General features: G+C 54.2%; 91 protein-coding genes and 1 other RNA gene (1 of these 92 running past the window's edge). 67 read left to right on the top strand and 25 right to left on the bottom strand.

Annotation, left to right across the window (positions count from 1 at the left end):
• The 3 genes in view from hutG to hutI are tightly spaced (each overlapping or abutting the next) and all read right to left on the bottom strand, a layout consistent with a single transcriptional unit that may run on beyond the window.
• Positions 1-20 carry the beginning of an N-formylglutamate deformylase gene (gene hutG / locus TRICHSKD4_RS16045; RefSeq protein ID WP_009467937.1) on the bottom strand. Its footprint begins 781 nt before the window's first position, so only the first 20 of its 801 coding nucleotides appear in the window; the start codon lies at positions 18-20; its stop codon lies off the left edge, out of view.
• Positions 7-1,563, bottom strand: coding sequence for a histidine ammonia-lyase (hutH, locus tag TRICHSKD4_RS16040; protein WP_009467936.1), 1,557 nt, complete (start codon positions 1,561-1,563; stop codon positions 7-9). The genes hutG and hutH overlap by 14 nt, the downstream gene beginning before the upstream one ends.
• Positions 1,560-2,765: an imidazolonepropionase gene (gene hutI / locus TRICHSKD4_RS16035; RefSeq protein WP_009467935.1), complete on the bottom strand. Its 1,206-nt coding sequence runs from the start codon at positions 2,763-2,765 to the stop codon at positions 1,560-1,562. The genes hutH and hutI overlap by 4 nt, the downstream gene beginning before the upstream one ends.
• Positions 2,766-2,847: 82 nt before the next feature.
• Here hutI and TRICHSKD4_RS16030 point away from each other — a divergent pair, with 82 nt between their 5' ends.
• From TRICHSKD4_RS16030 to TRICHSKD4_RS16020, 3 genes are all read left to right on the top strand, one after another.
• Positions 2,848-4,227: a formimidoylglutamate deiminase gene (locus TRICHSKD4_RS16030; RefSeq protein WP_009467934.1), complete on the top strand. Its 1,380-nt coding sequence runs from the start codon at positions 2,848-2,850 to the stop codon at positions 4,225-4,227.
• 17 nt (positions 4,228-4,244) lie between these two features.
• Positions 4,245-4,946 carry a UTRA domain-containing protein gene (locus TRICHSKD4_RS16025; RefSeq protein WP_009467933.1) on the top strand — a complete coding sequence of 234 codons (702 nt, stop codon included), beginning with the start codon at positions 4,245-4,247 and terminating at the stop codon, positions 4,944-4,946.
• Between the two features lie 331 nt (positions 4,947-5,277).
• On the top strand, positions 5,278-7,332 hold the full coding sequence (locus tag TRICHSKD4_RS16020; RefSeq protein ID WP_009467932.1) for a bifunctional diguanylate cyclase/phosphodiesterase: 2,055 nt from the start codon (positions 5,278-5,280) through the stop codon (positions 7,330-7,332).
• A gap of 18 nt (positions 7,333-7,350) precedes the next feature.
• On the opposite strand, the gene TRICHSKD4_RS16015 is transcribed toward TRICHSKD4_RS16020, so the two are convergent.
• The gene (locus tag TRICHSKD4_RS16015; protein ID WP_009467931.1) at positions 7,351-7,563 is read right to left on the bottom strand and encodes a hypothetical protein; all 213 of its coding nucleotides are present in this window, start codon (positions 7,561-7,563) and stop codon (positions 7,351-7,353) included.
• A 196-nt stretch (positions 7,564-7,759) separates the two neighbouring features.
• Here TRICHSKD4_RS16015 and TRICHSKD4_RS16010 point away from each other — a divergent pair, with 196 nt between their 5' ends.
• The 4 genes from TRICHSKD4_RS16010 (at position 7,760) to TRICHSKD4_RS15995 (ending at position 12,538) form a co-directional block, all read left to right on the top strand.
• The gene (locus TRICHSKD4_RS16010; RefSeq protein WP_009467930.1) at positions 7,760-9,079 is read left to right on the top strand and encodes an FAD-binding oxidoreductase; all 1,320 of its coding nucleotides are present in this window, start codon (positions 7,760-7,762) and stop codon (positions 9,077-9,079) included.
• A 2-nt stretch (positions 9,080-9,081) separates the two neighbouring features.
• Positions 9,082-10,395 carry an FAD-binding oxidoreductase gene (locus tag TRICHSKD4_RS16005; RefSeq protein ID WP_009467929.1) on the top strand — a complete coding sequence of 438 codons (1,314 nt, stop codon included), beginning with the start codon at positions 9,082-9,084 and terminating at the stop codon, positions 10,393-10,395.
• A gap of 28 nt (positions 10,396-10,423) precedes the next feature.
• Positions 10,424-11,029, top strand: a complete 606-nt coding sequence (locus tag TRICHSKD4_RS16000; protein ID WP_009467928.1) for an N-acetyltransferase — start codon at positions 10,424-10,426, stop codon at positions 11,027-11,029.
• A 90-nt stretch (positions 11,030-11,119) separates the two neighbouring features.
• Entirely contained in the window at positions 11,120-12,538 is a 1,419-nt protein-coding gene (locus TRICHSKD4_RS15995) for an amidase (RefSeq protein WP_040617018.1), read from the top strand.
• A 416-nt stretch (positions 12,539-12,954) separates the two neighbouring features.
• Here the strand turns inward: TRICHSKD4_RS15995 and TRICHSKD4_RS15990 are convergent, their stop codons facing one another.
• On the bottom strand, positions 12,955-15,108 hold the full coding sequence (locus TRICHSKD4_RS15990; RefSeq protein ID WP_009467925.1) for a hypothetical protein: 2,154 nt from the start codon (positions 15,106-15,108) through the stop codon (positions 12,955-12,957).
• Between the two features lie 521 nt (positions 15,109-15,629).
• Here TRICHSKD4_RS15990 and ettA point away from each other — a divergent pair.
• A complete protein-coding gene (gene ettA, locus TRICHSKD4_RS15985; RefSeq protein ID WP_009467921.1) occupies positions 15,630-17,282 on the top strand; it encodes an energy-dependent translational throttle protein EttA in 1,653 nt (550 codons plus the stop codon).
• A 119-nt stretch (positions 17,283-17,401) separates the two neighbouring features.
• Here the strand turns inward: ettA and TRICHSKD4_RS15980 are convergent, their stop codons facing one another.
• Together TRICHSKD4_RS15980 and TRICHSKD4_RS15975 are read right to left on the bottom strand one after the other, a co-directional pair.
• Entirely contained in the window at positions 17,402-18,757 is a 1,356-nt protein-coding gene (locus tag TRICHSKD4_RS15980) for a hypothetical protein (protein WP_009467920.1), read from the bottom strand.
• 199 nt (positions 18,758-18,956) lie between these two features.
• The gene (locus tag TRICHSKD4_RS15975) at positions 18,957-20,747 is read right to left on the bottom strand and encodes a methyl-accepting chemotaxis protein (RefSeq protein ID WP_139052168.1); all 1,791 of its coding nucleotides are present in this window, start codon (positions 20,745-20,747) and stop codon (positions 18,957-18,959) included.
• A 133-nt stretch (positions 20,748-20,880) separates the two neighbouring features.
• Between TRICHSKD4_RS15975 and TRICHSKD4_RS15970 the strand changes: the two genes are divergently transcribed.
• A complete protein-coding gene (locus TRICHSKD4_RS15970; protein WP_009466009.1) occupies positions 20,881-22,233 on the top strand; it encodes an IS1380 family transposase in 1,353 nt (450 codons plus the stop codon).
• Positions 22,234-22,424: 191 nt separating this feature from the next.
• Here TRICHSKD4_RS15970 and TRICHSKD4_RS32370 read toward each other — a convergent pair whose 3' ends face one another.
• Positions 22,425-22,634, bottom strand: a complete 210-nt coding sequence (locus TRICHSKD4_RS32370) for a CHASE3 domain-containing protein (RefSeq protein WP_085979629.1) — start codon at positions 22,632-22,634, stop codon at positions 22,425-22,427.
• A gap of 368 nt (positions 22,635-23,002) precedes the next feature.
• Here TRICHSKD4_RS32370 and TRICHSKD4_RS15960 point away from each other — a divergent pair, with 368 nt between their 5' ends.
• Positions 23,003-23,620: an MOSC domain-containing protein gene (locus TRICHSKD4_RS15960; protein ID WP_009467917.1), complete on the top strand. Its 618-nt coding sequence runs from the start codon at positions 23,003-23,005 to the stop codon at positions 23,618-23,620.
• A gap of 242 nt (positions 23,621-23,862) precedes the next feature.
• On the top strand, positions 23,863-24,507 hold the full coding sequence (locus TRICHSKD4_RS15955) for a hypothetical protein (protein ID WP_009467916.1): 645 nt from the start codon (positions 23,863-23,865) through the stop codon (positions 24,505-24,507).
• Between the two features lie 10 nt (positions 24,508-24,517).
• On the opposite strand, the gene TRICHSKD4_RS15950 is transcribed toward TRICHSKD4_RS15955, so the two are convergent.
• Positions 24,518-24,841 carry a DUF2293 domain-containing protein gene (locus tag TRICHSKD4_RS15950; RefSeq protein ID WP_009467915.1) on the bottom strand — a complete coding sequence of 108 codons (324 nt, stop codon included), beginning with the start codon at positions 24,839-24,841 and terminating at the stop codon, positions 24,518-24,520.
• A gap of 355 nt (positions 24,842-25,196) precedes the next feature.
• On the opposite strand from TRICHSKD4_RS15950, the gene TRICHSKD4_RS15945 reads away from it, so the two are divergent.
• The 8 genes from TRICHSKD4_RS15945 (at position 25,197) to metH (ending at position 37,786) form a co-directional block, all read left to right on the top strand.
• On the top strand, positions 25,197-25,835 hold the full coding sequence (locus TRICHSKD4_RS15945; protein WP_009467913.1) for a metalloregulator ArsR/SmtB family transcription factor: 639 nt from the start codon (positions 25,197-25,199) through the stop codon (positions 25,833-25,835).
• Positions 25,836-25,921: 86 nt separating this feature from the next.
• Positions 25,922-26,533 carry a 2-hydroxychromene-2-carboxylate isomerase gene (locus tag TRICHSKD4_RS15940; protein WP_040617017.1) on the top strand — a complete coding sequence of 204 codons (612 nt, stop codon included), beginning with the start codon at positions 25,922-25,924 and terminating at the stop codon, positions 26,531-26,533.
• Between the two features lie 349 nt (positions 26,534-26,882).
• A complete protein-coding gene (locus tag TRICHSKD4_RS15935; protein ID WP_009467911.1) occupies positions 26,883-27,968 on the top strand; it encodes a DUF2336 domain-containing protein in 1,086 nt (361 codons plus the stop codon).
• Between the two features lie 315 nt (positions 27,969-28,283).
• Positions 28,284-30,539: a mechanosensitive ion channel family protein gene (locus TRICHSKD4_RS15930; RefSeq protein ID WP_208993107.1), complete on the top strand. Its 2,256-nt coding sequence runs from the start codon at positions 28,284-28,286 to the stop codon at positions 30,537-30,539.
• 91 nt (positions 30,540-30,630) lie between these two features.
• A complete protein-coding gene (locus TRICHSKD4_RS15925; protein ID WP_009467909.1) occupies positions 30,631-31,680 on the top strand; it encodes a hypothetical protein in 1,050 nt (349 codons plus the stop codon).
• Positions 31,681-31,940: 260 nt separating this feature from the next.
• On the top strand, positions 31,941-32,951 hold the full coding sequence (locus TRICHSKD4_RS15920) for a metalloregulator ArsR/SmtB family transcription factor (protein WP_009467908.1): 1,011 nt from the start codon (positions 31,941-31,943) through the stop codon (positions 32,949-32,951).
• Positions 32,952-32,953: 2 nt separating this feature from the next.
• Positions 32,954-33,868 (top strand): methylenetetrahydrofolate reductase [NAD(P)H], encoded by a 915-nt coding sequence (gene metF, locus TRICHSKD4_RS15915; RefSeq protein ID WP_009467907.1) that lies wholly within the window; start codon positions 32,954-32,956, stop codon positions 33,866-33,868.
• 189 nt (positions 33,869-34,057) lie between these two features.
• Positions 34,058-37,786 (top strand): methionine synthase, encoded by a 3,729-nt coding sequence (metH, locus tag TRICHSKD4_RS15910; RefSeq protein WP_009467906.1) that lies wholly within the window; start codon positions 34,058-34,060, stop codon positions 37,784-37,786.
• Positions 37,787-37,969: 183 nt separating this feature from the next.
• Here the strand turns inward: metH and TRICHSKD4_RS15905 are convergent, their stop codons facing one another.
• From TRICHSKD4_RS15905 to TRICHSKD4_RS15895, 3 genes are all read right to left on the bottom strand, one after another.
• Positions 37,970-39,496, bottom strand: a complete 1,527-nt coding sequence (locus TRICHSKD4_RS15905; protein ID WP_009465942.1) for an IS66 family transposase — start codon at positions 39,494-39,496, stop codon at positions 37,970-37,972.
• A gap of 69 nt (positions 39,497-39,565) precedes the next feature.
• Entirely contained in the window at positions 39,566-39,913 is a 348-nt protein-coding gene (gene tnpB, locus TRICHSKD4_RS15900; RefSeq protein ID WP_009465501.1) for an IS66 family insertion sequence element accessory protein TnpB, read from the bottom strand.
• Positions 39,910-40,179 (bottom strand): hypothetical protein, encoded by a 270-nt coding sequence (locus tag TRICHSKD4_RS15895; RefSeq protein WP_009465502.1) that lies wholly within the window; start codon positions 40,177-40,179, stop codon positions 39,910-39,912. Before TRICHSKD4_RS15895 ends, tnpB begins: the two co-directional genes overlap by 4 nt.
• Between TRICHSKD4_RS15895 and TRICHSKD4_RS32365 the strand changes: the two genes are divergently transcribed.
• The 3 genes from TRICHSKD4_RS32365 (at position 40,157) to TRICHSKD4_RS15885 (ending at position 42,710) form a co-directional block, all read left to right on the top strand.
• Complete coding sequence (locus TRICHSKD4_RS32365; protein ID WP_009467905.1) at positions 40,157-40,384, top strand: hypothetical protein; 228 nt, start codon at positions 40,157-40,159, stop codon at positions 40,382-40,384. The genes TRICHSKD4_RS15895 and TRICHSKD4_RS32365 overlap by 23 nt on opposite strands.
• A gap of 61 nt (positions 40,385-40,445) precedes the next feature.
• The gene (locus TRICHSKD4_RS15890; RefSeq protein ID WP_009467904.1) at positions 40,446-41,054 is read left to right on the top strand and encodes an FMN-dependent NADH-azoreductase; all 609 of its coding nucleotides are present in this window, start codon (positions 40,446-40,448) and stop codon (positions 41,052-41,054) included.
• 588 nt (positions 41,055-41,642) lie between these two features.
• The gene (locus TRICHSKD4_RS15885) at positions 41,643-42,710 is read left to right on the top strand and encodes a DUF2336 domain-containing protein (protein ID WP_009467903.1); all 1,068 of its coding nucleotides are present in this window, start codon (positions 41,643-41,645) and stop codon (positions 42,708-42,710) included.
• 2 nt (positions 42,711-42,712) lie between these two features.
• Here the strand turns inward: TRICHSKD4_RS15885 and TRICHSKD4_RS15880 are convergent, their stop codons facing one another.
• Both TRICHSKD4_RS15880 and TRICHSKD4_RS15875 read right to left on the bottom strand, forming a co-directional pair.
• Positions 42,713-43,339, bottom strand: a complete 627-nt coding sequence (locus TRICHSKD4_RS15880) for a LysE family translocator (RefSeq protein WP_009467902.1) — start codon at positions 43,337-43,339, stop codon at positions 42,713-42,715.
• A gap of 194 nt (positions 43,340-43,533) precedes the next feature.
• Positions 43,534-43,995: a BA14K family protein gene (locus TRICHSKD4_RS15875; RefSeq protein ID WP_009467901.1), complete on the bottom strand. Its 462-nt coding sequence runs from the start codon at positions 43,993-43,995 to the stop codon at positions 43,534-43,536.
• Between the two features lie 267 nt (positions 43,996-44,262).
• Between TRICHSKD4_RS15875 and TRICHSKD4_RS15870 the strand changes: the two genes are divergently transcribed.
• Together TRICHSKD4_RS15870 and TRICHSKD4_RS15865 are read left to right on the top strand one after the other, a co-directional pair.
• Positions 44,263-45,057: a HugZ family protein gene (locus TRICHSKD4_RS15870; RefSeq protein ID WP_040617016.1), complete on the top strand. Its 795-nt coding sequence runs from the start codon at positions 44,263-44,265 to the stop codon at positions 45,055-45,057.
• 153 nt (positions 45,058-45,210) lie between these two features.
• A complete protein-coding gene (locus tag TRICHSKD4_RS15865; RefSeq protein WP_009467898.1) occupies positions 45,211-46,695 on the top strand; it encodes a PAS domain-containing methyl-accepting chemotaxis protein in 1,485 nt (494 codons plus the stop codon).
• A gap of 63 nt (positions 46,696-46,758) precedes the next feature.
• On the opposite strand, the gene TRICHSKD4_RS15860 is transcribed toward TRICHSKD4_RS15865, so the two are convergent.
• Positions 46,759-50,346, bottom strand: coding sequence for a hydantoinase B/oxoprolinase family protein (locus tag TRICHSKD4_RS15860; protein WP_009467897.1), 3,588 nt, complete (start codon positions 50,344-50,346; stop codon positions 46,759-46,761).
• Between the two features lie 186 nt (positions 50,347-50,532).
• Between TRICHSKD4_RS15860 and TRICHSKD4_RS15855 the strand changes: the two genes are divergently transcribed.
• Genes TRICHSKD4_RS15855 through arsH form a run of 5 tightly spaced genes read left to right on the top strand, consistent with a single transcriptional unit; the run spans position 50,533 to position 52,960 of the window.
• The gene (locus TRICHSKD4_RS15855; protein WP_009467896.1) at positions 50,533-51,072 is read left to right on the top strand and encodes a winged helix DNA-binding protein; all 540 of its coding nucleotides are present in this window, start codon (positions 50,533-50,535) and stop codon (positions 51,070-51,072) included.
• A gap of 36 nt (positions 51,073-51,108) precedes the next feature.
• Positions 51,109-51,450 (top strand): gamma-glutamylcyclotransferase, encoded by a 342-nt coding sequence (locus TRICHSKD4_RS15850; protein WP_009467895.1) that lies wholly within the window; start codon positions 51,109-51,111, stop codon positions 51,448-51,450.
• Between the two features lie 58 nt (positions 51,451-51,508).
• Entirely contained in the window at positions 51,509-51,859 is a 351-nt protein-coding gene (locus TRICHSKD4_RS15845; protein ID WP_009467894.1) for a helix-turn-helix transcriptional regulator, read from the top strand.
• The gene (gene arsC / locus TRICHSKD4_RS15840) at positions 51,856-52,275 is read left to right on the top strand and encodes an arsenate reductase (glutaredoxin) (protein WP_009467893.1); all 420 of its coding nucleotides are present in this window, start codon (positions 51,856-51,858) and stop codon (positions 52,273-52,275) included. The genes TRICHSKD4_RS15845 and arsC overlap by 4 nt, the downstream gene beginning before the upstream one ends.
• Entirely contained in the window at positions 52,268-52,960 is a 693-nt protein-coding gene (gene arsH / locus TRICHSKD4_RS15835; protein WP_009467892.1) for an arsenical resistance protein ArsH, read from the top strand. Before arsC ends, arsH begins: the two co-directional genes overlap by 8 nt.
• A 6-nt stretch (positions 52,961-52,966) precedes the next feature.
• Here arsH and TRICHSKD4_RS15830 read toward each other — a convergent pair whose 3' ends face one another.
• Positions 52,967-55,165, bottom strand: a complete 2,199-nt coding sequence (locus TRICHSKD4_RS15830) for a bifunctional diguanylate cyclase/phosphodiesterase (protein ID WP_085979627.1) — start codon at positions 55,163-55,165, stop codon at positions 52,967-52,969.
• A 270-nt stretch (positions 55,166-55,435) separates the two neighbouring features.
• Between TRICHSKD4_RS15830 and TRICHSKD4_RS15820 the strand changes: the two genes are divergently transcribed.
• The 6 genes from TRICHSKD4_RS15820 to TRICHSKD4_RS15795 all read left to right on the top strand — a co-directional run bounded on the left by TRICHSKD4_RS15820 (position 55,436) and on the right by TRICHSKD4_RS15795 (position 62,284).
• Positions 55,436-56,128, top strand: a complete 693-nt coding sequence (locus TRICHSKD4_RS15820; protein ID WP_009467889.1) for a molecular chaperone DjiA — start codon at positions 55,436-55,438, stop codon at positions 56,126-56,128.
• Positions 56,125-56,889 (top strand): N-acetylmuramoyl-L-alanine amidase, encoded by a 765-nt coding sequence (locus TRICHSKD4_RS15815; protein ID WP_009467888.1) that lies wholly within the window; start codon positions 56,125-56,127, stop codon positions 56,887-56,889. The genes TRICHSKD4_RS15820 and TRICHSKD4_RS15815 overlap by 4 nt, the downstream gene beginning before the upstream one ends.
• Before the next feature lie 320 nt (positions 56,890-57,209).
• Entirely contained in the window at positions 57,210-57,830 is a 621-nt protein-coding gene (locus TRICHSKD4_RS29440) for a lytic transglycosylase domain-containing protein (RefSeq protein ID WP_009467887.1), read from the top strand.
• 417 nt (positions 57,831-58,247) lie between these two features.
• Positions 58,248-59,759, top strand: coding sequence for a flagellin (locus TRICHSKD4_RS15805; protein ID WP_009467885.1), 1,512 nt, complete (start codon positions 58,248-58,250; stop codon positions 59,757-59,759).
• 177 nt (positions 59,760-59,936) lie between these two features.
• Entirely contained in the window at positions 59,937-61,478 is a 1,542-nt protein-coding gene (locus tag TRICHSKD4_RS15800) for a class I adenylate-forming enzyme family protein (RefSeq protein ID WP_009467884.1), read from the top strand.
• The gene (locus tag TRICHSKD4_RS15795) at positions 61,475-62,284 is read left to right on the top strand and encodes a 3-hydroxybutyrate dehydrogenase (protein ID WP_208993106.1); all 810 of its coding nucleotides are present in this window, start codon (positions 61,475-61,477) and stop codon (positions 62,282-62,284) included. Before TRICHSKD4_RS15800 ends, TRICHSKD4_RS15795 begins: the two co-directional genes overlap by 4 nt.
• A gap of 11 nt (positions 62,285-62,295) precedes the next feature.
• Here TRICHSKD4_RS15795 and TRICHSKD4_RS15790 read toward each other — a convergent pair whose 3' ends face one another.
• Entirely contained in the window at positions 62,296-62,985 is a 690-nt protein-coding gene (locus TRICHSKD4_RS15790) for a pyridoxamine 5'-phosphate oxidase family protein (protein ID WP_050763448.1), read from the bottom strand.
• 83 nt (positions 62,986-63,068) lie between these two features.
• Here TRICHSKD4_RS15790 and TRICHSKD4_RS15785 point away from each other — a divergent pair, with 83 nt between their 5' ends.
• Both TRICHSKD4_RS15785 and rnpB read left to right on the top strand, forming a co-directional pair.
• Positions 63,069-64,529: a PLP-dependent aminotransferase family protein gene (locus TRICHSKD4_RS15785; protein ID WP_009467881.1), complete on the top strand. Its 1,461-nt coding sequence runs from the start codon at positions 63,069-63,071 to the stop codon at positions 64,527-64,529.
• 33 nt (positions 64,530-64,562) lie between these two features.
• An RNA gene (gene rnpB / locus TRICHSKD4_RS28280) (RNase P RNA component class A) lies at positions 64,563-64,969 on the top strand.
• Positions 64,970-65,020: 51 nt separating this feature from the next.
• Here rnpB and TRICHSKD4_RS15780 read toward each other — a convergent pair.
• Positions 65,021-66,508 carry an NAD(P)/FAD-dependent oxidoreductase gene (locus tag TRICHSKD4_RS15780; protein ID WP_009467880.1) on the bottom strand — a complete coding sequence of 496 codons (1,488 nt, stop codon included), beginning with the start codon at positions 66,506-66,508 and terminating at the stop codon, positions 65,021-65,023.
• A gap of 36 nt (positions 66,509-66,544) precedes the next feature.
• Positions 66,545-66,991, bottom strand: coding sequence for a cupin domain-containing protein (locus tag TRICHSKD4_RS15775; protein ID WP_009467879.1), 447 nt, complete (start codon positions 66,989-66,991; stop codon positions 66,545-66,547).
• A gap of 155 nt (positions 66,992-67,146) precedes the next feature.
• Here TRICHSKD4_RS15775 and TRICHSKD4_RS15770 point away from each other — a divergent pair, with 155 nt between their 5' ends.
• From TRICHSKD4_RS15770 to TRICHSKD4_RS30310, 24 genes are all read left to right on the top strand, one after another.
• Complete coding sequence (locus tag TRICHSKD4_RS15770; RefSeq protein ID WP_009467878.1) at positions 67,147-68,154, top strand: AraC family transcriptional regulator; 1,008 nt, start codon at positions 67,147-67,149, stop codon at positions 68,152-68,154.
• A 421-nt stretch (positions 68,155-68,575) separates the two neighbouring features.
• A complete protein-coding gene (locus TRICHSKD4_RS15765) occupies positions 68,576-69,046 on the top strand; it encodes a division/cell wall cluster transcriptional repressor MraZ (RefSeq protein ID WP_009467877.1) in 471 nt (156 codons plus the stop codon).
• Positions 69,046-70,083 carry a 16S rRNA (cytosine(1402)-N(4))-methyltransferase RsmH gene (gene rsmH / locus TRICHSKD4_RS15760; RefSeq protein WP_040617026.1) on the top strand — a complete coding sequence of 346 codons (1,038 nt, stop codon included), beginning with the start codon at positions 69,046-69,048 and terminating at the stop codon, positions 70,081-70,083. Before TRICHSKD4_RS15765 ends, rsmH begins: the two co-directional genes overlap by 1 nt.
• Position 70,084: 1 nt before the next feature.
• Positions 70,085-70,441, top strand: coding sequence for a hypothetical protein (locus TRICHSKD4_RS15755; RefSeq protein WP_009467875.1), 357 nt, complete (start codon positions 70,085-70,087; stop codon positions 70,439-70,441).
• Positions 70,442-70,448: 7 nt separating this feature from the next.
• Positions 70,449-72,164, top strand: coding sequence for a penicillin-binding protein 2 (locus TRICHSKD4_RS15750; protein WP_009467874.1), 1,716 nt, complete (start codon positions 70,449-70,451; stop codon positions 72,162-72,164).
• A gap of 82 nt (positions 72,165-72,246) precedes the next feature.
• The gene (locus TRICHSKD4_RS15745) at positions 72,247-73,716 is read left to right on the top strand and encodes a UDP-N-acetylmuramoyl-L-alanyl-D-glutamate--2,6-diaminopimelate ligase (RefSeq protein ID WP_009467873.1); all 1,470 of its coding nucleotides are present in this window, start codon (positions 72,247-72,249) and stop codon (positions 73,714-73,716) included.
• Positions 73,713-75,143 carry a UDP-N-acetylmuramoylalanyl-D-glutamyl-2,6-diaminopimelate--D-alanyl-D-alanine ligase gene (locus TRICHSKD4_RS15740; RefSeq protein WP_009467872.1) on the top strand — a complete coding sequence of 477 codons (1,431 nt, stop codon included), beginning with the start codon at positions 73,713-73,715 and terminating at the stop codon, positions 75,141-75,143. Before TRICHSKD4_RS15745 ends, TRICHSKD4_RS15740 begins: the two co-directional genes overlap by 4 nt.
• 9 nt (positions 75,144-75,152) lie before the next feature.
• Entirely contained in the window at positions 75,153-76,238 is a 1,086-nt protein-coding gene (gene mraY / locus TRICHSKD4_RS15735; RefSeq protein WP_009467871.1) for a phospho-N-acetylmuramoyl-pentapeptide-transferase, read from the top strand.
• A 4-nt stretch (positions 76,239-76,242) separates the two neighbouring features.
• Positions 76,243-77,643, top strand: coding sequence for a UDP-N-acetylmuramoyl-L-alanine--D-glutamate ligase (gene murD, locus TRICHSKD4_RS15730; protein WP_009467870.1), 1,401 nt, complete (start codon positions 76,243-76,245; stop codon positions 77,641-77,643).
• Positions 77,643-78,800 carry an FtsW/RodA/SpoVE family cell cycle protein gene (locus TRICHSKD4_RS15725; RefSeq protein ID WP_009467869.1) on the top strand — a complete coding sequence of 386 codons (1,158 nt, stop codon included), beginning with the start codon at positions 77,643-77,645 and terminating at the stop codon, positions 78,798-78,800. Before murD ends, TRICHSKD4_RS15725 begins: the two co-directional genes overlap by 1 nt.
• Positions 78,801-78,815: 15 nt before the next feature.
• A complete protein-coding gene (murG, locus tag TRICHSKD4_RS15720) occupies positions 78,816-79,934 on the top strand; it encodes an undecaprenyldiphospho-muramoylpentapeptide beta-N-acetylglucosaminyltransferase (protein ID WP_009467868.1) in 1,119 nt (372 codons plus the stop codon).
• Positions 79,931-81,346 (top strand): UDP-N-acetylmuramate--L-alanine ligase, encoded by a 1,416-nt coding sequence (murC, locus tag TRICHSKD4_RS15715; protein WP_009467867.1) that lies wholly within the window; start codon positions 79,931-79,933, stop codon positions 81,344-81,346. The genes murG and murC overlap by 4 nt, the downstream gene beginning before the upstream one ends.
• Complete coding sequence (gene murB, locus TRICHSKD4_RS15710) at positions 81,343-82,314, top strand: UDP-N-acetylmuramate dehydrogenase (protein WP_009467866.1); 972 nt, start codon at positions 81,343-81,345, stop codon at positions 82,312-82,314. Before murC ends, murB begins: the two co-directional genes overlap by 4 nt.
• A 3-nt stretch (positions 82,315-82,317) precedes the next feature.
• Entirely contained in the window at positions 82,318-83,247 is a 930-nt protein-coding gene (locus TRICHSKD4_RS15705; RefSeq protein WP_009467865.1) for a D-alanine--D-alanine ligase, read from the top strand.
• A gap of 23 nt (positions 83,248-83,270) precedes the next feature.
• Positions 83,271-84,149: a cell division protein FtsQ/DivIB gene (locus tag TRICHSKD4_RS15700; protein WP_083782811.1), complete on the top strand. Its 879-nt coding sequence runs from the start codon at positions 83,271-83,273 to the stop codon at positions 84,147-84,149.
• On the top strand, positions 84,146-85,468 hold the full coding sequence (gene ftsA / locus TRICHSKD4_RS15695) for a cell division protein FtsA (protein ID WP_009467863.1): 1,323 nt from the start codon (positions 84,146-84,148) through the stop codon (positions 85,466-85,468). The genes TRICHSKD4_RS15700 and ftsA overlap by 4 nt, the downstream gene beginning before the upstream one ends.
• Positions 85,469-85,568: 100 nt before the next feature.
• Complete coding sequence (gene ftsZ, locus TRICHSKD4_RS15690; RefSeq protein ID WP_040617025.1) at positions 85,569-87,335, top strand: cell division protein FtsZ; 1,767 nt, start codon at positions 85,569-85,571, stop codon at positions 87,333-87,335.
• Positions 87,336-87,585: 250 nt separating this feature from the next.
• Positions 87,586-88,524, top strand: a complete 939-nt coding sequence (gene lpxC, locus TRICHSKD4_RS15685) for a UDP-3-O-acyl-N-acetylglucosamine deacetylase (RefSeq protein ID WP_009467861.1) — start codon at positions 87,586-87,588, stop codon at positions 88,522-88,524.
• A gap of 178 nt (positions 88,525-88,702) precedes the next feature.
• Positions 88,703-89,569 (top strand): outer membrane protein assembly factor BamD, encoded by an 867-nt coding sequence (locus TRICHSKD4_RS15680; protein ID WP_009467860.1) that lies wholly within the window; start codon positions 88,703-88,705, stop codon positions 89,567-89,569.
• A gap of 40 nt (positions 89,570-89,609) precedes the next feature.
• Positions 89,610-91,280 carry a DNA repair protein RecN gene (gene recN, locus TRICHSKD4_RS15675; RefSeq protein ID WP_009467859.1) on the top strand — a complete coding sequence of 557 codons (1,671 nt, stop codon included), beginning with the start codon at positions 89,610-89,612 and terminating at the stop codon, positions 91,278-91,280.
• A gap of 87 nt (positions 91,281-91,367) precedes the next feature.
• Entirely contained in the window at positions 91,368-93,533 is a 2,166-nt protein-coding gene (ligA, locus tag TRICHSKD4_RS15670) for an NAD-dependent DNA ligase LigA (protein ID WP_009467858.1), read from the top strand.
• Between the two features lie 201 nt (positions 93,534-93,734).
• On the top strand, positions 93,735-95,795 hold the full coding sequence (locus TRICHSKD4_RS15665) for a methyl-accepting chemotaxis protein (RefSeq protein ID WP_009467857.1): 2,061 nt from the start codon (positions 93,735-93,737) through the stop codon (positions 95,793-95,795).
• Positions 95,796-95,991: 196 nt separating this feature from the next.
• A complete protein-coding gene (locus TRICHSKD4_RS15660) occupies positions 95,992-98,397 on the top strand; it encodes an ATP-dependent helicase (RefSeq protein WP_009467856.1) in 2,406 nt (801 codons plus the stop codon).
• Between the two features lie 126 nt (positions 98,398-98,523).
• Positions 98,524-99,192: a hypothetical protein gene (locus TRICHSKD4_RS30310; RefSeq protein WP_139052166.1), complete on the top strand. Its 669-nt coding sequence runs from the start codon at positions 98,524-98,526 to the stop codon at positions 99,190-99,192.
• On the opposite strand, the gene TRICHSKD4_RS15655 is transcribed toward TRICHSKD4_RS30310, so the two are convergent.
• A protein-coding gene (locus TRICHSKD4_RS15655; RefSeq protein WP_371256818.1) for an IS3 family transposase occupies positions 99,137-100,488 on the bottom strand; the annotation gives its coding sequence in 2 pieces (ribosomal slippage) (positions 99,137-100,150 and positions 100,153-100,488; 1,350 coding nt in all). The two genes, TRICHSKD4_RS30310 and TRICHSKD4_RS15655, sit on opposite strands and share 56 nt — an antisense overlap.
• 600 nt (positions 100,489-101,088) lie before the next feature.
• Here TRICHSKD4_RS15655 and TRICHSKD4_RS15645 point away from each other — a divergent pair.
• The 3 genes from TRICHSKD4_RS15645 (at position 101,089) to TRICHSKD4_RS15635 (ending at position 104,218) form a co-directional block, all read left to right on the top strand.
• On the top strand, positions 101,089-101,802 hold the full coding sequence (locus TRICHSKD4_RS15645; protein WP_040617015.1) for a response regulator: 714 nt from the start codon (positions 101,089-101,091) through the stop codon (positions 101,800-101,802).
• On the top strand, positions 101,783-103,186 hold the full coding sequence (locus TRICHSKD4_RS28270; RefSeq protein ID WP_139052165.1) for an ATP-binding protein: 1,404 nt from the start codon (positions 101,783-101,785) through the stop codon (positions 103,184-103,186). Before TRICHSKD4_RS15645 ends, TRICHSKD4_RS28270 begins: the two co-directional genes overlap by 20 nt.
• A gap of 141 nt (positions 103,187-103,327) precedes the next feature.
• Positions 103,328-104,218: a 50S ribosomal protein L11 methyltransferase gene (locus TRICHSKD4_RS15635; protein ID WP_009467852.1), complete on the top strand. Its 891-nt coding sequence runs from the start codon at positions 103,328-103,330 to the stop codon at positions 104,216-104,218.
• A gap of 78 nt (positions 104,219-104,296) precedes the next feature.
• On the opposite strand, the gene TRICHSKD4_RS15630 is transcribed toward TRICHSKD4_RS15635, so the two are convergent.
• Entirely contained in the window at positions 104,297-104,500 is a 204-nt protein-coding gene (locus TRICHSKD4_RS15630) for a hypothetical protein (protein ID WP_009467851.1), read from the bottom strand.
• Between the two features lie 327 nt (positions 104,501-104,827).
• Here TRICHSKD4_RS15630 and TRICHSKD4_RS15625 point away from each other — a divergent pair, with 327 nt between their 5' ends.
• Positions 104,828-106,642, top strand: coding sequence for an aminopeptidase P family protein (locus TRICHSKD4_RS15625; RefSeq protein WP_040617014.1), 1,815 nt, complete (start codon positions 104,828-104,830; stop codon positions 106,640-106,642).
• Between the two features lie 75 nt (positions 106,643-106,717).
• Here TRICHSKD4_RS15625 and TRICHSKD4_RS15620 read toward each other — a convergent pair whose 3' ends face one another.
• Positions 106,718-108,361, bottom strand: a complete 1,644-nt coding sequence (locus tag TRICHSKD4_RS15620) for a chloride channel protein (protein ID WP_009467848.1) — start codon at positions 108,359-108,361, stop codon at positions 106,718-106,720.
• 113 nt (positions 108,362-108,474) lie between these two features.
• Positions 108,475-108,984, bottom strand: coding sequence for a thioesterase family protein (locus TRICHSKD4_RS15615; RefSeq protein WP_040617013.1), 510 nt, complete (start codon positions 108,982-108,984; stop codon positions 108,475-108,477).
• A 100-nt stretch (positions 108,985-109,084) separates the two neighbouring features.
• On the opposite strand from TRICHSKD4_RS15615, the gene TRICHSKD4_RS15610 reads away from it, so the two are divergent.
• Both TRICHSKD4_RS15610 and TRICHSKD4_RS15605 read left to right on the top strand, forming a co-directional pair.
• The gene (locus TRICHSKD4_RS15610; protein WP_009467846.1) at positions 109,085-110,494 is read left to right on the top strand and encodes an FAD-binding oxidoreductase; all 1,410 of its coding nucleotides are present in this window, start codon (positions 109,085-109,087) and stop codon (positions 110,492-110,494) included.
• A 91-nt stretch (positions 110,495-110,585) separates the two neighbouring features.
• Positions 110,586-114,713, top strand: a complete 4,128-nt coding sequence (locus TRICHSKD4_RS15605; RefSeq protein ID WP_371256817.1) for an AsmA family protein — start codon at positions 110,586-110,588, stop codon at positions 114,711-114,713.
• Here TRICHSKD4_RS15605 and TRICHSKD4_RS15600 read toward each other — a convergent pair whose 3' ends face one another.
• Together TRICHSKD4_RS15600 and TRICHSKD4_RS15595 are read right to left on the bottom strand one after the other, a co-directional pair.
• Positions 114,714-114,944, bottom strand: coding sequence for a ribbon-helix-helix domain-containing protein (locus tag TRICHSKD4_RS15600; protein ID WP_009467844.1), 231 nt, complete (start codon positions 114,942-114,944; stop codon positions 114,714-114,716). It abuts the gene before it with no gap.
• Between the two features lie 15 nt (positions 114,945-114,959).
• A complete protein-coding gene (locus tag TRICHSKD4_RS15595) occupies positions 114,960-115,169 on the bottom strand; it encodes a DUF4169 family protein (RefSeq protein ID WP_009467843.1) in 210 nt (69 codons plus the stop codon).
• Positions 115,170-115,343: the final 174 nt, after the last annotated feature.

The following is a 115,343-nucleotide window of genomic DNA, read 5'->3' as shown; positions in this document are numbered from 1 at the left end:
GTCACCTCAACAGGCTTCATGGCTGTCCCCCAGCTTGATCATCAGATCGGCAGAGACTTTCGCAACAATTGTACGGGAGCGGACCAGTTCGGCCGCCACTTCGAGATCCGGTGCCATGTAGCGGTCTTCTGTCAGCGGAGCGACGGCCTCGTGAAGGGTCGCAATCACCGACTGAAGGGCTGCGCTGGTTTTGAGCGGTGCGCGATGCCCCACGCCTTCTGCAGCGCAGAGGAGTTCGACGCCCAGAATGTGGGAAAGGTTCTTGTTCATGCGCTCCAAACGTCGTGCGCCGTGGGCTGCCATAGACACATGGTCTTCCTGATTGGCACTGGTCGGAGTGGAATCTGTTGAACATGGATTAGCTAGATGCTTGTTCTCGCTCATCAGGGCCGCTGTGGTCACTTCGGCGATCATCATGCCGGAATTGAGGCCAGGGTCCTGCGCCAGAAACGGCGGCAGATCGAAGGATAAAGTTGGGTCGACCATCAGCGCAATCCGGCGCTGGGCGATAGCTCCGATTTCGGCAATGGCTAGGGCGACCTGGTCTGCGGCAAACGCAACCGGTTCGGCGTGGAAGTTGCCGCCAGATACGATGCGGCCTTCATCCACCAGAACGAGCGGGTTGTCGGTGGCGGCGTTGGCCTCGATTTCGAGCGTCGTTGCGGCCATGCGCAGGAGATCAACGCAGGCACCGGCCACCTGCGGTTGGCAGCGAATGCAGTAAGGGTCCTGAACGCGGGTGTCGCCTTCACGGTGGCTTTCGCGAATCTCCGAACCTTCCATGATGTCCCGCATGGACTTGGCGACTTCAATCTGGCCACGGTGGCCGCGCAGAGCGTGGATTTCGGGCAGAAGTGGGGCCGTCGAGCCCATGATCGCGTCCGTCGAGAGGCTGGCTGTCACCATGGTTGCCTCGGCAAGACGCCAGGCGTCGAAGAGGCCAGTGAGGGCGCAAGCAGTCGAGAACTGCGTGCCGTTGATGAGGCCAAGGCCTTCCTTGGGACCGAGAACAACCGGGGTCAGTCCTGCCTTGGCCAAGGCTTCGCCGCTGGGCATGCGCGCGCCTTCATATTCGGCTTCGCCTTCGCCGATCAGCACGGCTGTCATGTGGGCAAGGGGCGCGAGATCGCCAGATGCGCCGACGGAGCCTTGCGAGGGAATGACCGGCGTCACGTTCTTTTCAAGGCAGGCCTCGATCAGTTCTAGAACCTCGAACCGAACACCGGATGCACCACGTCCGAGGGAAAGCAGTTTCAAGACCATCATGAGGCGTGTGGTTGCCCGGTCCATGGCCTCGCCGACGCCGCAGCAATGGGAGAGAATGAGATTGCGCTGCAAGGTCGCGGTTTTCTCTGAGGCGATCTTCACACTGGCAAGCTTGCCGAAGCCGGTGTTGACGCCATAGACAGCCGCTTCACCGCGGGCAGCTTCTGCCACGCGTTCTGCGGCAAGATCAATCGCCGCCTTGGCCGACCGTTCGATCTGGACAGGTGATTGCTTGCGATAGATGCGTTCAAGATCCCCGAGAGTGACTGTTCCGGGGACAAGGGTGAGGGTGTTCATCTGGAGCCTCCAAAAATACGTTTTTCGAGGGCGTTGAAGCCGATGCGATAAGAAAGTTCAGCCGGGTGAGAAACGTTCCAGATGGCAAGGTCTGCGCGTTTCCCGGCCTCGATAGTGCCAACGTCGATCAGTCCCAGCGCGCGTGCTGCTTCCCGCGTCACACCGGCGAGCGCTTCTTCCGGCGTCATGCGGAACAGCGTGCAGCCCATGTTCATGGTCAGCAGTAGGGAAAGGAGCGGAGAGGAGCCGGGGTTGCAGTCAGTGGCAAGGGCAATCGGCACCTTGTGCTGACGCAACAGGTTCAGCGGCGGATATTGCGTCTCGCGGAGCGTGTAGAAGGCACCGGGCAGGAGAACGGCGACTGTGTTATTGTCCGCCATCGCCTTGACGCCGGTCTCATCCAGATACTCAAGATGGTCTGCCGAAAGCGCCTTGCGGGACGCCGCGAGCGCTGCTCCGCCAAGGTTCGATAGTTGTTCGGCATGAAGTTTGATCGGCAAGCCCAAGTCGGATGCTTTGTCGAACACACGGGTCATCTGATCGGGCGAGAAGGCAATGCCCTCGCAAAAGCCGTCGACTGCATCCACAAGGCCTTCCTTGTGGGCAGCTTCGAGTGTCGGCAGGCAGACTTCATCGAGATAGGCGTCTGCTCGGTCCTTGTATTCCGGGGGAACCGCATGGGCGCCAAGGAACGTGGTTAGGACGTGGATCGGCCGGGCTTCTGCGATCTTTCGTGCCACGCGCAGCATGCGAAGCTCGGTGTCGTGGTCAAGGCCGTAGCCGGACTTAATTTCGAGGGTCGTGACGCCTTCGGAGATCAGCGCATCCACCCGGATCAGTGCTGATGCAAGCAACTCGTCTTCCGAAGCGCTCCGGGTTGCCAAAACCGTTGAGATGATGCCGCCGCCTGCACGGGCGACTTCTTCATACGATGCGCCTTCCAGCCGCATTTCAAATTCGCGCGCGCGATTACCGCCAAAAACTACATGAGTGTGACAGTCGATCAGGCTGGGGGTCACCAGGCGCCCGCCAAGGTCTTCCGCTGCCAGAGAGGCATAGTTCTGTGGCAGCTCCGCGGTCCGTCCAACCCACTCGATTTTTTCACCGTCGAGCACAAGCGCGCCGTCTTCGATCATTCCATAGGGCGCGCCGGTTTCAGCGAATGTGACAATGGAGGCGTTGGTCAGCAGACGTTGGGACAACGGTGAACTCCAAACTTGATTAGATTGCGATAAAAGATTATATGCATGCACATATTAATGTGTCAACGAGGGAAGATCGCCCATGTCTGCTTCAACGCAAACCACGCTTTTCGCGAAACAGGCCCTCTTGCCCGATGGGTGGGCCCGAAATGTTGTGGTCGAGTTTTCTGCGGATGGCCGGATTACCCGCGTTGAATCGAATGCTGAACCGGCGGGGCGCGCAATTGCGGTTTTGCTGCCATCCCCAAGCAACCTGCACAGCCACGCGTTTCAACGAGCCATGGCAGGCATGAGCGAACGCCGAGGGCCTGAACCACGCGATACGTTCTGGACCTGGCGGCAAATCATGTTCTGCTTTCTGGATGTCTTCAGGCCGGAAGATGTCGAGGCGATCGCAGCTTTTGTGCAGATGGAAATGCTGGAAGCCGGATATTCTGCTGTAGCCGAGTTTCACTACTTGCATCATCAGCCGGGCGGTGTGCCTTATGCGTCTCTTGGGGAATTGTCCGCGCGAATTGTAGCGGCTGCACAAACAACAGGCATCGGGCTGACGCTTCTGCCTGTCTTCTATCAATATGGTGGCCTTGATGGTCGCCCGTTAACGCAAGGGCAGGTTCGTTTTGGCAGTGATTTCGACCGCTTCGCCAAACTTCATCAGGAAGCAGGCAAGGCTCTTCAAGCATTGCCCGAAGATGCGGTGCTTGGTGTCGCGCCTCATTCGCTGCGCGCGGTTTCAGCTGAAGATTTAAGTCAGGTTGTGGATTATGTCGGAAACGGCCCAATCCACATGCATTTGGCAGAACAGGTTGCGGAAGTCGACGAGGTTCTTGCGAGTTTGAATCAACGTCCGGTGGAGTGGCTGCTGGACAATCAGGATGTGAACGAGCGCTGGTGCCTGATCCACTGTACGCAGATGACACCGCGAGAGACTGTGGGACTTGCGCAAACGGGAGCCGTTGTCGGGCTCTGCCCGATCACCGAGTCCAGCCTTGGTGACGGCATCTTTGATGGGGTGCGGTATCTGGACAACGGAGGCCGGTTCGGTATCGGGTCGGATTCCAACATTCGCATATCCCTGTCGGAAGAACTCAGAACGCTGGAATATTCCCAGCGCCTACGTGACAAGTGCAGGGCTTCCGTCGCAACGGAAATCAAGTCAACGGGTCGGGTGTTATTCGACGCTGTTGTCGCTGGTGGCGCACAAGCTACCGGGCGAAAATCGGGCGCAATTTCAGAAGGCCAGTTCGCTGATCTGGTTGCCCTTGATGGCAATGCCATTGATCTGGAGGGCCGTGTCGGTGATGACGTTCTCGATGCCTTCGTCTTTACCGGTGATGATTGCATGGTGGTGGATGTCTGGTCTGCAGGCCGACATGTGGTAACAGGGGGGCGGCATGTACGTGGAGCGGAAATCCGCAACCGCTACCGGGTGACAATGAAGGCTCTACGCGAGCGGTTGTAAAGAGAGGCAAGGCACCAGTGTCTTTGGTGGAAACCAATTCCTGGACCGGTATTCGCGAGGAATTGCTGCGGCGGATCCACGAGCGCGAATGGCAGCCGGGCGAGCAGATTCCGCACGAGGCAGATCTTGCCGAAGAGTTTGGCTGTGCAAGAACAACGGTCAATCGGGCCCTACGCGATCTGGCGGAAAGCGGGCTGGTCATCCGTAAGCGCCGTGCAGGCACCCGTGTCGCGCTTAATCCACCGCAAAAGGCGACGCTGACGATCCCCGTCATCCGTGAAGAGGTTGAGGCGCTGGGGCGTTCTTATCGGCACAGTCTTGTGTTTCGCGAGTTACGTCCGCTTCCGCCAATGTTGCACGGGGCCTTTCAGGTTGCGCTTTCAGATAATGTGCTGTTCTTAAAGACAGTTCATTTCGCTGATGATCGCCCCTTTGCTTATGAAGAGCGTCACATCAATCTGGATGCGGCTCCAGAGGCTCGGGACATGGCGTTTGATACGATCAGCGCCAATGAGTGGCTCGTCCACAACGCGCCTTACAGCCATGGGGATCTCTCTTTGTTTGCGGTGAATGCAACGGACGAGCTTGCAGCCGTTTTGGATACGGTCGCTGGTGGCGCCTTGTTTGCTCTGGAGCGGATCACCTGGACTGGAGATCTGCCGATCACGCATGTCAGACTGGTTTATGCTCCGGGCTATCGACTGCGATCAGACATCTGATGATGTTTGCATCCCTTATAAGCGCCTCGGTGCTAACCCTATTTATATTTCCAATTCCTAAGTGATCCTGTTTGTTAAAAATATTAAGACTCAATCAAATCTTGATATGTCCTTTGCGATGTTTCTGTGAATTTAAGTAAATGAATCGTTTTGCATTCCTCGAGTATTCTTCCCTTTGGTAAGTTAAGTGTTCATTTGTATGTAGTACCTATCAATGGTTGTGTTTGTGGCTGGTTGCATAAAGGTCTTTTCTTATGCCGCTATGCCGTGAACAAAAGGTCCAACCTTTTGAGTCAACGGTGAAGTCAGCCGTTCTGATCGGGAAGAATGAATGCTAAGCGTTCTGTCATGCATCGCGTATGAACACGACCCGTTTTACTTGGCATTGGCTGTGCTGGTTTTGACGAACGGCGGCTATTTCACCTTGCGACTCTATGCCCGTGTGCGACGTTCCGTAGGGACCGTAAAACTCTTGTGGGTTGTGATGGCAGGCCTCATCGGTGGCGGGACAATTTGGACAACCCATTTTCTCTCGATGCTGGCCTACGAGAGCGATCTTATTCATGGATACAGCCTTGGCTTGACGGTATTGTCGCTGGTTGTAGTCATCGCCGGTGTTTGCCTCGGCTTTTTGATTTCTGACATCACAGACAAGCCATTGTCTATCGAGGCGGGTGGTGCAATTGTGGGTCTTTCTGCGTCCACGATGCATTACATCGGACTGGCAGCCATGGAGGTCTCTGGTCGTGTCATTGTTGAGCCAAATTATGTGATCGCTTCCGTTTTGCTTGGTGGGTTTTTCTCAGCGTTGATGCTCAACCGCATCTCAAAACAATGCTCCCGTTTTTGCGGGCATGTTGCGGTGGTCCTTTTTGTGCTTTGTGTCACATCCGTTCATTTCGTGTCGATGACCGGGACGGCGATCGTTCCGTCGGGGAGTGGCGCTGAAACCATTGCATTCGACTCAAAAGGAGTGCTAGCAATTGCTGTCCTCCTCGTGATGGCCTTGTTGTTCTTGTCCGTTTTCATGGCCTACATGATTGATGCCAAGACAGAGGAAGCGACCGACGGCCGGATACACCGGATTTTTGAACATGATGCGCTGACTGGATTGCTGAACCGGTCGGGCATGAATTCAGCTGTGGCGACTGTATTGCAGAGGGCGACCTCCAGTCCTTCCGCAGCTGCAGTGATTTCGTTCTCTTTGGATCGGTTTCTCGATATTCGGGACGCTCATGGCCAAAAGGCGACTGACAGCATGCTAAGGCATGTGGCAAAGCTGGTGTCTGGCTGCCTTGGCGAAAATGAAAGCCTTGGCCGTGTGGGAGACTGTGAGTTTCTTGTTCTGGCGAGCGATGTTTACAACAATCGGGAAGTGAACGCGCTTTGCGCACGCATCGAAGCAGTGTTGGGAACATCGTTTAGGTGGGGCGGTGGCGTTCTGCCCGTACGAGCTGCCTTCGGATACGCGTTTTTTCCCTCCAATGCGCGGGAAGCCGGAGAGCTGATCGACAAGGCAGAGCAGGCAATGAAGCATGCCTGCCGCAGCGGTCCGGGAACGGTTGCTCCATTCAAGGAAAGTCTGGGTAAAACAGCCAAGGAAAGAGGGGCGCTGAGTATCGATCTCAGTCACGCGGAAGAGCGCGGTGAATTGGAGCTGTATTACCAGATTCAGAACAACGTCAATACGCGCGAAGTGACCGGTGCCGAAGTTCTGCTGCGATGGAAGCATGACAAACTCGGAATGGTGCCACCTTACAAGTTTATCCCGATTGCAGAGGAAACGGGGCTTATCAATGCCTTTGGTCCGTGGATCCTGCATACGGCATGTAAAGAGGCAGCGAGTTGGGATATGCCGCTCAAGATTGCTGTGAACGTTTCCTCGGTTCAGCTCTCAAAGGACGGGTTTGCCGATATCGTGGCAAGGGTTTTTCGCAGTAGTGGCCTTGATCCTGCACGGTTGGAACTGGAAATCACGGAGAGCGGTCTGCTGGATGATCGGAACCACGCCATGCAGGTAATCCAGGATCTCAAGAGCCTTGGCGTCGGAATTGCGATGGATGACTTTGGGACCGGCTATTCGTCTCTGGCCACCCTTCAAATGTTCCCGTTCGACAAAATCAAGATCGACCGCGAGTTCGTGAAAGACCTTGGCAAAAACAAGCATTCGGCAGCTATTATTCGCTCAACGATTATTCTCGCAGAGAGCCTCGATATCCCGGTTCTGGCAGAAGGAGTTGAGACTGAAGAGCAACTTCAGTTTCTGGCGAGCGAAGGATGTGGTGAAGCTCAGGGGTATCTATTCGGGAGGCCGATGCCCGTTGAGGAACTTCGCAAGATCACCAATGCTCGTCCAATGCGCCCGGCACTGTCCCTTGTTGGCTGATCATGCGGCAAAAAGGCATTAGCCTTCAGATTTGTCTGCCGAAGCTTCGTCCGTCCGCTTGTATTTCAACAAATAGGACCAGGTAGCTTGAGCCGTGATGGCCAAGACCAGTGCGCCCCACACCATTTTTTGGTGATAGAACTCAACACCTGCCCAAACAACACAAAGAGTGATCAGCGCAATACGCCGCCAAAGTGGGTCGAAGAAGGGATGAGGTTCTGGAGCAAACACGCAATTCTCCTGAGTGCAGACAAATTCTAAAATACCACAACACTTCAAATTTCTAGGCCTTTTTCCAAACGCGGTCCACTCTACCTTCTGCTACCTGTCAAAATTACGCTTGCCTTTAAAAGCGTGTCGTCGGACTGTTGAATTTGTTCAAATGTGATCACAAAATATCCGCTGCCTGACAGAGTGACAGACCTGCATGACTTTCAGCCCCGACCTTCTTACCGCCAACGATGTCCCTGGCCAGCACGCAGCCTCCTTTTATTCGGCAACGGCCGATACCAAAACGAACTATCCGCAGCTGGCGGGTGACGTTTCTTGCGATGTTTGCGTGGTCGGTGGGGGGTACACCGGGCTTTCGACGGCACTTCACTTGGCTGAACGGGGCTATGATGTGGTTCTTCTGGAAGCCAACCGCGTCGGTTGGGGGGCGTCCGGCCGGAACGGCGGACAAGTGAGCCCCGGACAACGGGTCGGTCAGACAACCCTTGAAAAGCGACACGGCGCGGCTCATGCAAAAGAGCTGTGGGATCTTTCGCTACAATCCATGGAGTTGCTGCACTCGTTGATCAAAACCCATCATATCAAGTGTGACTTCACACCCGGTCTGATCGAGGCGGTGCATCGCAAGGACTGGGTCGATGAACTAAAAGAAGACTTGGATCATTACCGCGACACCTATGGCTATGATCAGATCGAGTTTCTGAATGGGACAAAAATCCGCGATTATGTTGACAGTCCTGCTTATTTCGCAGGTGCTTTGAACCACGGCGGCGGACATCTGCATCCGCTGAATTTCGCGTTGGGCCTTGCGAGTGCAGCTGAGGCTGCCGGCGCCAAGCTTTTTGAAACCTCGCGTGTGACCCGGATTGACCCTGGAGACACAGTGAGGGTGCATTTGGAAACAGGTGCCGTGAGAGCAAAGCATGTTGTGCTCGGCTGCAATGGATATCTGGGAGAGCTGGACCCCACGACTGCGCGTCACATCATGCCGATTAACAACTACATCATTGCCACCGAACCTTTTTCGGAAAGCGAAGCCGAGAAGTTGATCGCCAAAGGGCGGGCAGTGGCCGATACGAAGTTTGTGATCAACTATTTTCGGATGTCTGCGGATCGTCGCCTGCTGTTTGGCGGCGGAGAAACCTACAAGTACGACTTTCCCACGGACATCAAATCCTTCGTGCGCAAGCCCATGTTGGAGATCTTCCCTCAATTGAAGGATGTAAAGATCGAATATGGGTGGGGCGGAACTCTTGCCATCACCACAAAGCGCATGCCCTATTTTGCAAGGCTTACCCCCAATATCCTGTCCGCATCCGGCTATTCCGGTCATGGTGTGGCCATGGCAACACTGGCCGGGCAAATCTGCGCGGAAGCCGTTGATGGAACTGCAAGTCGGTTTGATGTGTTTGAACAGATCAATCTACCGGCTTTTCCCGGCGGTGTTCGGTTCCGGTATCCTTTGTTGGTGTTGGCGATGACCTGGTTTGCCATGCGGGATCGGCTTGGAATTTGAGGATGGAAAACACTCAGCACAAAATTGGCAGCTACTGGGAGGCAAGCGTCGATCATCTGCCGCAGGACCCGATGCTTCAGGATGACGTATCTGCGGAGTTCGCTATTGTCGGGGCAGGGTATACGGGATTAAGCGCGGCCTTGCGTCTGGCAAAGCAGGGGCATTCTGTCGCCATATTGGAAGCAAAGCATGTCGGCTGGGGCGCGTCGGGCAGAAATGGTGGGTTTTGCTGTTTTGGAGGCACGAAGAAATCGGAAACCGACCTTGTCCGGCATTACGGTCTCGAAGAAGCAAAAGCCTTCGTTCGCTATCAATGTGAAGCGATTGAGACCGTTCGGGCGCGCCTGGACGATTGGGGTGTTCATGCAGATCGACATTCAAAAGGAGAAGTGATCCTTGCGCATCGAAAGCGGGATGTTGATGGCTTTGCCGCAGAAGCATCCTATCTAAAGGAGACTTTTGGGCTTTCTGCTCGGGTATTGTCCAAATCAGATTTGCAGGACGAGGGACTGTCAGGGCCAGAGTTTCATGGTGGATTTCACGTCGCTTATGGATTTGCATTGAACCCGATGAAGTATGTGTTGGCGCTTGCGCAAAAGGCGCGAGAGGCCGGGGTTCGGATATTTGGAACGTCTCCCGTGAAGAAGCTCAGCCGTCAGGGTGCGAAATGGCGTTTGCAGACAGGCCGAGGAACAGTGACCGCCAACAAGGTGATTTTAGCGGGCAATGGGTACCGTGATGAGAGCCTTCCCAAATGGCTCTACGGGCGAACTCTACCGGTCATGTCGTCCGTTCATGTCACACGGCCTTTGACCGACACGGAGCTTGCTGACCAAGGCTGGACCTCGGACTTGATGGCGGCAGACACGCGAATACTCTTGCATTATTTCAGGTTGATGCCGGATCGTCGGTTCCTGTTTGGAACGCGCGGAGGTTTGGTGGAAACGCCGGGCTCCCTTGAAGCCATGAAAAATACAGGGCGTAGGGATTTCGACCGGATGTTTCCCGCGTGGCGGCATGTCGAAAGCGAACACTCCTGGTACGGTCACGTCTGCCTTTCCTGGAACCTGACACCCTTTGTTGGCGAGATCCCCGAATCTGAGGGTGTCTATACAGCGATGGCTTGGCACGGCAGTGGTATCGCCATGGCATCCTTGTCTGGCGAGAAGGTTGCGGATCTGGCCTGTGGACACCTCACTTCCTCGGAGGTCCCTGCAGTCATGCGCGCTCCCTTCCGAAGGTTTCCCTTTCCGCCACTTCGGTTGGCCTATCTTCAGCTCGCCTACTGGTGGTATGGCTTGCGTGATCGGATGTAAGTCCGGAGTTCGAAGTTCAGAGAATTTGATGATGAAGTTGCGTCCAGTTGAGGCCAGGGACGAAAACGGTCTGGCTAACGTGTGTTTGAAGACCGGTGACGCTGGCAAAGACGCAACCGCCCTTTATCAGGACACGACCTTGTTGGCGCAGATTTATGCGCTCCCCTATGTCAGTGTTTCAGGCGGGTTTGGGTATGTTGCCGAGGATGAAGAAGGCATTTGCGGCTATGTTGTCGGTGCGACGGATACAGTTGCGTTTGAAACAGCGCTGGAGGTTGAGTGGTGGCCGGAATTGCGTCGCCGCTATCCCCTGTCGAACACTAAATTTGCTGACGGGTCCTTGGATGAAAAACGTGTGCAGTTCATCCATCACCCGGTTAAAACCACGCCAGACCTTCTTTTAGATTATCCCGCTCATATTCACATGAACGTGATGCCCCGCACCCAAGGCAAGGGTTTCGGATCAAGGTTGTTGTCGCTGTTTCTTGATAACCTCAAAGACCATGGCGCAAGCGGTGTTCACGCGGGTGTTGCCCCATCCAATTCTGATGGTCCTGCCTTCTGGACCGCCAAGGGCCTCGGAATTGTCCGCGATGATCGACCTGCTACAGTGTGGTGCGGTTGCCGACTTTGACCGGTCCTTTCGCTCAAATTGCCATTGCGGGAGTGCCTGTTGCTGTGGTCATCTTTTGATGCTTGCCTGTTAACCAACACGGACCCTCCCATGACTGCGACCGACCTTACTCTTCTCGATGCTGTGGACCTCTTGAGGTTGATGGTGCGGAAAGAAATATCCTGTGCGGAGGTGATGGAGGCGGTGTTGGCGCGGGTTGATGCGGTTAATCCGGCGATCAACGCTATTGTCTCTATGCCAGACCGGGATACGCTGATGGCGGCCGCAAAGGCGGCAGACAATACCCCTCGAACGGGCCCGCTCCGCGGTCTTCCCTTTGTGGTGAAGGATCTGGTGGAAGTGAAGGGCCTGCGCTCCACCCATGGGTCTCCGATCTTTGCCGATCATGTGCCAGCACAAGATGACCTTTTGGCTGAACGTTTGCGCGCCGCAGGGGCGATCTTCATTGGCAAGACAAATACGCCGGAATTCGGCATGGGCTCGCAGAGCTACAATCCGGTTCATGGGGTCACGCGCAATCCTTATGACATAACCAAAACGGCGGGCGGGTCATCGGGCGGAGCAGCCGCTGCATTAGCAGCGCGTCTGGTGCCGCTTGCTGACGGGTCCGACATGATGGGCTCACTGCGCAATCCGGCAGCGTTCTGCAATGTCTATGGTTTTCGCCCAACCTTTGGGCTGGTGCCGGGTGATCCGCGAAAAGAGAGCTTTTTCAATCAGCTGGCGACGGATGGCCCAATGGCCCGATCCGTGGAGGATCTAGCATTTTTGATGGATGTGATCGCCGGTCCTGATCCGCGTTTGCCGCATTCCCACGCTGAGGTACCCAAATTCACCGGCCTCCTAGATGGTGACGTGAAGGGCCTCAAGATCGGCTGGATTGGCGATTGGAACGGACATTATGCCATGGAGGCTGGTGTGCTGGATCAGTGCGAAGGGGCCTTTGCCGCGTTCGCCGATCTTGGGGTTGAGGTCGAGCCGTTTGTTCCCTCCTTCGCCCCGGAGAAGATTTGGAACTCGTGGCTCACCTTGCGCTCTTTTGCCATTGCAGGCGGTCTCAAGGCGCTTTATGACAAACCGTCAACGCGGGCGAAACTCAAGCCAGAAGCCATTTGGGAGATCGAGTGCGGTCTTGCGCTGTCGAGCATGGAGGTATTTGAAGCCAGCACAGTCCGCTCCAGCTGGTACAGGCAGCTTGCTCGCGCTTTTGAGCGGTTTGACGTTCTGGCGCTTCCGTCCGCTCAGGTGTTTCCGTTTGATGCAGACACCCATTGGCCGTCCGAGATTGCGGGGAGGCCCATGGCCACCTATCACCAGTGGATGGAAGTCGTCATTCCTGCCTCTTTGGTCGGTGTGCCTGCGCTCAACGTGCCCGTCGGTTTCACTGCATCGGGTCTTCCTATGGGCTTGCAACTGATCGGCCCCAAAGGCGCGGACCTCAAACTCCTCCGACTCGGCCACGCCTATCATCAGGCTACAAACTGGGTGGAGAACGTGCCGTGGGTTTAGGGAAAACGGGTTGTGGTTTTGGGCGTCATTGGCGACAGGGTTCCGTGGTCCAAATCACAAGCTGTCTTGAAATGTATGAGCAAGCTGACAGTGATCGGAATGGGGATCCCGGATCGCGCTTTGCTTGTCCGGGATGACGGCCTGAGTGTTTTGCCGGGATCGTGCCCCAGCCTCGATCGTCTTCCCCGATTTGATCGCGGATATATAACGTGACGTTCCCCCGAGCACCTTCACCAGTTGAAAAAAAACGGAATGGATCCCATGGTCATAGCCATGGGATGACAATTGGGGCAGGGCAAAGCCCCCGCATCCCCATCACATCGTCGTCCCGGACAAGCGCAGCGCGATCCGGGATCCTTACCGTGATCTATCTGCGGATAGTTGAGCTCTCTGCAGAAAAACGGGCTTTGATAATTTCAAACCTCGTCATTGTTCCGAATAATGCCGGTAATCGCTGCGGCAGCGATGGCGGTGATGACCCATCCGAGAATGATGAAGACTTTTTGCAGATAAAACATCCAGAAGCCTGTTTGCCCACGGGAGGTTGAGGGAGCCCAGGCATCTGTCTGGCCGAGATCAATGATCGGGACGACCACGTCCATGGCATAGAAAATGGAGTCAAAGGTCTCATAATCACGTCCGTGACCAACGGCTTGTTGATCTGGCGTTTTGGACCGGACTTCTGCCGGATTGGCATAGGTGGGCGCGCCGTCTTCGTTCACTGCATCGGCATAGGACTTCCAGTTTTCCGATGTCAGAATTACATCGGAATTGGGCGCGAAATCACCGGCTTGCCAAGTCAGGTGGGCCAATCCAGCTACGATCATGATCATGGCGAAAAGCCAACCTAAGCTTCGCCAGGGTTTGTAGCCATATCCTGCAACAAATCTCAGCACACGATCCCAGATTGTGTTCCACGAAATGCACAGGGCATTCCAAGAACGGTCAATAAGCAACTGATTTTGGAAATCCTGCTGTGCCCACCGGTTTTCAAAAGCATCACAGTCGGAGCGTGTTGGGTTAGATCCGAAGCGCCTAAAGAAAACGTCATTAAATTTCGCACGAATTTCAGGGGCTTCAGCAGCGGCGGCAGCGGCTGTTTGCGCTGCTGCTCTTCGAGTTTCCGCGTCTCTACCTTTCTGCTGGATGAGGTTATTTAGAGACCGCATAAATCGGATGGAGTTTCGCCAGACACTGCGCCGTGCCCGCCGCTGCTGAATTTCCTTTTCAACCAGTATGTCCCTTGCCTCAGCCCTGTGCCCGCTGGTCCGCAACACCTTGGCATATTGCTGATAGGGTTGGGGGTGAAACGCTCCGTTTGGTCTGGCACCCTTTTTGAGCCAGTCTTTTCGAAACGCCAAATCCGTCGAGCCATGCAGCGTGTCATACGTGAAGCCCGAGAGCTCTAGCTGTTCAACCTTGTCCCAACTTTCCTTGTCGTCTACCAAATCGCCCACATGAGCGGAGGCGAGATCAATTAAACCTGAAACAGAGTCTACCTCTCGCCAGAAAAAGCCTGCTTTCACTACCAGCCGCTGGGCGTTGAGTGCATCGCCCGTGTTGCCCGCCAGTATGGCGTTTTCGCATGCAAGCCGGCCGTCAATCTCAGCGCCCGCAAAAGAGACTTCGCCTTCCGATATGGCGTCGGTCAGGAAAACATCACTTGCGATCTTCGCACCCTGTGCATTCGGAGCCTTGTGGTTGCCACCCTTCAGTTTGGCTTCATGGCAAGAAAGCTGGCCGCCAATCTCGGCGCCCGCTAAAGAGATTTCGCCCTTTGATATGGTGTTGGTCAGGAAAACACCCTGTGCGATTTTCGCGCTTTGGGCATTCAGGGCCTTGTGGTCGCCGCCCTTCAGCTTGGCTTTATTGCATGATAGCTGTCCGCCAATCTCCGCGCCCGCAAGTGAGACTTCGCCCTCTGATGTGGCCTCGTGCAGGAAAACGTCACCAGTGATCTTCGCGCCTTGGGCGTTCAGGGCCTTGCCGTCGTCGCCCTTCAGCTTGGTTTTATTGCAAGAAAACTGGCCGCCAATCTCGGCGCCCGCAAAAGAGACTGTGCCCTCTGATGTGGTGTCGCTCAGGAATACGTCCTCTGCGATTTTCGCGCCTGAAAAAGAGACTCTGCTCTCCGACACGGCCTCACGCAGGAAAACACCGCCAGCGATCTTCGCGCCTTGGGCGAACAATCCCGGAAACCGGCTTCTGGTCAGGTTGATTGCATCGCCGACCATCTGAAAGGCGTTGATTACTTCATGAAACGAACAAGCAACGAGATGATTGTTGCCCCTTGTCTTGGCGAATTCGATATCCAGCTCTCCTTCGACCCATGCCCCGACGAGTTCCACACCGTGATCATGCGGCCGATAGGTCTCGCATCCGCCGCACATAAGATAACGCAGCAAACCTGCACGAACTGCGTTTTCTTCCGTACGTTTATTTGGAAGTTGACCATCGCCAACGACGACTAACCTGCCATTTTTGCAGCCCTCTAGCAGTTTTTGCTCAGCGTTAGTGAGCTCGCCGTTTTCAATCAGTTCCTCGATTTGGGCGTAAGACGTAATCAACATGTCTCAATCTCGTAAAAGAAATTTTGGCCAGCGTAGGTTGATGGCGCTCATCAAACAATCTCATGTGGTCGGTTTTCCCGTATCTTGCAGGTTTCAGATGTGAGTTGATCGGACAGGATGATTTCACTGGTTCATTTGGTTTCCTGAGCAAGCTGAAAGAAAACGGAATGGATCCCATGGTCATAGCCATGGGATGACAATTGAGGCTGGGTACATCCCCACGCATCCCCTTCACATCGTCATCCCGGACAAGCGCAGCGTGATCCGGGATCCATACCGTGATCTATCGGGGGATGGTTGAACACGCTAAAAAAATGGTTTGGCGTATTTTGGCGGGAATATTGATTACTCAAAAAATTGGAGGCTTTGCGGCGGATGGAGTTGGCGTTTGGGCTCATTCCGCTAGTCTTCACCAATTGGCTCGCATCTCCCCCATTGCCCCGACGCCAAGTTTCGCATAAAACACGCGGCAGATTTTGAGCAGAATCCCAACATCCAAAAACGTGGAGAAGCGGAGCCCCATGGCGCGCCAGTTCATCTATCACATGCACGGACTGTCGAAGTCCTACACCGGGGGCAAAAAAGTCCTCGATAACGTTCATCTGTCTTTTTACCCGGATGCCAAGATCGGTATTTTGGGGCCCAATGGTGCGGGTAAGTCCACACTGTTGAAAATCATGGCCGGGCTCGACAAGGATTATCAGGGCGAAGCTTGGGCAGCAGAAGGTGCCAAGGTCGGATATCTGCCGCAGGAGCCGCAGCTCGACGAGAGCAAGACTGTCATGGAAAACGTCATGGAAGGCGTTGCCCATAAACAGGCCAAGCTCGACCGGTATAACGAGCTGATGATGAACTACTCGGACGAGACGGCCGGGGAAGGTGCCCAGCTGCAGGACGAAATCGACGCGCAGGACCTGTGGAACCTGGAAAGCCAGGTGGAAATGGCGATGGAAGCCCTGCGCTGCCCGCCTGCGGATGCCGGTGTTGCAAATCTTTCTGGCGGTGAGCGCCGCCGGGTGGCGCTGTGTCAGTTGCTTTTGAGCGAGCCGGATCTGCTGCTGCTCGATGAGCCGACCAACCACCTTGATGCGGAAACCGTTCACTGGCTGGAGCGGCATTTGCGTGAATTCAAGGGCTCTGTCCTGATCATCACCCACGATCGCTACTTCCTCGACAACGTGACTGGCTGGATTCTCGAACTCGATCGTGGCCGCGGTATTCCTTATGAGGGCAACTACTCCGTCTATCTGGAGAAGAAGTCCAAGCGGATGGAGCAGGAAGGCCGTGAGGACATGGCTCGCAACCGTGCCATTGCGCGGGAACGTGAGTGGATGGGCATGAGCCCGAAAGGCCGTCAGACCAAGTCGAAAGCCCGTATCAAGGCCTTTGATGATCTGCTGTCTGCACAGGAAGAGCGCCTACCGTCCATCGAACAGATCTTGATCCCGGTTGGCGAACGTCTTGGTGCTAACGTCATTGAGGTGAAAGGTGTCTCCAAGGGCTTTGAAGATCGCCTTTTGATCGATGATCTGTCCTTCAAGCTGCCGCGCGGTGGTATTGTCGGCGTGATTGGTCCGAACGGCGCTGGTAAATCAACGCTCTTCAAGATGCTGACAGGCCAGGAAAAGCCGGATAGCGGCGAGGTCGTCACCGGCGACAGTGTGCGTCTTGGTTATGTGGACCAGTCCCGTGATGCGCTGAACCCTGAAAACAATGTTTGGGAAGAGATTTCCGGTGGTGCTGAAGTCATCTATCTGGACGACAAGGAAATCAACTCCCGCGCCTATTGCTCGTCCTTCAACTTCAAGGGCCCGGCTCAGCAGGCGAAAGTTGGCGACCTCTCCGGTGGTCAGCGCAACCGTGTGCACCTTGCCAAGGTCTTGAAGCAGGGCGCTAACGTTCTGCTGCTCGATGAGCCGACCAACGATCTCGACACTGAGACGTTGGCAGCATTGGAAGACGCTCTGGAAAACTACGCCGGCTGCGCCGTGGTCATCTCGCACGATCGTATGTTCCTCGACCGCCTTGCCACACACATGCTCGCCTTTGAAGGTGATAGCCATGTGGAGTGGTTTGAAGGTAACTTCGAAGACTACGAAAAGGACAAGGTCCGCCGCCTTGGTGCCCACGCAGCCGACCCGCGCCGGATCAAGTACAAGCCGCTGACTCGGTAAGATGGTCTGATTTGAGAGTTACGAAAGGCGGGGCCAGCGGCTCCGCCTTTTTTGTGAACCTGCGTCATTCCGGATCAGCACTCCGCCTACGCGTCGTTTGTCCGGAATGACGGCATTTTTCACCCCCAAGGCCCGACGGTGATTGTAACTGTGCCGTTTGAGATAGACCCGACGGTTTTGGAGGGCACGTTGGGGCCGGAATAGGGGCCGATTGGGGTTTCGTCCATCGAGAACCCGTAAGCCGCGCCGCCGTAGAAGATCGGTGGTTTGCCGGTAATACGGCTGTCATTGCCATCCTTGTCGCTGCAATGCAGGAACTTGGCGTAAAAATGCGATGGCTTTCCGGATGGATACCAGTTTTTCCAGTTGTTCCAGGCACGGGTGGTGTAACCGCTCAAGGAGGCGTCTGTGGCACAGACTTCCAACACGCCATCGAGAGCCACACCTCGGCACAGAGCTTCCCAAATGCAGTCCTGCAGTAGTCCGGCATCTCCATTACTTCCATCGGGTGTCAGGTCGCCAAAAGCTTGTTGGAACACATAGGCGGCCCCCGTCAGGCCGGGTGAGGTGCCTTGTGCGGAAACCGGCTTGAAGAATGAATAGGAATTGCTTCCATTCGACAGGTGATAGGCGACAGATTGCACACCGGTTTTCGGGTTGACCATAGCCCGCGCCATACCTTGATAGATGTTTTGAGCGGTGTCTGATCCAAGATTGATGGACAGGAAATTTCCCTCGCAAAAGAAATCATCCAGCGTTTTGTCCCAGAAGGTAGCCAGCGGATCGCTCGTGGTTCCGGTGTAGTTGTTTGACCTCGCTGCCAGCATGTCGTTGGGGTCGCAGAGCGCGAAAAACTGATCGCCGACTAGTGGAGGTATCCAGCTTTGGCCGGGAAGCGGTTCTTTATATAGCAGCCCTTCAAATGCAGCTGCAGGAGGGTAAGTCTTTGTTTCATTGACGATGAATGACGACCAAGCGCTGGCAATCTCGGCGCGGGTGATGTTTGGCTGAACACCGAAATTCTGCGCTGTGCTGCTCCCATCAGGCGTTGCGGAGAAGGAGAGGTTCAGGCCGAACCCGCTGACGGCGCTCAAGTTGAACTCAGCATCCATGCTGAACTCGAAAATATCAAACGGGCCGGGCGGGGTTACGGTGCTCGTCGGCTCTCCTGCATAAGGATATTGAGCGTATTCAACCGGAGAATGATCCGTGATGTTCAAATCACCTGGCGTTGTGTCGCTGGCCACGAAAACAAGCCGATCTGATCCATTCGTTGCCGAAACTAGCGTTATTTCGGCAAGGTTCTCCACCTTGTAAAATGGTAGAGTGGCGGAAGGCGGGCCAAAGCTTCCATTCGCCTGAAGGGTTTGGAATGTACTGGCATCGCCGCCGTTAATCCATCCGGGAACCCATACTGCCGAGGTGCTCTCAGCCGGAAAATTTGTCTTGTCGTCCAGTTTGATCGTAATGGCCATGGGGTTTCCTTGTAATTCATAACGGTGGCGCAGGAAGAGGTTAAGGCCATTTAAGCGCTAGATCCCAGATGTGCTGCGTCCGCTTCAAGGTCTCTTTGAAAAGATAGACGTTTGAAGCGGCGAGTTGTGAAGTTGGGGGAATAAACGAAAAAGGCGAGGCCTGAAGCCTCGCCTTTTGAGAGCTAATTTTTCTACTGGCTTATGCTACTCGCAGCTCGCGGAGCACTGCATCCATCTGTTCGTCTAGAACTTCTGAATTTTGGGAAAGCTCACTTGCGGCAGTCAACACCTGTGCGGCCGCACTGTCTGTTTCACCAATTGCTGACTGAACTTGTTCGATGTTGCCGGAGACATCTCGAGTGCCAGATGCGGTTTGTTGAACGCTGCGAGAGATCTCCTGTGTCGATGCCAGCTGTTGGTCAACGGCTGCGGCGATCGATACGGCGTTCTCACCAAGTGTCGACATTACCGAACGGATTTGTTCGATAGCGTTGACCGAACCACTCGTGGCGGTTTGCATGTTGGTGATCTGGTTTGAGATCTCCTCAGTGGCTTTTGCTGTCTGGCTTGCGAGGTCCTTGACCTCCGAGGCAACAACAGCAAATCCTTTGCCCGCCTCACCAGCACGGGCAGCCTCGATCGTCGCATTCAGCGCCAGCAGGTTTGTTTGCTCTGCAATTGCCTGAATGAGGTTGACCACATCACCGACTTTTTGCGCCATGTTGGCAAGGTTTTGCATAGAGTCAGCAGCTTGTTCAGTAGTTTGCTGAGCGTCTGCGGTGATTTCTCGTGAGTTCGACGCTTGTTGCGCAACTTCCGAGATCGATGCAGATAGCTCTTCCGTCGCTGCTGCAATGGCTTCCACATTTTGGGCTGCTTCGCCGGTTGCGCTCGCCGCGACCGTAGACTGAGAATTTGCCTCTGCGGCCTGATTTGCCAATCCGCCAGCGACTGTTCTCATCTCGGTAGATGACGACGCAATCTGTTGGATCACGGTTTTTACTTCGCGCTCCAACTGGTCAGCCATGTTGTAACGGTTCTGGCGCTGTTGTTCCTTGGCCTTTGCTTCCGCTTCCTTAGCTTCTTTTGACAGGCGCTCTTTTTCGATCGCATTGTCTTTGAAGACCTGTGTTGCACGAGCGATGCCGCCAATTTCGTCCTTGCGCTCCTGACCCTCGACTTCGATATTGTTGTTGCCGCCTGCCAACGTCTCCATCGCACTCGTAATGCGAATAATTGGATTGGCTATGCCGTTGCCAACAAGCACGGCCATTCCGAGGCCGATACCAATGGCGCTTGCGACACCAATACCAATAAAGAGGTAAGCTTCTGAGACTGTTTCAGAGTTCTCTGCCTGACGGCTGATCATCAGTGCCTCTTCCTCGGCATTAAAATCAGCCATGATTTGACGGAACTGATCAAAATACTGTTTGCCTCGCGCTTTACCGACAAGGTCTGCCATGTCGTCCATCGTTTTTGCATCGCCAATGTCGCGGCGGAGCGCGATCATCGGTTCTGTTACATCTGACTTCCAGTTGGCGATGGTGGCAGAAACGTCCTCTAGGAGCGAGACTTGAGCAGGGTTGTCGCTGACGGTTTTGCTCAAGCTGGCGACCTGATCGCTGAAACGAATGCCACCTTGCTCATAGGGAGCTAAGAACGCGTCCTGTCCCGCCAACAGGTAGCCGCGCATGCCGGTTTCCATATCGACAGCGGACGCAATGATGTCGTTGGCCTGAGCAATGACCTTATACGTATGAACGGTCCAGCGTTGGGTCTCATCCAGAACCTTCAGGGCTTTTTCCATGTTCAAGCTGGCGGTTGCGGCAGCCGCCTTGCGCTCTTCGATCAAACCTTCTTCAATCGCGTAGAATTCGGCCATGATCGTTCTGAAGCCGTCGAAATAGGTTTTGCCCTTTTGAGCTGACACATAAGTGTCTACTTCGGCATGGGAACGTGCCCCGCGTTGCACTCGAGCCCGGAGCTTCATGCCGGGCTCAATTACATTCGCAACCCAATCATTGATGAGCCCGGATTTCCCAAGTAGTCAGCTGATTTAGCTTCTTCTATCCTATTTTTCTCTTTATATTACAGCGTGTTACTTGATGACGGAGGGCTGAAAAATGGCACACCCAACGGGTGCGGGTTCTGAGAGCGATTTTCGGCTGGATTTTGACCCTCGGGTGCGGTTGGAATTCCACGGTTCAAAGATCAGTTCTGATGGCGGTCTTCTGCTTTACCGGGAGCTTGATGACGCCCTTGGCCTTTTCGGCAAAGCGGTTCGGTTCCTTCGGGATACCCGCAAAGGTAAGAATGGCGTTCACACCTTGATGGGCCTGCTGCGCCAATCGATATTTGGTCGCCTTGCGGGCTATGAAGATGTGAATGATGCCGTGCGTCTGTCGCGTGACCCGGTAATGCGCCAGATTATCGGGGGCCGTGCCGTTGACACTCAGGCGGCATCCTCCTCCCAGATGGGCCGCTTTGAGACTGAGGTGCTCGCGACTGCCGCCAACAGGGAAGCCTTGGCCGATATGCCCGGTCAATGGATTGATGCGGTGCATGGTCGCCAAGGACTGAACTACATCACCTTGGACATGGATAGCTCTGTCAGCCCCACCCATGGCGCTCAGGAGGGAACCGCATGGAACGGGCATTTCGGCTGCAACTGCTATCACCCATTGTTCATCTTCAATCAGTTTGGCCACTTGGAACGCTGTGCCCTGCGCAATGGCAGCGTCCACAGCGCGGATGACTGGAAGGCTCTTCTGATACCCGTCATTGCGCGCTATGCAGAGCGCGACATCATGCGCTTCTTTCGCGCTGATGCCGCCTTTGCCATTCCGGAACTTTACGAGACTTTAGAGGCTGAAGGGTACCGCTACGCCATCCGCCTCAAAAAGAACGCTGTGCTGGAAGAGAAGATCAGCCATCAGCTGACCCGCCCCGTGGGACGTCCCTCAAAGACAAAGATCAAGCGCTTCTATGAGGTTTTTGAGTATCAGGCTGCTTCATGGAGCAAGCCCCGTCAGGTGGTTGCCAAGATCGAATGGTATCCCGGTGATCTATTCCCTCGCGTGGGTTTTGTCGTCACCAACTTGCCGATGGAGCCGGAATGGATCATCCGCTTCTACAATCAGCGCGGCACAGCCGAACAGCACATCAAAGAAGGCAAGAACGCCATCACTTGGACCCGCCTGTCCTGCAAGCGGTTCTGTGACAATGAGGTCCGGCTTCAGCTTCACGCATTGGCGTATAACCTTGGTGTCTTCCTGCAAGGGCTAGACCTCCCGGAAGAGGTCGCCGACTGGTCGCTGACAAGTATCCAGAGCCGCCTCATCAAAATCGGGGCAAAGGTCGTACGCCATGCGCGCAAAATCACGTTCCAACTGGCAGAGGTGGCTGTATCAGGCTACGTCTTCGGACGAATCCTCGCCGCAATCCGCGCCCTCAAGCCCCCGCCGAGGCCTGCATGACGCTCCAAACAACGAAACCAACACAAATGCGGCTCCACAGCTGTGTCTTGTCGCAGCCCAAACGGGATAAAGTCCACGAAAAGCTCAAAAACCGCGCTTACGTAACCGTCAAAATCGATAATCGCCCCGACAACGCTGCCGTCAGAGTTGCAAACGTCCGTGAAAACGGTCAACCTCGTCGCAACACACAGTTACTTGGGAAATATCCGAAAACCCTCCTTGCCTGCGAGCAAATATCCACGCATGCCGGTTTCCATGTCGACTGCAGAGCCAATTATCCCATTGGATTTAGCAAGCACATTTTGAGTGTGATTGACCCATTTGTTTGTCTGGACAATCTTTTCTATGTCGAAGAGGGCGTAGGCACCGAGAGCGGTAGTTAAAACAAGTGGTAGACCCATCCCAAACAGGATCTTCGGTTTGGTTTTCACTTGGTTTAGCCAAGACAAAGCGTTGTTCGCTTTGCTGTTCCGACGACCGGGCATGGAGGGTCCTTCCAGTGGGGGTAATTACTCTTCGGCAGTTTCCTTTCGAGTCTGCAATTTTAGGTTGTTATAAGGGGTTTAAATTCGAGTAAATTTTCAATTTACGTTGAGTATTACGCGATTACTTCAATAGAAGCGTTTATTTTGTAAGTATAAATACTACAAAGTGATCGGTGGATTCGTCGCGGGTTCAATCAAAAAATTTCTGAGATCGATCAAACTCATTCATTTGTTTCGCGCTTTTGGCTCGAATAAGGTTGGCGCGAAAAATGAGAGGGAATTCAATGCCGACCGATTTATTTGGCGAAGAAGAGATTGAGCTGCGTCACCACACGCGTGCGCAGAAAGTTACCGGCAAGACAAAGGGTGTGTTTGCGACAACTTCTGTCGAGGAGTTTCAAACGTCTCCAATCGACGAATTGGAGCTGACCTTCGAAGGCATCCCGGGGGATCGGCACGGTGGGTTTACGCGTCTGTCTGGTGGGCGGGAGCCTTGGTATCCGCGTGGTACAGAGATGTGTAATGAGCGCCAGATCTCCATTCTGTCGACGGAAGAGCTTCGGGCGATTGCGCGGCGTATGGACATTCCTGACCTGAAAGCGGAATGGATTGGTGGAAACATTCTTGTTTCCGGCATACCGAGCCTGTCTCTGGTTCCCCCGCGCACCAGACTGGTGTTTGAAGGCGGTGTTGTCATCCGTGTAGATGGGGACAATGCGCCCTGCCGTATTGCCGGAAATGCAATTGGTCAGAATTTCCCGGGTCGGGAAGGTCTCGACTTGTTGTTCCCTAAGGCGGCGCAGAAGCTGCGAGGGCTTGTTGGTTATGTTGAAAAGCCAGGTGTTTTGAAAGCAGGTGAAAGCGTTACGGCGCACATCCCCGAGCAGTGGATTTACGTTTGAGTGCCCCGCTGTACGCGCGAATTCTTCTTAGTTGCGGAGGGATGGGGTGGATTTCCGCTCCTTCCTCAGGTGTGGGTTTAGTTTATTCAGTTGTTTGATTTAATTTTGTTTGCAAAATATTGAGTTAAAGTGCATTTCTACCTCTGGTGTATTTCCTCCCTTCAGTTATGTGCCTATTCTTTAGCACGTAATTATACTTAGTACTTATGTTGGTTCTTCCTGCATTTTCGTGAGGGATTGAGATGCGTCGTCTCGGCTTGGTTCATACGGGTGTTCATGGCCAGACCCTTGACGATGACCATATCTTATTCAGCCATGTCGATGGCCACGGGGATGTCACTTCGCCCCTGAAGATTTTGATAGAAGCTATTCCAACGGCCATGTTCGTTGTTGAACAAACATCAAGATCGCCAGTCGACTGGACAGTCATTGCGCTCAACCATCTTCACGCTTCTCTTACGGGACTTAAGGATGAAGTGGGACAGCCGATGAGCAGCTGGTGTCCTCGTGAAACCCGTGTTCTTTTGTTTGAAAACTATGGCCTAGCCACTGACACTTGGGAGCAGGTCAGTTACGTTGAAGAACTGGACCTGCCCAGTGGGATGGGGTGGTGGTCCACGTCGCTTATGCCAATTCGCACTCGTTCAGGCGTGGTGCGGATAGTGGGGTCGGCGAAGGATATATCTCATAGCCGAATTACCGAGCAGGCTCTGGCCACGTTTCTCCCGATGTGCTCGGTTTGCAAGTCGGTGCGGGTTGAAGAAACCAATGATCCGTCACATGCCGAGGGTTGGGTGTCGATTGAAGACTATCTCAAGGACCACCAGATTTCCCACGGGTTCTGCCCTGCCTGTTTTGAGCGGCTTTATGGGCATTTAAAGCTGTAAGTTCCGTTCTTTAGAACGAAATTGTGGTTTCTTCATCAGCGTCTAATCGTTGTCCGCTGCCCCAACTTTCCAAAACATCATTCATTGCATCTATGACAAAAAAACGGGCGGCATCACGGTCGTATCCTTCGTCAAGAAGGCTGTCGTAATCGGTGTGCTCGTGGCGGATGTAACTTGTTGTTGCCTGCCATACCGCGATTGAGGGCGGCAGGTGACGCAAATGACCGCTTAGAGCTTTTTCAAGCACGGCCTCGGCATCTGAAAAAGGAACGCGAGGTATGAGGGTTCGCAGGGCCTTGCGGGCTTCTTTTTGTCTTTTCGTTCCACCTGCCATTAATCCACCTAGTGCGATCTCCAATCTGGCACAGAGTAGGTGATCCATGTGGCGCGAGCAAACTCGTTTCTCCGCAGTGTTTGCTCTTTGTCGATTACATTTTGGTCCGGGATCACATCAGCCAGTAAATCAGTTGGGACTCTTTTCAACGATCTGCGAAATGTGAACCTTGCGACCACTCTTTGAGCCCAACTCACTATCCGTGTTGCGAAATCACCCTGAAGCAATGTTCCTTCATCCCTTCAATCTCCTATTTAGAAATAAAAAACTTTCTTTATTATGAGGTCGGGAATGCGCTTTGCAATAAAAAAAGAAAAATATTTTTTTAAAAGATTGCCCGTGCTATAGGTTGACCATGGTTGATCGAACACGAACCCGACTTCTAAATGCGCTCAAGTCCTCCGGGCCACAAACGGCTGTGGCGCTGGGAAAGCATCTTGAGGTGACGTCTGTGGCCATTCGTCAGCACCTTGATGGGCTGCTTGAGGAGGAATTGGTCAAGTTTGAAGATATCAAGGGCTCGGTAGGGCGCCCAAAGCGAGTCTGGTCATTGACCGCCGTGGGGCACCAGCAGTTCCCGGACAGTCATTCCAACCTGATTGTAGGCCTCTTGGATGGTGTGACAGATATTTTTGGCGAAGACGGGATCGACGCCCTCATTGCACATCGTGAGAAACAGTCAGAGCAGTTATACGCAAATTCCCTTTCCGGTGTTGAGACCTTGAAGGCGAAGGTTGAGGCGCTTGCCGATCTGCGCAGCAGCGAAGGCTATATGGCTGAGGTGGAGGACGTCGGTGATAGGTATCTGCTGATTGAGAACCACTGTTCAATTTGTGCAGCTGCGGCGGCTTGTCAGGGGTTTTGTCGGTCCGAACTGAAACTGTTTCAAAATGTGTTTGGGCAGGACGTGAATGTCGTGCGCGAAGAGCATCTCTTGTCTGGTGATCGTCGATGCGTTTATCGAATTACTCCAAAAGCCAGCAGAGCCGCTTGATGTGACGTCGTTTACTCTATTCGGGTTCCAGTCGGAAGGTCGCTTGAAGCGATTGAAAAGTGAGACTTTAGGAATACGTGGAGGGGATGTTGCCCAAGCTGACGTTCTGGTTTGAGTTTGCCTCGACTTATTCTGCTTTATCAGCAGCGCGCATTAAGGCGTTGGCAACTGAGAGCGGAGTGGACATCGTTTGGCGTCCGTTCCTACTGGGACCGATTTTCAAATCTCAGGGTTGGGACACTTCACCTTTCAATATCTATGCGGCGAAGGGACGGTATATGTGGCGAGATCTGGAACGCAGATCCCTCGCTCTCGGACTCTCGCCATTTCGTCGGCCAACAGAGTTCCCACAAAATGGACTTCTTGCAGCTCGTTTGGCATTGCTTGGCCTCAGGGACGGTTGGGGAGAGCTGTTCATTTTGGCTGTGTACCGGCGACAATTCGGTGACGGGTTGCCGATAGCCCAACCTGAAGACCTGGCATCAATCCTTGCTGATCTGGGGCTTGAACCAAGTCTATGCTTTGAAAGCATCAAAACAAATCAGCAGATCAAGGATGAATTGCGCCAAAACACTGAGGACGCCCAATCTCTCGGAATTTTTGGAGCACCCAGCTTTACGACCGATGATAATGAGCTGTTCTGGGGTGACGACCGACTTGAGGCGGCACTAGACTGGGCTGTGGCGCACCCTGCCTAGTGAGTTTCAAAGGCTCTCGACATAATTGCGCATTCAGCTCTCTGTCTCACACGATGACAGTATATTGGTAGATTTGCAGTTCCAGGTGCCGTTGGGGAGCTTTGCTTTGCCCTAATTTTCCAAGATTTTTCTGTAAAAACTGGATGGTTAAGTCCTCCCTTCGTTGCCTTAATGTGAGAGAAAAAACGTTCGTAAAAACAATCAGCTGAGCGGGGTGAAGGGTTCGTTCGGGAGTGTATTTTCAAATTTTATTTACAATTTACTCGAATTCAATCCAGCCGGTTCGTCTCTTTTTTATTTTTCAAGCCAATTTTCGAAGCAGAGCAATTCGAACAATTGGCTGCAAGTCATGTCTACGGGCGCTAAAACTGAACTTGTTAACTTCGCACAATTGACTGGAGAAGGCGGAAAAGGGCGGCGAGCGGAGCTGACCCGCCATGTCGCAAGTTTATTCGCACTGACTTCGGATCGCTGTTCAGACGAACAAGTTGATATTTACGATTCCGTTCTCTCAAGACTGGTTGAAATGGTCGAGGACGAAGTTCGCGTCTTTGTCGCCCAACAAATGGCCGGATTGCGTCGAGGCCCAGAGGAAACAGTTCGCAAGCTCGCCGCTGACACGATTGAAGTTGCCGAGCCAATTTTGATCCGCTCGACCGTTTTGCGCGAAACGGACCTTATCAAGGTTGCTTCCACAAAGACGAATGATCATTTGTTCGCAATTGCGCAGCGGGACATATTGTCGAGCGACGTCACGGATGTCTTGGTTCAGCGTGGCGACTTGAGTGTGAAGAGGAAGGTTGCCGGTAATTCGGGAGCCAAGTTGTCTGATACCGGCATGCGGAATTTGATCTCCGAGGCCTCCGCAGATGCTAGCCTGCAGCAGTATTTGAGCGATAGACCGGACCTCGCGGACAAGCATATTCAAGCGTTGGTTCAAGTCGCCGGGGAAGAGGTGCGCCGCAAGCTGACGATGCAAGGGGAGATCATTGAAGCCTCCCGCCTGCACGAGGCTCGGCAAATGGCCGAGCAACGAATGTCCAACCAGTATTGGTTGAACCGGTACGACTTTGAAACGGCTCGTGCTCGGGTGCTCAGTCTTTCCAAGAAGACAATTATTACTGAATCGATCCTGCTGCGTTTCGCATCTGAAGACCGGTTCGCGGAAGTGGTCGCATGTTTTGCTTGGATGGCCAGGTGTGGAATAGAAGAAGCCAGCCTTTGGTTGGTGCGGCCTGATCCACAACCTTTTCTAGTGGTGGCCAAGGCTGTTGGGCTTTCAACTTCGGCAGTGAGCGCGCTTTTGACTGTTGGGCCATGGAAGCATCGGCTTAGCAAGAAGCTTCGGGCCCTCGCCATGCGCAAATACGAAACGCTTACACCTTCAGAAGCCCGGAAGATGGTTGCGCATTGGAACAACAAGGTTGCAAGCTAGGGTCCAGCCCATGGTTGCAATTTCCCAGATTTCGATTGGTTTAAAGCCCGGCATTTTGTGTCGGGCTTTTTACATCCCGTAAGGATTGCGCTGTTTCCGCAGATGTAGGGGCTTTAACGAGGACGGAATTCGTGCTTTTAAGGCGTCAGCCACTTTGACGGTGTCAAATGTTTCGAGCGGGGGCAGATCGTGCGACAATCTTTTCCATTCTCTGATAAAATCAAGCTTTTGAGCAAGAAAGCAATTTTACCCTTGCTGTTAATGTTTTTGTTGCTGAGCTCAGGGCTTTTGGGCTCGGTTCAGGCGCAAGGTATCTTGTCCGTCATAAATGCAACGACAAGCGAAACGTCATCTGACACCTCTACCACACCGGTATCTCCTGCGGCGAACTCTGCTCCGGAGGAGGAGGCCGTTATTGAAGAAGCTGGATTGACAATCAACAAGATCGCTCATGGTGCACTTCGTGCCAGAGATGAATTCAAACGCATCCTATCAGAAGGCCCGACACTCCATCAAAAGATGATGGAAACGCTCGCATCTCATGGTGAGGATGGCACAACTGATTGGGTTCTCACTTCGGTTCTGGTTGTTATTGCGGGTATCATCGCCGGGTCGCTTGCGCTTCGCCTGTTTTATCAGTGGGGGCGGTCATATTTCGGCTACCTCTATAAAGACGAGGTTTTCGAACGCGCCGACAAGATTTCCTATCTCTTCATTCGCGCTGTCATCATGACCGTCGGATTGACCGTGTTCGTGATTGTGGCGGGTTTGACGATCCTGATCCTCAATCGTGGGCCAGAAGCCGCTAATCAAACGGCTATTGTTGCCGTCAGCACCTATGTCTGGTTCCGCTTTATTCGAATTGTCTTGTTTAGCGTTATTGCGCCTGACACGCCGCAGTATCGAATTCCGCCGATCGCCGAAAAGGACGCAAGCAAGCTCTATTGGTTCCTTGTCGCTGGTGCGGCCATTTCATTCTTGGCTCTTGCCGTTTGCGATTGGATGCATCGTCTTGGACTGCCTGAGGATGCGCATAAGCTTGCTCTCATTTTTGCTTCGGCCCTCTCCATGTTGGCACTCAGTTTCAACACCTTCTATTTCAGAAAAGTGATTGGAGCGCTGTTCGTCCACGGAGCTGAAGCGCCGGTTCCGCTTTGGCGCCGAGTGCTTGCCGGCGGATGGCACATCCCAATCATGCTCTACTTCATCTTCGCTTGGTTGGCGTCGTCCATTCGAATTCTACTGAATGTTGGTGAGACGACAGGATTGGTCGCAGCGCCGATCCAGCTGGCTTTGGTTGCGTCCGCTGCATATGGGCTGATGATCCTAGTGATTGACCGGCTCTTGTTACCGCGTCAGGATTCGCCGAAGAAGCTAGCCAAAGCAGTTGATGCGCTTCGCAAAGAAGCAGAGGCGCAGGGCGAAGACTTTGACGAAGACAGCGCGACCGCTGAGGCCCAAGCAAGTGTTGCTGAAAAGGAGGCCGACCGTGCGCCCTTTAGAGAGCTTTTGGATAAGGGGGCTCGGATCCTTGTTGCATTTATTGCTCTTGAGTTACTGGGCTTCATGTGGAGCGGTCATGCGCTGACCGATGGCAATACGATCGTCGGTGACTTTGTCGAACTCGTGCTTATCATCTTCCTCGGATATATGGCCTATGAAGCGGTCAAGATCCTCATTGATCAGAAAATCGCCAAAGAAAGTCCGTCAGAACAGGATGAAGAGGCTGAGATTGGCGGGGCGGGTGAAAGCCGCATTGCAACGCTGCTGCCCATCTTCCGAAACTTCCTACTGATTACGATCTTTGTAATCGTTGTGATGCTGGTTCTGTCTGAAATTGGCGTCAATATTGCGCCACTCTTTGCCGGTGCCGGTGTTGTCGGTTTGGCTGTTGGTTTTGGTGCTCAGACGTTGATCCGCGATATCTTCTCCGGTGCGTTTTACCTGATTGATGATGCTTTCCGTAAAGGGGAATATATCGATATCGGCAGCGCCAAGGGTGTTGTGGAGAAGATATCCATCCGTTCCATGCAGCTTCGTCATCACCGTGGTGCTCTAACGACGGTTCCGTTTGGCGAAATCCAGCACGTCGAGAACTTCTCGCGTGACTGGGCAATGATGAAGCTTGCCTTCCGTGTGACTTATGACACGGATGTCGACAAGATGCGCAAGATCATCAAGAAGTTTGGTCAAGAACTGTTGGCCGACGAGTATTATGGACCGATGTTCCTGCAGCCTTTGAAGTCACAAGGTATTATGGCGATGGAAGACTCCGCCATGATTGCCCGCGTGAAGTTCATGACCAAGCCTGGCAAGCAATTCGAGCTTCGCAAGGTTGTCTATGCTGGTTTGCAGGACTTGTTTGAGAAGAACGGCATTAAATTCGCTCATAAGCAGGTCACTGTTCGAGTTGCAAATACCGATGAGGACGCAGACGGAGACGCCCCGGCGAAACCCGTGTCACAGGACGCGCTAAAAGCTGCGGCTCTTGCAGGTGCCGGTGCGGCTGGTGCACTTGCTGAGGAGGAAGAGGCGGGTGCCGGTGGCGAAAACGCGGCGGATCAGCTCTAACTCCATTGGATGAGACTTGACCGCACGAACGGGCGGCCAAGTCTCTGCTTCCAGTGTTTCGCTGAGATAAATTTGGAGTTTGAGCACTAGAATGTGGATTGGATTTGACGCAGATGCGATCAATGAGCGCGGCATGAGTGTCGCGCTTTTTGATTATGCAACGGGTGTCCAGGAGCACCTTGGCCATGAGGCCGTTGTTTTCTATTCACCTGCGCGAAGCAATGCGGCTGTGGTTGAGAAATTTTCAAGCGGGCTTCGAATGGTTCCGTTTGAAGACCGTGGTGAACTTCAAAAGCTATCAGAACCTTATGATCTCGATTTTTGTTACACGATAGGCAATGGAAAACGGCATCCACTTCCCATCGCGGCAAAGAGAATTGGTGTCCACGCTGTATTTCGGCATTTTGAGCCGCACGGAAGCGTTTACGCCTATGTTTCTGATTGGTTGGCTGATTGGATGACAGGAAGTCTCGCATCCGCGGTGCCGCATATTGTAACCCTTCCTACGCCCGAAGGGGACATGCGTGAGGAGCTGGCCATTCCGAAAGACGCCTTTGTTGCCGGACGGTATGGCGGGTTTGATCAATTCAATGTGCCTATGGCGCAAACGGCAGTTGCTCGTGCGTTGGAGGCCAGATCAGATCTCTACTGCGTTTTCGTCAATACAGAGCGATTCATTGATCATCCGCGCGCACTCTTTCTTCCTTCGGTCATCACGCTTGCTGAAAAGGCGCGTTTCATTGCAACCTGCGATGTCGGATTAAATGCCAAAAAAATCGGTGAGAGTTTTGGATTGGCAATCGCGGAGTTTCTGTTGCTTGGCAAGCCGGTGTTCAGTTGGGCCGGGGGAATGGATCAAAACCATGTTCACGTGAGCCCCAAGAAGGAATGGTGCTACAAGACAGGCAATGATCTCTTTCGGTTGTTGACGACTTATCATCCAGACAGTGCGGACCAGGAGCTGGCCCGATCTTCTGTTTTGAAATATGCTCCAAACGAGGTCATGCGTAGGTTCGATGACGTCTTCCTATCGGAGCGTTATTCGGCAGATAGCCTCCATCTAAGTCGAGGTTTTAAGGTGAAGCGGAAACTCCAACAGAAGTTTCTGCGTGCGAAATTCCGGATCTGGAAAACGGTTTAACCGGTTTGATTAAACGCAGCCCAGCGATTTAACGTTTGAGCCGGGACTTGTTGTTACACTTCAGATAACGGGATTTCCTTGGGCTTTTTATAGGCTTTCGCCGGTTTTTTCGACATGAGCGCAATTGAGCGAATTCCGTAAAATACTTTTAACCACGCCCCGTGTTGGAGATCGCGTGAACCAATCCGCGCTTGCGACGAGCTTAAATTTCGTATAAAGATATCTTTATATCGATATTCGAGATGCTGTTGTGAGAGCTGATGCCGAACGATCAAACCCTTTCCGTTGATGACACACTTGCCGTTCTTCGCGCGGTGGGTGAGGCGACGCGTTTGCGGTTGATTGCGCTGCTCGCTGAAAGCGAGATGACGGTGAAGGATGCAACGGCTATCCTTGGCCAAAGCCAGCCGAGAATTTCCCGCCATCTGAAACTACTCACCGAAGCTGGTGTCATTCTCCGTTTTCCGGAAGGCTCATGGGTCTATTATCGCTTAGCTGACAGCCCACGCGGTGCTCTGGCACGGGATGTTGTCGCGCGGATGTGGTCAGAAGATGCTGTTCTTTCTGCGGATAGCGAACGCTTTGCCAGATTGAGAAAGGCAAAGGCAGAAGAAGCTGCCAACTACTTTGCCCAAAAGGCGCTGACCTGGGACAAAGAGCGGACCCTTCATGCATCCGACACCGACGTTGAGGCGGCCATGCTGAAGGTTGTCGGTGAAAAGCCCTTCCAATCGTTTCTCGATCTTGGAACCGGTACCGGACGTTTGCTTGAACTCTTTTCTGATCAATACGTCTCGGGACTTGGCATTGATGCCTCCCATGACATGCTTGCGGTTGCACGGGCAAACCTTGCTAAAGCCGGTTTGTCCAAAGCGCAGGTTCGTCATGGTGATATCTATGCTTTGAATGTTCCGCCGCGATCGTTTGATCTGGTGACGCTTCATCAGGTGCTGCATTTTCTGGATGATCCGCAACGCGCATTATCAGAAGCGGCGCGCGCTCTCCGCCCGGGTGGCCGATTGCTGGTCATCGACTTTGCTCCCCACACGCTGGAGTTCCTGCGCGATGCCCATGCGCATCGCCGCCTCGGCATTGCTCGCGATCATATGGAGCGTTGGCTCGAAACCCTTGATCTGGATCTTGAGGCCGTGTCTGACCTCGAGCCTCAGACCGATTCTGGAACACAACTCACTGTCACACTCTGGTTGGCCCGCGATCGCCGTATCGTCACTGACCTGCCAGTCACCCCATCTCGTCAAGAGGTCGCGTAATCATGACGTCCACTCTTCCCATTCGTCGTTCCCGCCAACAGTTGCAAGGCCCGCTGAATGCGAGTTTTGAGTTCTTCCCGCCGAAAAATGAAAAAATGGCTGAAAGTCTCTGGAATACGGTTGAGCGTCTGGCTCCTCTGAACCCGGAATTTGTATCGGTAACCTACGGTGCAGGTGGGTCCACCCGAGAGCGCACTCACAAGACTGTTGAGCGTATTTTGAAAGAAGCACGGCTTGATACGGCTGCGCATCTAACCTGTGTGGCTGCCTCTCGCGAGGAAATTGATGCCATTGTCAAAGATTACTGGCAACTTGGTGTGCGCCGGATCGTTGCGTTGCGCGGCGACCCTGTAGAAGGCATCGGGGCTACCTACAAGCCGCACCCTGAGGGCTATGCCTATGCCTCCGATTTGGTTGAAGGCATCAAGAAGATCGCTGATTTCGATGTTTCTGTCTCCGGATATCCAGAGCGCCACCCGGAAAGCTCTGGTTGGGACATGGAAATTGAAAACTTGAAGCGCAAAGTGGATGCGGGCGCTGACCGTATTGTGACGCAATACTTCTTCGACAATGATCTGTTCGACGCGTATCGCGAGCGCCTTGCAATAGCGGGGATCACAATTCCGGTTATTCCGGGCATCCTGCCGATCCATAATTTTGAGCAGACAATGGTGTTTTCGGCCAAATGCGGCGCGTCCATTCCGGATTGGGTCGCTCGGCGGTTTACTGGTCTGCAAAATGACCCTGAAACGCGCAAGCTCGTTGGGGCAGGCATTGCCTGTGAGCAAGTGATGGATCTCGTGGATCGCGGTGTTGAGGATTTTCACTTTTACACCATGAACCGGGCTGACCTCACTTATGCGATCTGTCGGATGCTCGGTATGGGCATTGAGAGCGAGAACAAGGTCGCAGCCTAACGCCAGTTTTGCCCGCCGCTTTGCCAAAACGGGAACTGTTGCGGAAAAGGCGGGTACAATTTGCGATTGCTGTTTGCGTTGGCCGGCCCGCCGGTCAAGAAGTGCACACATCGGTGAACCGATGCCGGTTGCTGCTTGCTCAACTTTAGCAAGCTGTGGCTTGAGGACGTTATTGGAAGGACAAACCCCGTGCTGAAATCAGAAGCCTTTGAGCGAATTCAAGAAGCGGCTCAGTCCCGTATTCTCGTGCTTGACGGGGCGATGGGGACAGAACTTCAGCTTTTGAAGCTGAAGGAAGATGATTTTCGGGGTGACCGGTTTAAGGATTGGCCGTCTGACCTTGCCGGAAACAATGACATTTTGAGCCTCAGCCAGCCTGATGCCATTCGCAAGATTCATGTCGACTATCTGGAAGCTGGAGCGGATATTGTTGAGACGAATACGTTCTCCTCAACAACGATTGCCCAAGCCGATTATGGCATGGAAGAGCTGGCCTTTGAGCTGAACGTGGAAAGCGCGAAGCTGGCCCGTCAGGCCTGTGATATCGTTGAGGCGAAAGACACAAGCCGTCCGCGTTTCGTCGCCGGGGCGCTTGGGCCGACCAACCGGACTGCTTCCATTTCACCGGACGTGAACAATCCAGGATACCGCGCTGTCTCATTCGATGATCTCCGCATCGCTTACGCAGAAGCCGTGCGCGGCCTTTTGGAAGGCGGAGCGGATATCCTGCTTGTCGAAACCATCTTCGACACACTCAACGCAAAGGCAGCGCTTTTTGCCATCGATGAGGTGTTTGAAGAACGCGATAAAGCTGTTCCGGTCATGATTTCCGGGACGATCACCGACTTGTCTGGTCGTACGCTTTCCGGCCAAACTCCGGAAGCCTTCTGGAACTCTGTCCGCCATTCCAATCCGCTGACCATCGGCCTGAACTGCGCGTTGGGCGCGAAGGAAATGCGTGCGCATTTGGCCGAAATTTCACGTGTTGCCGATACGCTTGTCTGCGCCTACCCAAATGCAGGCCTGCCGAATGAGTTTGGCGAATATGATGAGAGCCCGGAATATATGGCGAGCCTCATTGAAGAGTTCGCGGAAGCAGGTTTGGTCAATGTTGTCGGTGGATGCTGTGGTTCAACACCTGCCCACATTCGAGCCATTGCAGAAGCAGTGAAGGACAAGGCACCGCGCAAGATCGCAGAGCCGCCGGTGCATATGCGCTTGTCCGGTCTGGAGCCATTCACGCTGACGCCGGAAGTGAATTTCGTCAATGTGGGCGAGCGCACAAACGTGACCGGGTCTGCCCGGTTCCGGAAACTCATCAAGACCGGAGATTACACCACGGCTCTGGATGTGGCGCGGGATCAGGTGGAAAACGGTGCTCAGATCATCGACGTCAACATGGATGAGGGCCTGCTCGATTCCGAAGAGGCGATGGTCACGTTCCTCAATTTGATGGCGGCAGAGCCGGATATCTCCAAAGTGCCGGTGATGGTCGACAGTTCCAAGTGGAGCGTGATTGAAGCTGGTCTCAAATGCCTTCAGGGCAAGGGAGTGGTGAACTCCATTTCGCTGAAAGAAGGCGAAGAGAACTTTATTGAGCAGGCCAACTTGATCCGCCGCTATGGCGCGGCTGTTGTCATCATGGCGTTTGACGAGCAGGGTCAGGCCGATACGTTTGAGCGCAAGATCGAAATCTGCAAGCGCTCCTATGATGTGCTGGTGGAGAAAGTTGGCTTCCCGCCGGAAGATATCATTTTCGATCCGAACATCTTTGCCGTTGCGACCGGTATTGAAGAGCACAACAACTACGGCGTCGACTTCATTGAGGCGACGGGCTGGATTCGCGAGAACCTGCCGCATGCGCATGTCTCGGGCGGTGTTTCGAACCTCTCCTTCTCATTCCGGGGCAACGAAGGTGTGCGTGAAGCGATGCACTCGGTGTTCCTCTACCATGCCATCAAGAAGGGCATGGATATGGGCATCGTCAATGCCGGGCAGCTTGCGGTTTATGACAAGCTCGACAAGGAATTGCGCGATCTTTGTGAGGATGTGGTTCTCAACCGCACGCCGGATGCGACCGACAACATGCTGGAAGCAGCTGAGCGATGGAAAGGTGAGGGCGGCAAAAAGCGGGAAGTGGACCTCTCCTGGCGCGAACTGCCGGTTGCCAAGCGGCTGGAACATGCGCTGGTGAACGGGATCGACGAATATGTCGTCGAGGATACGGAGGAAGCCCGCACCCAGTTCGACCGTCCGCTGCATGTGATCGAAGGTCCGTTGATGGACGGCATGAACGTCGTGGGTGACCTATTTGGGTCCGGCCAGATGTTTCTGCCGCAAGTGGTGAAGTCTGCCCGCGTGATGAAGAAGGCCGTCGCCTATCTGATGCCTTTCATGGAGAAGGAAAAGGAAGAGCAGGGCTTGGAAGGAGCTTCTTCCAACGGCAAGATCCTGATGGCGACCGTAAAGGGCGATGTGCATGACATCGGCAAGAACATTGTCGGCGTGGTGCTCCAGTGTAATAACTTCGAGGTAATCGACCTTGGGGTGATGGTTCCGGCGGCCAAGATCCTCGAAGTCGCGAAAGAGGAGAAGGTTGATATCATCGGCCTGTCCGGCTTGATCACACCGTCTCTTGACGAAATGTGCCATGTGGCCGGGGAGCTGGAGCGCGAGGGACTGGATGTACCGTTGCTGATCGGCGGTGCGACAACGTCCGAAGTTCACACAGCCGTTAAGATTCACCCGAACTACGCGCGCGGTCAGGCGATTTATGTGACTGATGCTGGCCGTGCGGTCGGGGTTGCTTCACGCCTCATGAGCGACGGACAACGCACACCTTATTTCGAGGAAGTGCGCGGCAAATATGCGACCATCGCCGAAAAGCATGCAGCATCCCGTGGAACTTCCCAGCGGGTGTCAATTGAAGCTGCACGCGAGAACGCCTTCAAGCCGGATTTCAAGACTCACAGGCCGGTCAAGCCGAAGCAGCTTGGCAGTAAGGTCTATGACGATTTCCCGCTAGAAGATCTCGTTCCCTTGATCGACTGGACGCCGTTCTTTGCGACTTGGGAAATCAAGGGTCGTTATCCGGACGTCCTGACGGACAATCGTTATGGCCCGGCGGCCAAGGGTCTTTATGACGATGCGCGCCGGATGCTGGATGAGATTGTTGAGAAAAAGCTGCTGACTGCGCGTGGCATGGCGGCACTTTGGCCAGCGGCAGGGCGCGGCGATGATATTGTCCTCTTCAAGGACGACAGCCGCAGCGAAGAATTGGCGACTTTCTATACATTGCGCCAGCAGATGGCTCGTACAGCTGGTGGCCGTGCAAATGTCGCGCTGTCCGATTTTGTTGCTCCCGAGGCGAGCGGTCTTGCGGACTATGTCGGTGGTTTTGCCGTGACCGCAGGGCATGGCGAAGATGAGCTTGCGGGGCGCTACGCCAAGGCGGGGGATGACTATAACAAGATCCTCAGTCAGGCTCTTGCCGACCGTTTGGCAGAAGCCTTCGCTGAAAAGCTGCACCAGATCGTACGTACCGAGCTTTGGGGCTATGCCGCCAATGAGACTCTCAGCAATGAGGAGATCATTGCCGAGAAGTATCAAGGCATTCGCCCGGCTCCCGGCTATCCGGCCCAGCCCGATCATACGGAAAAGGAAACCTTGTTCCGATTGCTGGATGCAGAGCGCTTGACGGGTATTCAGCTAACCGAAAGCTACGCCATGGCTCCGGGTTCATCCGTGTCCGGTCTTTATTTCGGTCATCCTGACAGCCACTATTTTGGTGTCGGGAAAATCGAAAAGGACCAGGTGGAAGATTACGCCATGCGCAAGGGCTGGGATCTTGCCTACGCTGAACGCTGGCTTGCTCCGATCCTAAACTATGATCCGGCTCGGTTGATTGCAGCAGAGTGATTTGGCAGTTGTGGTGAGTGGATTTCGAAAGGTCGGGGCATGTTCTCCGGCCTTTTTCATATGCTCGGGAGGCCTGTAAGGGGTGAACGTATTGTTCACAAATAAACGCCTAGTTTTGAATTATACGACTAATTACCGTGACCGTCCGGCGAAGGCGCTCTGGCGCGACACCGATGCGGCCTGTTACGCTGCCTGAGCAGCGTAACGCCAGGGCAGAAGTTCGTCGAGGCGTGTGATTTTGTGGTCGGCGACTTGACCGAGGACCCAGGTCAGCCAGGCCTGAGGGTCAACACCGTTGAGCTTGGCCGTTTCGATCAGGGTATAAGCGATAGCCATGGCTTTGCCGCCGCCTTGGGAGCCTGAGAACATCCAATTTTTGCGTCCGATGGCGACGGGTTTAACGGCGCGCTCGGCGGTGTTGTTATCCAATTCCAGATGGCCGAGCTCAAGGTATGGGCGTGCTTTCGGCATTCGGCCCAAGGCATAGCGGATGGCCTGCGCGAGTGGTGACTTTCCCGAGATTTTGGGCAATTGCGTCTGCAACCATTCTTCCAAGGCGTCAAAGATCGGTTTTGCCCTAGCCTGCCGGATGGTAGCGCGGTCTTCGGGGGGCATGCCCCTGATCTCTTTCTCGATAGCGTAAAGCTCAGCAATCCGGCGGATGACTTCTTCGGCAATGGCGCTGCCCTGCGAGGAGAAGACATCCACGAACTTGCGTCGTACATGCGCCATGCAGGCCATCTCATCGGCTTTGTCGTCACCGAACACACCGTTGAACCCGGAATATCCATCCGCATGGACCCAGCCCTTGTATCCCGACAAATGAGCAACGGGATGCTCTCCTTTGCGATCCACCGTGAACTGATACCATGCACAGGGTGGCGATTGGCCAGACCAGGCACGCTCATCCCGCACATAGGTCCAGACCCGCGCCGTTTTGGTCTTCTTGTTGCCGGGGGCCAGCATTTTGATGGGCGTATCGTCGGCAAAAAGCGCAGGTCCTTGCCGCACCATCCGTCCGATGGCATCGGCAAGAGGTTCCAGCAGGGCCGTCGAGCGACCAACCCAGTCGGCCATGGTCGAGCGGTCCAGATCGACGCCTTCACGGGCAAAGATCTGGCTCAGGCGATAGAGGGGTAAATGATCGGCATATTTGCTTACCAGAACATGGGCCAACAATCCCGGTCCGGGCCGCCCACGCTCAATGGGGCGCGATGGCAGCGGCGCTTGCACAATCGCCTCGCACCATGAACAGGCTTTGCGGGGCCGGATGATCCGCTTCACCTTGAAGCGTCCCGGCACGTATTCCAACTCTTCGGTGACATCCTCACCCAGGGTGCGCAAGTTGCCACCACAACGACCACATTCATCACCGGGAGAGAGCTCCTCGTCTTCCCGATCCAGATGATCCGGCAAGGGCTTGCGGCTGTGTTTGCGCTTCGGCTTTGGATCAACTCCCTCCTGCGACGGGGCGGGCTGTTTTGCCTGGTCTTCAGCGGCCTCAACAATCTCGGCGTCCTCGAGCAGATCGAGATTGAGCTGATCCAGACCCTCAGACTTGGAGCCGAACCGATGCCGATTGGCCCCGTGCAACTGGTGTTGAAGCTGCTCGACCTTGAGGCTCAGAGCCTTGACCTCGTCGGCCAGAAGGCGGTTCACCGCCCTCAATTCGGCGGGGTCCTCCGGGGTGATATCAAGGTCCTTCAGCATCTTCGATCTTATATCAGATCAAGGGCGTAAGTTGAATCCCGAGAGGCGCGCAAACGCCAATATATTGGCCTATCCGACGCTCAGGGGCCGCCATGTTTTTTGCGGCATCCGCCAGTCTATGCCTTCAAGCAACATCGACAATTGCGCGGGCGTCACGCTGACCTTACCGTCCTTCGCAGCAGGCCAAACAAACCGGCCCTTCTCAAGGCGCTTGCTGAACAGGCATGCGCCCTGTCGATCCCACCAGATGATCTTCAGCAGATCACCGCGCCGTCCCCGGAACACAAACAGATGTCCAGAATAGGGTTCAAGCTCCAGAACCTTCTCCGCCTGAGCCGCCAAAGTGTTGAACCCGCGCCGCATGTCCGTCACCCCGGCAGCCAGCCAAACCCGCGCGTTGGACGGCACGGGGATCACGGCATTAGACCTTCAACCAAAGCCAGCACCGTCGGCAGCGCCGTCGTCCCTTCCACCAATACCCGCCGCCCGTCCGACAGCGTGATATCAACCCGCTGAGCCGACAACGGCATATCCGAGGCAAGCGCCGCGATCTGGTGGCCTGGTGCGGCCTGCGGGCCCTCTATCTCCACTGGTAGAAACGCCGCTCCATCAAGGACGCAATCGCTGTCTTCTGGCGCAAACCGCTCATCACGCAGCCAGTTGTGGATCAGGTTCGCATTCATCGCAGAGCGGCGCGCAACCTGCGCAACCGAAACCCCCGGCACTCTGGCCTGCAAACAGATCGACCGCTTCTCGTCATCCGACCAAAACCGCTTCTTGCTGCCCTTCTTCGTACCCAAAATGTGCCTCACAATGTCCATTAACGAAAATGGACATTATCACCCCACTGCGCTCCCCGTCAGAGCGGGAATACCGAACGCTCACTAATTACCTCCTATTTCAGTGAGCGCAAAGGCGTTTGTCGCCTTCATTGACTAGGAGAAGCATCATGTCGAACACCTCGCAGACGATTTTGAAAATAGACGCATCAGCCCGAAAGACGGGGTCTGTTACTCGAGAGCTAACGGACACCCTTATCTCGCGTTTGATAGCTGACGTTTCAGACTCTCATGTTGTAACGCGAGATGTTGCCTCTGGCTTGCCAGTGATCGATGAGACATGGATTGGGGCCAATTTCACCGATGCAGCCGAGCGCAGCGACGAGCAGAAAAATGCTCTGAAGCTGTCTGATGAGCTGATTGAAGAACTGCGGTCAGCAGATGTCCTGGTGATTGGTGTGCGGGTTTATAATTTCGGCATTCCAGCGAGCTTGAAGGCCTGGATTGACCTTGTTGCTCGGGCTCGGGTGACGTTCAAATACACCGAAAATGGACCGGTCGGTCTGTTGGAGGGCAAGAAAGCGTATGTTGTTCTCGCCTCAGGTGGGACCAAGATCGGTTCTGATACCGACTTTGCCTCCGGATACCTCAAGCATGTGCTCGGTTTTATTGGCATTCACGATGTCACGATCGTATTCGCAGACCAATTGATGATGGATGGGAACCGTCAAGTCGAAGCTTTGAACGAAATCAGCAAGATCACTCCTCTGGCAGCCTGAGGATTTGCGTGCTCAGTTTTTAAGGGAAACCTGTATTTACCAATAAAAACACCGGCAGAATAGGCTCTGCCGGTGGAATCGATGCCGATATTCTGCTGTGAAACGGCGAAACTCAATTACCTTTGTATTGGTTGCATTTCGAGGCGATTAAAACACGCCAACAATAATTCCTGCGACGAAGACGAAAGCAACGATAGTAGCGATCATGTTCAGGTTACGTGCATAGGTCATTTGTGCCTCCCGCGTACCTTTATGACAGCGACGACCCTAAATCACGGCAGCGTGAAAGCGAAGCGAAAAACATTGTGCGCTGCAACCAAAAGGTGGCCAGGCCCAAGGGTTTGAAATTGTGTATTTCGGCAAAATGTAGCTGAAATGAAGATCTTATTAGGCGAAACTTTCATGAGACGCTGTCATTCTGATTCTGGGTAGGACTGGACAAAAAAGTTAATCTGGTATTGGTCTGTTCGCGCAAATTTTACAGTGTTGAATGTGATGCTGGGTTTTTCGATTGTGTAAGGCCAAACTTAAGGTCCTTGTGAATAATGGGACATAGCACATGACAGGTCAGGACGGAGCATCTGCCGAATGCTGAGTTTTCAAAAACTCACGGAATTTGCCAAAGACAAGAGTGCTGCGGGACGTAAAACTCTGGTCAGCGCACTCACTGACATGTTCTTGTCCGCCGATAACGACCATGCCGATCAGGTTAGCCTGATGTTCGGCGACATTGTTATGGCTGTTCTCGGGCAACTCGAGCAAGAGGCGCGGGCAACGCTTGCTGTCCGGATCAGTGCAAATGAGATGGCTCCGCATCCGTTGATGAATGAACTTGCGAGAGACACGATTGAAGTTGCGCGCCCAGTTCTGGAAAACTCTCCCGTCCTGACGGCTGATGATCTGGTTGATGTCGCTCAGTCCGCCTCGATGGATCACTTGGATGCCATAGCCGGTCGTCCTTCAGTGGAAGAAAGCATCACAGAGGTTTTGGTGGAGCGCGGAAATGATGCTGTTCTTACCAAAGTTGCTGAAAACAGCGGTGCGCGGTTTGCAAGCGAGTGCTTCCACCGACTCGTTGAAAAGGCCAAAGCGTCCGTGGAAATTCAGTCCGCCTTGATACACCGACAAGACTTGCCGGAGGATGCTGCAAAGATCCTGATTCCGATGCTATCTGAAGAGCTGTGCAAGCGTGTCGGCGAACTTGGGTCGAATGGGGTTCTGCTAGGCCTCATTGCTGAACGGGCAGCGGAAGAAGTGGTTGCTCGCTCGCAAGGGATTGAGAGCAGTCACGAGCAATCGCAAAAAGTCATTGCCGACGTTCAAAATGGAGCCATGGAGATTGATGAAGCGGTCTCCAGCTTCGTTAAATCCAGCAGTTCCGCTGAAGTTGGAATATTGCTCGCTAAAATGAGCGAGCTCCCGGTCTCGGCTGTATCGAAGCTGATCTATAGCGCAAGCGACAAGGCGCTGATCATTCTGTGCAAGGCGAATGGCGTGACTGAACGTGCGTTTCGCGAAATTCTCGATCTACGCGCCAAACAGCTCGGGCTAGGTGCCAATGATCTGGAAGCTGCGATGTCGAGGTTTGGTGCGCTAAGTGTAGAAGGCGCTGAGCGCTCATTGAAGGCCATTCAAGGGTCGGTGGGCCCAGCCTGAAATCAGGCCGCGGCGCGACGAAGCCCGGCAGTCATCGCTGCGGCAAACATCAGAAAACCTCCCCCCAACCTGTTCACGACTTTCATTGTCGAAGGTGATTTCAGGCGCGAGCCGATTTCGGCTGCAATTAACGCGTAGATGGCAGCGTTCAGTACGCCGAGAACAACGAAGGTTGTGCCCAGTAAAACCAGTTGCGGGGCAATAGCTGCATCCGTTGCGATAAAATGCGGCAGGAACGCCATGAAAAAGACGATGCCCTTTGGGTTGAGGGCGGTCACGATGAACGCGTGCGTGAAGATCTTCCGCGAGTTGACTTCTTGAACATCCTGCTCTTCCAGCGCTTCCGGCTTGGAGAGCCACATCTTCAGGCCAAGGTAAAACAAATAGGCCGCCCCTATCCACTTCAAGGCAGAGAAGAGCGTAGCAGACGTTGCGAGAATGGCTCCAAGCCCCAGAAGGGAAGCCGTTGCGGCAGTGGCATCTCCCACACCTACACCTAACACGCAAGCGGCTGCAGTTTTACGGCCATGGCGCAGTGCGTAGCTGATAACCAACATGATTGTTGGTCCGGGAACAGCCAGCAAAATCAGGGTTGCAACAACATATGCAGAAAAGAGTTCCAGGGTCATCTGAAGTCCAAATACGAAGCGTGTTTACGCGGCGACAGTGGACCGGACAGGAAATCGAAGCAAGGTCTTTAAAAGGGGAGTTTCGACGTGAGGCGTTGAAGGGCCGTTGGCGGGGGACGGCCCTTCTCCGGCTGTGCTGGCCTTATGGCTATTGGTCAGGTCCACTCACCTTTTCGCCATGACCAAAGCGCGCCTCACTGACAGAATTTCCGGACACCCCGGTAGGTCATGTACGTTCCTGATTGCGGCTCAAATGAGCGAAATTTTTGCGAACAATAGCGATACCAAGCCGGGGTCCACGGTTCGAAGCGGACATTATGATAGACAGGGCCGGGCGCAGGTGCAGGACGGTAGTGGTTGACCGGTGGGCGATAGTGTTGAACCGGCGGGCGGATGTATTCGCGGCGGTTTTGAGAGCCCAACAGAATTGCCCCTGCTGCTAGACCGATCACACCAGCTGCCACTGCAACGCCAACATTGTTGTTGTACCGGCGATGCTTCCTGTGTTTGTGAACATGGCGGTGGTGGTGTTGATGATAGTGAACTCCCCCATTGTTCCAACCGCGGCGATGATCTGCCTGTGCGGATGAGAGCGCTGGAAGCATGAGAGCGCCGGCCAAAGTGGCGGCTAGAACGCGTTTGGTCAGAATTCCCATTTGTGTCTCCATCGATATAGGCGCTGGTCTCGTCAGAGGTCGATGCGCCGTTTCGTGATCTGATGAGCGGACTATGGAGGAGCACGGCTGAACTGGTTCTGAGATGCCTGTTCATCTGACATTCAGCTCTTGTTTACCTTACGTTGCAGGGTGAAATGCAGCGCCTATGGTGTGTGAAGACTTACGCGTTTGCGGATGTTGAGTTGAAGAAAATCTCAGCATGCCCAATTATCGAAACATCAGGACAAATAGACGGACAATAAGGCGATGACTGAAGCCCCAGTGGGATCAGACAACAACAAAAACGTTCTTCGTGAGGTGGATGATGACGCGCGGAGGCAAGCAAAGACACTTGTCCGCACCGCGCGATATGCCGCGCTGGGAGCCTTGGAGGTCGAAACCGGACATCCGCAAGTGAGCCGGGTGGCACTTGCAACGGATGTTGATGGAACGCCAGTCATTCTGACTTCAACCCTGTCCGGTCATACATCTGCGATCATGAGCGATCATCGCTGTTCGCTTTTGTGCGGAGAACCGGGGAAGGGGGATCCGCTTGCGCACCCACGTATCTCTCTGTTTTGCAGGGCGGAGCGGATCGACCGAAAAAGCGATGATCATGGACGCCTTCGTCGGAGGTATCTGGCGCGTCATCCAAAAGCTGAGCTCTATGTCGATTTTGGCGACTTCGCCTTTTTCCGGCTGGACGTTGAACGGGCAGGTTTGAACGGGGGATTTGGCAAGGCCTATGAGCTACATGCTGGCGACGTCATTTTGCCGAAGGACTTGAGTCTCGATTTCATGGAGATTGAAGAGAGCGCCGTTGCGCATATGAACGAAGACCACGCCGATGCTGTTCGTCTCTATGCTGAGGTTTTAGCAAAAGCGCCTGCGGGCAATTGGCGTTTGACCGGTCTTGACCCAGAAGGAGGGGATCTGGGTGCGGGTGATGAGACTGCACGTTTTTGGTTTATTGACGTGCTTCAATCTCCGAACGATCTGAGAAAAGCGCTAGCTATGCTCGCAAAAACGGCGCGAAACCATAATTCTGCAGATAATAATTGATATAAATATCGAAAACGGCGAATATTTTCTTCGAATTCCTGCCTATTAAGTAAGTTAAATAGCTTATTATTGCCTTTTTTTGCTCCAATTAAGAGAAAATAATCTTTTTCGCACTCTTACTACCCTTAGGGTAGATAAGGGTTCGGTATTGTTATGATTGAAAGACTATTCAGCACTTCCCGGGCGCAGGCCATCCTTGATGCCTTCGGGCGGTCTCAGGCTATCATCGAATTCAAGCCTGACGGGACCATCGTTAATGCGAATGAGAACTTTCTCGGGGCCGTCGGGTACACCCTGGATGAGGTCGTTGGCAAACATCACTCGATATTTGTAGATAAAGACTACAAGTCATCTGCAGAATATGCTGACTTCTGGCGGCAGTTGGCTGCCGGGCAGTTTGCATCTGGCGAGTATAACCGTTTCCGAAAGGACGGTCAGGAGATCTGGATCCAAGCTTCCTACAATCCAATCCTGTCTTCGTCCGGAGAAGTGACTGGCGTCGTCAAGATTGCATCTGATATTACCGCCGCCAAACTAAAGGCTGCAGATGCCAACGGACAGTTGGAAGCGATTAACAAGTCTCAGGCTGTTATTCACTTCGAACTGGATGGCACGATTATCGAGGCGAACGAAAACTTCCTTCAAACGATGGGATACTCCCTGAAAGAGATTCAAGGCCAGCATCACAGCATGTTTGCCGAAGCGGGGGTCGCTCAGTCTCAGGACTACAAGAGGTTCTGGGAAGACCTCCGCGCCGGCCAATTCAAAGGCGGAGAATTCAAACGCGTTGCAAAAGGCGGTAAAGAAGTCTGGATTCAAGCCACCTACAACCCGATCTGCGATGACAACGGGCGACCGTTCAAGGTGGTCAAGTTTGCGACTGACATTACCCAAATGGTTCAGGACCGAATGTTCCGGCAGCAAACACAAAAGACCATAGATGACGATCTGACCGATGTTGCTGAGTCTGTCCGCTCTGCTGCAGAACTTACATCCACTTCCTCGAGAGCGTCTGAAGAAGCAGCCGCTAGCGTTCAGACTGTGGCGGCAGCAGCAGAAGAGTTGGTTGCTTCCATCAGTGAGATTGGTCGCCAGGTTACGCTTGCCAAAGAAGTTGCCCAGAAGGCGGTGACGGAAGCAGATCAATCCAATCAGATCATGGCTGGACTTTCTGCAGACGCGCAGGAAATCGGCACGGTGATCGAGCTCATTGATAGCATTGCAAATCAAACGAACCTTCTCGCGCTTAACGCGACAATCGAGGCTGCTCGGGCCGGTGAGGCCGGTAAAGGGTTTGCGGTTGTTGCATCCGAGGTGAAAAGCCTTGCATCTCAAACATCAAAAGCGACTGAGGATATTGGATCGCAAGTTGCCTCCGTTCAGGAGACGACGACGCAGGCCGTTCAGGCGCTTGAGGCAATTGTCGATATCATCAATCAGATCAATGATATCTCCTCGGGAATTTCGTCTGCCGTAATCGAACAGGAAGCTGTCTCTCATGAAATCTCGGGCAATATGGATACTGCCGCCAACAATGTGGCACTTGTTAATTCAAACATGCAGTCGATTTCCCAATCGGCTTCTGACATCGAATACAAAACGCGGGCCGTGCAGGAAGCTTCACGCAAAATCGCTTGAGTGTGGAATTATCACAAAAGGTCAGGCTGCGCAGCTTGGGGGCCGTGCAGCCTGAATTGCGTTTTAGTCGGCCGCGCCCCAACCGCCGGCTGTTGGGGTGACAACCGTCACAGCCTCGCCGGCTTCCAGAACGGTTTGATCGCAGCTTGCTAGAACTTCGATTTTGCCATTCAGACGACGAACTTCAGTTCGCCCCACCTGACCATCCTCGCCGCCGTCCATGCCTTTTGGCTTGATGGTCCGATGAGAGCCGAGAATGGAGCAGTCCATCTTTTCAAGAAACCGCAAGGTTCTGCGCGTGCCATTTCCCGCATTCCATTTTCCTCGTCCACCAGAGCGCTTGCGGATATGGAAATCTTCCAGAAGCACAGGGAAGCGGAATTCAAGCACTTCCGGATCGGTCAGGCGGGAGTTGGTCATATGGGTATGGACACCGTCAGTCCCGTTGAAATCGGGGCCTGCCGGTGATCCGGAACAGATGGTTTCATAGTACTGATAGGTTTCGTTGCCGAATGTCAGATTGTTCATCGTGCCTTGTGCATTGGACATGGCCCCAAGGGCTGCAAACAGCGCATTCGTGACATGCTGCGAGGTTTCAACATTCCCGGCAACAACAGCTGCGGGGTAGGTTGGACGCAACATGCAGCCTTCGGGAATGATGATGTTGATGGGTTTCAGGCAGCCCGCATTCATCGGGATGTCACCGTCGACCATCACGCGGAAGCAATAGAGCACCGCTGCACGGGTGACCGGTTCCGGCGCATTGAAGTTGTTCGGTTTCACATCGGTTGTTCCGGTGAAGTCGACCGTGGCTTCGCGCTTTTCCTTGTTGACCGTGATCTTGACCTTGATCTCGGCCCCCTGATCAGTGGGATAGGAATATTCGGCGTCTTTTAGTGCCGAAATAACCCGCCGTACGCTCTCCTCAGCGTTGTCCTGCACGTGTCCCATATAGGCTTGAACCACGCTGAGGCCGAAATGGGAAACCATCTTCCGCAATTCCTGAATGCCTTTTTCATTCGCGGCAATCTGGGCAGACAGGTCAGCTACGTTCTGGTGCGGGTTTCTCGCCGGATAGGCGTGATCGGTCAAAAGCTCGATCAGTTCCTGTTCGCAGAAACGGCCCTCATCGACAATTTTGAAATTGTCGAACAGGACGCCTTCTTCATCCACATTAGTGGCCCGTGGGGTCATGGAACCGGGAGCAGAGCCGCCAACATCGGCATGGTGACCACGCGAAGCTGCCCAAAACAGGATTTTGTTGCCAGCATCATCAAAAACCGGGGAGACAACGGTAATGTCGGGCAAGTGGGTGCCGCCATTGTAAGGAGCGTTCAGCGCAAAGACGTCGCCAGGCTTGATCTTGCCCTGGTTCAGCTTGATGACCGTTTCCACGGAGCGGTCCATTGAGCCCAAATGCACTGGCATATGCGGCGCATTGGCGACCAATGCTCCACCCGCATCAAAAACGGCGCAGGAGAAATCGAGCCGTTCCTTGATGTTGACGGAGTAGGCGGTGTTTTGAAGTGTCACACCCATCTGTTCTGCAATCGACATGAAGAGGTTGTTGAACACCTCAAGCATGACCGGGTCGGCCTTGGTTCCAATCGCCTTGGAACGGTGCAGGGTGGTGATCCGGCGTAATATGACGTGGTCCTTGGCGTTCACCTCTGCCTGCCAGCCATCTTCAACTGCAATGGTTGCGTGTGGCTCGATAATAAGGGCAGGGCCTTTCACTTTCATGCCGGGCTTCAGGCTGCTGCGTTTGTAAATGCCGGCATCGCGCCAGATCCCATCTGCAAACATTTTTGCATCATGGGAGGCTTTGGGGCTGTCAGTGACAAGGCTGATGTCCGGCTCGCTCAGGCCTGCGCCACCGCCTGCGGTTTCCACCTCTAGGGCTTCCACGACAATCGGCTTGTTCTCATAGGCAAAGCCGAATTGCTGGCGGTGCGCGTCTTCAAAGGCTGCACGCATCGTTTCAACATCGGCTAATGTCACCGGAAGGGGGGTGTCGGTTCCGTCATAACGCAGATGAGCTGTGGTTACGGTTCGGCGGTTTTGGTCGTCTATCCCTTGTTGTTCAAGCTCCGCTTCCGTTGTTTTTGCCAGTTCTGCCTGCAGGCTGTGCAAGTCCTTCAAAATGGCATCGTCCAACTGCCTGACGACCGCTTGTTGGCGGTTGGCGCGAATGTCCGCCAGACCCATTCCATAGGCTGAAAGGATGCCGGAGAAGGGGTGGAGAATGACGGTGGTCATGCCGAGCGTGTCTGCAACCCGGCAACCGGTTTGGCCACCAGCACCACCAAAGCAGGTAAGGGCGTATTCGGTGACATCATAGCCGCGCTGGACCGAAATTTTCTTGATCGCGTTGGCCATGTTTTCAACGGCGATTTTCAAAAACCCTTCTGCGACGTCTTCTGCAGAGCGTCCGTCATTTATCTCTTTGGCCATGGCGCCGAATTTTTGGCGTACCACGTCGGCATCCAAGGGCTCGTCGCGGTTCGGGCCGAAGATTTTCGGGAAAAATTCAGGGGCCAGTTTGCCGGTCATCAGGTTGGCATCGGTCACGGTCAGTGGACCGCCACGCCGATAGCAGGCTGGTCCCGGATTGGCGCCAGCGGAATCTGGTCCAACCTGAAAGCGGCCGTCCTTGTAGTGGAGGATGGAGCCACCGCCTGCTGCAACCGTGTGGATCATCATCATTGGCGCACGCATGCGAACACCGGCGACCTCTGTCTCGAACGCGCGTTCATAATCGCCGTCAAAATGGCAGACATCGGTTGAGGTGCCGCCCATGTCAAAGCCGATGATCTTGTCGAACCCAGCCATCTTGGAGGTTTCAACAGCGCCGACAACTCCGCCTGCCGGGCCGGACAATATGGCGTCTTTTCCCTGAAAAAGTTCGGCAGCTGTCAATCCGCCAGATGATTGCATGAACATCAAGCGTGGGCCTTGGCCGAGTTCTTCCTGAACCTGGTTCACATAACGCCGCAAGATCGGGGACAGGTATGCGTCCACAACCGTCGTGTCGCCGCGTCCGACGAGTTTCATCAGCGGAGAGGTTTCGTGAGAAACGGAAATTTGCGGGAAACCGACAGAATCTGCAATCGCTTTAAGGCGCTGCTCGTGCGTCTGGTAGGCGTAGGAATGCATGAGGACGATTGCGATTGACCGAATACCGTCGTTGAAGGCGCGGCGCATATCTTGATACGCGGCATCCTCATCAAGCTCAATTTCTACGGTGCCGTCTGAACGAACCCGTTCATCGATCTCGTACACGGCCTCATAGAGCAGTTCCGGCTTGATGATTTCTTTGGCGAAAATGTCTGGTCGCGCCTGATAGCCGATTTCCAGCGCATCGCGAAAACCCTTGGTGATGAACAGGGCCGTGCGCTCACCTTTCCGTTCCAAAAGCGCATTGGTGGCAACGGTGGTGCCCATCTTGACGGTTGCGACCTGATTTGACGGGATTTTCGCGCCGTCTTTTAGGCCCATAAGTTCCCGAATGCCTTGAATGGCTGCATCCCGGTAGGCTTCCGGGTTCTCAGACAGCACTTTGTGCGGGTGAACCGAGCCATCCGGAGCGCGGCCCACGATATCGGTAAAGGTGCCGCCACGATCGATCCAGAAATCCCATTGTCCGCTCATACTGTCCTCCATTTAACCGTCCCGGACGAAAGAGCTTGGCACTCGGGACGGTGATCAGATTTTGATTTTGCAAATGTCGACATTTTATCGATAAAATGTCAATGAAAAATTTTTATGATTTGTTTTGAGGGTGGTTTGATCCTGTACCATGGGATCAAAGAATCAGCTTTTGAGTGAGAGCGAGCCATGTCAAACGAAGAAACATCAGATGCTGAGTTGCCGCCAATCGGGCCGGTTGTTTCAGCAGCGCATCTGGCCTCTGGAGCGCTGCCGGCTCTCTCGGAAATCGAGTTCGCGGTTACCATGATGGTGAATGCCTATCATCGCTGGATGGTGCGAGGTATGGCGGCCAGCGGTCTGGATGGATTGTCTCCTCTGGAGACTTTGGTCCTTCACTCGGTCAACCACCGAGGGCGGGCGAAGACGCTTTCCGATATCTGCCTTGTCTTGAATATCGAAGATACGCACACGGTTACCTACGCGCTCAAGAAGCTTGAAAAGTCAGGCCTTGTGCAATCGGGTAAACGCGGCAAGGAAAAAACGGCGGAGATTACACCGGAAGGGGAGACCGCGTGTTTGGAGTATCGCAAAATTCGCGAAGGTCTGCTTGTTGAACCGATGAAAGCCTTGGGTCTGGATGAAAAGGAATTGTCACGGATTGCTGCCACCATGCGGCTTGTTTCCGGCCATTACGATCAGGCCGCACGCGCGGCTGCGGCGATGTAATCTTGCTTGTTGATTGGTGACTAACTGGAGATCGGTTTGGCTGACAATTCTTGCGAAACTCGGTTGGCCGTGTATGGCACACTTGCGCCCGGCCGCGCTAATTTCCACGAGCTTGAGCCTCTCGGTGGAGAATGGAAGCAAGGCACGATCAAGGGCAAATTGGTCGATGCTGGCTGGGGAGCCGCTCTTGGCTATCCGGGTTTGGTTCTGGACGAGAATGCTTCCGAAATTGAAGTTTTCCTGCTCGTGTCCTCGGAGTTACCTGAGAACTGGGCACTGTTGGATGCTTTTGAAGGTGAAGGATACGAGCGTGTTGTGACCAGCGTTGACCTTGGTGATCATACCGTTTTAGCGTATGTTTATGTTGTAAAGTTCTGAAATAAATAACTAATATCTAAACATTGCAATATTACAAATATAATTGTAGTGTTTCAATATGTTTGAAGACTCAGCTATCGACGCGCTTACGGCGCTTGCCCATAAAGACCGGCTGTCTGCGTTCCGCTTGTTAATCAAAGCTGGGCCGCAAGGACTGCCGTCTGGTGAAATTGCGGAACAGCTCGACATAGCGCCGACGCGGATGTCCTTTCATCTTTCTAGTTTGGAGAAAAGTGGATTGGTCTCTGCCAAGCGCGTTGGCCGAAAAGTCCTTTACGCCATCTGCTTTGCGCATATGCGCGACCTTCTTCTTTTTCTGACAGAAGACTGCTGTTCAGGTCATCCAGAGATCTGTGGGACTGATTTTTGCCCACCTGACTTACCAACCGAAAAAGGCGCTCCGAAATGAGCATAACCATCTATCACAATCCAAAATGCGGCACGTCACGCAACACATTGGCGATGATCAGGGAAAGTGGCGTCGAGCCGACGATCATTGAATATCTGAAGACACCGCCCACTCGCGAGACCTTTGTTGGACTGATTGAGCAAATGGGGATTTCTGTCCGCGATTTGCTGCGGGAAAAAGGGACACCTTTTGCAGAATTGGGCTTGGGAGATGACAAATGGAGTGACGATCAGCTTATCGACTTCATGATGGAACATCCAATTTTGATCAATCGTCCGATTGTTGTCAGCGATAAAGGTGTCCGATTGTGCCGCCCTTCCGAAACGGTTCTGGATTTGCTTCCGAAGACGATTGAGAAATTCGTCAAGGAAGACGGTGAAGTCGTCAGCTTGGGATTAGCAAAAGACAATGGCTGACAGACCTGAAGTGGACGACCTCCCCAATATCCAGCCTGAAAAGTTTTTGATGACCGATTGTGATCGGCTGGGCGTTGAGATGTCCAACGCTCATCCGCCGCGTATCTTGCTGTTGTACGGCTCTCTTCGCGAGCGGTCTTACAGCCGGTTTCTGGTCTATGAAGCAGAGCGCCTTTTGAAGGCACTCGGTGCTGAGACACGCGTGTTTAATCCTGAGGGGTTGCCATTACCGGACAGCGAGGACGACAAACATCCAAAGGTTCAGGAGTTGCGCGAGCTGTGCAACTGGTCGGAGGCACAGGTTTGGTGTTCGCCAGAACGCCATGGGGCGATGACGGGAATTCTTAAAACACAGATTGACTGGATCCCGCTAAATATGGGTGCCATTCGCCCCACCCAGGGTAAAGTACTCGCCCTGATGCAGGTTTCCGGAGGCTCCCAGTCCTTCAATGCGGTCAACCAGATGCGCATCTTGGGGCGCTGGATGCGGATGTTCACCATTCCCAACCAGTCATCGGTCCCCATGGCATATCAAGAGTTTGACGACGATGGGCGGATGAAGCCGTCGCCGCGATATGACCGTGTGGTTGATGTTATGGAAGAGCTTGTAAAGTTCACGCTGCTCTTGAGGGACAAGAAAGACTACCTGGTTGAGCGGTATTCAGACCGGAAGATCCGCGCCTAACTTGCCTTAGCCATGCTCTTTCTCTTCTGACGGTTCCTCGACATCGGCGAGTTCAAAGGCTTTGTCGAGGGCTGTTTCTGGCAGAGGGTCGTGAGGCAATTCAACAGCGTCCTGATAACGCTTGAGCATTCCATTGCCTGTGATTGGAGAACGCTGGAAATGATCCCGCCGGGCTTCGTGGCTGGCGACCGTGCCGGGACGACCGAACAAGAAGCCCTGCACCAGATGACATCCGGCAGATCTTAGCAAAATAACCTGTTCTTCGGTCTCAACGCCTTCAGCGGTGATCTGGACATCAAGAGAGTGGCCGAGGCCGATGATTGCCGTCACCACGGCGTCTAGGCTTGGTTCTTCGCCCAGATTTTGGATGAAGGACCGGTCAATCTTGATCTTATCAAACGGGAAGCGGCTCAAATAACTCAGCGATGAATACCCGGTTCCGAAGTCATCCATGGCAATGGAGACACCCATTGCATGGATTTTTTGCAGTGTTTCAACCACGGCTTTTGGATTGGAGATCAGGAGACTTTCGGTAATCTCAACCTCAAGTCGCTCAGGCTCCAGACCTGATGTTTCCAAAGCTTTGCGAACTTTCTGATCTGTTTCACCGGCAAGGAACTGCGCGGCAGAGACGTTGACGGCAATCTTGATTGATTTGTCTTCCCAGGCTGCAGCTTCATTGCAAGCGTGATTGAGGACCCAGTCCCCGATATACTGGATCAGGCCAGTGTCTTCTGCAATTGGAATAAAAATATCTGGAGAAATTAGGCCTTTGGTCGGGTGCTCCCAACGGATCAGGGATTCATAACCTTTAAGCTGATTATCAATCAGGGAATATTGAGGCTGGAAGACCAGTTGGAACTGATCGAACTTCAGTGCTTTCACCAGATCAGCTTCGATTTCTTTCCGTCTTTGCGCATCTGCATCCATTTCTGGGGAGTACCAGACAAATGTAGAGCGGCCCGAATGTTTCGCAGCATAGAGCGCAAGATCCGCGCAATGAAGAAGACGAGAAGCCCGCCAACTGCCATCGCTCGCCCTCGCAATGCCAATCGAAAGTGATATCTGGATTTCCTTGCCGTCGATAACGCAAGGGGCTTTTGTTGCGGCAATCATGGCGGCGGCGAGTTTCGTCAAACGTGCAACGTCTGAGTATGATGTGACCATGACGGCAAACTCATCGCCGGACAGGCGTGCAACCAGATGGTCTTTGAAGGTGTGCCTTAGCCTGTCCGCGATTATCTGAAGAAATATGTCGCCGGTGCCATGACCATAAGTGTCATTGATTTCTTTGAACTTGTCGACGTCGATCAACATGGCCGCCATGTTGCTGGCCTTTGCCTGTGACAATCGAAGTCCTTCGTTGAGCTTGGCGTTGTACACAGCCCGGTTTGGAAGTCCGGTCAAGGTGTCGTGGTGCGCCAGAAACTGGATGTCGCGGTTGACTTTCACCTGATCGCGAAAGCGCATCCAGATGATCCCGCCGGCGAAAAGAATGGAAATTCCGCACATTGCGCCGATCAGGATGATCCCGCTCAATGGAATATTGCCGACCTTGGACAAGAGTTCAGACTGATCGGTTAAAACCACAAAACCACCGATCAGTTTGCCGTCGACCCCAAACTCTGGGATCGAGACGAAGATGTACGGTTTGACTTCGCCTGTAGGAAAAATATCTTGCGATACGAAGGGTGATTTATTAGCGACAAGTCCGTCGAACGCTGCGTTCAAAGACCGTTCCGTGGGGCCGTGTTCAAGGAATTTACTTGCCGCTTTATCCTTTGCGATCGCAATGGCCTCGGCAGGTGTTTGACCTTTTGGGAGTGCGTCAAACGGCACGTGCGTTGAGGCTAAAATTGTGTTGGGAGCAAATATAGTAGCGATCAGTTCGTTCTGTTTGGAAGACAGTACGGGTTTCGGAGCTTGTTCCGTGGCTCTGTCGGTTTCATCTGACGGGGCCTGACGTGAAAGCCTAAGCCCATTGAATTGAGCTACTTGATTTTGTTGAGTATTTTTAGAAACGCTCGATAGTGACGATGCGTTGTACTTGTCCAGTGCGTCCGCGACGGACTTTTCCAGAGTCCCCTCAACCAACGCATGAGTGATCACAAGGTTGGTGCCGTGAATGCCAAAAACAAGCAGGACAACAAGCCATAGCGCGATGAGCACTGGTAGTAGTTTGCTATTTTGTTGCTTGCTTTGCATTAAATGTCCCGGACCAGCGCGCCAACAGAAAAAAATATTGGACAACGGTTTAATTTGCCTGAAGACAGGCCTCAAAAACTCCGAGTTTCGGCTCTTTTTGCGACTCTTTGGTCAAGTCTGACGATTGAGAAACTCACCCTTCACAAGGAATTCGACACTGGCGATAATGTCAGGAGGTCGTTAAAATTGGATTTCGAATAATTTGTTTGTTTTGCGTTTGAGAATCTGAATTTTTTCAAGACAATATCGAACAGATAAAAAGGAAAGCATGTGAGTGTCTGGACAAGCCTTGGGAGTATTGTAGCTGCAATTGGCAGCGGTGGAGCCCAGGTCATTGACCGTCTTGTCCAGATTGTCCTAGCTCGTCCGGAAGGAACGAGTTCGGTTGGATTCACGGTCGCCATGATTGCACTGTCAGCCAAAATGGCGAAGGCGGATGGTGTGGTCACGACCGATGAAGTGATCGCCTTTCGTGAGTTGTTTGATGTGCCTCCGGGCGAGGAAAAAAACGTCAATCGCCTGTTCCAGCTCGCTCAACAGGATGTTGCTGGTTTCGAGGTCTATGCAAAAAAACTGGCGGACCTTTTTCCATATGACCGGAAGACCTTGCTGGATATTCTGGACGGCTTGTTTCACATCGCCAAGGCGGACGGCGTTTTGCATAATTCCGAGATCGACTTTTTGGCTCACGTCGGACGGGTTTTTGGGCTCGATGAACGCGAGTTTTCAAAGGTGGTTGCCCGCCATGCTCGCGAAAAAGGGGACCCTTACGAGGTGCTTGGTGCAGATGCGGCTTTGTCGGATGATGAGTTGAAGCGCCACTATCGCCGCGAGGTCATGGAAACGCACCCGGATCGGATGATCGCCCGCGGCGTGCCTGAAGAATTCGTTCGTATTGCCAATGACCGTCTTGCCGCACTTAATTCAGCCTGGGCGCAGATTTCAGCGGAGCGGGGCCTGTGAGTGCAAAAACGGATACCGGTGTTCCAGCCCGGCTGCGCCCATCTCCAAATCATGGGGAGCGTGTTGGAGGCGGCTCCATTGATATGCTGATCCTGCATTATACTGGAATGGAGACAGCTGAGGCTGCCTTGCAGCGTTTATGTGACCCTCGGGCGGAAGTGTCGGCCCACTACGTCGTCGAAGAAGGTGGCTCGATCCTGCAATGCGTGCCCGAGGCGCGGCGTGCCTGGCATGCTGGTCGGAGTTATTGGAAGGGAACGACTGACATCAATTCCCGTTCGATCGGGATCGAAATTGTCAATCGTGGGTATGATTATGATTATCCGGAGTTTCCGGATGTCCAGATAGAAGCGGTCTGTGATCTTTGTGCGGATATCGTTGAACGCCACGAAATCAAGCCATGGCGGGTTCTGGCCCATTCAGACATTGCGCCTGACCGCAAACTTGATCCGGGCGAAAAGTTTCCCTGGGGGCGACTGGCTGCCAAAGGTGTGGGTCTTTATGTCGAACCGGAGGTCACCGGCAGAGGCATTTTCATGCAGGAAGGCGAAAGTGGTCAGCCGGTGGAAGCGCTGCAATCCATGTTGGCCATTTTTGGGTACCGCATGGAGGTGACAGGTCAGTTCGATGCGACAACACGTTTGGCAGTCGAAGCCTTTCAGCGCCACTATCGTCCTGAACAGGTGGATGGGATCGTTGATCAGTCGACGATTGAAACTCTTCACAAACTACTTTCGAAGCTTCCGGACCTTAATGCCTAAAGTGTTGTGAAAAGCAGGTGCTCGATTTTAAGCGTTCTGAATTTGGACGCGGCTCTGCCTCAAATTTTCAGATTCCTGCCTCCTTTGCGTCACTTTCTGCATAAATTGCCAATATTCGTGGCTGAGTTTGCCGTATTTTCTGAAAAATCTTGAAATCTATCGTGATGACACAGGGCTGATTTTCGTCTCACTCTACCGCCATTTCTTGCCGCCGCCAAAAACACAGAAAACAGTCTCAACAACAAGAGCACGGCATGAAATTGCAGTTTGTAAAAAAAGTCACTGGTGTAGTCGGACTACTCACTTGTTTGAACGTCGCCATGGTAGGGGCTGCACACGCAGATCTCGTGCGTCCGGAACCGGCTAAATCATCAAAATCAAAAACCAAGACCGCAAAAGTTGGGACTGTTCTCAACCCGAACGCTGGCTCAGGTGCTGTGCTGCGCATTGTCAACATGGATGCGGGCGCAGCGGCAAAATCCAAAGATGCCAAATCGTCCAAAAAGACCGCTTCAAAAAAGCAGAAGCTTAAATCCCGCTCTTCATCGACTCGCTCAGGAAGTGGCCGTGCAAAATATGCTTCGCTTATCCGCTCGGCTGCCCGCAAGCATGGTGTCCCAGTTTCCATTGCCAAGGCTGTTGTGCAGGTAGAAAGCAATTTCAACTCCCGTGCTCGTGGTAGCGTCGGTGAAGTTGGCTTGATGCAAATCCGCCCGTCTACAGCGCGGGGTATGGGCTACCGTGGCTCAGTAAAAGCGCTTTACAATCCAGAGACAAATCTGGAGTGGGGGATGAAGTATCTTGCTGGCGCTTACAAGCGAGCAGGTGGCGACGTATGCGGAACGATCCTCCGCTATAACGCGGGGCACTATGCAAAGCGGATGAACCCGATCTCTCGGCGATATTGTCAGAAGGTCAAATCCATTTTGCGGAATTCGTAATCTTTGATCCGACTTGCAAAATGCAAAAACGGGCCGGCTGCTCATCGAGCGCCGGCCCTTTTTTGTGTCGATATGCCCTTTTGCCAGTAAGGCAAATTGCAAAATAAAAAAATTTTGTAAAATTTTGCTGATCCGCATTTTAACAAAACCATTGCTGTTTTGGGCAGCTTAGCATGATCAAACTCCAGAAATTGGCTCTGCAGCCTTAGAAGCCGATGTGACGCAATTATTTATATTGTCCAATCTCTCAATGTATAAATTCTGCTGGATATTAGTATTTTTGCTGTGTTTTGGTGAGTCTATTCTGAGGCTTTGCTTCGCTGTGTTTTTAAATATTTGTTAGGGTTAACAGAACATTTTCGTCTCAACCGCTCAGGATGAGTGGAATTCATTTCAGCCCCAGGAAAGGGATCGAAAATGTCATCTAATATTACTTTGTCAGCTGCCGTTCGGCAGAATCTGTTAACTCTTCAGTCCACTGCAGATCTGATGTCCGGCGTGCAGAACAAGCTCGCCACCGGACTTAAGGTCAATTCCGCACTCGACAATACGAATTCCTTCTTCACAGCATCGGGCTTGAACAGCCGGGCACGTGATCTGGGCACGCTTCTGGATGACATGGGCCAGTCTCTGCAGACTATCAAAGCGGCTGATAAAGGTATTCAGACTGTCACAGATCTGGTTGAAGCGGCGAAGGCAAAGGCAAATCAGGCGCTGCAGACCCAAAGTCAGTTTGAGCGCAAAAACTATGCAGAGCAGTACAATAACCTGCTTGAGCAAATTGAAGATGTTGCAAAAGACTCCTCCTATAAAGGCAAGAACCTTCTCGCTGGTGATGGCAACAATCTGACCACTATCTTTAACGAAGATTCCACGTCCAAGCTGACAATTGAAGCGGTTGACTATACAGATACGACCCTCGAAGATGGTCTTAATCTGAATGATCTTGCGCAAGGTGAAGGAGCCGCAACATCCTTCCAGATTCAGGGCGCCAGCGAGACGCTGACCCTTACCGATAGTGACGGACAAGCCTTGAATTCGGCGTCAAAATTATCGGCCTTCACTGGCGCTGTTATGGGGGATGTCATCCGTTTACGGGACGCTACAACCGCAGCTCCGACCGTTGGTGGCGTCAGCCTGACAGTGACCACTGCAACGACTGTTCAAGATCTCATCACCGAACTGGAAAGTGCGCCGGGTGTCCGCGCCGAGTTCGATCAAACGTCTGGTCAGTTGAAGATATTCTCTAATGACAGTGCAAACCTGCATAACAACGGAGCAGGCTCCACGGCAACTTCCGCAACACTGTCCGGTCTCACGGCAAGCGCAGCCAATGCAGGCACATCTCTGCTGGCAAGCAATGCTAGCTTCAAGGTTGGTGATACATTGACGCTCACCGATGGCAACAACTTTGAGCTCGGCTCGCTCGAAATTGAGGAAGACACATCGATCAATGATCTCGTTGACTTCATGGACGACTTCAACGGAGTAAGCGCCAATTTCAATGCCTCAACGGGTCGGGTGGGATTGGAAAGCGATACCGATCTCACGTTGGCAAGTGATAACTCCAACTTCAATGCAGAGAACTTTACGGCAGATGCGGACGGGGTCACAATCAGCGCATTGTCTGACAGTGGGTTTGCCTCGGACAATGACATTAACCGGGTTCTTGATCGCCTGAATACCGCTTTGACCAACCTTCGCTCTCAGGCGTCCGAATTTGGTACCAACTTGTCGACCGTGGAAATCCGCCAAGACTATACGAAGTCCATGATCAACACCCTGCAAGAGGGCGCTGGAAAGCTCACTCTGGCAGATACAAACGAAGAGGGTGCAAACCTACTGGCATTGCAGACCCGCCAGCAGCTTGCCTCAACCTCACTCTCCTTTGCCTCTCAGGCAGACCAGACTGTGCTGTCGCTGTTCTAAGCGGTTTAGCACTCAAACTTCAGTCTCGCGTAGGCGGCGTGCTTCGGCACGCCGTTGCGCGTTTGTAGGCACCGTGAGTAGACCGCATTCTCATGTGAAGCCCTTGTTCTTCCGATCAAAATATGGACCACTGCAAAAGAATTTCCTGTGGTCGTTTTGGGAGGAACGAATACACCCATGAACATCGCTGAATGGTTGAACCGGTGTGTCAGGCTTTATGGCGACCGCCCAGCAATCCTGTCGGGAACTGAAGTCGTTGCGTCCTACACCGCGTTCGAAAACCGTGTTCGCGGCCTTGCGTCCGGGCTGAAGACCCGCTTCTCGCTTCAGCCGGGCGATCGGGTTGGCATCTATATGTCCAATCATGTGGCTTATCTGGAGTGCCTTTACGCTGTTTTGTATCTCGGCGGGGCTGTGGTGCCGGTTAACTACAAGCTGCATCCCAAGGAAGCAGGTTTCATCTTAGAGAACTCCGGTGCCCGTCTGGTGTTTGTCGCAGGTAAAGATGCGTTTGGCGGAGACCAGGATATTTGTCCGGCTGGAACGGAAATTATCGATGTGAACAGCGCGGACTATCAGGAGTTGGTCACTACAGGGGCTGGGTTTACAGCTCCGGTCACACGTACCAAGGATGATCTGGCTTGGCTGTTCTACACGTCTGGCACCACAGGTCAGCCGAAAGGCGTCATGATGAGCCATGGCAACCTTCAGACCATGTCTCTCAGTTATTTCGCTGACGTCGATGACGTTCGCACGGATGATACGATCCTTTACGCTGCGCCGATGTCGCATGGGGCCGGTGTCTATAATTTTATGCATACATTAAAAGGTGCTGCGCATTGCGTTCCGACAAGTGGCGGTTTTGATGCGGATGAAATTCTGGATTTAGCGCGCCATTTGGGCAGCGTTCATATGTTTGCAGCGCCCACCATGGTCAAGCGCCTTTTCGATGTTGCACGGGAGAAGGGAAAAACGGGCGAGGGAATTCGCACCATCATTTATGGCGGCGGCCCAATGTATGTGGCGGATATTCTCGATGCTGTTGAGGTCATGGGACCGCGATTTGTTCAGATTTACGGGCAGGGCGAATGTCCGATGTGCATTACGTCGCTTTCGCGGGATCTAGTCTGTGATCGCGACCACCCAAATTGGAAAACCCGTTTAGGGTCGGTAGGTCGTGCGCAATCATGCGGCGATGTTCTTATCGTCGATGAAAACGGTAAGCCATGCGCTGTCGGCGCCCCCGGAGAGATCACGGTGCGAGGATCTGCCGTGATGCTCGGGTATTGGCAGAACCCGGAGGCGACAGCCAATGCTCTTCGCGATGGGTGGCTCCATACCGGAGATATCGGATATCTCGATGAAGATGGGTTCCTGACCCTGACCGACCGGTCGAAAGACGTGATCATTTCCGGTGGCACCAATATTTATCCGAGAGAAGTGGAAGAGGTGTTGTTGCAGTTGGATCAGGTGCACGAGGTTTCGGTGGTTGGCCAGCCGGATGTGAAATGGGGTGAGGTGGTTATTGCCTTTGTGGTTAAAACTGGCGGGAATTCGATCACTTCTGAGGATCTGGATGAGCACTGCCTTGCCAATATGGCCCGGTTCAAGCGACCCAAGCGTTATGTCTTTTTGGATGAGCTGCCGAAAAACAGTTACGGCAAGGTTTTGAAGACCGAACTGCGCAAAAGGCTTGAAAGTGAGGAGATGGCGACGTGAACGAGGGGATGTTGAGGGGAAAGACGGCGCTGATCACCGGCTCGGTGCAAGGGATTGGATTGGCAATCGCCAAAACATTGGCCGCACAAGGCGCGCGTATTGGCGTTCATGGATTGGCGAACGCTGAACAGGCGGACGCCGCTGTTGCCGAAATAAAGGCCGCGGGTGCGCCGGAAGCCCGGTTTTTCGATGCTGATATGCGCGATCCAGATGCCATTGATCAAATGATGAGCGAGATGGAGAGCTGGGGCGGCGCAGATATTCTGGTCAACAATGCAGGCATTCAAAAGACGGGCTCCATGGCTGATCTCAGCCGGGAAACCTGGGATATGATACTGGCGGTGAACTTGTCCGGGGCGTTTCACACCATGCGGCGGGCCCTGCCTAAAATGGCTGAACGTGGATATGGCCGAGTGGTGAATATTGCGTCGGTCCACGGATTGGTCGCCTCAAAGGATAAGAGCCCGTATGTCGCTTCCAAATTTGGCCTTGTGGGAATGTCGCGCGTGGCAGCACTGGAATATGCCTCAGTCGGATCACGGGAAACGGGTGGGGTCACAGTCAATTGCATTTGTCCGGGATGGACTGAAACAGCAATCATTGAGCCGCAGATCGTAGCGCGCGGAGAGCAGCTTGGTGTGGGGTGTACGGAGGCCATTGCTGATCTTTTGTCAGAAAAGCAGCCAAGCCTTCGCACATCCAAGCCAGAGGAAATCGGGCAGGCCATCCTTTGGCTCGCCAACCCGATTGCGCACAATATTACCGGTATTTCCCTACCCATTGACGGGGGATGGACCGCGCAATAGCGGGTATCGCTCTACAGAAATTTTCGCTGAGCTGCTTGCAAGGACGCAGGAGCTGGAACGTCGGTTTTCACATGCGCGTCGGGAACGGGAGCGCCCAGTGCTGTGGTCACCGGTACAACGCCTCCCCAAATCGGCAGGTCGAGGTCTTCAGCGTCCTCACCCGGAGGGCCTGTGCGCACTTTTGTGGAGATATGCTCGATATCGAGCGCGAGCACACCGGTTGCCTTCAGCTCCTTGGGGAGCATCGGACGGGACTCGTCCCAGCGACCGGGCATCAGGTGATCCGTCATTGTGATGAGCGCCTGTTCGATCTCGCCCTTATCTGTCACATGCTGTGCAGCCCCATGAACAATGGCGCAGCGGTAGTTCATTGAGTTGTGAAATGTGGCGCGGGAGACGACAAAGCCATCAATCAGGGTCACGGTGAATGACAGAGGAGCGGTTTCACCAACTTTCTTGATGATCCGCGTTGTTGAGGCGCCGTGGATATAAAGAGTGTCGCCAATCCGGCCGTAGATCATCGGAATGACCATTGGGCGGTCGTCGGCGATGAAACCCACATGTGCGATCATTCCCTTGTCCAGAATGTCATAGGCGAGGTCGCGGTCGTACCCGCCCCGGTTCATTTGGCGGATTTTTGCATAGGCCGGGCGGTCTGCTGCCTCGTCGGCGGGTCTTGTCTTCAGATCAGTGTCGGTCATTGGTCCGGCTTCTTTCAATTCGCTTGCAACTCCTCTCTACCGGCTTAAACTGGATCTTTATAAGAGCCAGTTTTGGAAAAATCATGGAACCACTGCTTGCGCCCAGTCTGATAGAGATCGACAAGTCTGCGCCGCTTCCCATCCCGGAACAAATCTATCGCTCGTTGAGGGTCGCGGTTCAAAAGCAGATGCTTGCGCCCGGTCACAGGCTGCCGTCGTCGCGTGAGCTGGCTCAGCACCTTGGTGTGTCCCGCAATTCGGTCAACACGGCTTATGATCTCCTGAAGGCGGAAAGCATTGTCACGGTGAAACGCGGTGCGTCGCCGGTTGTTGCTGGAAACATGGAGCTTGAAGGCAAATCGCAAGTCTCGGAGGCTCCTGCGTTCAGGCCGCGTTTGTCAAAACGGGGGGAGCGGCAGACGGCGGATTACCGTGGACCCTATTGGGCCAAAGGGGCAGGCGTTCTGCAGTCCGGGGCTCCGGCGCGTGATCTCTTCCCCTATGACATGTGGGCAAGATGTCTGCGGCGGGCGGTGCGCAGTCTCAAAAGTGATTTCCTGCTGTATCACGATGCGACCGGGTATCGTCCGCTGAAGGAAACGCTGGCGACCTATCTTTCCAGTGAGCGCTGCGTGCGGGCCAAACCCGACCAGATCATCATCACCTCGACCATGCAGGGAACATTGACTTCCCTGGCAACGGCTCTGGCTGATCCGGGGGATGCCGTTTGGATCGAGGATCCGGGTTATCTGGGCGCACGCTCGGCCTTTCTGAGTGCTGGGCTCACCCCATCCGGCATTCCGGTTGACGCAGAAGGCTGCACGGTTCCCCCGAAAGGAGAGGTGCCTGATCCGAGGCTGATCTATGTCAGTCCGTCCCATCAGTTTCCGCTTGGCGTGAAGATGTCGCTTGCCCGCAGGCTTGCGCTTATCGAGCGGGCGCGGCGGTCAGGGGCAATCATCCTCGAAGATGATTATGACAGCGAGTTCCTCTTCGAAAGCAGACCTGTCGCCGCCATGCAGGGTTTGGCAGAGGAGGGCGAGGTCATCTATCTCGGCACGTTTTCAAAGAGCCTTTTGCCCGGACTGCGAATTGCCTTTTGTGTTGTGCCCGATGCTCTGGTCGAACCGCTGCAACGCCTCTTTCGATATACTGGCTGTATTGCAAATGTGCATGTTCAGGCGGCTCTGGCCGACTTCATCGAAAGTGGCCATTACCGCTCGCATCTGCGGCGCATCCGGCAGGAGTATGAGAGCCGTGGTCGACTGATGGTTCGCATCTTCCGCGATATCCTCGGAAATCGCATCTCCGTCGAACCACCAACGGGAAACGTTCAGTTGGTGCTGCAGCTCAATAGCGGGCACGACGATTGCGAGCTGGCGACCGCCCTTCAAAAGCGCGGGTTTTCCGTTTCCCCGGTTAGCCAGTCTTATCTCGGGCAGGCGCAAATGCGGGGGCTCTTGGTCGGGTTTGCTGACGCCAATGAGCTGCAAATGACCTCCTTTGCCCGACAGTTGCGCTCGCTTTTGGATGGAGCGGCTTGACCTGACCTTGAAAGCCACCTATTGCCTCGCGAGCCAGTCGGTCAGACAGCCGCTGCCGCAAGTGCTGAAAGGCCGCGGGGGAGGAAAGTCCGGGCTCCATGGAAACACGGTGCCGGGTAACACCCGGCGAGGGCGACCTTAGGGAAAGTGCCACAGAAAGCAAACCGCCCCGATCCGGTAGCAATATCGACTGCGGGGTAAGGGTGAAAGGGTGGGGTAAGAGCCCACCGCGCGGGCGGCAACGAACGCGGCATGGTAAACCCCACCGGGAGCAAAACCGAATAGGGATAACGCGGGCTTTGCCCAGGCCGGTTTCCAGGCCAGTTGTCCGGGTAGGTTGCGAGAGGCGCTTGGCAATAAGCGTCACAGATGAATGGCTGTCACGTTCGCAGGCTTGCCTGCGGGCCATACAGAACCCGGCTTACAGGCCGACTGGCTATTAGTTTTTGCCCCGCAAGAACTTGTTCTCGCGGGGCTTTGTCTTTCCAAGACTATCCTGCCTGGTATTGTGGTGTACTAGCGAGAAACTCCCCATAGGCTGGCGCATTTGGATAGGAAAACTGCTCGGCGAGCGGGTTGCTGCGTTTGTGTTTTGCAGCGCCCATATCGGCCAGAAGTTCATCGAAGTGGCGGAAGTGGAACGGGGCAGAGCAAAGTCCGGCATATACTTGTGCCGCGGGCCGCTGGTTTCGTTTCCAGTCCAGCATAGCGTCGATGTTCTTGCGCATGTCTGCGTCGGACGGCTGATTGACAAGCTGGCCGTCGGCATATCGTACCAGCCAGTTGGCAATCATTTCTGCCGACAGGATCGTGCAGAAACTGGAGTTGAAACCGACAAAGCCCATGTCCGGAAGGTCAGGATTCACCGAAATCCTGTAGACCCGGTAGAGACCGTCATGATCGATGAGTTTCTTTCGGTATTCCTCTGCCAGATAAGGGATGCCGAGCTTCCAGCCGACCGCCAGAACAGACAGGGTGCAGGGCACCTTGTCGCCGGTGGTCAGAACCACCTTGCCGTCTTCATAGCGGTCATATGTTCCCCGGATCGGCTTGATCCTGCCGCTTTCAAAACCCTCGAACAAGCCGGGGGTCACGATGGGCAGGGAACAGGACGCTTCCTTTTCTATCGGCGTATCCGGCACCATGTCCCATTTCTTCAGTCCAAGCTGAAGCTTCAACAGAGTTTCAAGGCCACGGAAGTTTGCCCAGATTAGCGGCTTGAAAACGGTCGATAGCAGCTTGCCCATGAAGGACGGTTGCCAGCCGTTGAACTGCTGCTCCTGCGCACGCATGTAAAGGAGACGTTTGAAATTGATGCCTCCAATGAAATAGGGCACCCGCCAGACTGGTTCCCGATATACCAGCGTGACAGAACGTGCGCCGTTGTTGGCGGCATTCACGGCGATATCTGTGGCGGATTTTGAACCGCCCAGCACCACAACATCCTGGCCTTGTGCCATGGAGGTTTCGGTATACTCCGAGCTGTGCATCACCTTGCCGCCAGCTTCGCAAAACGTGTCCTGACCGGGATGGGCGATGATGTTCTTGTCCGAGAACTGGCCGGTGCAGATGGCAACGAAATCGAAATCTTGCTTCCAGATGTTGTTGCCGCTCTGGATTTCGAGCGTCCAGCCCGGATTGCCGTCTGCCCTGCGATCCATATGCAGGATGTTCGTGTTGAGATGAAAGAGCCGTTCCAGATTGTGCTTATCCGCGTATGACTTCAGATAAGCATGGACCTGCGGCCCCTTCGGCCATTCCGGATACTCTTCAGGCATCGGGTGATCGGTATAGCAGTAGAGGTCTTTCGGAGATTGTGTTTGCACATCCGGATAAGAGCGGGAGAGCTCCCACACTCCCCCAAAATCATGGCTGCGCTCAAAGCCGAATACCCTGTGTCCGCGCTCGTCAAAGGTCTTGGCAGCAGCTAAGCCGCTGACGCCGCCTCCGATGACTGCGACGTTTTTCCGTTTAGTCATGACTGAAGTCCTGTTTCCTGCGTCCCGTTTTTGGCATCAGGCCTGATCGGGCGGGGGCAAAAAGTCGACTTCATGCAAAGCGGATAATCGCACGAGTTCTGCGGGATCTGTTACCCCATCAAGCACCTTGAAAAGGTCGAAGAGCTTGCGAGAAGGGGCTACCCCGAAGACGCAAGTGGCTGTTTGGCCCGAGCGATTGAAGATGCCATGGGCGATCCCCATTGGCATACGGACGGTGTCGCCAGCCTTTGCGACGTGCTTTTCTGGGCCAAATTCCACTTCCAGTTCCCCCTCCAGCATAACGATCCACTCGTCTTGGGTGGGATGGATGTGTGGTGGGACAAAAGTATCCGCTGGCACAACGGCATGCCAAATGAAGGCATTGGGGCTGTGGAGCTTGGGTGTGTAGGTGTGACCAACAACATTCCAGGCTATGCCGCCCAAACCGTCTGCTGCTGATGTAACGCCTGCTTCATTTTCCATGATGTCCGTCCTCCCGTTTTTCATTGATTGGGTGGATCTTAGGACGGAATGCGAAACCCCATTATCCATTTTGCGAAATTATAATTCCAAAAACTCTTCCATCTTGGTTCAATTGTTGCGTAGTCTAAAGGCTGGCGTTGCCGGGGAGGAAGAAGTTGACGCTGGAACGTGAAGGCACTCAAGTGCGGCCACTGGACAGCTTTCGTTGTTTTGAAACAACGGACTTGGATGAAGCACGAGAAATGGTGGGACAGCATTTTTGCAGCCACTCTCTCGATCTGGGAACCGCTTCCGGTCATTTTCAGGCTTGCAAGAACCGTGTTCAGGGTAAGCATGTTTCCCTCAATTATCTTCGATATGGCGCGGAAGTGGTCATCAAGCCCGGTGAGCTGACGGACTTCTTTTTGGTGCAGATCCCATTGAGGGGCACTGCAGATATTCAAAACGGGAAGTCTCGGTTTGGTTCTGACAAGAGCGTGGCTTCCTTGTTGAATCCCGATCTTGATACGCAAATGCGATGGCACGCTGGCTGTGAACAGATCTTGGTTCAAATTGAGCGCGATTATCTTTTGTCGGTGGCCTGTGAAGTGTCCGGGGTCGGCCACTTTGAGAAACTTCGATTTGACCCGATGATGGATCTGCGCGTGCCAGGCATTGAAGCGTGGTCTCGACAGGTCAAGGCCGTGTTTGGTGCCGTTGAAAATGGTGTTGCCTTCTCTTGCCTTGAAAGCGAACATCATCGAGTGTTGGAAGAGAGCCTAGTTGCTGGTCTCGTGCTGTCTCAACCGAATTCTGCTTCTTGCCTGCTCCGTCGTCATGCCCCTGATATTTCGCCGGCAGTTTTCCTGAGAGCCATCAACAAGATAAACGAGCGTTTCACAGAGCCGATTTCGATGCTGGAAATTGCGCGCTGGGCGAAAACGACGCCGAGAACGGTGCAACTCGTATTCAAAAAGGAAATTGGCTTGTCTCCCATGCAGTACCTGAAAGAGCTTCGTCTCGGGTATGCAAGGCATTTGTTGCTGACAAATCAGAACAGCCTTCCTGTTGGAGAGATCGCTGCCCTGTCGGGGCACACACATCTAGGCCGTTTTTCCACTGCCTATAAAATCCGGTTTGGAGAGTCTCCCAGAGAGACTGGGCGATGCATACGCTACTCTTGATGGCATCGCGAGCAGGTTGATGCCTTCACTCGGCCATTTGCAGCTATCTGTCTAGAAGCCCTTGTTTCTTAACCTTTCTTAAGGATCGTTCACGATTATTTCCGCATTCTGCAGATCGCTGGCCAAGCAATCGCGGGCCTCGCGCATGATTCCAATTCCTGTCAAGCGTTTGTTAAACCTAACCACAGTAAGCTCATTTTAAAGGGAAATCTGTCGGTGTTTGCAGCCAAAGTGCCTTGCGATTCCATTGACTGCCCATGATTTCCCATGATATCCCATAAATGCCCAATTGGTGTGGAGTGATCCCATTTCCGCATTGGGCGGGCGGCGTACGAAATCAGCCCTTGCCGGTGAGAGCCGGGCGTTTTCTAGGTGCGAATTTTGGGGTGTGGAGCGGGCTGGGCCTGCTTGAAGGGGATAGATGGCCGGCTTTGTCGCGCATTTTACCAATCGGCTGGATGCCAAGGGTCGCGTATCGATCCCGGCGCCTTTCCGAACGGTATTGGCGAAAGACGGTTTTGAAGGACTGTACCTGATTGCCTCGTCGCACTGTACGGCAATTGATGCGGGCGGAAATGCTTTGTTGAACGAGATACAAACCCGCCTTGATGCGTTTTCGAAATTGTCGCCGGATCATGATGCTCTGGCAATGGCGCTGTTTGGTGCCAGTGAAACTCCGAAGATCGACAGTGATGGCCGAATGGTCATTTCGGACATGGTGCGGGAGCATACGGGTTTGAAGGATCAGGTCACCTTCGCCGGGATGGGTTACAAGTTCCAGATTTGGGAACCAGAGAAATTCCGCGAGCATAGCGCAGAGGCCAAAAAGCGCGCGCTCGCCATGCTGTCGGGGCAAGTGCCGCCGACACAATTGCCGGGAGGGCCGGCATGATGGCGCAAAGCACAAGTTCGGTTGATCTTGAAGCTGGCGGACCAGAACGCCACGTGCCGGTCCTACTCGATCTTGTTTTGGAATATCTTGCCCCAAATCCCGGTGAGGTCATCATTGATGGCACGTTTGGTGCTGGTGGATACAGCCGGGCCCTGCTCGAACGCGGCGCATCTGTCATTGGCGTGGATCGGGATCCAGATGCGATTGCAGGTGGCCAGCCGCTTGTTGAGGCGTCTGATGGACGTTTGACCCTCGTCCCCGGGTGTTTTGCCGATCTTGAAACGCATGCCCGCTCGCTTGGTCACGACGCCGTTGATGGTGTTGTTCTCGATCTTGGCGTGTCCTCCATGCAGCTGGATGAAGCGGAACGTGGTTTTTCCTTTTTGCGGGATGGACCGCTCGATATGCGCATGGAGCAGGAGGGGCCGTCTGCTGCCGATGTGGTGAACGAGCTTTCGGTGCGCGATTTGATCCGCATCATCGGTGTTCTCGGAGAGGAAAAGCGCGCGACAACAGTTGCTCATGCGATTGACAACGCCCGCAAAGAGGGTCCTTTCACGCGTACCGGAGAGCTGGCCGCGCTGGTTGAGAAAGTGCTTGGCCGCTCACCGAAGAAAGCGCAAATACATCCGGCAACGCGCACCTTTCAGGCGCTTCGGATTTACGTCAATGGCGAGCTGCATCAGGCGGCTCAGGCGCTGGGCGCGGCTGAGAATATTCTGAAGCCCGGCGGACGTTTGGTCGTCGTGAGCTTTCATTCTCTGGAAGATCGTATCGTCAAACGTTTTCTGGCTGATCGCAGCAAGACACATGCCGGTGGGTCTCGGCACATGCCGGAAACAGAAGTCGAACCGCCGACCTTTGAGCTTTTGACGCGTAAGGCAATCGACGGAACCGACGCTGAAATTGCAGGAAATCCGCGGGCACGATCAGCCAAGCTGCGGGCCGGGCGTCGGACCACCAATCCCGCTCGCTCTCTCGATATTCATGCGGCCGGTGTGCCGCGTCTGGCTGACTTTAAAGGACTTGGGGGCTGACATGGTGCGCACACTCAATGTTCTCTTCATTCTTGCCGTCGTGATCGGTGCGGCGGCTGTCTACGACATGAAACTTGCGGCGAAAAAATCTGCCAACCGGGTCGCCGAACTTCAGGCCGAAATCGAGGCGGAACGCGATGCGATCCGCCATTTGCGCGCGCGGTGGAGCGAGCTCAATCAGCCGGATCGGCTGCAAGGACTTGTTGAACGCTACAATGGATATCTGGAGCTTGAGGCCATGAGTGTGAAGCAGATCGTTGCACCTGAAGATCTGCCTGCGCGCCCCGTACTTCTTGAGCCAGTCGGATCGCCGGACCCAATAGGTGGTTATGCCGGCACCTCAGCGGTTGTTCAGTGAGGGCGGTATGACAGTGGTTGACGAACATACCTCGTTTCTTCAAATCAAGCGCCCCCGTCCGCGTAGTCGGGTTGTTGGATCTGTGTCCTCCAGCCAGATGAAATCTCGCGTCTTTTTTGCCATGGCGGCCTTCGCCATGATTTATGTGGCAATGGGCGCACGGTTGGTGCAATTGGCACAGATGGAAGAAGCGCCGTCTTCTGCATGGATTTCGGCTCAGGACACGATTGCAGCCTCTCGTCCGGATCTGCTTGATCGCAACGGTGAAATTCTCGCCACAGATATCAAGACCGCATCTCTTTATGCCGAGCCTCGTCGTATTCTCGATATCGACGAAACATATGAAGGCATTACCCGTATTTTGCCGGAACTGGATACGCCAACCATTCGCCGCCGTCTGGAAAGCAAGGCTGGCTTTGTTTGGCTCAAGCGCGAGATTACGCCTGCTCAGGCTGATCAAATCCATGACCTCGGCCTTCCAGGTGTAGGGTTTCTTTCGGAAAATCAGCGGTTTTATCCGGGTGGACCAACAGCGGGGCATATTGTTGGTTCCGTGAATGTCGATAATCAGGGCTTGGCCGGGGTTGAAAAATACATCGACGGGCAAGGTCTTGCTGACTTGCAATCTGTTGGCTTCACGACCGACAAGGCGATGGAGCCAGTAAGTCTTGCAGTCGATCTCCGCGTTCAGCATGTTGTGCGCGATGAATTGGTCAAGGCGATGGAGCGGTATAAGGCGATTGCCGCCGTGGGCATCGTTCTGGATGTTCATACCGGTGAAGTTATCGCCATGTCGTCCCTGCCGGATTATGACCCGAATGATCGGGCGCAGGCTCTGGAGAAGGACCGACTGAATCGCGCAACCGGCGGCGTTTTTGAAATGGGGTCGGTGTTCAAGGCGTTTACAACTGCAATGGCGCTCGATTCAGGACGGGTCTCTGTCAATGACAGTTTTGACGCGACACGGCCCATCAGAGCCGCTGGCCGAACCATCTCCGACTTCCACGGCAAGAACCGCATTCTGTCGGTGCCAGAGATTTTCATCTACTCGTCGAATATCGGTACGGCAAAAATGATGCTGGCCACCGGTGTTTCCAAGCAACAGGAATTTCTCGGGCGTATCGGGCTGACAAATCGCCTGAAAACCGAACTTCCTGAAAATGCAGCACCACTGCTACCGCCTCGTTGGAATGATCTGGCAGCCATGACAATCTCGTTTGGCCACGGCATATCTGTTACGCCGATGCAAACTGCGGTCGCTGCAGCTGCAATGGTGAATGGTGGCAAGCTGATCCCGCCAACCTTCTTCCCGCGTGAGCAAGCGGAAGCGGAAGAGTTGGGAACACAGGTGATTTCACCGCAGGTCAGCAAGGTTATGCGCTATCTCTTCCGGCTCAATGTGCTGTCCGGATCAGGAAAGCGTTCTGAAGTTCCCGGATATGTTGTTGGTGGCAAGACTGGGACTGCAGAAAAGATTGAAAATGGCCGCTATGTGAGTAACAAGCGCCGGAACTCGTTCTTGTCGGCCTTCCCGATGAATGATCCGAAATACGTGGTGCTTGTGGTGATTGACGAGCCAAAACCGGAGCGCAAGGGCATTGGAGCTACGGCCGGCCTGAATGCTGCACCGACTGTTGGCGCAATCATTCGCCGTGCAGCACCAATGTTGGGGGTATTGCCACGCTTTGGCGAGGGAGGGGAGTCAATCGAGATATCCTATTAAGGTGCGAGCAGATTCGGCGGGGTCGCAGCCGATATCCGGATCTTCTTGCAACGACGATGCACAAACCGGATGATCGGACAAAATGCTACTTTCAAACGTTGCTGCCGGGCAGATTGTTCCGGCTGCCGGGTCGACAGTCAGTATTACCGGACTGACTGCAGATAGCCGCGCTATCAAGCCGGGCTTTCTTTTTGCTGCCCTCAAGGGCACGCATGTTGATGGCGCTGATTTCGCAGCCAAGGCTGTTGGGGCCGGAGCTGTTGCTGTTTTATGCGAACGTGACGCCGCTGATCGGCTCGCCCAAGAACTCTCCAAAGATGTTGTGCTTTGGCCAAGCGACAATCCGCGTCGGGATTTTGCGCTGATGGCAGCGCGTTTTCATGGTGCCCAGCCGGAAGTTATGGTTGCTGTCACCGGCACAAGCGGCAAGACATCGGTTGCGCATTTTGTTCGTCAGATCTTTCAGGCCGCTGGTCACGCATCTGCAAGCCTTGGAACTATTGGAACAGTGACAGCCGATGGGCAAAGCTATGGTGGTTTGACCACTCCTGACCCGGTGTCCCTTCACGCAGAATTGGCGCGTCTTTCGAAAGAAGGGATCACACACACCGCGCTGGAGGCGTCCAGTCATGGACTGGATCAGCATCGTCTGGATGGCGTTCGTTTGGTGGCTGCCGGATTTACCAATCTGGGCCGGGACCATATGGATTACCATCCGACGGTCGAAGACTATTTGCAGGCCAAGCTGCGACTGTTTCGGGATCTGTTGCTGAAAGGCGCGCCGGTGGTGGTCGAGCCGTCAGAGCCTTATGCTGATCGTGTGATCGCGGTGGCGCAGGAGCGCGGTTTACCGGTCTTTTCCGTCGGAGAAGCAGGAGAAAATATCCGCCTAGCCAAACTAACACCAACTGCAGGGGGGCAGGAACTAGTTGTGGAGGCGGGGGGGCAAACCACAACCGTTCTATTGCCTTTGATTGGTCGGTTTCAGGTGTCTAACGCGCTTGTTGCTGCGGGATTATGCATCTGCGCCGGTGTTGCGCCCGACGAAGCGATCGCGGCTCTGGCCGAACTCAAGGGTGCTCCGGGACGGTTGGAATTTGCTGGTCGCAGTCAAACCGGCGGAACTGTTTATATTGACTATGCCCATAAGCCCGATGCGCTGGAAAATGCGCTGGCCGCATTGCGACCCTTCGCATCCGGCCAATTGTCTGTTGTGATCGGGGCTGGTGGTGACCGTGATCCGGGAAAACGGGAAATCATGGGACGAGTGTCTCAAGTGGGCGCTGATCTGGTGATAGTCACAGATGATAATCCCAGAACCGAAGATCCAGCCACGATCCGTAAGGCCGTGTTGTCCGGCGCACCGGGAGCTCTGGAGATAGGTGATCGGCGGGAAGCCATCCGCGAAGGTGTTCGCCGGCTAAAGTCCGGGGATATCTTATGTGTGGCAGGAAAGGGTCATGAAACCGGCCAGATTATCGGCCAGACGGTGCATCCCTTTTCGGACCACGAAGCCGTGGCCGAAGCATTGGCTGCTGGAGAAACGGAATGAATGCACCATTGTGGACCCGAGACGATTTTATTGCGGGTGCAAATGGCACGCCGAAGGGCGAACTTGGTCAGGATATCACCGGAATTTCGATCGACAGTCGGACGATAGAGGTCGGTGAGGCCTTTTTTGCCATCAAGGGCGACCGGTTTGATGGTCATGACTTTGTTGGAACGGCGCTTGCCAACGGAGCGTCCGTTGCTGTTGTCTCTGCTGATAAGCTTGACAGTCTGCCGTCTACCGGACGGTATCTGATCGTTGATGATCCGCTTGCGGCCATGGAGCGTTTGGCGGTTGCCTCGCGCGCCAGAAGCAATGCGCGCATTGTGGCGGTGACGGGTTCGGTTGGGAAAACCGGAACGAAGGAAGCTCTTCGTCTGGCTTTGGGACGTTCGGGTAAGGTTCACGCCTCGGTGGCGTCCTTTAATAACCATTGGGGTGTTCCCCTGACACTCGCCCGCATGCCTGCAGATGTTGACTTTGGCGTGTTTGAAATTGGCATGAGCGCGCCGGGTGAGATCACACCATTGGTCAGAATGGTCCGCCCGCATGTGGCCTTCATTACAACGGTTCAGGCAGTTCATCTGGAATTCTTTGACTCCGTTGAACACATTGCGCAGGCGAAAGCCGAGATTTTTAAAGGGCTTGAGCCCGGCGGTGTTGCGATCCTCAATCGGGACAACAACCAGTTCGACCTTCTGATGTTTCTGGCCAAGGCTGATCACGTTCAGGAAATCCGGACTTTTGGCGAAAACCAGAATGCAGATTCCTTTACCGAAGACGTGCGCCGCAAGGCGGGCAGCTCTGCCGTTTCTGCTCGGATATTGGGCGAGCAACTGTCCTACACACTTGGTGCGGGTGGACGGCATCACGTTCACAACAGCCTCGCGGTTCTGACGGCCGTTGTCGAGCTTGGCGGTAATCTGGCATTGGCTGGCGAGGCGCTGGCCGATATGCGTGCTCCCAAGGGGCGGGGTGAGGTCACTGTTCTGCAGCTGCCTGAAGGAACAGCCGAGCTGCTTGATGAAAGCTACAACGCCAACCCGGCATCCATGCGGGCGGCCCTTTCCGTGCTGGGTGAGGCTGAGATCACGCCTCCAGGTCGCCGGATTGCCGTTTTGGGAGATATGCGCGAGCTCGGTGAAGACGGGCCCAAACTTCATGCTGAACTGAGCGACCCGGTGAATGAAGCGGGTGTTGAAGCGCTGTTTTGTGTGGGGCCTCAGATGAAGCAACTATGGGATAGGGTTCCGCAGGGGCTTCGGGTGATGTATGCGGAGCAGGCAGCTGATTTGCAAGATCATTTGCTGCAGGAAATCAGATCGGGTGATGTGGTCATGGTGAAGGGTTCGCTTGGAACCCGCATGGGGCCGCTGGTCGAGGCTTTGAAAACGGACTATCCGCCGCAAAACGATGACGCGGCGGCTTGAGGACACACGATGTTTTACTACCTTGGCGAGTTCGCCAACCAATTTTCCGCGCTAAACGTTTTCCGGTACATCACGTTCCGGACCGGCGCGTCAATTATGACCGCGCTGTTTTTCGTGTTCCTGTTTGGTCCGAAAATCATCTCCAGCTTGCGGGTGCGGCAGGGGCATGGCCAGCCAATTCGCGCGGACGGTCCCGAAGGCCACCTTCTGACTAAGAAAGGCACGCCAACCATGGGCGGGCTGATGATCCTTTCCGGGGCTTTGGTTGCCGCGCTGCTTTGGGCAGACCTTTCAAACCCGTATGTCTGGGTAGTTATTGGGGTGACCCTCGGATTTGGTTTGATCGGCTTTTATGATGATTATCTGAAAGTCACAAAAGCCTCTCACAAGGGGTTTGGTGGCAAGGCGCGTTTGGGGCTGGAGTTTTTGATCGCCGCATTGGCAGCCTATGCGGTGACGGTTCTCGATAATGCACCGTTTTCGACGTCCATTGCCTTTCCGTTTCTGAAGGACTTTACCTTAAACCTTGGTCTGTTCTTCATCCCGTTTGCAGCTTTTGTGATTGTCGGGGCTGGCAATGCGGTGAACCTGACGGATGGCCTTGACGGCTTGGCGATTGTGCCGGTGATGATTGCCTGTGCCTCCTTCGGATTGATTGCCTACCTTTCAGGTAACGCAGTTTTCGCTGACTATCTCCAAATCCACTATGTTCCGGGAACAGGCGAATTGGCTGTGATTGCCGGCGCTGTGATTGGCGCAGGGCTCGGCTTTTTATGGTTTAACGCCCCGCCTGCTGCGATCTTCATGGGGGATACGGGCTCACTGGCCCTCGGCGGCATGATTGGGGCCATTGCGGTCGCGACCAAGCACGAGATTGTTCTGGCGATCATTGGCGGCCTGTTCGTTCTTGAGGCGGTGTCGGTGATTGTTCAGGTGGCATCGTTCAAGCTCACCGGAAAACGGGTTTTCCGGATGGCTCCGATCCATCACCATTTCGAATATCATGGCTGGACGGAATCCCAGATCGTGATCCGCTTCTGGATCATTGCGGTTGTTCTTGCCCTGATCGGCCTTGCCACGCTGAAGTTGAGGTAAGTGCATGATCGCGATTACATCTTTCAGCGGAAAACATGTTGCTCTTTTTGGGCTTGGCGCGTCGGGTCTCTCGACCGCGCTGGCCCTTGTTGAAGGGGGTTGCAAGGTCACTTGCTGGGATGATGCTCCGGCGCGTCTTGTTGAGGCCAAGCGGAAGAAGCTGATCGTTGAAGACTTGAACAAGGTGGACTGGTCCGAATTTGATGCCTTGATCCTGGCCCCAGGTGTGTCGTTGACACACCCCTTGCCACATTGGACGGTGGACAAGGCGCGTGATGCCGGGATTGAGGTTATCGGCGATGTGGAGCTGTTTTTCCGCGAGCGGCGGAAAGTCTGCCCGGAAGCTCCTGTTGTGGCGATTACTGGCACAAACGGAAAATCCACGACCACTTCACTGATTGCCCATCTGCTGAAATCAGCCGGTCTGGACACCCAGATGGGAGGCAATATCGGGGTTCCACTTTTGGAGCTGGAACCGTTTCATGCCGAGCGCCACTTTGTGATCGAATGCTCGTCCTATCAGATTGATCTTGCGCCTTCGCTCGACCCGACAATTGGCATTCACATGAACCTGTCGCCGGATCATTTGGACCGCCACGGTAGTCTTGAGAATTATGCCGCGATCAAGGAGCGATTGGTGGCGGGTGCCAAAGTCGCAATCGTCGGGGTGGATGACAGCCTTTCAACGCAGATTGCGGATCGCCTGGAGCTGGCGCGCAAGCCGGTTTGCCGCATTTCCGGAGCGTTTGAATTGCCTGACGGGGTGTATGCGCATCAAGGCAAGCTATTTGAGGCTTATGACGGAGCGCAGCGCAAGGTCGGTATTCTGGATGGCATAGACAGCTTGCGCGGGGATCATAATGGTCAAAATGCAGCAGCTGCCTTTGCTGCCTTGCGTGTTTTGAAGGTGGATGAGGCTGAAATCCTGAAGGGAATGGCTGATTTTCCGGGCCTTCATCATAGAATGGAAGTCGTTGGCCGGTCGGGTCGGCTGTTGTTTGTCAACGATTCCAAGGCAACAAACGCGGATGCTGCCGCGCGCGCCTTGTCCAGCTTTGACCGGATTTACTGGATTGCCGGCGGACTGCCTAAAGAGGGTGGCATTGCATCGCTGGACCTTTATTGGCCAAGAGTGGCCCGCGCTTATCTAATAGGCGAAGCTGCCGAGGAGTTTGGCAAGACACTCAAGGGACATGTGGACTACACTCTGTCCGGAACACTGGAAAAAGCTGTGGTGCAAGCCACATCAGATGCGCGTGCGGATGCTGCGGACGAAGTTGCCGTACTTTTGTCGCCTGCATGTGCATCCTTTGATCAATACGCAAATTTCGAGCTGCGGGGTTCTGCGTTTTCTGAGGCTGTTCGAAACCTGTTGAATGGGAACGAAGGTCAGGAGGTCGCCTGATGGTCAGTCGCGCTGATCGCAGCCGGTTTGCGGAATGGTTTTGGACGGTAGATCACTATCTGCTGGCTGCCTTTGGGCTGTTGATGGTCAGCGGTGTGGTGCTCTCCTTTGCAGCCAGTCCGCCGGTTGCCGAGCGCATCGGGCTGGACTCGTTCTACTTCGTCAAGCGCCAGGCGATGTTTCTGATCCCATCAGTGATCATCATCATCGGTGCATCGCTTTTGTCGCCCAGATTAATCCGGCGAGCCGCATTGCTGACTTTCATTGGCGCGATTATTCTTTTGGTGGCGACGCTGTTCTTCGGGTTTGAAACCAAAGGTGCGCGGCGCTGGATTTACATTGCGGGTGTCTCCGTTCAGCCATCGGAGTTCCTCAAACCGGCCTTTGTGATCATCATCGCGTTTCTGCTGTCTGAAAGTGGCCGCAGACGGGAGGTGCCCGGTGTTCTTTTTGCCTTCTTCCTGTTTGTGATTTGCGCTGCGCTTTTGATCGCACAGCCAGACTTTGGGCAAACAATGCTGCTGGGCGCAGCATGGGCAGCGCTGTTTTTCCTCAATGGATTGTCTTGGGTGCTCATCTCGGCGCTTGGGATTATCGGCGTTGTCGGGCTTGTAGCGGCCTATGCGTTTTTGCCCCACGTGACGGATCGCGTGGACCGGTTTCTGGACCCGGATTCAGGGGATACCTTTCAGGTTGATACAGCGATGGATGCCTTCATCTCTGGAGGCTGGTTCGGGCAAGGGCCGGGTGAGGGGACCGTCAAACGCATTTTGCCGGACAGCCATGCTGATTTCGTTTTCGCGGTGGTGGCGGAAGAGTTTGGCGCGATTGCCTGCATACTTCTTGTTTCCGTATTTGCGTTCATCGTGATCCGTGGCTTGATGCATGCGACCCGCGAACAGGAGGCCTTTGCGCGTCTGGCAACAGCAGGTCTTACAGTTTTGTTTGGCCTTCAGGCCACGATCAATCTGGCCGTGAACCTCAACCTTATTCCGCCGAAAGGCATGACACTTCCGTTTGTGTCTTATGGCGGAACTTCCATCATCTCATCAGCTATGCTGGCTGGGGCGCTTTTGGCGCTGACCCGAAGCCGCCCGCGCCCCTCTCGAAGTGACGTCGTCACAGTCTCCCGCCTGTCTCCTTCCAGTCTCATGTGAGGACCCTTGTCCCCTATGACGCATCATATTCTTCTCACCGCCGGGGGTACTGGCGGTCATCTGTTTCCCGCGCAAGCACTTGGCAGCGAGCTGGGTCGGCGCGGTCATGTGGTCGAGCTGGCAACAGACGAGCGGGCCGATAAATACGGGTCGGAATTTCCGGCTAGAAAGACCCACATCATCGCGTCAGAAACCCTGCGTAGACGGAACCCGATTTCCCTGATCAAAACAGCCTGGCGTTTGGCTAGTGGCACGTTTCAGGCCCGCCATGTGATCAAGAGCTTCAAGCCTTCGGTCGTTATCGGTTTTGGTGGCTATCCAACTTTTCCGCCGATGTTTGCTGCAAAGCAAACGGGTGTCCCCTCCATTTTGCACGAAGCAAACGGCGTTATGGGGCGCGCAAACAAGATGCTGGCCAAGGGCGCAACGGCCATTGCGACGAGCATTCCTCTGGCCAATCCGGAAGACAGCTGGGCTGCCAAAGTCACTGAGACCGGGAACCCGGTGCGCGATGCTGTGATTGAAGCGTCTGGCAAACCACACGCTCCACCTCAAGACGGCGGACCTTTTCATCTTCTAGTCTTTGGTGGGTCGCAGGGTGCGCGGTTCTTTTCAGACCTCCTACCGGAGGCTGTCGGCAAGTTGCCAAACGAACTGCGGCAGCGCCTGAAAATTGTCCAGCAGTGCCGTCCGGAAGATCTAGAGCGGGTGAAAACGGCCTACAGGGATATGGGAGTTGAGGCTGAACTGGCCTCATTCTTCACCGATATGCCTGCGCGTATATCTGCATCGCATCTGGTTGTTTGTCGGTCCGGAGCCGGGACTGTCAGCGAATTGGCGGTTTTGGGTCGCCCATCCATCTTGGTGCCTTTGCCCGGATCGCTGGATCAGGATCAGGCGGCGAACGCCAAGCTTTTGGAGAATGTGGGTGGTGGCTGGCCAATCCGGCAAGCGGACCTGTCAGCTGATCGCCTTTCCAGCGAGTTGGCGCGCTTTTTTGCGGAGCCGGGATTGCTGGCGCAGGCCGCTCAAAATGCGCTTTCCGTCGGCAAGCCTGACGCGGTTAAAAGATTGGCGGATTTGGTTGAAACAGTTGCGGCCAATGCCACACAAAAACAGGGAGACGGCGCATGAAGATGCCGCAGGATATCGGACCGGTTCATTTTGTCGGGATCGGCGGGATTGGCATGAGCGGCATTGCCGAAGTGCTGAAGACACTCGGCTATCAGGTGCAAGGCTCCGACATGTCGGAAAATGCCAACGTCAAACGGCTGCGGGATAACGGCATTCCGGTCACCGTCGGACATGCTGCTGAGAACCTTGGATCTGCCGAGGTTGTTGTGGTGTCCTCGGCTATTAAAAAAGACAATCCCGAACTTGTCGCCGCACGCGAAAAGCTGATCCCGGTGGTGCGCCGTGCTGAAATGCTGGCTGAACTGATGCGTTTCAAGCAGGCGATTGCTGTTGGCGGAACCCATGGCAAAACGACAACAACTTCCATGGTCGCCGCCCTTTTGGATGCGGGTAATCTGGACCCGACTGTTATCAATGGCGGGATCATCAATGCCTATGGCACCAATGCCCGAATGGGTGAGGGGCCATGGATGGTGGTAGAGGCAGATGAGAGCGACGGCACCTTTGTCAAATTACCTGCGGACATTGCAATCGTCACGAATATTGATCCAGAACACCTCGATCACTATGGCGACTTTGAGGGCGTGAAGGCTGCGTTCCGTCAATTCATTGAAAATGTCCCGTTTTACGGTTTCGCCGTCATGTGTCTGGACCATCCTGAAGTCCAAACGATGGTTGGAACCATTGAAGACCGCCGGATTGTGACCTACGGCACCAACCTTCAGGCCGATGTTCGCTACTATGATGTCTCGATGGATGGCGGAAAGTCCATTTTCTCGGTAACGATCCGTGATCGCCGAACGGGCGAGGATATTGTCCTTGAAAATCTCGTTCTTCCCATGCCGGGATTGCACAACGTGTCCAACGTAACTGCCGCTATTGCGGTTGCCTCGCAGCTTGGTGTTAAGCCGGAGGACATCAAGGCCGGGATTGCGGGCTTTGGAGGTGTTAAACGTCGCTTCACGCACACAGGCAGCGTTGATGGGGTCCATGTTTATGATGACTATGGTCACCACCCTGTTGAGATCAAAGCTGTGCTGCATGCGGCGCGCCAATCAACAAAGGGCAAGGTTGTTGCCGTGGTGCAGCCGCATCGCTACACCCGCCTTCAAAGTCTGTTTGATGATTTCTCCAGCTGTTTCAATGACGCTGACCAAGTGATTGTTGCGCCGGTATTTGCGGCTGGAGAGCAGCCGATAGACGGTGCGTCTCATCATGATCTGGCGTCCGGCCTTAAAACCCGCGGTCACCGGGCCGTTCAGACGATTGAAGATCCAAGTGAGTTGGCTGGTATGATTGCAGGCGTGGCTGAGCCCGATGACTTCGTTATCTGTCTAGGCGCCGGCAGTATCACGCAATGGGCTTATGCTTTGCCGAAGCAGCTGGAAGAGGTGAAGGGAGCTGCCAAGTGAGTTTCCCGGACCTTTTGGAAATTCATCCGGACCTCGCCGAAGCAACTCGCGGCAAACTCACCTCGAACCAGCCGCTTGCGAGCATTACATGGTTTCGCACTGGTGGGCCGGCGCAGCTTTTGTTCCAGCCTGCCGATGAGGCCGACCTCGCGCAGTTTTTAAGCAAACTGCCAAAGGACATTCCGGTTCTTCCCGTTGGCCTTGGCTCCAATCTTCTGATCCGTGATGGCGGCCTTGCTGGTGTTGTCGTGCGGCTCAGTGCCAAGGGGTTCGGGGCGATTGAAGAGCTTGCCAACAACCGGCTGAGGGCGGGGGCGGCTGTTCCTGATAAACGTCTGGCCGAAGCTGCAGCAAAAGCAGGGCTTGGTGGCTTCTCCTTCTACGCAGGTATTCCCGGCGCTCTGGGCGGTGCCCTTCGCATGAATGCGGGCGCACATGGCACGGAAACGCGTGAACGTATGGTGGAACTGACTGCCCTGGACCGGGATGGAGCCAGGCATGTGCTGACCAATGCGGAGATGGCTTATGCCTATCGGCATTCCGGTGCATCGAAAGACCTCATTTTTACATCTGCGGTCTTTGAAGGTTTGCCAATGAATGAGGAAACGATCCGTCAGGAAATGGCCGATGTTCAAGAGCATCGGGAAAAGGCGCAGCCGATCCGTGAGAAAACCGGTGGCTCGACCTTCAAGAACCCGCCGGGCAATTCCGCCTGGAAAGTGGTGGATGCTGCAGGGTGCCGCGGCCTGATGGTCGGTGGAGCCCAGATGTCAGAAATGCACTGCAATTTCATGATCAATACGGGGACGGCAACGGGTCACGATCTTGAACTGTTGGGGGAAACAGTTCGGGCACGTGTTCTTAAAGACAGCGGTGTTCGTCTGGAATGGGAAATCAAAAGGCTTGGTGATTTTGGTCCGGAGGGCCCGATTGAGCCGTTTTTGGGAGAGGCCGGGGAGGCCGCTTAATCAATGAGCAAACAGAAACACGTTGCCGTCCTGATGGGAGGGTGGGTTAACGAGAGACCGGTTAGCCTGTCGAGTGGTGAGGGATGTGCAGCGGCTCTGGAAAAGGGCGGCTACAAGGTGACCCGGGTCGATGTCGATCGCGATATCGCTTCTGTTCTGGCCGACCTTCGCCCGGATGTTGCCTTCAATGCGCTGCACGGTCCTTTTGGAGAGGACGGCTGCATTCAGGGTATCCTCGAGATCCTGGAAATTCCCTATACGCATTCCGGCGTGATGGCTTCTGCATTGGCGATGAACAAAGACAAGGCCAAGGCTGTGATGGCTGAAGCGGGAATTCCGGTTACCGAACACTTAATTGTTAACAGGTTTCATGTTGGCCACGACCACCCAATGAAACCGCCTTATGTGCTCAAACCGATCAATGAAGGGTCCAGTTTTGGCGTCATTATTGTCAAGGAAGACCAGCCTCATCCCCCTCAGGAACTGACTCGCGAAGATTGGCCCTATCCTGATGATTTAATGTGCGAAAAGTTCATTGGCGGACGTGAGCTGACCTGTGCCGTCATGGGTGAAAAGCCCCTTGGCGTTATTGAGGTGGTGCCAACGGGCAACAGTTTTTACGATTTTGATGCTAAATATGCGGAAGGTGGTTCAAAACACATTCTTCCTGCAAAAATTTCACCCTTTGTTTACCAAGAAATACAGAAACTGTCAGTTGAGGCGCATCAGGCGCTCGGATGTCGTGGTGTATCTCGAGCCGATTTTCGATTTGATGAGCGGGAAGACGGTTCCGGTAACCTGGTTTGCCTCGAGGTAAATACACAGCCTGGCATGACGCCAACCTCCCTTGTGCCTGAAATGGCCGAACATGAAGGGATGAGTTACGTCGAGCTGGTCAGTTGGATGGTCGAGGAAGCGAGTTGCTGTCGTTAGGGCGAAAAAATGATTGGGGGCATATGACCCCGCTGGAGGCCGAACTGGCCCCGCGGGGACGTGGTGTCTCACGCCTTAAGCGTCAGCCGATTTGGCGGGCTGCCGGACGTTTAAGCGAGCTGCCACATTGGGTTGGCTCCGCTGCCGCACTCGGATTTCTCACCCTGACCATCACCTACGGCATCATTTTGGGTGGCCACGGCCGTCTTGTTGCAGATTCTCTCTTGAGTTCCTCTGGGCTTGGCATTGAAACGGTCAAGCTGTCCGGCCAGCTGGAAACGAACGAGTTTCAAATTCTCGAAGCGTTGGAAATCGAGGAAGATTCCTCGCTTGTCTTGTTTAACGTCGAAGCTGCGCGCCAGCGACTTTCTGAGATCGCATGGGTTAAAAATGCTTCTGTCATGAAGCTTTATCCGAGCACTTTGCAGGTCACGATCGAAGAGCGTGAGCCCTACGTTTTGTGGCAGCGCGGCGAAACCGTTTCCATCGTCAATCAGGCCGGGGATGTCATTACCGATGATGTCGATGGTCGCTATGCAAACCTGCTTTTGGTGATGAACCACGGCGCAAACCGCCGGGCCGACGAAATTCTCGATGCCCTCAACATGGTCCCGGAATTGCGCCCCCGGGTTCGGGCGGCAGCGCTGGTGAGCGAACGCCGCTGGGATCTCATCCTTGAAAACGGCATTTCCATCCGCTTGCCGGAGAAGGGATACAAGCGGGCTTTGGCCGATCTTGTTTACATGGATGCAGAAAACGGTCTTTTGAGCCGCGATATCACTGCCGTCGACATGCGCCTTCCAGACCGCGTGGTGGTTCGCCTCTCTGATGAAGCTGCAGAACGGCACAAAGAAATGACCGGCACTGACGGTCGATTGGTAAAAGTGGAGAGGGACACATGACCACGCCTCGCTCTGCTCTTTATTTGCCAAAGATGCGCCCGCTGCCGTCTCGTCGTGCAGTGGTCCTTTCGGTTTTGGACATCGGCTCCACAAAAGTATGTTGCCTGATCGCCAAACTGACCCCGCGAGACGAGTCGGGTGTCATGATTGGCCGGACCCACTCCATCGAAGTGCTCGGCTATGGCTACCAACGCTCCATGGGCATCAAGTCCGGCGTTGTAGTGGACATGGATGCGGCCGAGCAGGCGGTTCGGCTTGCCGTCGACTCAGCCGAGCGCATGGCTGGGGTAACTGTTGAATCTTTGATTGCAAACGTCAGCTGTGGTCGTCTGCAAAGTGAAATCTTTAGCGCAACGGTTCCTTTGGCTGGGGAAAGCGTGACAGAAGCTGATATTCAGCGGGTTCTGTCTGCGGGCTCCAGCCACTCGATCACGGAAGGCCGGGCCGTTTCCCATGCGCTGCCAATTTCCTATTCCCTTGATGGCAATCGCGGGATGCGTGATCCGCGCGGCATGATGGGAATGAAGCTTGGTGTCGACATGCAAGTCGTCACGACTGAGGTTCCGCCGGTTCGAAATCTGGAACTGTGCATCAACCGCGGACATTTGCGGGTGGAAACACTGGTGGCAACGCCCTTCGCCAGCGGCTTGTCGACCCTTGTCGAAGATGAGGCAGAACTTGGTGTTGCCTGCATCGACATGGGCGGCGGGACAACCACCCTTTCGGTTTTCGTTGACGGGCGGATGGTGCATCTCGATGCCATTGCCGTTGGCGGTCAACATATCACAACGGATCTGGCACGGGCCTTCGCCACACGTCTGCAAGACGCTGAGCGGCTGAAGACCTTGCATGGATCTCCACTTTCCAGCTCATCGGATGATCGGGACATTTTGACAGTTCCTGCGCTGGAAGGTGACAGCGATCTTCCGCATCAAATCCCGCGTTCGGCGCTGACACGCGTCATTCGTCCGCGGGTGGAAGAGATTCTTGAACTCGTGCGCGATCGTCTGACCGCCTCCGGTTTTGCCGGAAAGGTGGGCAAGCAGATCGTTCTGACTGGCGGGGCAAGTCAGTTGACGGGTTTGAGTGAAGTAGCGCGCCGCGTACTCGGGCGCAACGTTCGCCTTGGCCGGCCATTGGGCGTTGCCGGTCTTCCCGAGGCAGCCAAAGGTCCGGCATTTGCCGCCGCGGTTGGCCTCCTGATCTATCCGCAAGTCGCGCAGATCGAGCAGTTCGAGCACAGGAACCGCAGATCTTCGTGGGGCGGGCAATCTGGCTATCTGGCCCGTATGGGACAGTGGCTCAGGGAAAGCTTTTAACGACATGAGCCAAGGACAGGAACTGCCGGAAACGGCTGAGAGCATTGGGGAAGAACAAGGTGCCCAGAATTCGGGCACTGAAGCGGGTCGCGAGGAAAATATGACCATCAACCTGAAGATGCCTGATATCCAGGAGCTGAAGCCGCGCATCACGGTCTTTGGTGTGGGTGGCGCAGGCGGTAACGCCGTCAACAACATGATCACTGCCGGGCTGCAGGGCTGCGACTTTGTCGTTGCCAACACAGATGCCCAGGCGCTTGCAATGAACCACTCTGAACGCCTCGTCCAGATGGGCGTTGCCGTGACCGAAGGCCTTGGCGCCGGGTCTCAGCCGGAAGTTGGCTCAGCTGCAGCTGAAGAAGTGATCGACGAGATCAACGATCACCTGTCCGGATCGCACATGGTGTTCATCACTGCCGGTATGGGTGGTGGCACTGGCACAGGCGCTGCGCCTGTTATCGCACGCGCTGCTCGCGAGCAGGGCATCCTGACAGTTGGTGTTGTCACCAAACCATTCCAGTTTGAAGGTGCGCGCCGCATGCGCATCGCCGATTCCGGCATTGAAGAACTGCAGCGTAACGTCGATACGCTCATTGTCATTCCGAACCAGAATCTGTTCCGGATCGCCAATGCGCAAACCACGTTTGCCGATGCGTTCGCCATGGCGGACCAGGTCCTCTACTCCGGCGTTGCCTGCATCACTGACCTGATGGTCAAGGAAGGCCTCATCAACCTCGACTTTGCTGACGTGCGTTCTGTTATGCGCGGTATGGGCAAGGCGATGATGGGCACTGGTGAAGCCTCTGGTGAAAAGCGTGCTCAGCAAGCTGCTGAAGCTGCCATTGCTAATCCGCTTCTCGACGAGTCGTCCATGAAGGGTGCACGCGGCCTTCTCATCTCGATCACGGGCGGCAATGACCTGACCCTGTTTGAAGTTGATGAAGCAGCAACACGCATTCGCGAAGAAGTGGATGCCGATGCCAACATCATTCTCGGCGCGACCTTCGATGAAAGCCTTGATGGCATCATCCGCGTGTCTGTTGTTGCAACGGGTATCGAGCATGAGCTGCTCGCCGATTTTGCCAGTCCAGACACGGTAACTCAGACCATCGCAAAATCAGAACCTGCCAAGCCTGTTTCCGTACAGACTTCCGCACCAGTCAGCCCGGTTGCAACTGTTCGCTCTGAAGAAGCTGCAGCAAAAGCCGTGGCGTCTTTGGAAGCAGAACTGGCGATCCCGGAGCCGAAGCCGGTGGCAGCTGCAACTGACCCGGATGTTGAAATCAAACGGGTGCAGCCTTCTGCTGCCTCAATGGCAACTCCTACTCCAATGATGGACATGGATGAGGAGCCAGCTGCTCCGGTTGCGCAGGAAGAAGCTGTCAGCAAGCCATATATCCCGCCGGTTGCCGAGCAGCATGAAGTTGCCCCGCGCATGCCGCGTGTTGAAGACTTTCCGCCCATTGCTCAGCGTGAGATGATGGCGAAACAGTCTGATGAAGCTCCGCTTCAGGCTCCGCAAGCTCAAGCTCCACAGGCTCCAATGAATGGTGAGCACGATGAGCATGATGACGAGCGTCGCCCGATGGGCTTGCTGCGTCGTCTTGCCAGTGGTTTTGGCCGTGCTGAAGATGAGCATGACGAGCATGGTGAAGTTGCCGCTCCAGCGCCAACTGTGACTCCGCAGGGTCACCCGCATATGGAACAAGCTCCAGCACCGGCTCCGGTTCAGCGTCAACCGCGCCCGCAGCCGCATGGTGCTGCTGGTCAGCTGGACATGACAGGCCGTGCCGCTCCCAAGCCGTTGTCCCAACCAGATGATGAGCAGCTGGAGATTCCGGCATTCCTGCGCCGTCAGGCGAATTGATTCGCTGAAGTTGCCCCGCTTCCCCGAAGGACGGACTGAAACATTTTGTTTCAGTCCGTTTTTCTTTGTGAGAAAACTCTTTGTTTCTCAGACGCTTGCAGAAATACACAGCGTTACAAAGCGTAATAAAGCTTTATTTCGCTCTTGGAGTGTGTGCGGTTATGTTCCCACCATCGCGATTGTTAACAGTTCCTTATTGCAATCGTATCGGACCGTAAAAGTGATCGCGCTTCGAAAGGGCTGGGGCTTAATGAGTAAACATATCGACCGCCAGACAACACTTGCGCAACAAGTTACCCTTGAGGGTATCGGTGTTCATTCCGGCAAGCCGGCAACATTGACGCTGATCCCGGCTGACGCGAACACCGGTGTGGTTTTCCAGCGGACCGATGATGAAGCCAACTCTGAAGTGCCTGCCCTCTGGAATAAGGTCACAGCCACCGCGCTTTGCACTGTTTTGTCTGATCCGTCCAAAGATGGTGTGTCGACTGTTGAACATCTGATGGCAGCCTTGGCAGGTCTTGGTGTCGATAATGTGATCGCCGAGCTTGACGGTCCGGAAATGCCAATCATGGATGGCAGCAGCGTTGCGTTTGTGGAAGCTATCAAGCAGGCTGGTCTCAAGCGTCTTGACCGCGGTCGTCGCTACATTCGCGTGAAAAAGACGGTTCGTGTCGACAATGGGTCCGCTTGGTGTGAGCTGGTGCCGAATGATCGCACGTCTTATGACATTACAATTGATTTCGACACACCGCTCATTGGCCGGCAGCGTTTTGCTGCGGACATGACGCCGGATGTGTTTTGCAATGAACTTTGCCGCGCACGGACCTTTGGCTATGTGAGCGACGTTGAGAAGCTCTGGAAGATGGGCTTTGCGCTGGGCTCTTCCCTTGAGAACTCCGTGGCCATTTCCGAAGACAAGGTCCTCAATCCGGAAGGCACGCGCTGGCCGGATGAATTTGCACGTCACAAGGCGCTGGACGCCGTTGGTGATCTGGCGCTGGCAGGTTTGCCGATGTTGGGTCTTTACCGCTCCTTCAAGGGCGGTCACAAGTTGAACCATGCGATCCTGGAAAAGCTGTTTGAAGACAGCTCCGCCTATGAGATCGTTGAAGCACCAGTCTACCGGGCGCACAGTCAGGCAACTCCGGGTCTGGCAGCTGCCGCATTCGGTCCTGACGTATCCTGAACTTTTCGCGATTACGTCTCGCTGCCACAAAATTGCTTAAAAAAAAGCCCAGATGCTCTTACGGGGCATGGTGGCGGATAATGCTTTCCGGTAAACACTTCCCTCGACAGAAGGTTTTGCGTACAACCGCATGCGCTGGAAGAAGTGATGAGTACGGCGTGCGGCGAGGAGCTTGATTGTGAACGTGAAGGACAGACGGTTGGCAAGCGGTCGGAACTGGGGGCTGACTTCAGCTCTGAAAATTATGGCGTTGACGATCCCGCTCGGGCTTGCAGCTTGTTCTTCCACCAAGGACACAGAAGACTTCGCGCTGGATGATACGCCGCCGGAAGTTCTTTACAATGAAGGCTTGGCTCTGCGGGCTCAAGGCAAGCTGAAGGACGCGGACGCGAAGTTCCAGCAGCTCGACAAGCTCTATCCCTATTCTGAATACGCCAAGAAATCCCTCGTCAACATGGCATATATCAACTACAGCCGTGGCAAGTACCCCGAGGCGATCAACGCTGCTCAGCGCTTTGTGACGCTCTATCCGGGCAATGACGATTCTGCCTACGCGCTCTATATTATCGGTCAGAGCTACTTCAAGCAGATGCCGGACATTTCTCGTGATCAGGCAGTGACCCGCAAGGCAGCCTCGGCCTATTCAGAACTCCTGCAGCGCTATCCCGATTCTGAGTATTCACCGGATGCAGAAACCAAGCTGATTGCGGTCAAGGATCAGCTGGCCGGTAAGGAAATGCAGGTCGGGCGCTACTACCTGAAAAAGCGCAACTACATTGCCGGTATCAACCGTTTCAAGACGGTGGTTCTGCAGTACCAGACAACTCGCCATGTTGAAGAGGCCTTGTTCCGCCTGACTGAAGCCTATTTTGCGCTTGGTGTTGTGAATGAAGCGCAGACCGCAGCTGCTGTTCTTGGGCACAATTTCCCGGATACCCAGTGGTACAAGGATGCATATTCCCTGTTGAATGAAGGTGGCTATGAACCATCTGAAGACTCTGGCAGCTGGATCAGTCGTGCATTCAAGGATATTAACGTCTTCTGATCCTGTGATTCTGTCTTGAGATCTGATCCGGAGCCGTTTCATGCTGGCCAACCTGGCCATTCGCGACATTGTCCTGATTGACCGCCTCGACCTTGAGTTCTCTGAAGGCATGTCTGTGCTGACCGGGGAAACGGGTGCTGGCAAATCTATTCTTTTGGACTCACTGGCCCTTGCCCTTGGCGGGCGAGGGGATGCCGATTTAGTGCGCCATGGCGAACGGCAAGGTCAGGTCACAGCGGTGTTTGATGTGCCGATGGCGCATCCCGTTCGAACTTTTCTGTCTGAAAACGACATTTCCGACGATAGCGATGTGATCTTGCGCCGGGTTCAGGCCTCTGATGGGCGGACACGGGCATTCATCAACGATCAGCCGGTAAGCGCAGGCTTGATGCGTCAGGCGGGCAATCTGCTGGTCGAAATTCATGGTCAGCACGATGACCGTGCGCTGGTGGACCCGGAATCGCACCGTGAGCTGGTTGACCTTTTCGGTTGGCTGCAGGGTGAAGCGGATGGCGTGGCATCGGCCTATTCAGCGTTCAAAATGGCCGAAAAATCCGTCAAGGATCACGAGGCACGCATAGAGACAGCGCGCAAGGAAGCTGATTACCTGAAGGCGTCAGTTGAAGAATTGAGCGCACTTGCTCCTCAGTCCGGCGAGGAAGAGGAGCTTGCCGAACGACGCGCCACCATGATGAAGGTTGAGAAGATCGCAGGCGACCTCAATGAAGCCTTCGAGACGCTCAATGGCAATGCCTCACCGATCCCGGAACTTGCCAGCCTTTTGCGCCGAATGGAACGCAAGGCGGATGATGTTCCGGATTTGTTGGGAGCGCCTGTCAGTGCGCTGGCCTCTGCACTTGACTATCTGGAAGATGCTCGCGGCGGATTGGAAAGCGCCTTGCGGGAGACGGACTTCGATCCACGTGAACTGGAGAGCGTAGAAGAGCGCTTGTTTGCGCTCCGGGCTGCATCGCGAAAGTTTTCCGTCCCGGTCGAGGAATTGTCGCCGCTGTGTGAGCGGATGGCAGTGGATCTCGCAGACCTTGATGCGGGCGAGGACAAATTGTCCGCGCTCCATGAGGCAGCGCGCAAGGCTCGCGATGCCTTTGACCAGAAGGCTCTGAAGCTCTCCACCAAGCGCGAAAAGGCCGCGCGTGCGCTGGAAAAGGCTGTTCTTGATGAGTTGCCAGCCTTGAAACTGGAACGGGCAAGATTCATCGTTGAAATGACCAGCAATGCGGAGACGCCCTCGCGCTCCGGCATTGATGAGCTTGAGTTCCATGTACAGACAAACCCCGGTACCAAACCGGGTCCGATGATGAAGGTTGCCTCTGGCGGCGAACTGTCCCGGTTTCTCTTGGCGCTAAAGGTCGCGCTGGCGGACAAGGGGTCTGCGCCGACGCTTGTCTTTGACGAGATTGATACGGGTGTTGGCGGTGCTGTGGCCGAAGCCATCGGCGTGCGCCTTGCACGGCTTGCAAGCTCCGTTCAGGTGCTCACTGTCACGCACGCGCCGCAGGTGGCGGCGAGGGCTGCAGGGCATTTCCTGATTGCCAAGGAAGAGACCGCGCCGGAGCGCATGGCAACCCGTGTCAAACGGATTGATGATGAGCACCGCAGTGAAGAAATTGCGCGCATGCTCGCCGGGAGCACCATTACCGAGGAAGCTCGGGCGGCTGCGCGAAAACTCATACACGAAGCAGCATCCTGATCTTTCCCGATTGCGCCGAGTGGCTTAAATCTAATTCCAGTGACCGTGCAGCGTTTATAGCTGTTTGCCTTTAAAAACGGATGTCCCATGACTGATACAGCGGCTGTTTCTGCTTTTGAAAAACTGGATGTAGAGGCGCTGACCAGCGAACAAGCCGAAACGGAACTTGAACGGCTTGCGAATGCAATTGCCAAGCACGACAAGCTGTATCACCAAGATGATGCTCCGGCGATTTCCGATGCCGATTATGATGCTTTGAGACGTCGTAACACGGCTATCGAGGCACGGTTCCCCGATCTTGTTCGAGATGACAGCCCGTCTCGAAATGTTGGCGCGGCCCCTTCCGAAGCCTTCTCCAAAATTGAGCACAAGGTTCCGATGCTCTCGCTGGACAATGCGTTCAACGACGAGGATGTTCAGGACTTTGTTGGGCGGGTGCGACGCTTCCTGAAATTCGATCCGTTGATGGGGGCATTGGCTGTCACTGCAGAGCCCAAAATTGACGGGTTGTCGCTGTCGTTGCGCTATGAAGCAGGTGCCCTTGTCTATGCGGCAACGCGGGGAGATGGGACCACCGGCGAGAACGTAACCGCCAATGCCAAGACCATTTCCGATATTCCGCAAAAGCTCTCCGGAGATGCTCCCGATGTGGTGGAAATACGGGGTGAGGTCTATATGGCCCATGCGGATTTTCAGGTGCTTAATCAGCGGATGGAAGCCAATGGCGGCAAGGTGTTTGCCAATCCGCGCAATGCGGCTGCCGGTTCGCTTCGCCAGTTAAAATCCGAAATCACAGCCTCGCGCCCATTAAAGTTTTTCGCCTATGCGTGGGGCGATATGAGCGCACTGCCCGCGGACACGCAAATGGGCATGGTTGAGCAGATGAAGGTCTGGGGCTTTCAAATCAACCCGCTGATGAAGCGCTGCGAAACGGTTGAGGAGTTGCTGGCCGTCTATCACGGCATTGAGGAAGACCGTGCGACGCTCGGTTATGACATTGACGGTGTGGTCTACAAGGTGGACCGGCTGGATTTGCAGCAGCGGCTCGGGTTCGTGTCGCGTTCGCCGCGATGGGCGATCGCGCATAAATTTCCAGCGGAAAAAGCCTATACCATTCTCAACGAGATCGACATTCAGGTGGGCCGTACGGGGGCACTGACCCCGGTTGCCAAATTGGAACCGGTAACCGTTGGTGGTGTCGTCGTCTCCAACGCCACGCTTCACAATGAGGACTATATCAAGGGCATCGGTCAGGATGGTGAACCAATCCGGGGCGGCAAGGATCTGCGTCCGGGCGATACCGTGCAAGTCCAGCGCGCTGGCGATGTCATTCCGCAGATTGTGGATGTTGATCTGAGTAAGCGGAAAGAGGGCGCTGAGCCGTTTGAATTCCCCAGCGTTTGCCCCCGTTGTGGTAGCCACGCGGTGCGTGAAGAGAATCCGAAGACCGGAAGGTTGGATGCTGTGCGTCGGTGTACAGGAGCCTTGATCTGCCCCGCACAAGCAACCGAACGCTTGAAGCATTTCGTGTCCCGCAATGCTTTTGACATTGAAGGGTTTGGCGACAAACAAGTCGATGCCTTCTTTGCGGATGGGTTGGTCAAAACGGCTGCTGATATTTTCACGCTGGAAGAGCGGGACAAGCAATCGCTGACCAAGCTGCGCAATCGCGAGGGCTGGGGGACTGTCTCGGCCAAGAACCTGTTTGAAGCGATCAACGCCAAGCGGAACATTGATCTCCATCGTTTGATTTTCGGCCTAGGTATTCGTCATGTGGGCGAGGGGAACGCAAAACTACTGGCGCGGGCCTATGGCTCCTGGCAGGCGTTTTATGATGCGATGGTGAAGGCGCACGATAAAAACGGCGAAGCCTGGGAAGACTTGAATGCCATTGACGGGATCGGACACATCGTTGCCGAAGCGCTGACCGAGTTCTTCGCAGAAGAACATAACCGCGAACAGCTGGATGCCCTGTTGGCCCAAATCTCACCCAAGCAAGTCGAGCAGATTGATAGTTCCGGATCGCCTGTCGCAGGCAAGACGGTGGTCTTTACAGGGGCCCTTGAGCGCATGACAAGAGATGAGGCCAAGGCGATGGCAGAGCGTCTTGGAGCGAAGGTCTCCGGGTCTGTTTCAAAGAAAACCGACCTTCTGGTGGCCGGACCCGGTGCGGGGTCAAAGCTGAAAAAGGCTCAGGGTCTCCAGATCGAAGTCATCACTGAAGATGTTTGGTTTGATCTGGTTGGAGCCTAATTACATCGTAGTGCATGTATTATTGTGTCGCTAATGGCAATTTAGTTGAGCAGAAATAGCATAAAGTTCTTTCGAATATTACAAAATAGCGTCAATATATACAATTTTGACGAAATAATAAATATCGCTCTCTCGTGTTATTAATTTTTAAGTAATCGGAGTTGACCTAAAGTTAGGCAAATCTTGCATCAAGAGGTCAACATGTTTCAACGTATAAAGATACAGGTCTTGAGCCTAGCTCTTATTCCACTTCTGGCCGTAGTCGTATTTGCAGGTGTGGCGCTCGGTGAGAAATACGTAGAGTTGTCGAGGCATGCCTATATGCCGTCCTTGACGAGGATCGCGGAGGATGCCGGAAACGTCATTCACGAATTGCAGAAGGAGCGCGGCCTCACAGTTGCTTGGATTAACAGTGACTATGAGGAAGCAAACGTTTCGGAACTGAAGCAACAACGCAGTTCAACCGACAGTATCATAGCGGTTTTTGACGGCCACTTGGCAACTGCAGATATTAGCGACAAATACCTCCTTAAAGAACTCAACCACGTTGCTCAAGCTGTTCATGAAGTCGAAAATGTGCGTAAAAAAGTAGATAGCAAAACTTTTGATGTTATCGCTGTCACGAAAAAGTATTCTTCGGAAATCAAGGAACTAATTCACTTGATTGGAATTAGCGTTGAAGCTTCACCGTCTCCAATGATTTCGGCCGAGTTGCTGCCTTATCTTCCGCTGATCGAGGCGAAAGAATCTGGTGGGTTAGAGCGTGCAAAGGTTGTCACTTTGCTGTCCAGTTTTGAAAAAAACAAAACGGTCGATCTTGATCTCTACAAGGATATGTTGGTTTGGTATGGAGGTGAAAAGGCGTATCTTGATGAGTTCAAAGCAATAGCGCTCAAAGATCATAAAAAGATCTATGAATCTGAGATGCAAAATCCTATTGTAGCCAAAGTTCAAGAATGGCGAAAACTTATTCAGGACTTGCCTTCGACTGAAGATCCGAAAGTTATAACGGCTAGTGAGTGGTTTGCCGCTTCTACAGAGCGTTTAGATGCCCTAAAAAACGTTTCTGATGAGCTTATCCACAGGGCAGAAGCTGCTGCTGACGCCGATATTGCAGGCCTAAAAAATCACATCGCAATTCTGGCGGTCGTCAGTGTCGTCGTATTTCTCATTTCCAGTGCGATTGTGTTCGTTCAACTGAGGAGTGTGATCGGTATTCTTGCGAAACAAAAAACCATTGTTTCGGAGATGTCTCAGGGCAATCTTGAAGTCAAAGTCCCTTTCCAGTCTCGTCCTGATGAGATTGGCGAGATTGCAAGGGCGACAGAGGTCTTCCGCAGCAACATGCTTCAGCAGAAGAAGTTGGAAGCGGATGCGGCTAAAGCGCGTGAAGCTGATGCAGAGCGTCAAGCTTATCTTGAGAGCCTGATCCAAGGCTTTGAGGCTTCTGTTCAGAGCGTTCAAGGTCAACTGGAGAATGAGACGCGGTCTGTGGGTCAAGTCGCCCAGCAGATGGTCACGATTGCGCAGGAGGCTAGCGGAAGAGCCTCTGCGGCACAGTCTTCGACTGGTGAAGCCTCGACAAGTGTTCAAACCGTCGCGTCGGCGGCCACGGAATTAGCAGCTTCCATCAAGGAGATTTCCCGTCAGTCCATGACGGCGAACGAAATTTCGACAACCGCGTCTGAACGTGCGCAAGCCACAGACCGGGATGTGTCCAGTCTTGCAGACAGTGCCGACAAGATTGGTGAAGTTGTTGAGATGATCCGGGCGATTGCCGAGCAAACCAATTTGCTGGCCTTGAATGCCACGATTGAGGCGGCACGGGCAGGTGACGCCGGTAAGGGCTTTGCGGTTGTTGCGGCAGAGGTGAAAGAACTTTCGCAGCAAACAGCGCGAGCGACGGACGAAATTTCCTCGCAAATTGGCGGCATTCAAGGTTCCACCAAAGGGGCTGTCGAGGCCATTCGCGAAATTGTGGGGCATATCAGCCAAGTTCAGGAGGTTACTGGGGCGATTGCTGCTGCAGTGGAAGAGCAGGAAGCGGCGACTGGAGAGATCTCCCACAGCATCAATATCGCTGCGTCTGGCAGTTCTTCTGCTTCTGAAAATGTTGTGGGTGTTACGGAAGCGATTTCCCAAACACAACAACAGACCTCTGATGTCAGCCAGTCAGCGGACCGTTTGTCCGAAGCTGCTGGTGATCTGAACTCTGCGGTCAATCAGTTCCTTTCCAGCGTGCGTGCGAACCAGGCTGCTTAGGGGCGTTTATTCCGATTGAGGGAACGGAGGCAAGGGTTCGGCTTTGCCTCCGGTTTTTCAATTTGTGGTTTGGTATTCGATTTATTGATCGGGCTTTGCCTTTAGTTTTCCCGCGAAAACTCTTTCCCCCGCCTCGTTCTTCCCATATTTGTTGCTATATTGTTCTCTACCTGCAGCAACAGAACTGGTAATTCATATGACTGACCCGGACGGGTTTAATGAGGCTCCTCAAGCGCGGTTTGCAGCAAATACTCCAGCGCCAACAGGCGGGGGTATTGCGGCAAGGGCGATGGCTGCACGGCAGGCGCCGACCTATCTGGACGGGTTGAATCCGGAGCAGAGGCTGGCGGTGGAGACAATTGACGGTCCGGTTCTTGTTCTTGCAGGTGCCGGGACTGGGAAGACCCGTGTCTTGACCACCCGCATTGCGCATATTCTGGCAACGGGCAATGCGCGGCCGTTTGAAGTTTTGGCTGTGACCTTCACCAACAAGGCTGCGCGGGAGATGAAGGAGCGGATTTCCGGCTTCATCGGCGGTAGTGTTGAAGGCATGTCGTGGCTTGGCACGTTTCACTCCATCTGTATGAAAATCCTGCGCAAACATGCCGAGCTGGTTGGACTGAAATCCGGCTTTTCCATATTGGATACGGATGATCAAATACGCCTGATGAAGCAGATCATTCAGGCGGAAGGTTTGGATGACAAACGCTGGACGGCGCGTGCCTTTGCCTCGCTGATAGATGGCTGGAAAAACCGGGCGCTGACTCCATCCGAGGTGCCTGAAGGTGAGGCGCGTGCTTTCGGCAATGGCAAGGGGCGCAAGCTCTATGAGGAATATCAGGAGCGGCTGTCGATCCTGAATGCCGCCGACTTTGGTGATTTGCTGTTGCATGTCATCACCTTGTTCAAAACCCAGCCGGACGTTCTGGCCAACTATCAGCGGCGGTTCCGCTACATGCTGGTGGACGAGTATCAGGACACCAATATTGCCCAGTATCTCTGGCTGCGCCTGTTGGCGCAGGGCAATCCGAATGTTTGTTGTGTGGGCGATGATGACCAGTCGATTTATGGCTGGCGCGGGGCCGAGGTCGATAACATCCTGCGCTTTGAACATGACTTCAAGGGCGCAACAGTGGTGCGTCTTGAGCGCAATTATCGCTCCACCAGTCATATTCTGGCCGCTGCGTCTCATCTGATTGCCCACAACGAAGGGCGTTTGGGCAAGACGCTGTTCACGGATTTCCATGAGCCGGATCATGATCTGGTATCGGTCGCTTCCGTTTGGGATTCAGAAGAAGAAGCCCGAACGATTGGCGACGAGATCCAAGCGCTGCAGGGCAAGGAGCATTCGCTCAATCAGATCGCCATTCTCGTGCGGGCTTCGTTCCAGATGCGCTCGTTTGAAGATCGCTTTGTGACCCTTGGGCTGAACTATCGGGTTATTGGCGGGCCTCGCTTTTATGAGCGGATGGAGATCCGCGATGCACTGGCTTACTTTCGCTGTGTCGTTCAACCCGCTTATGACCTTGCTTTTGAGCGGATCGTCAACACGCCCAAGCGTGGGTTGGGAGATGCCAGCTTGAAATTGGTTCATGGCCTAGCACGCGCCAATCGCATCCCGTTGATGCAGGCGGCGGATCAGCTTTCCCAGACGGAGGAGCTGAAGCCCAAGCCACGCAACACTTTGAAAAACCTTCTGGTTGATTTTGAGCGCTGGCGCGGCCAGCTCGAGACCATGAAGCACACCGAGCTTGCCGAAATCATTCTGGACGAGAGCTGTTACACGGAAATGTGGCGCAAGGACCGGTCAGCTGAAGCGCCGGGGCGGCTGGACAACCTCAAGGAGCTTATTCGCTCCATGGAGGAGTTTGAGTCCATGGCGGGGTTCCTGGAGCATATTTCCTTGGTCATGGATCGCGATGGCGCGGATGAGCAGGAAGCTGTCTCGATTATGACGCTGCACTCTGCCAAGGGGCTGGAGTTTGACACTGTCTTCCTTCCGGGTTGGGAAGAGGGGCTGTTTCCGCATCAACGCTCGCTGGATGAAAGCGGACGGGCTGGTCTTGAGGAAGAGCGCCGCCTTGCCTATGTGGGTATCACGCGGGCGCGAAAGAGGGCCAAACTCTACTTTGCCTCAAACCGCCGCATTCATGGCCAGTGGCAGAACTCCATTCCGTCACGCTTTCTGGATGAATTGCCGGCAGAGCATGTGGAAATCGCAGAGCCCTCCACCAGCTATGGTGGATATGGCGGTGGCGGCTATGGGCCGTCGCGGTTTGATCGGGCCGATAGCTTTGAGCGCGGCAGCTATTCCACCCCCGGCTGGCAGCGGGCTCAACGAGCCAAGACGTCGTCTGGCAACAGTTATGGTCAGGACCTGAAATCCTCCCGTGCCAAACGGCAGGGTCCGTTGACGATTGAGGGGGAACTGGTTGCCAAATCCGTGAGCGACGATCCATCGGCATTCTCCCTCGGTGAGCGCGTGTTTCACATCAAGTTCGGCTATGGGTCGATTGCTTCCATTGAGGGCAACAAGTTGACGATTGATTTTGAAAAGGCTGGCCGCAAGAAGGTGCTCGACAACTTTGTTGAGCGGCACTGATTTCTGCCCTTATGGAAAGGCAGACCAACTTCCTTTCGCATACCTTCTGAAAAATGCCTCTACGGAATTGAGGCAACTATAAATTGTGTTAATTTCTACTGCATGCAAAGTGCGGTGGGAGCGGGTATGAGGTTCTCGAACGATTGGGTGCGGTTTACCGCTGCGTTGGTATTTGGTGTAGCTGGTCCCTTATCGGTGAATGAGGTTCTTGCTTCTTGCGCCGGGTTCGGCGCGGGTACACATATTGTTAGTGGCAGTACGCGAATAGCGCCGTCCGACTTTTCGCCGCCACGAGTTTATTGTTCTAACGGAACCACTGAGATCTTGGTTTCGAGCGGGAGCTCCATCGCGGCGAATGGTTCAATAGATTTCTACGCCCCGATATTTTTCGATCTCAATCGAACTGCAAAAGTTAATTCAATAACATTTTTGAAAACATCGATTGATGCAGCAGCTACAATTGGAACTGACTTCCTTCGTCTGAGGCAGACGCCAGGAACGGATGATTTAGGTGCTACAAGGATCAATCTGCTGGATGTGACCATTGGTGCGAATCGTGCAATCACATTGGTTCCGCAATCGGGGGATACGCAATTTCAGAATGTTTACATCGCCAGTTTGACCGCTACTCCGATTGTCTATGAGAGCTTCACTGTGAACAATCCTGTCCATCGTCAGGGATTTTTGGACAGATATGGGCGTTGTTTAAGGGAGTATCTGGCTCATCTGTTTGTCGATATTAGGCGGCCTGTTTGCGGTGTTGCAAGCGGCGTTGTTCGATGGTGCTTTGTTTGATCCTTTCTCGTTTGCGCAGGATTTGTTCGCCGCGCCCGAAGTAGACGTCAGCGGGTGTGAGGTTCTTCAAGCTCTCGTGATATCGGTGATGATTGTAGTGGCTGATGAACTTGCTTATTTGGGCTTTGAGGTCACCGGGCAGGAAGTAGTTCTCCAGAAGGATCCGGTTTTTCAAGGTCTGATGCCATCTTTCGATCTTGCCCTGCGTTTGGGGGTGGTATGGGGCTCCACGCACATGGTCCATGCCTTTGTCGTCGAGCCAGTCGGCCAGCTCACCGGCGAAGTAACTTGACCCATTGTCCGACAACAGTCTTGGCCGGTGGCGGACACTGGCCTGATTACAGCCTGAAGCCTGTAAGGCCAGTTCCAACGTATCCGTGACATCACTGGCCAACATCGTCGTACACAGCTTCCACGCGATGACATAGCGGCTGTAATCATCAAGGATTGTTGACAGGTAAAACCAACCCCAGCCAATAACCTTCAGATAGGTGAAGTCTGTCTGCCACAGCTCATTGGGCGCTGTGGTCTTGTTCTTGAACTCGTCAGCTGCCTTGACCACGATAAAGGCCGGACTGGTGATGAGGTCATGGGCTTTCAGCAACCGGTAAACACTGGCCTCAGACACGAAGTACTGCTTTGTGTCCGTAAACTGGACAGCCAGCTCCCGAGGTGAGAGTTCCGGTTCTTCCAGGGCCAGATCAATGACCTGTTGGCGGATATCATCGGGGATCCGGTTCCAGACCCGTGCAGGCATGGGGGGCGTGTCCTGCAAGGCATCTATGCCACCGGTTTGATATTTGTCATACCAGACGTAGAAGGTTGACCTTGGAATACCCAGCCGATCCAGCGTCTGTCTGACTGGAAGATGGGACTGCTCCACCAGTCGAATGATTTCAAGTTTCTCGGAGGCGGGATATCTCATTCGTCGTCGACCCCATCCCCGATCATGCTTTTTTTGAGAAGGCGAAGTTCCAGAGCCTGTTCTGCAACCACTTCCTTCAAGTCCCTCGTCTCTTTGCGAAGAGACTTTACTTCATCAGAACTGGCTTCACGAGCTGCGTCCCCAGCAAGCCGTTTCTTGCCCGCTTCCATGAAGTCCTTGGACCAGGAATAATACTGGCTCTGGGCGATACCTTCCTGGCGGCAAAGTTCTGCAATGCTGTCTTCGCCTCGAAGACCAGAAACCACTATGCGGATCTTCTCTTCAGCGGAAAACCGACGGCGGGTCTGGCGTTTGATGTCTTTTACGATCCGATCCGCATCGTCGGTCACTCGGTCCTTCTTTCGTCTCATCATTTGCTCCTGAGTCAGCAATGATGAGCCAAAATCACTCCCTTACGAAATCAAACCAATTTGTCCATTAGGCGCTGACGGAGGACATTTCTCGTATTGATTGTGTGGTAAGTGTGAGAAATATGCTGCGGCGCCTCATATAAAATCGCAGAAACCGCCAAAATTCGGGAAATTACAATAATCTGCGTTCACGAGTTTGTGATTTTTCGAATCTACTCATAGAAACTCCGGTTGTATTTTCTGGTTGAGTTAAATCACACCGTCCGGAGGCAAGTTGTATTACGTATGCATTAGCTCTCTGAGCTCTAAGGAGCGTCGCAGGACTTAAATCCTTAAAATTGTAATCAAATTGATGCTTGACTGCTTCCTACTGGTCCTTTCAGTCAAGATTTCTGGCTGCGCAGTATTCGACCAAAGTATAAATTCATACACTATCAAAAGTTGCGTTTGAGAGATGCGATGTGTGTCGGGGTAATACGTAAAACTTATAGTTACTTTTTTTGGTTTTCAGGTGTGTCTAATAGTTAACCTGACGAAATCCGCTCAACGCTGCGGAATGTGGGGAACAGTAAAATTGGGGCGAATTAAGTGCTGGAGGAGATGACGAGACACATACTGGTTGTGGAAGATGACCCGGAAATCGGAGACCTCATCCGTCACCATCTTGAAGAGCAAGACCTACGCGTGACGGTGGTCGAGAATGCGACCGCCATGGATCGTACTCTGAGCGAAGAGCAGGTAGACCTCATCCTACTGGACCTGATGTTGCCGGGTGAAGATGGTATTAGCGTCTGTCGGCGCCTCCGGTCAGCAAGTCCTGTGCCCATTATCATCGTGTCTGCGCGCGGCGATGATTTTGATCGGGTGATCGGATTGGAGGTTGGTGCTGATGACTATCTGCCTAAGCCATTTAATCCGAGAGAGCTGGTTGCGCGGGTCAGGGCCATGCTTCGGCGGATGGACCTCGGAAACGGCGGACTTAATTCATTGGCAGGTGACTTGGAGTTTGAGGGCTGGCGCTTGGATTCCAAACGACGTGTTCTCAAGAACCCTGATGGTGCGTTGGTTGCGCTCACTCCAGGTGAGTTCGATCTTTTGCAGGTCTTGTGTGAGCGGCAGGGGCGCGTTTTGAGCCGTGAACAACTTATTACTCTGACGCAGGGCAAAGTTGGTGTTTTGAATGGCCGAAACATCGACATTCTGGTGAGCCGCCTGCGATCGAAACTGGAAGCCGCTGGTGCCGAATACACGTTCATTCGGACAGTTAGATCAGGAGGCTACGAGTTCGTAGCCCGTGCCATTGCCAGCGATTGAGCGTAAACGCTGTCCCATTCTGGGGGCACTTTGTCCGAATGGGATGGCGGCACAGATCATGCTTCTGGTCGTTGTCGCCCTGATCAGCGTCAGTGCTGTGTTCGGTCTGCTGATCTATTTCAAAAAGGATCATGACACTGGAAATGGGGCAGCCACGATTGGGTATAAGCATGTTTTAGCTGTGCGGGAACTCAATGATCTGGCTCCGGCTGAGCGCGTGGCTGCAATTGAGACGTTCATGTCCGCAGACCCGGAGCTCAACCTTGAAATTGTATCCCGAGTTCCAGAGCCTGTTCACAGCCACAAACATCATAAACCTCCACCGGGTTGGCCGTTCAGACTGGGGCCAATTGGATCAGGCATTGAACTTGTCTCAGCAGAGCCAGTTTCGAATGACGGCCAAAAACTTCGTGTACCGCATCTGATTTTTCAACTGTCCGACGGACAATTGGTCAAGGCTGTTCTGAGTGGAAAATTTGGTCCAAAAACCAACCCGCATCGACCTCCCCACCCACACCCCGACTTTGGCTCTCCGTTTTTTCTTCCCGGCATTTTCGCGCTTTTGATCATTGTTGCCATATCATTTTGGATCTTGCGGGCGGTGGTTCGCCCGCTGTCCCAGCTGTCATCGGCAGCCTCAACTTTTGGGGAGAAATCTGTTGACCCTGTTCCGGTTGAGGAAGTGGGGCCTTGTGAGGTTCGCGCTGCTTTGGCGGCATTTAACAGGATGCAGCAGCGGATTAATGAGACGGTCCATCAGCGGACCCGCACATTGGCTGCAATCAGTCATGATTTTAGAACACCGCTGACACGGCTCCGTCTGAGGTCTGAGCTGATTTCTGACGAAAATCTCAAGCAAAGAAATTTTGTCGATCTTGAACTGATGGAAGGCCAGCTGAACAGCGCTCTGGATTACCTGAAAAGCGGCACATCTGAAGGGCCCAAAGCAAAGCTGGATCTTTCCAGTCTATTGGCTTCATTGGCGGACCAAAACAGCGGGATGGGGTTTGAGCCGCGGCTGGTAGTTTCGCCCGGATTGACTGTTTTGGGAAACTACGTCGAGCTTATGCGTGCATTTTGTAACATCGTTGACAATGCGCATGCCTACTCAAACAGGTCTGTAGAGATTTCGGCAGTCAGTCAGGGAGACAAGGTTCGTGTTGATTTTGCTGATCACGGATCTGGTATCGCTGCAGATCAACGGGAACGCATGTTGGAACCTTTTGAACGCGGGGATAGCGCCCGCACGTTGCAGTCAGGTCAGGGTTTTGGTCTAGGACTTCCCACTTGCAAGGCGATTGTGGAAGCGCATGGTGGTGAGATAACGCTTGATGAGACGCCCGGCGGCGGTTTGACCGTTAGAGTGACTTTGCCATCGGCCTAGGGCGCAAGGCCTTTCGTCAGATGGGGGGGCGGAATAATTTCGTTTTCAGGGCTGGTAGAGGTCCTGTCAGCGCTGTAAGACGCGCAGGGCATGCTCTCATTGACGGGCAGCGCAAGGTGTTTCCAATTTCCGTGTGAGCTCATGAAAACGATCCGTGTACGATTGACTGCCGAAGAACTCGAAGCCAAACGCATTTCCGAAATTCTGGAACGTGCCTTTGAAGATGAAGGCAATCCGGTCACGATCTATGAAGATTCAGCCGATGGAAAAATCTGGACTGCGGAAATCCTACTGTTCGATATGGAGGTCGAAGAAGCGGCTGACTTGGTGCGGGACCGGGTTGGGGCAGATGGATTTGCGGTTCCGCTGGATGCTGCAGAACTGCCGGACATCAACTGGGTTGAAAAAAGTCTGGAAGGCCTTGCGCCTGTTCATGCGGGAAGATTTGTGGTCCATGGCAGTCATGATCGCGGAAAGGTGCCTCCAGGCGCTTTTGGATTGGAAATCGAAGCAGCACTTGCTTTTGGAACTGGCCACCATGGAACGACGGCGGGCTGTCTTGAAGAGATTGACCGCCTTTTGAACATTCACGAGTTCAACAGCATTTTGGATTTGGGAACCGGAACCGGGGTGCTGGCGATTGCTGCGGCCAAGTTAAGCAGGCAAAGCGTTCTGGCAACCGATATTGACCCGATCGCAACACGGACCGCTGGCGAAAACGCCTGGTTGAACGGTGTTGGTCCGTTGGTGAAAACCTTTACCGCAAACGGGATGGAAGATCGGAAATTTGGCCTCTACGGTCCGTATGATCTGGTGATTGCCAATATTCTGGCCCGCCCGCTCATGCAGATGGCCAAGGCAATCTCCGCTCAGATGAGCGACCGTGCGACATTGGTGTTGTCAGGTCTTCGAATTGAGGATGGGCCGCGGATTATCTTTGTTTACGGAACTCAAGGTTTCCACCTTGAGCGGAAGCGGGAAAAGGATGGCTGGCTCACGCTGACATTTGAGCGCGGACGCAACAAGATCTGACGGCAATCGAAATTCATCCAATAAAAAAACGCGGTTACAACACCGCGCTTTACAGGCTTCAAACTGGATTGAACAAAATCAGAATACGCTGATGTTTGCGCCTTGGCGTTCCAGTTCCTTACGATCATAACCGTGAGCTGCCAGAGTGGCGTCGTCCAAGGACAGAAGGTAGCCGTTTACATACCGACGGGCTTGGATGGAACGAGCTTCAATCATCCGGTCAAAGGCGCGGCGTACGAGGCTGCCATTGGCGCGGGTAGATGTGGATGTGGTGGTAACCATTATGGTTCTCCGTGCAAGTGATGTGTTAGCGTTGTCGCTAAATGTCCGTTTTTGTTGCACTTTATATGGCTCAAAATAGTTTTGAGAAGTAGAGGGAAAGCAGCATGGCAGCCCTGCATTTCTCGCATATGCGAAGGAAATGCTGCATCGCACTGTTTTTGCATGAGAAACGGATTTGCCGGGTAGGGGGCAAGAAAAACTGCCATTAGGGATACTGGCTAAACTGAATGCTGAATTCTGCGGGTTGCATCTCGCGCATCAACCACTCATCCACATGGCGACATAATCGGCTTGATTGAACAATCGCGGAGAACTACCGTCGCCGACATGTTTCAGACCTTCGATGATCTCACCGATCCCTCCTGCGGGGCGCCGCATGCAGCGCTTCTCAGGGAAGAACTCAAGCGCCGGAATTTGAGCGGCTTTCTTATCCCTCGCGCGGACGCCCATCAGGGGGAATATGTGCCGCCACATGATTGCCGCTTGCAATGGCTGACAGGCTTTACCGGGTCTGCAGGTTTGGCTGCTGTGCTCGAAGACGAAGCAGCCATCTTTGTCGACGGACGCTATACAATACAGGTTCGCGATCAGGTTGACATAGCGGTTTTCCCAGCCCAGCACCTGATCAACGAGCCGGTTACATCCTGGCTGTCAAACCGCCTAAGACCCGGCCAACGCCTCGGTGTAGATGCGATGTTGCACCCTGTGAAAGAGGTGAAGCGGCTGCGTCAAGTCTGCGAGGATGCGGGCGCTGAGCTTGTGCTTTTATCGGATAATCCGATCGATGCTGTCTGGAGCGACAGGCCTGAGCCGCCGCTAGGTGCCGTTCAGCTGCACCCTGTCAGCTTGGCGGGGCAGGAAGCTGCCGAAAAGCTCGAGAAGATCCAAACTGCGATCTCTAAGAAGAAGGCCGACGCCTGTGTTTTGACACAGCCTGACTCAATTGCATGGTTGTTTAATATTCGTGGATCGGATGTCACTCATACGCCCTTACCGCTCTCTTTTGCATCCATTTCAGCTGAAGGGCGGCCAACGCTGTTTATTGATGGCCGGAAGCTCTCCAATTCGGTCCGCGATACTCTGGAAAAGGTGACGGATATTCTGGAGCCGTCCGAGTTCCTCGGGTTCCTTAGCGGCTTGGGGAAAGCGGGCAAGTCCGTGATGATTGATCCGGCACTGGCTGGTGAAGGGATTGCACAGACAATCTCGTCCGCTGGCGGGTCAATTGTCGAAGCCCAAGACCCCGTGCTTCTACCCAAAGCCATTAAAAACCCGATCGAAATTGAAGGCGCTAAAGCGGCTCACATAAGGGATGCGGTGGCTTATGCACGGTTCCTTTGCTGGTTTGACGAACAGTCACCCTTCGGTGAGCTGGACGAAATTGGAGTCGCAAAAAAGCTGGAAGAATTTCGGCACGAAACCGGTGCATTAAAGGATATTTCCTTTGATACGATTTCCGGTGCTGGCCCCAATGGGGCGATTTGTCATTACCGGGTAAGCGAAACGAGCAATCTCAAGATCCCGCAAAATGTGCCCTATCTGATTGACTCCGGTGGTCAATATGAAGATGGGACGACGGACATTACGCGTACACTCGCCGTTGGTGAGATGAGTGAGGAAATGTGCCGCCATTTCACGCTCGTTCTGAAAGGCCATATTGCGATTTCGACGGCTCGTTTTCCAGTTGGGACATCCGGGGCTCAGCTTGACACGTTGGCGCGGATTGAGCTCTGGAAGGCGGGCCTCGACTTCGACCATGGCACGGGTCATGGGGTAGGGTCCTATCTGTCGGTTCATGAAGGTCCGCAACGTATTGCGAAAACCGGCACACAGGCGTTAGAGCCGGGCATGCTCTTGTCGAATGAACCAGGTTATTATCCCGCCGGGCAATACGGTATTCGGCTTGAGAACATCGAGCTTGTCACCGAAGCGCGCGATATTCTTGGCGGTGAACGGCCGATGCTCGGGTTTGAAACCATCACGCTTGCGCCCTTTGATCTGCGTCTGGTTGAGCCAGCTCTCTTGACCGACAACGAACGCGATTGGTTGAACCGTTACCATGCGCGGGTCTGTGAAACTCTATCTCCCTTGCTGGATGACAAGACACGGGTTTGGTTGGAAAACGCGACACGCGCAATCTGATCGCTCCTGGCAATGAGATGATCCCAGAGCCTCTGCGGTGTATCCGCAGGGGCTTTTTTGAATTTGACTGTTCTCTTATCGGTGTTCTTCTTCGGTGGCGCGGATTAGAGCTTTGTTGAAATAGCTCAGCGCACGAACGTGCCGCGCCACGCCAACAATGCGTGTGGCATCTGCGCCGTCGACAACGGGCAGGGACACATGGCCGCTGTTGTCAAAGGCTCTTAGTGTACTTTCAAGAGAGTCTGTCGTGTGGAGATAAGGCGTGCCGCCAGCTGGATCGAAAATGCGATCCTCCTCGTCGTCGGGCGGTGGGTCCATAAACTCCCGGACTTTGACGCTTGTTCCAAGATAGGTGTGCGCGCCTTCGTGGAGGCAAACTCCGCGCATTCCGAGCTGCCAGTGAAAGAAAGATTTTCCATGAACGGCCTGCATCAGGCCGGTCGCAATGGAAACGCAAATCAACAGCGCGATGGAAAGTTCATAGCCGCCTGTCAGCTCAAACACGATCACTGTTGTGGAGACCGGTGCGCCGAGCACGGCAGCTGCAACTGCCCCCATGCCAAGGATCGCATAAAGGCCGTGGCTTGAGGCCATTTCTGGGTAAATTGAGGCGGCAATCAATCCGAACGCCCCGCCCGTCATCGCTCCCAGATAAAGGGCGGGCGAGAAGATGCCCCCACCGAATCTCGAGGCGAGGGTGATAGAGGTTGCTGCCGTCTTGGCCACCAGCAACATCAACATCAGCGTGATAGGCAGTTCCTGTTTCAGCGCCATGTCGGTTGCTTCATAGCCGACACCCAGAATATGCGGGAAGAACACGCCGATGCAGCCTATGGTAAAGCCACCGACAACCGGGCGAAGCCAAAGGGGCATGGAGATGTTGCGAGCAACATAGTCTGTGCCGATCAGTGAAAACTGAAAGATGATTGCGACAAGACCTGCCGTAACACCCAAAAGGGCGAAGGCCGGGATCTCCAGATATGAGGTAATCTCGTATTCGGGAATGATGAAGGCTGTTGCTTCCCCAAACCACAGGCGGCTCAAAACGGTCCCAATTGCAGAGGCCAGAACAATTGGGACGAAAGCCGACATGGCATAGTGACCAAGGATCACTTCATGTGCGAACAGCACCCCGGCAATGGGGGCGTTGAAGGAGGCGGAGACGGCGCTGGCCACTCCGCAAGCGAGCAAAATGCGGCGGGCGGAATCTGGCAACTGAAAGATTTGGCAAAGTGCTGTTCCAATGGTTGCGCCTAGATGAACCACTGGTCCTTCCCGACCAGCGCTGCCGCCAAAGCCGATCGAAATTGTTGTGACCAAGGCTGATAGCATGCCAGACTTGAAAGGAAGGCCACGCCCCCCAAGCGCTCTGGCTTCGATAACGTCGGCAACACCACCAGCGCGCTGTTTGGGCTGATAATTCTGCAAGAGCCAGCCCACAATGAGGCCGCCAAATGTTGGTGCGGCGACAATCACCCACCAGGGTTGACTGTTTGCAGCTTCAATCACCCGTTCTGACATCGTGCCGAGCCAGGTGAATTGATAGACGCCGATCAAAAGCCGAAACAGGGTCGCTGCAACGGCAACCAATGCGCCGATGATGACAGCCAGGACCCAGACCCGGGGCAGCCGGTTGGCCAGAAACAGGCGCATGTTTGGCGCAATCCAGCTAAACAGGATTGAAGGTAACCGCCACACATTTTCCAGTATCTGTTTCATTGGCCCCGAATTGGCTGGGCGTAGAGACCCTACAGCTTGTAGGTTTCAAGTTAAGGAAGTGTCGCCTGAGTCGTCAGGCGGCGCTACCCTTGTCGGCAAAAACCTGTGAGATTTCAGCCTGTTTTTCGTTTGATTGCGATGGAGCGTCCAGCTCTTTCCGGTTTGGGGAGTTCTACGTGCGCTTTCGCCAGTGCTGTCAGGTTCGCAAGAATATCCGCAGGCCATGGGGATACTTTGCGGGCGCTGAGGTCTACATGCAAAGACATTTGCTCTGATGTGGCTGAAATCCAGCCTTCGTCAGCATGGCGGAGTTCTTGAAAGAAATGCGCGCGCTTTTCGTCAAAATCTAGAAGTTGCAGATTGACTACCACGGGCATGCCGGCCTCAAGTTCTCGCAGATAGCAAACATGGACCTCGGCGGTGAAGAAAGAAGCATCTCGCGCCTTTACATAATCAGGGCCCATGCCCAGCCTGACAAAGGCATCATCAACGCCTTGATCGAACAGGACATTGTAATAAGCCATGTTGAGGTGTCCGTTATAGTCGATCCACTCTTCCAGAACCTGTTTGCCCTCACTCTCAAAGGGGGCATGTGGCCAATCCGCCAAAATCCATCTCCTCATTTTTATCCGTGACTGGAATCGCTTTGACGTTTGTTCCAAGTAATTCCATATTCCGATCTCAAAACAGTCGGCTCCGGCTGAGCATAGGAAAGGAAATCAGATGACACCACAGGCAACTGCGCTCGAGCAGACGGCAGAGAGCCGGGATGTTGTTGTTTCCCTGCTCAGTGAGCGTTTTGGTGATCGTTGCGCCCGGTCTGAGGCTCTCAGAGTTCAACACGGCCATACGACCACATGGCTCACCAATCAGCCGCCGGATGCTGTTGTCTTCGTGCGGTCTACTGAAGAAGTCGCGGAAATCGTTCGTATCTGCGCTGAGCATAAGGTGCCTGTGATCCCATTTGGCACCGGATCGTCATTGGAGGGGCATGTGAATGCGCCGCAGGGCGGGATCTCCATTGATCTTTCCCAGATGAATGAGATCCTTTCCGTTTCTCCAGAAGATCTGGATTGCCGTGTGCAGGCAGGCGTGACCCGCAAACAGCTGAATACCCACTTGCGCGATACGGGGCTGTTCTTCCCAATCGACCCGGGAGCGGACGCAAGTCTCGGCGGCATGGCGTCCACACGGGCCTCGGGTACAAATGCCGTGCGTTACGGGACCATGTGTGATGCCGTTCTTGGTCTCACCATCGTGACCCCTCAAGGCGAGATTGTGCGTACCGGCAGCCGAGCGCGCAAATCCTCCGCAGGGTATGATCTCACCCGGCTCATGGTGGGCAGTGAGGGGACACTCGGCATCATCACCGAACTTCAATTGCGCCTTCATGGTATTCCGGAAGCAATATCCGGAGGGGTGTGTCCGTTTCCCACCATTGAAGATGCCTGCAATGCAGTGATTACGACAATCCAATGCGGCATTCCGGTTGCGCGGATTGAGTTGTTGGATCCCGTTCAGGTCAAGGCGTGTAACATCTACTCCAAACTCGATCTTGCCGAGACACCGACACTGTTTCTGGAATTTCACGGGACAGAGGCTGGGGTTCAGGAACAGTCCTATCTTTTCAATGAGATAGCCGCAGAACTTGGCGGTGGCCCCTTTGTTTGGGAAACGCAGGCAGAAGCGCGCACCAAGCTTTGGGAAGCGCGCCATAACGCATATTGGTCTTCCTTCACCCTCCGGCCCGGAGCAAAAGGCGTGGCAACGGATGTCTGCGTGCCGATTTCTCGCCTTGCAGAGTGTGTCGAGGCAACCCGGAAGGACATTGAAACCAGCGGCTTTATTGCTCCCATCGTAGGTCATGTTGGCGACGGAAACTTCCATGTCCTTGTGTTGGTGGATGCTGACAATAACGAGGAGGTTCAAGCTGCCGAAGCGTTTGTTGAGCGGCTGAACTACCGCGCTATCGATATGGGCGGCACATGTACAGGCGAGCATGGGATCGGGCAGGGCAAGATCAAATACATGCAAAAAGAACACGGCAACGGGGTGGATGTGATGCAAACGATCAAGCGAGCATTGGACCCCGATAACATCATGAACCCGGGAAAAATCCTGCCTCCATCGTGACATAGTATTTAAATATCATACCATTACGGAATTTTCGGACGAAAGCAGGCTCAGGCGCTTTGGTGTATGTTATGCAAATTGAAATAAGGGAATCAGGTCTGGCAGGAGACGAAAGCTGAACCGCTTTTTCATCATCCTTGGCGTTGGGGTTATTCTGGTGCTGATGACAGCGCTGGTTGGGCCGTATTTTGTCGACTGGACCCTCTACCGATCCACATTTGAACGTTATGCCGAACGTGTCTTAGGTCATCCTGTTACTGTGCTTGGCGAAGCCGACATGCGGCTTCTGCCTGCGCCATCGATCACATTTTCCGATGTTCGTGTCGGGGCTGCGGAAAATCCTCTGCTTGTCGTTTCCCGGTTCCAGATGCAAGTCGAATTGCCACCCCTGATGAAAGGGGAGGTCAAGGTGCGGGACTTGCAACTGGATCGACCTCATCTGCAGCTATCCCTTGACGAAAGCGGTCGACTGGACTGGCTGACAGCGATGCCGGAAACAGGTGTTCTTGCGTCGTTGAATGCAGACGACGTTGCCTTTGAAAATGTTGCGATCACCAACGGCGCGTTATCTGTTGTTGATGCTCGCACGGGTGAAACCTTCCGGTTTGAAGGTGGCAATCTTTCTTTGAGCGCACGTAGCCTGGAGGGGCCGTTCAAGCTGGACGGTACCATTGCGCTTGATCAGGAACCTTATTCAATCTCAATGGCGACGGGGCGCCAACAGGAGAACGGGTCGATCCGTTTGAAGGGGCAGGTGACACCCACGCGCTTTCCGGTCGATCTGGGTCTCGATGGTCTGCTGTCGCATGAAAATGCTTCGCCGCAGTTTGAAGGCGCATTTAACCTGAGTTCGATACAGGCCCCGGAAGACGTCGATACGGCGTGGACCCTCTCCGGGCAAGTTGAAGCCGATATGGCCGAGCTTGAAGTGCCGGAATTTGAATATCGGTTCGGACCGCAAGAACGCCAGCTCTCGATGACCGGTACGGCGGATCTGGTCTATTCAGGTGCTCGGCGGTTTGAAGTACGGACCAGATCCAAACAGATTGATCTGGATCGCTTGCTTGGCGGAGGACCGCTCTCGCCGATTGATCTTGGCCAAGCGTCTGAGCTGGTGTTTGCTGCACTGTCTGCGGTTCCGGTTCCTGACATGGACGGGGCGATCAGTCTGGATGTCCCGGCGCTGGTTGTTGGTGGCGGCCTGACACAAGACATGCGTCTTGATGTTGAAACGGCCCTTGGCGGATGGCGCATTGCCAGATTTGCAGCCCGCGCACCCGGGCGAACTGTGATTGCCTCTCAAGGTGATCTCGTTCTTTCACCAAACCTGACGTATCGCGGCAATGTTTCCTTGAGCTCTCAGCAACCGGGCGCATTTGTGGGATGGTGGCGTCAGGCGAAATCTGGAGCCACCACGCTTCAGCCGATTGATTTGGAAGGGCGGATCAATGTTGTCCCGGACGGGTTCGTTCTGGAAAACCTCAATCTGGCGTTGGACGGTGCGGATGCAGATGGCGCGGTCTCTTTTCGCAAGCGCGTCAACGGCAACCCGATCTTTTCAATTAACCTGAATGCCGATCAGCTCGACATTGATGAAGTGGTGAAGCTCGGGCAGGCGGTTCGCGGAGAAGATGTTGGTCTGCGCGGCGTCTCTGAACGCCCTGGGCTTTTAAGCGATTTGGAAGTCTCTGCCCGCGTTCAAGCGGACCGCGTTCTAATCGGATCGGTTGAGGGAAAGAATATCGGCGTTGAAGCTGCTTTTTCCGATGGCGATTTAAAGGTCAATCGGCTGTTTGCGGGCGACTTGGCAGGAGCTGAGGTGGATGTCCGTGGCGGTGTGAACAACATTTTTGAAACGCCCCAAGGCAGCCTTTCCGGATCGCTTGTTGCATCTGATCTGGGCGGCCTCGTCAGCTTGCTCAAAACTGTGTTTCCAGATTCCGGGCTTGTTGATCGCGTCAAGCAGGCGGCTCCCTATCTGGTGCCGGCTCGGTTCAAGGCAGATCTGACCGCGCATGCGGACAATGACAAAAGCGATGTCTTCCTTGAACTCGATGGTGAGGCTGGCAGCGCGTTGACCGCCGTTTCCGGAAGTCTTTCTGGCCGGGTAGATGCCTGGAGGGATGCGGATGTTGGCTTGAAGTTGAAACTCACCGGTTCTGATGGTGGAACCATGCTGCGCCAGTTCGGATTCGAGGTTCTTCCTGTTGATGACCTCGGAGAGGCCACGGTTGCCCTTAGTGTTGAGGGGCGCCCCAAAGAGGGGCTTTCCGTAGACCTTGATGCCGGGTCAAAAGCTGCCAGCCTTGGCGTTTCCGGGACGGTGCGCTTGGCCGAAGACGGTGATGCGAAATATGATATCAAAGTTAGCGCCGCGACGCCCGACCTTGCGCCGGTTGCGCTTCTGGCAGGGCGGGTGTTGCCGATCATGGGCGGGGGGATCCCGGTTGATCTGCAGGCGTCTATATCCGGCAACACCGAACAGTTGGACCTGACCTCTATTGAGGGCACATTCGCGGGCGTAACCGTAGATGGATCAGCATCCGGCAGTCTGGAACCATCTGTGGGCGAGACGAACCGCCGTTTTACGGGCGATTTGGCGTTAAGCGAGCTTGACCTCAGGGTGTTGTCGGAAGCGATACTGGGGCCGGATCAATGGTTTTCCGCGGGCGATGGGTCTTCCATCTGGCCAAATGGGGCGTTTGGGGCAACCTTGGTGTCAGATCTTGATCTGACACTGCAGGTCTCTGCAAACAGGTTCATCGTTGCAGACGGTTTAGAGTTGGAAAACGCGGCCACTGAAATGCGGCTGACACCCATGATGCTGCGTTTGGATGGGCTGTCAGCTCAATATGCCAGTGGCCAATTGGATGCGGCCTTGGCGATCCGCCGCTCAGATGCAGAAGGTGCGGTTTCCGGCCGTATCAAACTTCAAGATGCAGATGTGCGCCGTCTGGTTTGGACGCGCAACGACAGGGCCGTAGCTACTGGATTGCTGGATCTGTTTCTTGAGTTCGATGGCGCTGGGCGCTCCATTTCTGCAATTGTTTCAGGATTGAATGGGGGCGGCACGGCGACGGTACGTGACGGAGCACTCCGCGGTATTAATCCGCGTGCGTTTGATCTTGTCATCCGGGCGGCAGATGCAGGGCTTGAGTTGGAGGATGAGGCGATCAAGGAGGCCTTCGTTAGTCACATGACGGTTGGCAGCCTGCCGTTTTCAAAACTGGAGGGCACTTTGTCGCTGCTCGGCGGTCGGATTAGCGCCCGAAATATCGTGGTTGATGCGTCGGATGCCGATATTTTTGGTTCTGTTGAGGCGGACCTGAACACATTTGAGCTTGATAGTGATGTCACGATCCGGATTGATCCGGGCGAAAATGCAGTGACCGGGGCTGAGCCTCAGGTCGGAATGCTGTTCAAAGGCGCGCTCGATCAACCTCAGCAATCCGTTGATATTGCTCCGTTCTCCGCATTCCTGACCCTTCGGGCATTCGATCAGGAAGTCCGGCGGGTGGAAAAGCTTCAAGCGGAAATTCTGGAGCGTGATCGGTTACTGCGTGAATTGAAACGTTACCGTGAGACCGACAAGCGTATGGAGCAGGCGGCCGCGGAAGCTGCTGCTCAAGAAGCTCTGGAGGCAGAGCAGGGCGAAGCGGCAACCGGACAGGGGGAAGAAGCAGATCCTGCAGCTGATCCTGCCGAACAAACAGACCTTCAACCCATCCGACCCACGGACAATGCATCCCTGAGTGAAATTTCTCCGGATGAGAGTGCTCCCGCGACTGCTTCGCTTGAGCAGCTTGCACCTGCAGCTGTCGATGCAAGTGCTGACGGTCGTGATTTCAGCTCAAGAATTCGCAGTATCATTGAAGCGTCAGACGATGCAGGTGGTGCGCCATTGCCCGCATATGAAACGCCTGACACAACTGAAACGGCGACCAGAGATACCGGCACTGCGTCTGATCTTCCGCCGCTCGCAGCTCCAGAGACAATTGAAGAATTGCTGACGCTTGATATCGGTACGCCGACCGTGTCTGACCTTGGAGCTGACGACAGCGGCGGCGATAACGTTGTTGCCAGTGAGCCTGCCCAAAGGACGCGACAGACGATCCAGCGCCGAACCACTGCCCCCGTTCAACCTGTGTCCTCTGAGCCGCGTTACATTCAGTTGCCAAATGGGATGGTGCGAGAAAACCCGAATTGGTCCGGCAACTGATCAGCCGGTGTTCGGACCGAATTTCTCTTGAACAATAGTTAGCGCCCAAACCCGGACAATGGATGACAGCGAGTCGTCTGGATCACGAGTGAGATCGATTTCTGCAATCAGCGCGGCCACGGCTTGACTGCGTCGTTCAGCTTCCTCATCCACAACAGCCCAAAATTCCGGCTCGAGAGCAAGACTGGTCCGGTGGCCGTGAAGGGTGAACGAGCGTTTGATCAGCCCCATGGCAAAATGCCGCCATCAGTCATTTTGATCGGCTTCGTCTTTTGCGGTGCGATCAAGGTGATGGGCGTCGACTGTCTTATTTAGATCCGTGATGGTTTTTTTGGAGACGTTCTTCTCGGCTTTGGTCCGGCCAAAGGCTATCCGGTTCTGATTGGCCTTTTCTGCCTTGTCGGCCCTTGCTTTGCGCTTTCGGGCCTGACGCAGATTGATGACGTCTCCGGTCAAGACTTTCGCTCCGACTGGTGTCAGGTCTTCTTGCGAAACGCGTCGAGGGAGACGACTTCGCCGCCACCTTCGCTCGTATCCGTATCTGTATCTGTGTCCTGCTTGTTCGCTGTTTCTGAGCCGCCAGGGTCGACATCAGAATTGGCACTCACGCCAACAGGCGGCTGTCCGACT

Origin of the sequence: Roseibium sp. TrichSKD4, from assembly GCF_000148725.1 — a bacterium.
Taxonomy (GTDB): Bacteria; Pseudomonadota; Alphaproteobacteria; order Rhizobiales; family Stappiaceae; genus Roseibium.
This window is presented reverse-complemented; position numbering and strand designations above follow the sequence as displayed.

Coding starts and splice junctions, on each gene's coding strand:
- recN (WP_009467859.1), top strand. CDS start 89,610: ATGCTGGCCAACCTGGCCATTCGCGACATTGTCCTGATTGACCGCCTC.
- TRICHSKD4_RS15630 (WP_009467851.1), bottom strand. CDS start 104,500: ATGGTTACCACCACATCCACATCTACCCGCGCCAATGGCAGCCTCGTA.
- TRICHSKD4_RS15665 (WP_009467857.1), top strand. CDS start 93,735: ATGTTTCAACGTATAAAGATACAGGTCTTGAGCCTAGCTCTTATTCCA.
- TRICHSKD4_RS15950 (WP_009467915.1), bottom strand. CDS start 24,841: ATGGCAGGTGGAACGAAAAGACAAAAAGAAGCCCGCAAGGCCCTGCGA.
- TRICHSKD4_RS15660 (WP_009467856.1), top strand. CDS start 95,992: ATGACTGACCCGGACGGGTTTAATGAGGCTCCTCAAGCGCGGTTTGCA.
- TRICHSKD4_RS15975 (WP_139052168.1), bottom strand. CDS start 20,747: ATGAAGCTCCGGGCTCGAGTGCAACGCGGGGCACGTTCCCATGCCGAA.
- TRICHSKD4_RS15785 (WP_009467881.1), top strand. CDS start 63,069: ATGGAACCACTGCTTGCGCCCAGTCTGATAGAGATCGACAAGTCTGCG.
- TRICHSKD4_RS15955 (WP_009467916.1), top strand. CDS start 23,863: ATGCGTCGTCTCGGCTTGGTTCATACGGGTGTTCATGGCCAGACCCTT.
- TRICHSKD4_RS15885 (WP_009467903.1), top strand. CDS start 41,643: ATGCTGAGTTTTCAAAAACTCACGGAATTTGCCAAAGACAAGAGTGCT.
- TRICHSKD4_RS15625 (WP_040617014.1), top strand. CDS start 104,828: ATGTTTCAGACCTTCGATGATCTCACCGATCCCTCCTGCGGGGCGCCG.
- TRICHSKD4_RS15880 (WP_009467902.1), bottom strand. CDS start 43,339: ATGACCCTGGAACTCTTTTCTGCATATGTTGTTGCAACCCTGATTTTG.
- hutH (WP_009467936.1), bottom strand. CDS start 1,563: ATGAACACCCTCACCCTTGTCCCCGGAACAGTCACTCTCGGGGATCTT.
- TRICHSKD4_RS15945 (WP_009467913.1), top strand. CDS start 25,197: ATGGTTGATCGAACACGAACCCGACTTCTAAATGCGCTCAAGTCCTCC.
- TRICHSKD4_RS15615 (WP_040617013.1), bottom strand. CDS start 108,984: ATGAGGAGATGGATTTTGGCGGATTGGCCACATGCCCCCTTTGAGAGT.
- TRICHSKD4_RS15750 (WP_009467874.1), top strand. CDS start 70,449: ATGACAGTGGTTGACGAACATACCTCGTTTCTTCAAATCAAGCGCCCC.
- TRICHSKD4_RS16000 (WP_009467928.1), top strand. CDS start 10,424: ATGATGAAGTTGCGTCCAGTTGAGGCCAGGGACGAAAACGGTCTGGCT.
- TRICHSKD4_RS15645 (WP_040617015.1), top strand. CDS start 101,089: ATGACGAGACACATACTGGTTGTGGAAGATGACCCGGAAATCGGAGAC.
- TRICHSKD4_RS15905 (WP_009465942.1), bottom strand. CDS start 39,496: ATGCTGAAGGACCTTGATATCACCCCGGAGGACCCCGCCGAATTGAGG.
- TRICHSKD4_RS15995 (WP_040617018.1), top strand. CDS start 11,120: ATGACTGCGACCGACCTTACTCTTCTCGATGCTGTGGACCTCTTGAGG.
- ftsZ (WP_040617025.1), top strand. CDS start 85,569: ATGACCATCAACCTGAAGATGCCTGATATCCAGGAGCTGAAGCCGCGC.
- murC (WP_009467867.1), top strand. CDS start 79,931: ATGAAGATGCCGCAGGATATCGGACCGGTTCATTTTGTCGGGATCGGC.
- TRICHSKD4_RS15745 (WP_009467873.1), top strand. CDS start 72,247: ATGCTACTTTCAAACGTTGCTGCCGGGCAGATTGTTCCGGCTGCCGGG.
- TRICHSKD4_RS15705 (WP_009467865.1), top strand. CDS start 82,318: ATGAGCAAACAGAAACACGTTGCCGTCCTGATGGGAGGGTGGGTTAAC.
- TRICHSKD4_RS15895 (WP_009465502.1), bottom strand. CDS start 40,179: ATGAATGCGAACCTGATCCACAACTGGCTGCGTGATGAGCGGTTTGCG.
- TRICHSKD4_RS15805 (WP_009467885.1), top strand. CDS start 58,248: ATGTCATCTAATATTACTTTGTCAGCTGCCGTTCGGCAGAATCTGTTA.
- TRICHSKD4_RS15990 (WP_009467925.1), bottom strand. CDS start 15,108: ATGTTGATTACGTCTTACGCCCAAATCGAGGAACTGATTGAAAACGGC.
- TRICHSKD4_RS15865 (WP_009467898.1), top strand. CDS start 45,211: ATGATTGAAAGACTATTCAGCACTTCCCGGGCGCAGGCCATCCTTGAT.
- TRICHSKD4_RS15740 (WP_009467872.1), top strand. CDS start 73,713: ATGAATGCACCATTGTGGACCCGAGACGATTTTATTGCGGGTGCAAAT.
- TRICHSKD4_RS16010 (WP_009467930.1), top strand. CDS start 7,760: ATGACTTTCAGCCCCGACCTTCTTACCGCCAACGATGTCCCTGGCCAG.
- TRICHSKD4_RS15970 (WP_009466009.1), top strand. CDS start 20,881: ATGGCACACCCAACGGGTGCGGGTTCTGAGAGCGATTTTCGGCTGGAT.
- TRICHSKD4_RS15635 (WP_009467852.1), top strand. CDS start 103,328: ATGAAAACGATCCGTGTACGATTGACTGCCGAAGAACTCGAAGCCAAA.
- TRICHSKD4_RS15870 (WP_040617016.1), top strand. CDS start 44,263: ATGACTGAAGCCCCAGTGGGATCAGACAACAACAAAAACGTTCTTCGT.
- murG (WP_009467868.1), top strand. CDS start 78,816: ATGACGCATCATATTCTTCTCACCGCCGGGGGTACTGGCGGTCATCTG.
- TRICHSKD4_RS32370 (WP_085979629.1), bottom strand. CDS start 22,634: ATGGGTCTACCACTTGTTTTAACTACCGCTCTCGGTGCCTACGCCCTC.
- TRICHSKD4_RS15620 (WP_009467848.1), bottom strand. CDS start 108,361: ATGAAACAGATACTGGAAAATGTGTGGCGGTTACCTTCAATCCTGTTT.
- arsC (WP_009467893.1), top strand. CDS start 51,856: ATGAGCATAACCATCTATCACAATCCAAAATGCGGCACGTCACGCAAC.
- ftsA (WP_009467863.1), top strand. CDS start 84,146: ATGACCACGCCTCGCTCTGCTCTTTATTTGCCAAAGATGCGCCCGCTG.
- TRICHSKD4_RS16005 (WP_009467929.1), top strand. CDS start 9,082: ATGGAAAACACTCAGCACAAAATTGGCAGCTACTGGGAGGCAAGCGTC.
- TRICHSKD4_RS15960 (WP_009467917.1), top strand. CDS start 23,003: ATGCCGACCGATTTATTTGGCGAAGAAGAGATTGAGCTGCGTCACCAC.
- arsH (WP_009467892.1), top strand. CDS start 52,268: ATGGCTGACAGACCTGAAGTGGACGACCTCCCCAATATCCAGCCTGAA.
- metF (WP_009467907.1), top strand. CDS start 32,954: ATGACGTCCACTCTTCCCATTCGTCGTTCCCGCCAACAGTTGCAAGGC.
- TRICHSKD4_RS15855 (WP_009467896.1), top strand. CDS start 50,533: ATGTCAAACGAAGAAACATCAGATGCTGAGTTGCCGCCAATCGGGCCG.
- murD (WP_009467870.1), top strand. CDS start 76,243: ATGATCGCGATTACATCTTTCAGCGGAAAACATGTTGCTCTTTTTGGG.
- rsmH (WP_040617026.1), top strand. CDS start 69,046: ATGGCGCAAAGCACAAGTTCGGTTGATCTTGAAGCTGGCGGACCAGAA.
- TRICHSKD4_RS15600 (WP_009467844.1), bottom strand. CDS start 114,944: ATGGGGCTGATCAAACGCTCGTTCACCCTTCACGGCCACCGGACCAGT.
- TRICHSKD4_RS15890 (WP_009467904.1), top strand. CDS start 40,446: ATGTCGAACACCTCGCAGACGATTTTGAAAATAGACGCATCAGCCCGA.
- TRICHSKD4_RS15940 (WP_040617017.1), top strand. CDS start 25,922: ATGTTGCCCAAGCTGACGTTCTGGTTTGAGTTTGCCTCGACTTATTCT.
- TRICHSKD4_RS15980 (WP_009467920.1), bottom strand. CDS start 18,757: ATGGCCATTACGATCAAACTGGACGACAAGACAAATTTTCCGGCTGAG.
- ligA (WP_009467858.1), top strand. CDS start 91,368: ATGACTGATACAGCGGCTGTTTCTGCTTTTGAAAAACTGGATGTAGAG.
- TRICHSKD4_RS15925 (WP_009467909.1), top strand. CDS start 30,631: ATGTGGATTGGATTTGACGCAGATGCGATCAATGAGCGCGGCATGAGT.
- TRICHSKD4_RS15610 (WP_009467846.1), top strand. CDS start 109,085: ATGACACCACAGGCAACTGCGCTCGAGCAGACGGCAGAGAGCCGGGAT.
- TRICHSKD4_RS15725 (WP_009467869.1), top strand. CDS start 77,643: ATGGTCAGTCGCGCTGATCGCAGCCGGTTTGCGGAATGGTTTTGGACG.
- TRICHSKD4_RS15920 (WP_009467908.1), top strand. CDS start 31,941: ATGCCGAACGATCAAACCCTTTCCGTTGATGACACACTTGCCGTTCTT.
- TRICHSKD4_RS15800 (WP_009467884.1), top strand. CDS start 59,937: ATGAACATCGCTGAATGGTTGAACCGGTGTGTCAGGCTTTATGGCGAC.
- TRICHSKD4_RS15875 (WP_009467901.1), bottom strand. CDS start 43,995: ATGGGAATTCTGACCAAACGCGTTCTAGCCGCCACTTTGGCCGGCGCT.
- TRICHSKD4_RS15775 (WP_009467879.1), bottom strand. CDS start 66,991: ATGGAAAATGAAGCAGGCGTTACATCAGCAGCAGACGGTTTGGGCGGC.
- mraY (WP_009467871.1), top strand. CDS start 75,153: ATGTTTTACTACCTTGGCGAGTTCGCCAACCAATTTTCCGCGCTAAAC.
- TRICHSKD4_RS16020 (WP_009467932.1), top strand. CDS start 5,278: ATGCTAAGCGTTCTGTCATGCATCGCGTATGAACACGACCCGTTTTAC.
- TRICHSKD4_RS15780 (WP_009467880.1), bottom strand. CDS start 66,508: ATGACTAAACGGAAAAACGTCGCAGTCATCGGAGGCGGCGTCAGCGGC.
- ettA (WP_009467921.1), top strand. CDS start 15,630: ATGGCGCGCCAGTTCATCTATCACATGCACGGACTGTCGAAGTCCTAC.
- TRICHSKD4_RS15765 (WP_009467877.1), top strand. CDS start 68,576: ATGGCCGGCTTTGTCGCGCATTTTACCAATCGGCTGGATGCCAAGGGT.
- TRICHSKD4_RS30310 (WP_139052166.1), top strand. CDS start 98,524: ATGAGGTTCTCGAACGATTGGGTGCGGTTTACCGCTGCGTTGGTATTT.
- TRICHSKD4_RS15755 (WP_009467875.1), top strand. CDS start 70,085: ATGGTGCGCACACTCAATGTTCTCTTCATTCTTGCCGTCGTGATCGGT.
- TRICHSKD4_RS15830 (WP_085979627.1), bottom strand. CDS start 55,165: ATGCAAAGCAAGCAACAAAATAGCAAACTACTACCAGTGCTCATCGCG.
- lpxC (WP_009467861.1), top strand. CDS start 87,586: ATGAGTAAACATATCGACCGCCAGACAACACTTGCGCAACAAGTTACC.
- TRICHSKD4_RS15935 (WP_009467911.1), top strand. CDS start 26,883: ATGTCTACGGGCGCTAAAACTGAACTTGTTAACTTCGCACAATTGACT.
- TRICHSKD4_RS15860 (WP_009467897.1), bottom strand. CDS start 50,346: ATGAGCGGACAATGGGATTTCTGGATCGATCGTGGCGGCACCTTTACC.
- TRICHSKD4_RS15790 (WP_050763448.1), bottom strand. CDS start 62,985: ATGACCGACACTGATCTGAAGACAAGACCCGCCGACGAGGCAGCAGAC.
- TRICHSKD4_RS15700 (WP_083782811.1), top strand. CDS start 83,271: ATGACCCCGCTGGAGGCCGAACTGGCCCCGCGGGGACGTGGTGTCTCA.
- TRICHSKD4_RS15845 (WP_009467894.1), top strand. CDS start 51,509: ATGTTTGAAGACTCAGCTATCGACGCGCTTACGGCGCTTGCCCATAAA.
- TRICHSKD4_RS16030 (WP_009467934.1), top strand. CDS start 2,848: ATGTCTGCTTCAACGCAAACCACGCTTTTCGCGAAACAGGCCCTCTTG.
- TRICHSKD4_RS29440 (WP_009467887.1), top strand. CDS start 57,210: ATGGTAGGGGCTGCACACGCAGATCTCGTGCGTCCGGAACCGGCTAAA.